This window comes from Aeribacillus sp. FSL k6-2211 (assembly GCF_037966125.1).
In the GTDB taxonomy this organism is placed as follows: domain Bacteria; phylum Bacillota; class Bacilli; order Bacillales; family Aeribacillaceae; genus Aeribacillus; species Aeribacillus composti.
Window position 1 is genome coordinate 3,764,043 of record NZ_CP150190.1, and the last position, 115,343, is coordinate 3,879,385.

The 115,343-nt window shown below is 38.6% G+C and carries 95 protein-coding genes, 15 pseudogenes and 1 other annotated feature (1 of these 111 only partly in view); of the genes and pseudogenes, 37 read left to right on the plus strand and 73 right to left on the minus strand.

The features are described 5' to 3' along the window. The first annotated feature begins 241 nt into the window (after positions 1 to 241). A pseudogene (locus NSU19_RS18045) lies at positions 242 to 1,369 on the plus strand (IS110 family transposase). Between the two features lie 594 nt (positions 1,370 to 1,963). Here NSU19_RS18045 and NSU19_RS18050 read toward each other — a convergent pair. From NSU19_RS18050 to NSU19_RS18085, 8 genes are all read right to left on the minus strand, one after another. Continuing rightward, positions 1,964 to 2,287 carry a hypothetical protein gene (locus NSU19_RS18050; RefSeq protein ID WP_339197820.1) on the minus strand — a complete coding sequence of 108 codons (324 nt, stop codon included), beginning with the start codon at positions 2,285 to 2,287 and terminating at the stop codon, positions 1,964 to 1,966. Between the two features lie 106 nt (positions 2,288 to 2,393). Next, a complete protein-coding gene (locus NSU19_RS18055; RefSeq protein WP_339197823.1) occupies positions 2,394 to 2,621 on the minus strand; it encodes a hypothetical protein in 228 nt (75 codons plus the stop codon). 145 nt (positions 2,622 to 2,766) lie between these two features. Then, complete coding sequence (gene ltrA / locus NSU19_RS18060; RefSeq protein ID WP_094245397.1) at positions 2,767 to 4,026, minus strand: group II intron reverse transcriptase/maturase; 1,260 nt, start codon at positions 4,024 to 4,026, stop codon at positions 2,767 to 2,769. A gap of 1,144 nt (positions 4,027 to 5,170) precedes the next feature. Continuing rightward, positions 5,171 to 5,965 carry a DeoR/GlpR family DNA-binding transcription regulator gene (locus NSU19_RS18065; RefSeq protein WP_327864093.1) on the minus strand — a complete coding sequence of 265 codons (795 nt, stop codon included), beginning with the start codon at positions 5,963 to 5,965 and terminating at the stop codon, positions 5,171 to 5,173. Positions 5,966 to 6,131: 166 nt separating this feature from the next. Then, positions 6,132 to 6,905 carry a 3-oxoacyl-ACP reductase FabG gene (gene fabG, locus NSU19_RS18070; RefSeq protein WP_327864092.1) on the minus strand — a complete coding sequence of 258 codons (774 nt, stop codon included), beginning with the start codon at positions 6,903 to 6,905 and terminating at the stop codon, positions 6,132 to 6,134. A gap of 36 nt (positions 6,906 to 6,941) precedes the next feature. After that, a complete protein-coding gene (locus NSU19_RS18075; RefSeq protein ID WP_327856107.1) occupies positions 6,942 to 8,378 on the minus strand; it encodes an APC family permease in 1,437 nt (478 codons plus the stop codon). Positions 8,379 to 8,434: 56 nt separating this feature from the next. Then, a complete protein-coding gene (locus NSU19_RS18080; protein ID WP_327864091.1) occupies positions 8,435 to 9,451 on the minus strand; it encodes a phosphotransferase in 1,017 nt (338 codons plus the stop codon). A gap of 28 nt (positions 9,452 to 9,479) precedes the next feature. After that, positions 9,480 to 10,742 (minus strand): aminotransferase class III-fold pyridoxal phosphate-dependent enzyme, encoded by a 1,263-nt coding sequence (locus NSU19_RS18085; RefSeq protein ID WP_327856109.1) that lies wholly within the window; start codon positions 10,740 to 10,742, stop codon positions 9,480 to 9,482. 623 nt (positions 10,743 to 11,365) lie between these two features. Between NSU19_RS18085 and nagA the strand changes: the two genes are divergently transcribed. From nagA to NSU19_RS18100, 3 genes are all read left to right on the plus strand, one after another. Then, the gene (gene nagA, locus NSU19_RS18090) at positions 11,366 to 12,550 is read left to right on the plus strand and encodes an N-acetylglucosamine-6-phosphate deacetylase (protein ID WP_339197829.1); all 1,185 of its coding nucleotides are present in this window, start codon (positions 11,366 to 11,368) and stop codon (positions 12,548 to 12,550) included. Positions 12,551 to 12,625: 75 nt separating this feature from the next. Further along, positions 12,626 to 12,811 carry a hypothetical protein gene (locus NSU19_RS18095; protein ID WP_339197832.1) on the plus strand — a complete coding sequence of 62 codons (186 nt, stop codon included), beginning with the start codon at positions 12,626 to 12,628 and terminating at the stop codon, positions 12,809 to 12,811. A 2,313-nt stretch (positions 12,812 to 15,124) separates the two neighbouring features. Continuing rightward, on the plus strand, positions 15,125 to 15,289 hold the full coding sequence (locus NSU19_RS18100; protein WP_311066610.1) for a hypothetical protein: 165 nt from the start codon (positions 15,125 to 15,127) through the stop codon (positions 15,287 to 15,289). 31 nt (positions 15,290 to 15,320) lie between these two features. Here the strand turns inward: NSU19_RS18100 and NSU19_RS18105 are convergent, their stop codons facing one another. From NSU19_RS18105 to NSU19_RS18115, 3 genes are all read right to left on the minus strand, one after another. Further along, complete coding sequence (locus tag NSU19_RS18105; RefSeq protein ID WP_327847792.1) at positions 15,321 to 16,718, minus strand: NAD-dependent succinate-semialdehyde dehydrogenase; 1,398 nt, start codon at positions 16,716 to 16,718, stop codon at positions 15,321 to 15,323. A gap of 105 nt (positions 16,719 to 16,823) precedes the next feature. Next, on the minus strand, positions 16,824 to 18,125 hold the full coding sequence (gabT, locus tag NSU19_RS18110; protein ID WP_339197835.1) for a 4-aminobutyrate--2-oxoglutarate transaminase: 1,302 nt from the start codon (positions 18,123 to 18,125) through the stop codon (positions 16,824 to 16,826). 226 nt (positions 18,126 to 18,351) lie between these two features. Next, entirely contained in the window at positions 18,352 to 19,734 is a 1,383-nt protein-coding gene (locus tag NSU19_RS18115; RefSeq protein WP_339197838.1) for an amino acid permease, read from the minus strand. Positions 19,735 to 20,079: 345 nt separating this feature from the next. On the opposite strand from NSU19_RS18115, the gene NSU19_RS18120 reads away from it, so the two are divergent. After that, complete coding sequence (locus NSU19_RS18120; protein WP_339197841.1) at positions 20,080 to 21,492, plus strand: PLP-dependent aminotransferase family protein; 1,413 nt, start codon at positions 20,080 to 20,082, stop codon at positions 21,490 to 21,492. A 259-nt stretch (positions 21,493 to 21,751) separates the two neighbouring features. Continuing rightward, positions 21,752 to 22,210: pseudogene (locus NSU19_RS18125) on the plus strand (4-hydroxythreonine-4-phosphate dehydrogenase PdxA); the annotation flags it as partial. 463 nt (positions 22,211 to 22,673) lie between these two features. Here the strand turns inward: NSU19_RS18125 and NSU19_RS18130 are convergent. The 3 genes and pseudogenes from NSU19_RS18130 to NSU19_RS18140 all read right to left on the minus strand — a co-directional run. Beyond that, positions 22,674 to 23,510, minus strand: a pseudogene (locus NSU19_RS18130) (MFS transporter); the annotation flags it as partial. Between the two features lie 46 nt (positions 23,511 to 23,556). After that, a pseudogene (locus tag NSU19_RS18135) lies at positions 23,557 to 24,066 on the minus strand (transcriptional regulator); the annotation flags it as partial. Between the two features lie 55 nt (positions 24,067 to 24,121). Next, a complete protein-coding gene (locus NSU19_RS18140; RefSeq protein ID WP_339197844.1) occupies positions 24,122 to 24,319 on the minus strand; it encodes a LacI family DNA-binding transcriptional regulator in 198 nt (65 codons plus the stop codon). 169 nt (positions 24,320 to 24,488) lie between these two features. On the opposite strand from NSU19_RS18140, the gene NSU19_RS18145 reads away from it, so the two are divergent. Beyond that, positions 24,489 to 25,739: an IS4 family transposase gene (locus NSU19_RS18145; protein WP_339192832.1), complete on the plus strand. Its 1,251-nt coding sequence runs from the start codon at positions 24,489 to 24,491 to the stop codon at positions 25,737 to 25,739. A 688-nt stretch (positions 25,740 to 26,427) separates the two neighbouring features. Continuing rightward, positions 26,428 to 27,126, plus strand: coding sequence for a lantibiotic protection ABC transporter ATP-binding protein (locus NSU19_RS18150; RefSeq protein ID WP_339197848.1), 699 nt, complete (start codon positions 26,428 to 26,430; stop codon positions 27,124 to 27,126). A 247-nt stretch (positions 27,127 to 27,373) separates the two neighbouring features. On the opposite strand, the gene NSU19_RS18155 is transcribed toward NSU19_RS18150, so the two are convergent. Then, positions 27,374 to 28,576 carry a transposase gene (locus NSU19_RS18155; RefSeq protein WP_339192838.1) on the minus strand — a complete coding sequence of 401 codons (1,203 nt, stop codon included), beginning with the start codon at positions 28,574 to 28,576 and terminating at the stop codon, positions 27,374 to 27,376. Positions 28,577 to 28,724: 148 nt separating this feature from the next. On the opposite strand from NSU19_RS18155, the gene NSU19_RS18160 reads away from it, so the two are divergent. From NSU19_RS18160 to NSU19_RS18170, 3 genes are read left to right on the plus strand one after another with little or no spacing between them, the layout of a single operon-like run. Next, positions 28,725 to 29,366, plus strand: coding sequence for a lantibiotic immunity ABC transporter MutE/EpiE family permease subunit (locus NSU19_RS18160; protein WP_339200049.1), 642 nt, complete (start codon positions 28,725 to 28,727; stop codon positions 29,364 to 29,366). Position 29,367: 1 nt separating this feature from the next. Then, positions 29,368 to 30,156 (plus strand): lantibiotic immunity ABC transporter MutG family permease subunit, encoded by a 789-nt coding sequence (locus NSU19_RS18165; RefSeq protein WP_339197851.1) that lies wholly within the window; start codon positions 29,368 to 29,370, stop codon positions 30,154 to 30,156. Between the two features lie 53 nt (positions 30,157 to 30,209). After that, complete coding sequence (locus NSU19_RS18170; protein ID WP_339197854.1) at positions 30,210 to 30,653, plus strand: NisI/SpaI family lantibiotic immunity lipoprotein; 444 nt, start codon at positions 30,210 to 30,212, stop codon at positions 30,651 to 30,653. A 162-nt stretch (positions 30,654 to 30,815) separates the two neighbouring features. Here the strand turns inward: NSU19_RS18170 and NSU19_RS18175 are convergent, their stop codons facing one another. From NSU19_RS18175 to NSU19_RS18230, 12 genes are all read right to left on the minus strand, one after another. Continuing rightward, a complete protein-coding gene (locus tag NSU19_RS18175) occupies positions 30,816 to 32,249 on the minus strand; it encodes a HAMP domain-containing sensor histidine kinase (RefSeq protein ID WP_339197857.1) in 1,434 nt (477 codons plus the stop codon). Beyond that, a complete protein-coding gene (locus NSU19_RS18180; RefSeq protein WP_339197860.1) occupies positions 32,236 to 32,937 on the minus strand; it encodes a response regulator transcription factor in 702 nt (233 codons plus the stop codon). The genes NSU19_RS18175 and NSU19_RS18180 overlap by 14 nt, the downstream gene beginning before the upstream one ends. Before the next feature lie 753 nt (positions 32,938 to 33,690). Beyond that, the gene (locus NSU19_RS18185; protein ID WP_339197863.1) at positions 33,691 to 34,638 is read right to left on the minus strand and encodes an Rpn family recombination-promoting nuclease/putative transposase; all 948 of its coding nucleotides are present in this window, start codon (positions 34,636 to 34,638) and stop codon (positions 33,691 to 33,693) included. 108 nt (positions 34,639 to 34,746) lie between these two features. After that, positions 34,747 to 34,914 (minus strand): hypothetical protein, encoded by a 168-nt coding sequence (locus tag NSU19_RS18190; protein ID WP_339197866.1) that lies wholly within the window; start codon positions 34,912 to 34,914, stop codon positions 34,747 to 34,749. Positions 34,915 to 35,884: 970 nt separating this feature from the next. Then, the gene (locus tag NSU19_RS18195; RefSeq protein WP_339197869.1) at positions 35,885 to 36,799 is read right to left on the minus strand and encodes an aminopeptidase; all 915 of its coding nucleotides are present in this window, start codon (positions 36,797 to 36,799) and stop codon (positions 35,885 to 35,887) included. Positions 36,800 to 36,805: 6 nt separating this feature from the next. After that, complete coding sequence (locus NSU19_RS18200) at positions 36,806 to 37,663, minus strand: DMT family transporter (RefSeq protein ID WP_339197872.1); 858 nt, start codon at positions 37,661 to 37,663, stop codon at positions 36,806 to 36,808. A gap of 286 nt (positions 37,664 to 37,949) precedes the next feature. Beyond that, positions 37,950 to 38,615, minus strand: a complete 666-nt coding sequence (locus NSU19_RS18205) for an AroM family protein (RefSeq protein ID WP_339197875.1) — start codon at positions 38,613 to 38,615, stop codon at positions 37,950 to 37,952. 2 nt (positions 38,616 to 38,617) lie between these two features. After that, positions 38,618 to 39,553: a DUF1177 domain-containing protein gene (locus tag NSU19_RS18210; RefSeq protein ID WP_339194183.1), complete on the minus strand. Its 936-nt coding sequence runs from the start codon at positions 39,551 to 39,553 to the stop codon at positions 38,618 to 38,620. Positions 39,554 to 39,565: 12 nt separating this feature from the next. After that, the gene (locus NSU19_RS18215; RefSeq protein WP_339197878.1) at positions 39,566 to 40,615 is read right to left on the minus strand and encodes a DUF917 family protein; all 1,050 of its coding nucleotides are present in this window, start codon (positions 40,613 to 40,615) and stop codon (positions 39,566 to 39,568) included. Between the two features lie 12 nt (positions 40,616 to 40,627). Then, on the minus strand, positions 40,628 to 42,193 hold the full coding sequence (locus tag NSU19_RS18220; protein WP_339194185.1) for an OPT/YSL family transporter: 1,566 nt from the start codon (positions 42,191 to 42,193) through the stop codon (positions 40,628 to 40,630). Between the two features lie 2 nt (positions 42,194 to 42,195). After that, positions 42,196 to 42,837, minus strand: coding sequence for an aspartate/glutamate racemase family protein (locus NSU19_RS18225; protein ID WP_339194187.1), 642 nt, complete (start codon positions 42,835 to 42,837; stop codon positions 42,196 to 42,198). Between the two features lie 334 nt (positions 42,838 to 43,171). Continuing rightward, positions 43,172 to 44,365, minus strand: a complete 1,194-nt coding sequence (locus tag NSU19_RS18230) for an ISL3 family transposase (protein ID WP_339197880.1) — start codon at positions 44,363 to 44,365, stop codon at positions 43,172 to 43,174. A 370-nt stretch (positions 44,366 to 44,735) separates the two neighbouring features. Here NSU19_RS18230 and NSU19_RS18235 point away from each other — a divergent pair. From NSU19_RS18235 to NSU19_RS18255, 5 genes and pseudogenes are all read left to right on the plus strand, one after another. Further along, a pseudogene (locus NSU19_RS18235) lies at positions 44,736 to 45,706 on the plus strand (WYL domain-containing protein). A gap of 201 nt (positions 45,707 to 45,907) precedes the next feature. Then, a complete protein-coding gene (locus NSU19_RS18240; RefSeq protein WP_339197883.1) occupies positions 45,908 to 46,846 on the plus strand; it encodes a hypothetical protein in 939 nt (312 codons plus the stop codon). Next, positions 46,836 to 48,209, plus strand: coding sequence for a hypothetical protein (locus NSU19_RS18245; RefSeq protein WP_094245847.1), 1,374 nt, complete (start codon positions 46,836 to 46,838; stop codon positions 48,207 to 48,209). The genes NSU19_RS18240 and NSU19_RS18245 overlap by 11 nt, the downstream gene beginning before the upstream one ends. 209 nt (positions 48,210 to 48,418) lie before the next feature. Continuing rightward, positions 48,419 to 48,736 (plus strand): transposase, encoded by a 318-nt coding sequence (locus NSU19_RS18250; protein ID WP_232515537.1) that lies wholly within the window; start codon positions 48,419 to 48,421, stop codon positions 48,734 to 48,736. Positions 48,737 to 49,613: 877 nt separating this feature from the next. Beyond that, positions 49,614 to 49,904 carry a hypothetical protein gene (locus tag NSU19_RS18255; protein ID WP_339200065.1) on the plus strand — a complete coding sequence of 97 codons (291 nt, stop codon included), beginning with the start codon at positions 49,614 to 49,616 and terminating at the stop codon, positions 49,902 to 49,904. Here the strand turns inward: NSU19_RS18255 and NSU19_RS18260 are convergent. After that, a pseudogene (locus tag NSU19_RS18260) lies at positions 49,898 to 50,041 on the minus strand (amino acid permease); the annotation flags it as partial. The gene NSU19_RS18255 and the pseudogene NSU19_RS18260 overlap by 7 nt on opposite strands. Positions 50,042 to 50,162: 121 nt before the next feature. Between NSU19_RS18260 and NSU19_RS18265 the strand changes: the two are divergent. The 3 genes from NSU19_RS18265 to NSU19_RS18275 are packed head-to-tail and all read left to right on the plus strand — an operon-like array spanning position 50,163 to position 52,050. Then, the gene (locus NSU19_RS18265) at positions 50,163 to 50,543 is read left to right on the plus strand and encodes a GntR family transcriptional regulator (protein WP_066251550.1); all 381 of its coding nucleotides are present in this window, start codon (positions 50,163 to 50,165) and stop codon (positions 50,541 to 50,543) included. Then, on the plus strand, positions 50,543 to 51,397 hold the full coding sequence (locus NSU19_RS18270; protein ID WP_066251558.1) for an ABC transporter ATP-binding protein: 855 nt from the start codon (positions 50,543 to 50,545) through the stop codon (positions 51,395 to 51,397). The genes NSU19_RS18265 and NSU19_RS18270 overlap by 1 nt, the downstream gene beginning before the upstream one ends. A 2-nt stretch (positions 51,398 to 51,399) precedes the next feature. Then, positions 51,400 to 52,050: an ABC-2 transporter permease gene (locus tag NSU19_RS18275; RefSeq protein WP_339192839.1), complete on the plus strand. Its 651-nt coding sequence runs from the start codon at positions 51,400 to 51,402 to the stop codon at positions 52,048 to 52,050. Positions 52,051 to 52,285: 235 nt separating this feature from the next. Here the strand turns inward: NSU19_RS18275 and NSU19_RS18280 are convergent, their stop codons facing one another. Further along, positions 52,286 to 53,479, minus strand: coding sequence for an ISL3 family transposase (locus NSU19_RS18280; protein ID WP_339197888.1), 1,194 nt, complete (start codon positions 53,477 to 53,479; stop codon positions 52,286 to 52,288). Between the two features lie 137 nt (positions 53,480 to 53,616). Beyond that, entirely contained in the window at positions 53,617 to 55,221 is a 1,605-nt protein-coding gene (locus NSU19_RS18285) for a PucR family transcriptional regulator (protein WP_339194189.1), read from the minus strand. A gap of 634 nt (positions 55,222 to 55,855) precedes the next feature. Between NSU19_RS18285 and NSU19_RS18290 the strand changes: the two genes are divergently transcribed. Then, positions 55,856 to 56,053 (plus strand): hypothetical protein, encoded by a 198-nt coding sequence (locus NSU19_RS18290; RefSeq protein WP_339197890.1) that lies wholly within the window; start codon positions 55,856 to 55,858, stop codon positions 56,051 to 56,053. Between the two features lie 169 nt (positions 56,054 to 56,222). Here NSU19_RS18290 and NSU19_RS18295 read toward each other — a convergent pair whose 3' ends face one another. Further along, the gene (locus tag NSU19_RS18295) at positions 56,223 to 56,423 is read right to left on the minus strand and encodes a hypothetical protein (RefSeq protein WP_339197893.1); all 201 of its coding nucleotides are present in this window, start codon (positions 56,421 to 56,423) and stop codon (positions 56,223 to 56,225) included. A 155-nt stretch (positions 56,424 to 56,578) separates the two neighbouring features. Here NSU19_RS18295 and NSU19_RS18300 point away from each other — a divergent pair, with 155 nt between their 5' ends. The 5 genes from NSU19_RS18300 to pdxA all read left to right on the plus strand — a co-directional run bounded on the left by NSU19_RS18300 (position 56,579) and on the right by pdxA (position 61,801). After that, positions 56,579 to 57,718 (plus strand): PrpR N-terminal domain-containing protein, encoded by a 1,140-nt coding sequence (locus tag NSU19_RS18300; protein ID WP_339197896.1) that lies wholly within the window; start codon positions 56,579 to 56,581, stop codon positions 57,716 to 57,718. An 86-nt stretch (positions 57,719 to 57,804) separates the two neighbouring features. After that, on the plus strand, positions 57,805 to 58,368 hold the full coding sequence (locus NSU19_RS18305; RefSeq protein WP_339197899.1) for a helix-turn-helix domain-containing protein: 564 nt from the start codon (positions 57,805 to 57,807) through the stop codon (positions 58,366 to 58,368). Between the two features lie 158 nt (positions 58,369 to 58,526). Continuing rightward, the gene (locus NSU19_RS18310) at positions 58,527 to 59,489 is read left to right on the plus strand and encodes a 2-keto-3-deoxygluconate permease (RefSeq protein ID WP_339197902.1); all 963 of its coding nucleotides are present in this window, start codon (positions 58,527 to 58,529) and stop codon (positions 59,487 to 59,489) included. An 18-nt stretch (positions 59,490 to 59,507) separates the two neighbouring features. Next, positions 59,508 to 60,809, plus strand: a complete 1,302-nt coding sequence (locus NSU19_RS18315; RefSeq protein ID WP_339197905.1) for a four-carbon acid sugar kinase family protein — start codon at positions 59,508 to 59,510, stop codon at positions 60,807 to 60,809. Next, the gene (gene pdxA, locus NSU19_RS18320; RefSeq protein WP_339197908.1) at positions 60,806 to 61,801 is read left to right on the plus strand and encodes a 4-hydroxythreonine-4-phosphate dehydrogenase PdxA; all 996 of its coding nucleotides are present in this window, start codon (positions 60,806 to 60,808) and stop codon (positions 61,799 to 61,801) included. The genes NSU19_RS18315 and pdxA overlap by 4 nt, the downstream gene beginning before the upstream one ends. A gap of 467 nt (positions 61,802 to 62,268) precedes the next feature. Here pdxA and NSU19_RS18325 read toward each other — a convergent pair whose 3' ends face one another. From NSU19_RS18325 to NSU19_RS18335, 3 genes are all read right to left on the minus strand, one after another. Next, positions 62,269 to 63,606 (minus strand): MFS transporter, encoded by a 1,338-nt coding sequence (locus NSU19_RS18325; protein WP_117017421.1) that lies wholly within the window; start codon positions 63,604 to 63,606, stop codon positions 62,269 to 62,271. 1,034 nt (positions 63,607 to 64,640) lie between these two features. Continuing rightward, the gene (locus NSU19_RS18330; protein ID WP_339193526.1) at positions 64,641 to 64,880 is read right to left on the minus strand and encodes a hypothetical protein; all 240 of its coding nucleotides are present in this window, start codon (positions 64,878 to 64,880) and stop codon (positions 64,641 to 64,643) included. Positions 64,881 to 65,312: 432 nt separating this feature from the next. Continuing rightward, complete coding sequence (locus tag NSU19_RS18335; RefSeq protein WP_339197912.1) at positions 65,313 to 66,230, minus strand: Rpn family recombination-promoting nuclease/putative transposase; 918 nt, start codon at positions 66,228 to 66,230, stop codon at positions 65,313 to 65,315. A 703-nt stretch (positions 66,231 to 66,933) separates the two neighbouring features. Continuing rightward, positions 66,934 to 67,229, plus strand: a binding site (T-box leader). A gap of 56 nt (positions 67,230 to 67,285) precedes the next feature. Between NSU19_RS18335 and NSU19_RS18340 the strand changes: the two genes are divergently transcribed. From NSU19_RS18340 to NSU19_RS18355, 4 genes are read left to right on the plus strand one after another with little or no spacing between them, the layout of a single operon-like run. Further along, positions 67,286 to 68,155: an S-adenosyl-l-methionine hydroxide adenosyltransferase family protein gene (locus NSU19_RS18340; RefSeq protein WP_094244298.1), complete on the plus strand. Its 870-nt coding sequence runs from the start codon at positions 67,286 to 67,288 to the stop codon at positions 68,153 to 68,155. A 30-nt stretch (positions 68,156 to 68,185) separates the two neighbouring features. After that, complete coding sequence (locus tag NSU19_RS18345; protein ID WP_094244297.1) at positions 68,186 to 68,740, plus strand: ECF-type riboflavin transporter substrate-binding protein; 555 nt, start codon at positions 68,186 to 68,188, stop codon at positions 68,738 to 68,740. A 50-nt stretch (positions 68,741 to 68,790) separates the two neighbouring features. Further along, positions 68,791 to 70,521: an ABC transporter ATP-binding protein gene (locus NSU19_RS18350; protein WP_339197918.1), complete on the plus strand. Its 1,731-nt coding sequence runs from the start codon at positions 68,791 to 68,793 to the stop codon at positions 70,519 to 70,521. Beyond that, positions 70,493 to 71,320 (plus strand): energy-coupling factor transporter transmembrane component T, encoded by an 828-nt coding sequence (locus NSU19_RS18355; RefSeq protein ID WP_063388967.1) that lies wholly within the window; start codon positions 70,493 to 70,495, stop codon positions 71,318 to 71,320. The genes NSU19_RS18350 and NSU19_RS18355 overlap by 29 nt, the downstream gene beginning before the upstream one ends. 535 nt (positions 71,321 to 71,855) lie before the next feature. Here the strand turns inward: NSU19_RS18355 and NSU19_RS18360 are convergent. From NSU19_RS18360 to galE (NSU19_RS18395), 8 genes and pseudogenes are all read right to left on the minus strand, one after another. After that, positions 71,856 to 72,401, minus strand: coding sequence for a transposase (locus tag NSU19_RS18360; protein ID WP_094244295.1), 546 nt, complete (start codon positions 72,399 to 72,401; stop codon positions 71,856 to 71,858). Positions 72,402 to 72,406: 5 nt separating this feature from the next. Next, positions 72,407 to 73,933 (minus strand): YifB family Mg chelatase-like AAA ATPase, encoded by a 1,527-nt coding sequence (locus tag NSU19_RS18365; RefSeq protein WP_339197921.1) that lies wholly within the window; start codon positions 73,931 to 73,933, stop codon positions 72,407 to 72,409. Between the two features lie 118 nt (positions 73,934 to 74,051). After that, positions 74,052 to 74,806, minus strand: a pseudogene (locus tag NSU19_RS18370) (IS3 family transposase); the annotation flags it as partial. Between the two features lie 514 nt (positions 74,807 to 75,320). Further along, positions 75,321 to 75,587 (minus strand): annotated as a pseudogene (locus tag NSU19_RS18375) (UDP-glucose 4-epimerase GalE); the annotation flags it as partial. A 35-nt stretch (positions 75,588 to 75,622) separates the two neighbouring features. Beyond that, positions 75,623 to 76,066, minus strand: a complete 444-nt coding sequence (locus NSU19_RS18380; RefSeq protein ID WP_339197924.1) for a DUF488 domain-containing protein — start codon at positions 76,064 to 76,066, stop codon at positions 75,623 to 75,625. 12 nt (positions 76,067 to 76,078) lie between these two features. Continuing rightward, positions 76,079 to 76,507: a DUF488 family protein gene (locus NSU19_RS18385; RefSeq protein WP_339197927.1), complete on the minus strand. Its 429-nt coding sequence runs from the start codon at positions 76,505 to 76,507 to the stop codon at positions 76,079 to 76,081. Between the two features lie 60 nt (positions 76,508 to 76,567). After that, positions 76,568 to 77,230 carry a hypothetical protein gene (locus NSU19_RS18390; RefSeq protein ID WP_339197930.1) on the minus strand — a complete coding sequence of 221 codons (663 nt, stop codon included), beginning with the start codon at positions 77,228 to 77,230 and terminating at the stop codon, positions 76,568 to 76,570. Positions 77,231 to 77,524: 294 nt separating this feature from the next. Then, a pseudogene (galE, locus tag NSU19_RS18395) lies at positions 77,525 to 78,524 on the minus strand (UDP-glucose 4-epimerase GalE). Between the two features lie 367 nt (positions 78,525 to 78,891). Here galE (NSU19_RS18395) and NSU19_RS18400 point away from each other — a divergent pair. Beyond that, positions 78,892 to 80,430, plus strand: a complete 1,539-nt coding sequence (locus tag NSU19_RS18400) for an amidase (protein WP_339197933.1) — start codon at positions 78,892 to 78,894, stop codon at positions 80,428 to 80,430. 283 nt (positions 80,431 to 80,713) lie between these two features. Here the strand turns inward: NSU19_RS18400 and NSU19_RS18405 are convergent, their stop codons facing one another. Continuing rightward, on the minus strand, positions 80,714 to 80,902 hold the full coding sequence (locus NSU19_RS18405) for an IS3 family transposase (protein WP_327848440.1): 189 nt from the start codon (positions 80,900 to 80,902) through the stop codon (positions 80,714 to 80,716). Continuing rightward, positions 80,895 to 82,156 (minus strand): annotated as a pseudogene (locus tag NSU19_RS18410) (YifB family Mg chelatase-like AAA ATPase); the annotation flags it as partial. The pseudogene NSU19_RS18410 and the gene NSU19_RS18405, both read right to left, overlap by 8 nt. 167 nt (positions 82,157 to 82,323) lie before the next feature. On the opposite strand from NSU19_RS18410, the gene NSU19_RS18415 reads away from it, so the two are divergent. Continuing rightward, entirely contained in the window at positions 82,324 to 82,737 is a 414-nt protein-coding gene (locus tag NSU19_RS18415; RefSeq protein ID WP_023817791.1) for a hypothetical protein, read from the plus strand. Positions 82,738 to 83,024: 287 nt separating this feature from the next. Here the strand turns inward: NSU19_RS18415 and NSU19_RS18420 are convergent, their stop codons facing one another. The 7 genes and pseudogenes from NSU19_RS18420 to NSU19_RS18450 form a co-directional block, all read right to left on the minus strand. Continuing rightward, positions 83,025 to 84,644 carry a DUF262 domain-containing protein gene (locus NSU19_RS18420; protein WP_015376008.1) on the minus strand — a complete coding sequence of 540 codons (1,620 nt, stop codon included), beginning with the start codon at positions 84,642 to 84,644 and terminating at the stop codon, positions 83,025 to 83,027. A gap of 233 nt (positions 84,645 to 84,877) precedes the next feature. After that, positions 84,878 to 85,237 (minus strand): hypothetical protein, encoded by a 360-nt coding sequence (locus NSU19_RS18425; protein ID WP_339197943.1) that lies wholly within the window; start codon positions 85,235 to 85,237, stop codon positions 84,878 to 84,880. A gap of 16 nt (positions 85,238 to 85,253) precedes the next feature. After that, positions 85,254 to 85,418, minus strand: a complete 165-nt coding sequence (locus NSU19_RS18430; RefSeq protein ID WP_339197945.1) for a hypothetical protein — start codon at positions 85,416 to 85,418, stop codon at positions 85,254 to 85,256. A 68-nt stretch (positions 85,419 to 85,486) separates the two neighbouring features. Continuing rightward, positions 85,487 to 86,458, minus strand: a complete 972-nt coding sequence (gene galE / locus NSU19_RS18435; protein ID WP_339197948.1) for a UDP-glucose 4-epimerase GalE — start codon at positions 86,456 to 86,458, stop codon at positions 85,487 to 85,489. A gap of 14 nt (positions 86,459 to 86,472) precedes the next feature. Further along, positions 86,473 to 87,390, minus strand: a pseudogene (locus NSU19_RS18440) (phospho-sugar mutase); the annotation flags it as partial. A 294-nt stretch (positions 87,391 to 87,684) separates the two neighbouring features. Next, entirely contained in the window at positions 87,685 to 88,083 is a 399-nt protein-coding gene (gene tagD / locus NSU19_RS18445; protein ID WP_339197950.1) for a glycerol-3-phosphate cytidylyltransferase, read from the minus strand. An 85-nt stretch (positions 88,084 to 88,168) separates the two neighbouring features. Then, complete coding sequence (locus NSU19_RS18450) at positions 88,169 to 89,608, minus strand: flippase (protein ID WP_339197953.1); 1,440 nt, start codon at positions 89,606 to 89,608, stop codon at positions 88,169 to 88,171. 135 nt (positions 89,609 to 89,743) lie between these two features. Here NSU19_RS18450 and NSU19_RS18455 point away from each other — a divergent pair. After that, positions 89,744 to 90,231, plus strand: a pseudogene (locus tag NSU19_RS18455) (hypothetical protein); the annotation flags it as partial. A 260-nt stretch (positions 90,232 to 90,491) separates the two neighbouring features. On the opposite strand, the gene NSU19_RS18460 reads toward NSU19_RS18455, so the two are convergent. Both NSU19_RS18460 and NSU19_RS18465 read right to left on the minus strand, forming a co-directional pair. Further along, positions 90,492 to 91,394 (minus strand): glycosyltransferase family 2 protein, encoded by a 903-nt coding sequence (locus NSU19_RS18460; RefSeq protein WP_339197955.1) that lies wholly within the window; start codon positions 91,392 to 91,394, stop codon positions 90,492 to 90,494. 300 nt (positions 91,395 to 91,694) lie between these two features. Next, a pseudogene (locus NSU19_RS18465) lies at positions 91,695 to 91,977 on the minus strand (helix-turn-helix domain-containing protein); the annotation flags it as partial. A gap of 161 nt (positions 91,978 to 92,138) precedes the next feature. Here NSU19_RS18465 and NSU19_RS18470 point away from each other — a divergent pair. Continuing rightward, a complete protein-coding gene (locus NSU19_RS18470) occupies positions 92,139 to 92,417 on the plus strand; it encodes a hypothetical protein (protein WP_339197957.1) in 279 nt (92 codons plus the stop codon). 82 nt (positions 92,418 to 92,499) lie between these two features. Here NSU19_RS18470 and NSU19_RS18475 read toward each other — a convergent pair whose 3' ends face one another. The 14 genes and pseudogenes from NSU19_RS18475 to NSU19_RS18540 form a co-directional block, all read right to left on the minus strand. Next, positions 92,500 to 93,693 carry a CDP-glycerol glycerophosphotransferase family protein gene (locus tag NSU19_RS18475; protein WP_339197959.1) on the minus strand — a complete coding sequence of 398 codons (1,194 nt, stop codon included), beginning with the start codon at positions 93,691 to 93,693 and terminating at the stop codon, positions 92,500 to 92,502. Between the two features lie 752 nt (positions 93,694 to 94,445). Beyond that, a pseudogene (locus NSU19_RS18480) lies at positions 94,446 to 94,854 on the minus strand (transposase); the annotation flags it as partial. Positions 94,855 to 95,171: 317 nt separating this feature from the next. Continuing rightward, positions 95,172 to 96,551, minus strand: a complete 1,380-nt coding sequence (locus NSU19_RS18485) for a hypothetical protein (protein ID WP_339197962.1) — start codon at positions 96,549 to 96,551, stop codon at positions 95,172 to 95,174. 122 nt (positions 96,552 to 96,673) lie between these two features. Then, on the minus strand, positions 96,674 to 96,874 hold the full coding sequence (locus tag NSU19_RS18490) for a hypothetical protein (protein ID WP_339200051.1): 201 nt from the start codon (positions 96,872 to 96,874) through the stop codon (positions 96,674 to 96,676). Between the two features lie 426 nt (positions 96,875 to 97,300). Beyond that, positions 97,301 to 98,083: a DUF4422 domain-containing protein gene (locus NSU19_RS18495; RefSeq protein ID WP_339197964.1), complete on the minus strand. Its 783-nt coding sequence runs from the start codon at positions 98,081 to 98,083 to the stop codon at positions 97,301 to 97,303. After that, a complete protein-coding gene (gene glf / locus NSU19_RS18500; protein ID WP_339197967.1) occupies positions 98,076 to 99,188 on the minus strand; it encodes a UDP-galactopyranose mutase in 1,113 nt (370 codons plus the stop codon). Before glf ends, NSU19_RS18495 begins: the two co-directional genes overlap by 8 nt. A gap of 32 nt (positions 99,189 to 99,220) precedes the next feature. Continuing rightward, a pseudogene (locus NSU19_RS18505) lies at positions 99,221 to 99,526 on the minus strand (sugar transferase); the annotation flags it as partial. Positions 99,527 to 99,577: 51 nt separating this feature from the next. Next, positions 99,578 to 100,180: a sugar transferase gene (locus tag NSU19_RS18510; protein WP_339200052.1), complete on the minus strand. Its 603-nt coding sequence runs from the start codon at positions 100,178 to 100,180 to the stop codon at positions 99,578 to 99,580. A 113-nt stretch (positions 100,181 to 100,293) separates the two neighbouring features. Beyond that, complete coding sequence (gene galU, locus NSU19_RS18515) at positions 100,294 to 101,178, minus strand: UTP--glucose-1-phosphate uridylyltransferase GalU (RefSeq protein WP_339200053.1); 885 nt, start codon at positions 101,176 to 101,178, stop codon at positions 100,294 to 100,296. Positions 101,179 to 101,828: 650 nt separating this feature from the next. Next, on the minus strand, positions 101,829 to 102,593 hold the full coding sequence (locus NSU19_RS18520; RefSeq protein ID WP_339200055.1) for a CpsB/CapC family capsule biosynthesis tyrosine phosphatase: 765 nt from the start codon (positions 102,591 to 102,593) through the stop codon (positions 101,829 to 101,831). A gap of 95 nt (positions 102,594 to 102,688) precedes the next feature. Further along, positions 102,689 to 103,387, minus strand: a complete 699-nt coding sequence (locus NSU19_RS18525) for a CpsD/CapB family tyrosine-protein kinase (protein ID WP_339197970.1) — start codon at positions 103,385 to 103,387, stop codon at positions 102,689 to 102,691. Then, positions 103,377 to 104,123, minus strand: coding sequence for a YveK family protein (locus NSU19_RS18530; RefSeq protein WP_339197973.1), 747 nt, complete (start codon positions 104,121 to 104,123; stop codon positions 103,377 to 103,379). Before NSU19_RS18530 ends, NSU19_RS18525 begins: the two co-directional genes overlap by 11 nt. 163 nt (positions 104,124 to 104,286) lie before the next feature. Beyond that, positions 104,287 to 104,421 (minus strand): hypothetical protein, encoded by a 135-nt coding sequence (locus NSU19_RS18535; protein WP_339197976.1) that lies wholly within the window; start codon positions 104,419 to 104,421, stop codon positions 104,287 to 104,289. Between the two features lie 375 nt (positions 104,422 to 104,796). Further along, entirely contained in the window at positions 104,797 to 104,940 is a 144-nt protein-coding gene (locus NSU19_RS18540) for a hypothetical protein (RefSeq protein WP_186439282.1), read from the minus strand. Between the two features lie 177 nt (positions 104,941 to 105,117). Between NSU19_RS18540 and NSU19_RS18545 the strand changes: the two genes are divergently transcribed. Both NSU19_RS18545 and NSU19_RS18550 read left to right on the plus strand, forming a co-directional pair. Beyond that, the gene (locus NSU19_RS18545; protein ID WP_339197978.1) at positions 105,118 to 106,731 is read left to right on the plus strand and encodes an SWIM zinc finger family protein; all 1,614 of its coding nucleotides are present in this window, start codon (positions 105,118 to 105,120) and stop codon (positions 106,729 to 106,731) included. Between the two features lie 48 nt (positions 106,732 to 106,779). Then, a complete protein-coding gene (locus NSU19_RS18550; RefSeq protein WP_339197981.1) occupies positions 106,780 to 109,527 on the plus strand; it encodes a DEAD/DEAH box helicase in 2,748 nt (915 codons plus the stop codon). An 827-nt stretch (positions 109,528 to 110,354) separates the two neighbouring features. On the opposite strand, the gene ssb is transcribed toward NSU19_RS18550, so the two are convergent. Both ssb and NSU19_RS18560 read right to left on the minus strand, forming a co-directional pair. After that, on the minus strand, positions 110,355 to 110,738 hold the full coding sequence (ssb, locus tag NSU19_RS18555; protein ID WP_339197983.1) for a single-stranded DNA-binding protein: 384 nt from the start codon (positions 110,736 to 110,738) through the stop codon (positions 110,355 to 110,357). 147 nt (positions 110,739 to 110,885) lie between these two features. Then, entirely contained in the window at positions 110,886 to 111,281 is a 396-nt protein-coding gene (locus NSU19_RS18560; protein WP_339197985.1) for a hypothetical protein, read from the minus strand. Positions 111,282 to 111,542: 261 nt separating this feature from the next. Here NSU19_RS18560 and NSU19_RS18565 point away from each other — a divergent pair, with 261 nt between their 5' ends. Then, on the plus strand, positions 111,543 to 111,944 hold the full coding sequence (locus NSU19_RS18565; RefSeq protein ID WP_066248034.1) for a helix-turn-helix transcriptional regulator: 402 nt from the start codon (positions 111,543 to 111,545) through the stop codon (positions 111,942 to 111,944). Between the two features lie 73 nt (positions 111,945 to 112,017). Then, positions 112,018 to 112,476, plus strand: coding sequence for a YwpF-like family protein (locus NSU19_RS18570; RefSeq protein ID WP_063388992.1), 459 nt, complete (start codon positions 112,018 to 112,020; stop codon positions 112,474 to 112,476). A gap of 185 nt (positions 112,477 to 112,661) precedes the next feature. Here NSU19_RS18570 and NSU19_RS18575 read toward each other — a convergent pair whose 3' ends face one another. The 4 genes from NSU19_RS18575 to fabZ form a co-directional block, all read right to left on the minus strand. Beyond that, positions 112,662 to 113,942, minus strand: a complete 1,281-nt coding sequence (locus NSU19_RS18575; protein ID WP_094246128.1) for an RNA-guided endonuclease TnpB family protein — start codon at positions 113,940 to 113,942, stop codon at positions 112,662 to 112,664. Beyond that, on the minus strand, positions 113,943 to 114,359 hold the full coding sequence (gene tnpA / locus NSU19_RS18580) for an IS200/IS605 family transposase (RefSeq protein ID WP_094246129.1): 417 nt from the start codon (positions 114,357 to 114,359) through the stop codon (positions 113,943 to 113,945). It lies immediately after the preceding gene. A gap of 171 nt (positions 114,360 to 114,530) precedes the next feature. Continuing rightward, complete coding sequence (locus tag NSU19_RS18585; RefSeq protein ID WP_339197989.1) at positions 114,531 to 114,791, minus strand: hypothetical protein; 261 nt, start codon at positions 114,789 to 114,791, stop codon at positions 114,531 to 114,533. 489 nt (positions 114,792 to 115,280) lie between these two features. After that, positions 115,281 to 115,343 carry the end of a 3-hydroxyacyl-ACP dehydratase FabZ gene (gene fabZ, locus NSU19_RS18590; protein ID WP_144597821.1) on the minus strand. Its footprint extends 360 nt past the window's final position, so 63 of the gene's 423 nt are visible here — the last part of the coding sequence; its start codon lies beyond the right edge, outside the window; its stop codon occupies positions 115,281 to 115,283.

A 115,343-nucleotide genomic window follows, 5' to 3' on the forward strand; every position in this document is an offset into this window, starting at 1 on the left:
TACTCCCCACCCATGCATGAAAATCCATCATTCCTTCCCATAATGGATATGAACGCAAACAGTTTTGAAAGACGTTCTCTTTAATGGTGGTTCGACCCTGTAATAAAAACTGTTTGAGTCCATTTGGTGTTCCACCCATTGTCAGCCCTTTTCGTGTGAAAAGGTGACTACGAACAGAAAAATGCCTAACGTGCAAATGGACTCCCTGTTTGCGAATTTATCGATGGAAGGAGTAAGAATCATGGATGTTCTTTATCATCGTTGTGCAGGATTAGATGTCCATGCCGAAACAATTGTCGTTTGTGCTCTTCTTGGAGAGGAAGAACACGTTCAAAAGGAAGTTGAAACATTTCCTACTTTCACGAAAGACTTGTTTCGTCTTCTGAAATGGTTAGAAGATCGTGGTGTCACTCATATTGCGATGGAGAGTACGGGCGTTTACTGGAAACCTGTGTTCAATATTTTGGAAGATTACTTTGACATTACACTTGCCAACGCTCAGCGAATCAAAAATGTACCGGGGAGAAAAACCGATGTTTCCGATGCAGAATGGATCGCCAAATTGTTGCGTTACGGATTGATCGAGAAGAGTTTCGTACCTCCTGAGAACATTCGAGAATGACGGGATTTAACTCGCTTGCGCAAAAAATGGATCGGGCAGTTAACCGCGGAGAAAAACCGCATTCAAAAAGTGTTGGAATGTTCCAATATCAAGTTAAGTTCCGTGATTTCGGATGTATTTGGTGTATCTGGGCGAAAGCTACTGGAACGTTTAATGAAACAGGGATACATCGAAGAAACCGAAGTCGATGCTTGCATTCACAGGAGTATGAAGAGGAAAAAACAACAAATTCAGGATTCTCTCTTTGGTACATTGACCAACCATCAACTGTTCATGATTCGCCAATCGTGGAAGCACATCGAATCGTTGGAAAGTTTACTTCGAGACATCGAAGAACGAATCGACCAACTCTTACAAGTATACAAACAAGAGATGGAGCTTCTTGTGACCATACCGGGGGTCAAGAAGGAAACCGCTGCCGTGATTATCGCTGAAATCGGAGTCGATATGGGACAATTTCCAACGTCTCAACACCTCGCTTCATGGGCGGGAGTCGCGCCGGGAAATCATGAAAGTGCTGGAAAACGAAAAAGTACCCGAACGACGAAGGGGAATCCGCATATCAAATCGGCGTTATGTGAGGCGGCTTGGGCTTTGTCTCGATGTAGGAATCAACGTTTGGCAGCGAAATATTGGTCATTGGCGGCACGCAGGGGAAAGAAAAAAGCACTCGTTGCGATCGCGCACCGAATGCTTACCATCATTTACTGCATCATTTCTCGAAAAGAACCGTTTCGAGAGCAGTAAATAAATTAGTATAACCAAAAAGGTTCAGAAATTTACGAGATACCTAAAAATAAGGTAGCTCTGCTTTCCTATTTCCTTTTTTTGGTCGTTAATAGGGTATCCAATTTGATTGTGGGGTATACCGCTTCAGCCATGGTTAATTGATTTTCACAGAAAAAAGACCTTGCCAGCCTCCTGAAATGTCCACCTTAAACCATATAGCGTAGGTAGAAAAAAATGCTGGCAAAGTCCAAGATTCATCGTCTTAAAGTTTTCGAATCCCATAAACTGAATAGCCGATACTAAAATTGTTCTAATGAGATTGATTGTCTTAAAGTTTCGAGCCCCTCTCGATCAATCAAATTTCAAAATGGCAGGGATTTATAGAAATCAGTCAAAAAATAGGCAGATAAAAATCAGAAGGTATAGCGGCATGATGTTTCTGATTGCTTGCCGAAGCTCTAAAAAATGAATGTAAATCGTATCAGACTGTCTGTTATTTTATCGAGTCTGGAGGAAGGAAAATCAGAAGAAGGAAGCAACCCCGCGAATTCCTGCTTCATCGATCTCCAGCCCGCTATCAGCAAGATCGTGCTTTGTCCGCTATCGCTTGGCTTATATAAGATCAACAAGCTTTTCCTGCTTCATTCTGTAAATGATGAATATCGTACTGATCGCGATCAATACAAGAAAGGTGCCGATTGTAAGCATAAGCGGATGAAGAATCGCAAACAGTTCGCCAACAAGGTATTTTAAAGAACAATAGCTTAGCAGCACAACGATCGGGACAAGCGAGCCGATCAATGTGATGTAGTTTTGTGCGATCCGTGAGAAAAATACTGAAAAGAGCGCCGCAACAATGGCAACAATATAAATAGCAATCACCGTTGTGATGATATAGCCTTCAAATGTAAAGTCAAACCAAAATTCGAATGCCACTTATATGGGACATTGATTGCCATTTTAGTCACGCAGACTCTTCTGTTCCAAGCCCGAAGGTATTGGCATCAACGGGAGGGAATCGAGATCAGTGAATGGAAAGCGCTTAATATCCTCCAATCGTATTGGCATCGGTTTCTTTTGCATCCCCAAGCGATGGAAACCGCCCTTCCATCTCTCCTGTCTCTGTTAAGGAAACACACGAGGAAAGACCGAAGGAAAGGAGAGGAAACGGTATCGGATCTTTTAAAGAAATTGGGGATATGGTAGTGTGGGTTATGGATATAAATGCCAAATAACCCTCTTCTTGAGGGTTATTTGGCATGCCCAGCATTTGGTTTTCTCTTCATCCTTTGATTGATTTTTCGAACATGCGTATCATCCTAAAAAATTTTATACCGCTAACTTGACGGGTATGGGGTGACTAACCCCCGACCTCTCACACCACCGTACGTACCGTTCGGTATACGGCGGTTCAATTAAGTATGACGTAGTGCTTGATATCTTTCGAATAGACTTCTTAACCCTCGACGCTTCCAATAGGAGTTGTCGAGGGTTTTGTGTAGAATGGGACTGCAGGCAATCCGCCAATATTTCTTGCGTGTATTGCCCCATTCGAATGCTTTATGGCTTGGAACTTCTAATCCTCTGAGTTTCCGAATTCTTGTTTTCGGGGTTTTCCATTCTTTCCACAAACACATCCGAAGCCTTCGTCTAATCCATTCATCAAATTCTTTGAACTTACTTGGTGTTTCTGCCAAGGCAAAATATCCGCACCATCCCATTAAATACTTATTCAGTTTCTCAATCCTTTTCTCCATTGGATACGGTTTCGACCTTGATGTAATTTCACGGATCTTGTTCTTCAAACGTTTCACACTTTCGTTCGCAATCCGTACCTTTGGAGTCTTATTGAGTGTGAAGCTGAAACCGAGAAACTTCCGTTTCCAAGGACGGTCTACCGCCGATTTCTCTTTATTTACCTTGAGCTTTAACTCCTTCTCTATAAAGTTCGTAATGGAGTTCATGACACGAATTCCTGCTTTCTTTGTTTTCACATAGATGTTACAGTCATCCGCATACCGAACAAACTTATGTCCACGTTTCTCAAGCTCTTTATCCAATTCATGAAGCATGATGTTTGATAAAAGTGGACTAAGCGGGCCGCCTTGAGGCGTTCCCATGTCCGTTTCCATTACCACTCCATTGATCATCACGCCTGATTGAAGATACCGGCGAATTACCTTCAGTAGAATTCGATCTTTGATCGTTTTCGCCAAGATCCCCATCAGTTTGTCGTGATTCACCTTGTCAAAGAATTTCTCTAGGTCTATATCGACTACCCAACGATATCCTTCTTTGATATAACCCTTTGCTTCCCTAACCGCATCATGTCCCCTTCTACCTGGTCGGAAACCATAGCTATGGTTCGAGAAGGTCGGATCAAAGATTTTCGTCAACACTTGGGCAATCGCTTGTTGGATGAAACGATCCGTCACGGTAGGGATCCCTAGAAGTCTTACTCCACCGTTCGGTTTCGGGATTTCGACTCGACGGACGGGTAAGGGCTTGTAGGTTCCTTCTCTCAACGACTGTCGAATGGAGTCCCAATTTTCGTAGAGGTGTCTTCGTAGGTCTTTTACGGACATGCCATCTACTCCGTGACCTCCTTTATTCTGTTCGACTCGTTTCAGTGCCGCCAGGAGATTTTCCCGTGACAAAATCATTTCCATCAACATTGATATCCTCTCCACGTGAACGAATTCTTCTATTTGTGCCATCTTCTGCTCCACCCTCTTGAAGTCCCCCGTGGGATTCACCACTTCCTCCTTCAAGTAAGTCCTATCGGATTGTCTGCTTCCACACAGAAGATGAACGCCTAGCGATTCGTTCTCCTTAATTGTTCAGTCCTTCCTCTTTCGTCTCGAGCTCGAAAAGAGTACTATGACTTCTGCTGACTTCTGACTGTTCAGTTATCTATCACTAGATAGGTTACCAAGGTTACTTGGCGTGCCAGCCAGACCTCCCCGGGTAAGAGTGTAATCTTTCCTTCCATCCATCTGCTTCATTTACTCTGTATCACCTTCGGCAGAAAGGGCTTTGTTTTGTCTTGCAAACTCACCCAGTGATACCTAGCCTCATATGAAGTTCGTGTTCCGAGAGACCTTAAAGTTTGCCGCTCGCTTCCTTCAGATTCCGCGTCGCCACGGACACCCTTGCGTTAAGCTAACTGCTACTTCTGCCTTCGCAGCTCGGGACTTTCACCCTATAGATTACACCCATGCCGGGCGCACACACAAAAGAAAGCTTGTCGTCTTTTTTCACGCAAGCTTTATTTTACAATAGTAAAGTATTCTCTGATAAAACTGTTGTAACCGCCTGATAACTTTGAACATTTTTTGCTAATTAGTAGTGGACACTTTACTGGAAGTTAGTGCTGGCATTTTGTCACTTTACTTGGAGCCTCTGCGGACAAGATTATTAGCCAGGAAGCCAGATATATCAATGAATCTGGCTCAGCCGACAAAGGCTATCATGCCCGCCTCTCCAAATAAAGTGCACGTCACTACTGGAAAAAAGTGTTCAATCTTATTCAGCATTTTTAGGTAAGAAAGTGTTCATTTCTATTTGGCGGTTACAACTGTCGGATCTCAATATTAATTGTATAAATTAATCTTTGTTTTCTGCTATTTCTTTATAATATTTTTTGAAACTATACCCTTTAAAATTAAAATTCCGTATTTTATCTGTATGTTACTTTTAATACCATTACGATTACATAATGTCTTCTTTTTTCTTTACCCACCTTGTGAATCTTCATTTTATAGTGCATACCAATATTTTATAAAAGCGGCTATCAACTTTGACGAAAACCTGAATTATCTAAAAAGAATTCTCAAAATCTTCTTTATCCGGAAGCAGTAGTTTAATGTTTTTTTCTTCCAGTTGTTTTTTCCAATTTTTAGGGCAGTCCCAATCTGATATTATGATAGACACTTTGTCAAGTGGGCATATATGTGCGAAAGTGGATTCGCCTAATTTCGTATGATCTGCTAATACGATGAGTTCTTCTGATCGTTCTATCATAATGTTTGAAATATGTGCTTGGTTCAAGTCATAGTCTGTGATGCCTTCTTTGAGAGAAACTCCGCCTGCCGAAATAAACGCTTTATTTGCTTTTAGTTTATATAATGCTGTTTCAGCAAGCGGCCCCGTTGTTGACTTCTGGTTTATATCAACTTCTCCGCCTATAAAAATAATTTTGCCTTTAAAAACTTCAGTCGCCAACAACATTGCCGGCCCTGAATGTGTAATAAGAGTAACGTTTTTTTTGTTTCCTAAATACCGTATCATTTCCAACGGAGTTGTTCCATTCCCGACCATTATGATATCTCCATCATTAACAAGAGAAGCAGCCATTTTGCCGATCACTCTTTTTTGCTTCGAGTTAATGGCAGACTTTTTATCAAATGGAGGCTCCCACGGAAAAGAAGCAGCTAGAACAGCTCCGCCGTATACTTTTTTCAACCTCCCCTCCTTTTCTAATCGGTCCAAGTCCCGTCTAATCGTTTCAGTTGATACATCGAGTGTTTCTGCTAACTCAGAAACATGTAATTTTTCTTCATCTGCCAATTTTTTTAGTATAAATTTTTTTCTTCGTTCAAACGCCAGTGACACAAAAAATCCCTCCAAATTTTCAGCATTCAGGAGCTGTCCCGTGAGTGATTATTCCGCTTATGAATACCTCTTTTTATTTCAAAAACGTGAAATAAAACATTTCTTAATTTTTAATGTCCTATTGGGACTTCCTCCTATCTACCATTCATAAAATTAGATGCTTCCATTAAGCCATAGCATCTAAGCTTTCAGGAATCGTTTGCCCTCCATCTACTATAATCGATTGTCCAGTAATGTAGCCTGCCTCTTTTGAAGCGAGAAAACATGCAGTATAAGCAATATCGTCAACATGTCCAAGTCTTTTTAATGGAATAGAAGCAGCCATTTCATTAAGATAATTTTCACCTAAATTCTCTAAACCTTCAGTAACGATATTCCCTGGCAGTACAGCGTTAATGGTAATATTGTATTTAGCTAGTTCTAGCGCAGCTGATTTCATAAATCCTAGTTGTGCTGCTTTGCTCGCTCCATAGTGAGACCATCCTTTGTAACCTGTTAAAGGGCCTGTAATGGAAGATGTCAGAATAATTCTTCCATATTCTGCATTTTTAAGATAAGGGAGGGAGGCCTGTATCGCGTACAAACTCCCTTTGGCGTTTGTATTCATTACAGTATCCCATTCTTCACCCGTCATCTCCTCAATTGCTGCACTTGGGAAAATTCCTGCATTTGAACATAGTATATCTATTCCACCAAACATATCTGCTACAGACTGTGCAACTTTTTTCATCGAATCCAGATCTGCAACATCTCCTTGAAAGCTATTTGCACTTCCACCGTCTTTTCTAATCTGTTCAGCACATCTCTCTGCCGCTTCGGCATTTCTAGCTACGACCGCTACATTTGCACCTTGTTTTGCGAAAACGACTGAGATTCCTTTTCCAATACCTTTGCTTCCTCCAGTTACCATAACGGTCTTTCCTGCCAATGACGTAAACATGGTTCAATCCCCCTCTATTTTCAATAATCATACTTTTCAGACATCTAAATGCGGAGGCAATTTCTTAAATCCTTTTGTCTTAATTGTTAAGTAAATGACTCCTATTGCCAGCCAAATTGTTCCAATAAGTTGGGCAACTGGATCCATACTGATCCAAACATAAACTATTACGAAAAAACCTAATAATGGAAGAACCAAATAGCGAAGATGCCTCCACCCTGTCGGTTTCCAATTTGGCACACTTCCTAAACTTAAAGGTGCTTCTCCTTTTTTCTTCACATAATATAGCCAAATGACTGATAAATTCAGTGCTGCAAATCCAAACAATGCTCCGTAGTTCACCAAATTAGATAGTGTCGCTATATTGGAAGAAAGACCTAAAATAAACTCAACTGCAACTATAATCACAATGCTCCAGTGAGGCGTTTTCCACCTTTTGTTGACTTTAGCGAAGATGGACTTCGGCAAAAGTGTATCTCTTCCCATTCCATATAATAGTCTTGCACCCGCAGCAGTAGCTACCAAGTTAAAAACTGCCAATTCAGTTAAATATCCTGCTGTAAAAAAGATAGCAAATCCTTCTCCTCCGGTCATTTTTGAAACTTGAAACAAAACAGTGTTCATCCATGTTTCATCGCTAATATGCTCTTTCCAATCGGGAATAGCTAACATCCCGACATACCCACACATAAACATTGTTAATGTTCCAATTCCAATACACCAATAGATGGCTCTTGGAATATCCCTTTTCGGTCTCCGTGTTTCTTCTGACAGCGTTGTGATCGCATCAAAACCAAGAAAGCTGAATACTGCAAGAGATGTAGCTGCTATTAAACTTGACAAGCTTTCAAATTGAAAAGGCTGTGTGCTGAACAATGTCCCTGTTCCAAATCCGTCAAGGTGAACAGCTTTTGCCCATACTAAAATAGAAGCCCATACGACAAATTCTCCAAGAACTAACAGCCAAAGACCCATTTTAGAAAGAAGTTCCACACCAAATAAGTTTAATAATCCTGTTCCAATGGAGAAAATCGCAAGCAGAACCCAATAAGGAACGTCAGGAAAATACTGCTGGGCGAAAAAAGCTGAGCTAGATGCCGTCACGGTTGGAATTAAAATATAGTCTAATGTTAAAACCCATCCAGCTATAAACCCAAAATACGCATTCCATCCCCTGCCGACATAGCTGTAAACCGATCCGGCAAGCGGGAAATTCCGAACCATAACAGAATAACTAAAAGCTGTTAAAAGCATTGCAATACCTGCAAGCAGATATGGAAGAGCTACCGTCCCGCCCGAAGTTTGCAATAGTATTCCAAAAATAATGGCAGGAGCAATGGGAACCATATAATTCAACCCAAATGCTGTAAGTTGCCAAACATTCATAGTTCGTTCGAGTTCTTGTTTATAGCCGAATTTAGATAAATCGGCTGTATAATCCAACAATCCTTTTTCTTTTTCTTGGGCAAGCATATCGTTGCACCTCCAAATACTTCGTAAAATAAATTAGTAAAGTAGTTAACCGTTTTTTATCCATAGCGGTATAAATATTTTTCTGCCAATGGTACTGTTTGGAAAGTAAATTCTGCACCCATTTTTTGGGCAGTTTCATTATCTGAATGACTGCTGATCCAGCCGATTAGCATTAACCTGCGAAGCATTATAAATGTTGGAATCTCTTCTTCCTCTTCCTTTGAAAGAGTTCGAACTTTTTTATATCCTTTCAACCAGGACTGTATTAAATCAGGTACATAATCCTTATGTTCTATAAAACTTAAAGCAGCAGCCAAATCATATAAATACCAGCCAAAACCACAATCATCAAAATCAATGACTTTTAATTGATCGCTCTCTACAAGAAGATTGGCAAGCCGCAAATCTGCATGGATCAATCCGAAACGGTCCGGCGTTTTTCCAAAACGGTTCAATCTGTGATATATCGTATTAGATACTTTTTCAAACAGCTGCACAAGTTGGGGAGTGATTCCTAACCCGTCCTGCCATCTCCCCCATTTTGCTTTTTTTCCTAACATTGTTTCATATTCCCATGTAGGACGGCAGATTATTTTGGATTCTTTCCAATTTTCAACATGGTTGTGCAAATGAGCCGTTATTTCACCAAGGTTTTCAAAATTAAAGAGTAATTCATTCTCATTCATTTCATCAGGAGTTTCGCCCTTTAAATAACTGAACATGACACAATGGTATGGTTGTCCACTATTATTGACGTCAGCAATCTCCTGAATGAACTGTCCATTAGCGCCTGCAATCGGTTCAGGGACAATGATGGATGTATGATTTTTAATTGCCATCATCCAAATGAGCTCAGCTTCAAGCTCTTTTTTCGTATGATAACCTGGACGGTTCAGTCGCAAAATAGCTGATCCCTTTCCATCTTTACGTTCAGCTAAATATGTTATGTTTTCTGAATAATTTAACAGGCGGATGGAAGAAACCTCCGGATAAAATAATTGAACCGCTTTTTTGGCAATTTCACTATAAAATTCGATCACATTACTGTACGAAGGACTTCTCATTGCACACATTTTTCCCCCTCCATTCCACGAAATATTTTTATTGCTGAACTAACTTTGATGCTTGTTTAATACTTCTTTCAACCTTTTCGAGCAATTCATCACAGTAATCTTTGCTGCAAAGAAGCCCAGGCTTAAATTGCAGCACTCGTGGATCAAGCATTGAGTAAATAGCCCATACACCGTTTTCGTATAATGAACGCATAACATACTTTGCTCCTTCTGGATGGTTAAATTCCAGCCCCATCACAACCCCCAATTGACGTATACCTACAAAAAAGTCAGAGGTTCCACGTTTTATGACTTCCAATCCTTTTCGCAAATAGTCTGATATAAACTTAACATTGCTCCTTACTTCCTCTCTCTGGGTAATCTCCAATACTTTCATCGCAACAATGCATCCAAGTTCAGCACCCCCAAACGTAGATATATGGGCAAAACCATCTTCCATCATCCATTGGCCTGCTTTTTCGCTCACTACTGTCGCCGCAATTGGATAAATCCCACCGCTCAACCCTTTGGAAGTGACTAGAATATCAGGTTTTACACCATAATGTTCTATCCCCCACATTTCACCTGTTCGCATTAGCCCTGTTTGCACTTCATCCGCAATATATAAGGCATCATACTTCTCACATAAAGCTTTTACGGCTGCAAGATATCCTTCTTCTGGAAGAGGAAACCCGTAAGTTGCAGGAATTGTTTCTACAATGACACCAGCAACATCATGCTTCGAAAGCTCCTTTTCCATCTCTTCCAAATCATTAAATGGGACATGTACAAATTCGTCCTTATCACCCTCGCTCAAAAAAAGACGCGAGTATCGTTCGTTTCCTAGCGCCAAAGCTAACCCTGTATGGCCATGATAACCATTTTGAATGGAAACTATTTTCTTTCTTTTAGTTGCATATCTTGCACATTTAATTGCTACATCGATTGCTTCTCCTCCGCCACTTGACAAAATCGAATACTTAAGATTATCGGGAGTACAATAATTTAGTTGTTCAGATAGTAAAGCACGAGCAACAGAAGGAAAATGGTGATTCCCTATATCGAATTCTTTTAATCCTTCCTGCAGCGCATCTATGATTTCAGGATTCCGGTGACCAAGGTTGTATGTTCCTCCATTTAAATGAACATCCATCAATTTTTTTCCATTTATATCATAAAAATAATAGCCTTCTCTTTTACCGATCACTAAATCAATACCATCTTTTTTCCATTTCAAAGTTTTTCCAGGATTCCACCACTTAATCGATTTTTCTAAAATATCTGCTTTACTAACACTGATTGTTGCGATCATGCTAATCCCGCCTTCCGATAATATTGTTATAAATTATTACATTTAATGTTATATATTATTAATAAAACCACAACTTGCAAATTGATTTTTTGTGTTTTCTTGTGGTTTTTAGTTAAATAATAATCCTACTTTTCATCTTTGTCTTAAAATATGTCATTTTTTATTACATATATTTTGGAATTTATTTAAATGGTACTTTTTTTAACATATATTGAAGAGCGGTATCAATGATAAATGCCACAGAATTCATCATGAATTTCTGTTGCATTTTTACAGTTTTGTGATTTATTTTTTAACCAGTTCTCTACCACCTATGGAACAACAAACTGCAAACTAGTATATTATAAAATTTGTTTATTACACATTGAGATTTTTTCATAAAGTTTATCATTATATCGTAAAATGAAGGTAACCAGCACTTTTAACACGAATGATTCGTTGAAGGAAAAGCTACGGGATATAAATGACCAAGCTGCAAAAAAGAATAAGAATTGAATAGTTATTCTTTCGGTTCCTCAAATTACTATACTGAAAGACTTAAAATTCCCATAAAAGTCATTTAACATTTTGTTCCACATACATACAATTTAAATAGAGATTGTTACTAGAAAAAGGAGATCTTTATGAACAAGATTTTGTTATCGAATATGACGGTATATGCTGAAGAACGAGTTTTCAAAAATGGATATGTATTAATAGAAAATGGGAAAATTCTTGACGTTGGTCCTCAAGAAAAGCTGACTGTTACAGACGAACAGGTTGAAAAAATTGAAAGCAAAAACAATTATGCAGTCATTCCTGGTTTTATCGATTTGCATATTCATGGAGCAGCAGGCGCTGATACGATGGATGCAACCGTTGAGGCAATTCGCAAAATGGCAGCGGCACTCCCCCGGGAAGGAACGACGAGTTTTTTAGCAACAACGATGACAAGCTCTGAACAGCGGATTGAAGAAGCTCTGATCAATGTAAGAAAGTACATGGAAACAGCAAATGAACCCGGATATGCAGAAGTGTTAGGAGTCCACTTGGAAGGTCCGTTTATTTCACCTAAAAGAGCAGGAGCGCAGCACTCAGAAAATATTCTCGAACCGAACTTGCAGTTATTTAAAAAATGGCAGCATATGTCCGGCGGAGCGATAAAACTTGTGACATTGGCGCCTGAAAGAAAAGGTGGAATAGAATTAACCGATTATTTAAAACAAACAGAAGTTGTCGCCTCCATCGGGCATTCAGATGCTTCTTATGCTGAAGCTGCTAAAAGCATACAAGCTGGCATTACCCATGCAACCCATTTATTTAATGGAATGAGCGGATTGCACCATCGCAAGCCGGGAACTGCTCTAGCAGTGCTCATGCATGATGAGGTGTTGTGCGAAATTATCGCAGATGGCATTCATGTGTGTCCGGAAATGGTGAAATTTGCTTATCAAAACAAAGGAAATGACGGGCTTATTTTAATCACGGATGCAATGAGAGCGAAATGTCTCGGTAAAGGAATCTATGAACTTGGAGGCCAAAAAGTCCGAGTGAATGAAGATCGGGCAGTTTTGCGGGATGGGACGCTGGCAGGAAGTATTTTGAAGCTGAACGATGCAGCCAAAAACATGATGGCTTACACCGGATGTACGCTTCAAGACATTATTCAAATGGCAGCCGTTAACCCTGCTAAACAAATAAACGTTTATGATCGCAAAGGAAGCATTGCAAAAGGAAAAGATGCTGACTTAGTTGTTTTAAATGACCGCCTTGAAGTAGTAATGACATTTTGCCGCGGAAAACTTACCTATTCACAACAAGAAATGTGACGAAGATATTGCTGCCAGCGAAAGATTACGGTGATATGAGCATGAAAGCAGCACAAATGATTAGGTAAACAAGAATTGAATTTTGCATTAAGACGGATCAGTTATTGCTGCTTTTACACAACAGCTCACATCAATAAACAAGTTCGCTCTGTGAATCTAGATGAAGATGTGGACTGCATCCATTTAATAAAAAATAGTTACGATCATTTTGTGAAAAAACACCATGCTGATCTTGCAGCGAATTCAACGCCAAATGGATGAACCGGCCAAGTTTAAAAATGCAAACTGTATGTGCAATTAATTGCTCAACTGGGGGGATCGATCTTCAAGTTTTAAGGTCGGATTGAGCATCTTCGGAGACGCCCTTTAGCAGCACTTATCAGAATCGGTATGACTAGCAATCGTTCCATCCTCCCCTCTTTTCTTCTTCGATACTTTCAAAACGCAATTTGCATGATTCATTGTTTAGCTTCACGGTTTCCTTCTCTAAACTTACCGACGATTTCCTTTAGCAGCTACTGACCGCCCCGTTTTGAGCTGTTAGGGGGCATTTCAAGATGATAGAAAGAAATTAAACTATTGCTAAATATTAATTGAAAGCGTCTAGGCAAGTATATCTATGATTTTATATATTGATTCAAATTGTTTAATTTAGCATTTGGGATGAACACACCATGTCGGAACGACTATGAGCATGTGGGTAAATAGATCATCACCCCTAAAACGATTTGATCGTTTAAGGCTAATATGGATGAATCTTCCTCTTTTTTATGTATTTTTCTATTGCTTTTTCTCTCTTATTTTTGTATAATTTAATCGATATTTTAATTTCTCTCTTTTATTTTTGATTTTTTTTAAGGGTCACCGTATTTCGATGGTCGAGATCGAGTACGGTGTTTTATTTTTGTCTTAGTAATGAAGCAAAATATCTGTTATAGCTTTTTGAAGAAACAGCATGCTGATCAAATAGCAATGTATAACACAACGTTTGTTCCAATGGCTATAGAACCCATTTTTAAGAATTTATCGTAAACTTCTTTGCCCGAAAATAAGAAAATCAAAGGAAAAGACAAGACCATTAAAATCATTAAATAGATTCTATATTGTACATGTTTCTTTCTCAGATACAATTATCCCGTTCAACAATTTCAAAGTTAATATACTTGTTTACTCTCTAAAAAAGTTCCTTCGGTGTTCTCACCACTTCGTATTTAATCCTTAAATTTGATAAAAGATGTTAATGGATGGAAATTTTTATTTCCTAAAATGATCCGTTTTTAAAACAGCTTCCTTTTCCATCGTTTCAATAGTTTGATTTAAAGCATCTTGATCTAAACATATCATAAGCTCTGAACCCCTTGTTTCAGCAATAATCAGTCAGTCTGGATTATTCCGTAATGACGCTTTTATCTATTTTTCATAGGATTATCTTGTTTTCCCTTGATTTTCGGTTAGAGTTCTCCAAACTGATTATATTTTACCGGATACAATTCTTTTATATGGCTATCATAGTGTTTTCGACTTTTTTAGCCATAAAAAATCCCCTCCTAGGTTCATATCAAATGGCCTCTTTTTTTACTGTCTACCTGTAGGGGATAATACCAGTCAGCTTCAATAATTTTGGAAAACCAAAAAAGGTTATCATGGCCCTCTCTCCATGTATAGCCCCTTTGCATATCACTGCATAAGGATTTTTCGATTCTCTGCCCTTTTATTTTGGAAAAAAACAGAAACCCTAATGAACTGGAAGCTGACTATGAAGTGCCCAGTTATCAACGATACTAAACTTAGGTTGTGGAAATCCAAATATTGATACCTGAACCATTTGAAATTTAGAGAAATTAAGAACAAAAATAAAAAAATTTTAACTTCTAATCAAGTTTTTTATTTGAACATTTTACATTTTTTTGTTCTAAGAGCCATAAGACTCTCAAAAGAAAAAAGGACTTCACCCCTCATTTGCAGAATTTTTGATGTGGCCTAAACACAATAATTCGCTAGGGGGAAGTCACTTTGTACATTCTACAAGAAAGTCTATTTTCCTTTTTGAAGAACTGTAAATTTTAGATTCTAAAGAAAATTTGCCAAATCTTTTTTAGTGCTCTTGATTTACGTCCCTTTGCTAAGCAATTCTTCACCCCAAGGGGGGCTGAAGGTCATTCTAAGGAAAGGAATTTTAAGAGCTCTTATTGCTGCTCCATTAAAAGGTTTTGATACGTTTACAGCCCTTCGTAACCGATTGGATTAAGACATTCATTCCGTTATCAATGCGGTTTAAATCGGTCGACCTGCACCATCTATCTCTACTTTTAGTACAGTATTTTCCATGAACACACTCAAAAAAATCTAGCAGAAAAAATCTTTTATGATCTTGTCCAGATAGGCCAAGCTGAAGGCGTGATCAATGGAGGGCATCAGGCTATCGATAGTGCCGCCATTAACGCCTATGAAAAGAACAAGCCTAAAAACAAACAGGCAATGCAAATTGGGGAGCAAAGTTTGATTCTTTTAGCAATAAAATCACTTGGTTTGGCCATAAAGTGCATCTTTCTGTAGATACGTGAATTACCGATTGTGATCGAAGTAACTCCAACTCATGTAAACGATGGAGAAGTCGACCCAACATTGATCGGAAATGTGACAGATTGTACAAATTTCCAAATCGAATTTCTGATCATGGATGGTGGATATAACCAACTTTATGAAAAACCGATTAGTTTCTATCAAATTGAAAATTAACAGCTGTTAAAAGCTCCCTGCAAAAAGTCCTTTATTTATAAATATCCCCGATTGACAAATATTTCGTTTCCAAATACGGTTCAATGCCTTCCACTCCACCTTCACGGCCGATTCCGCTTTCTTTCATTCCTCCAAAAGGAGCGTGGGCAGCAGATGGAGAACCGTCATTCCAGCCGATAATTCCGAAATCTAAATGCTCATGCAGATAGATGCCTGTTCTATAGTCATTTGTAAAAAAGTAAGCGGCCAGACCATAAGGCGTGCTGTTTGCAATATTAACAGCTTCTTCTAATTCCTGAAACGTTGTGATTGGCAAAATGGGTCCAAATGTTTCCTCTTGCATAATCTTCATGTTCTCATTGACATTTTTGAGAACCGTCGGATAAACAAAGAAATAGCCTTTTTCCTTATTTGCATTGTATTTATTGCCGCAAAGAACTTCAGCACCTTTACTGATTGCATCGTTGACCTGCGAGACAATCTTATTAAAGCCTTTTTCATTAATAACTGGCCCAATTTGAGTTCCTTTTTCCAAACCATTTCCAACTTTTAATTTTTTAACTTCATTTGTTAATTTTTCAGCAAATTCCTCTACAATGCTTTCATGCACTAGAACTCTGTTTGCACAAATACATGTTTGACCGGCATTTCTGAACTTGGAAGCTATCGTTTGTTCTACCGCCAAGTCAATATCAGCATCATGTGCAACAATGACCGGTGCGTGGCCGCCTAATTCCATTGAAACATGTTTAACCGTACTGGCACTGTCTCTGATCAATAATTTTCCTACAGGGGTCGAGCCGGTAAACGTAATTTTTCTGACATATTTGCTTTCCGTAAATATTTTTCCTACCTCACTGCCATAGCCATTCACACATTGAATTACATCCGCTGGTATTCCGGCTTTATGAGCGAGCTCAATCAATTTCATCGTTGTTAACGGGGTATCTTCTGCTGGTTTCACAACGAATGTACATCCAGCTGCCAATGCCGGTGCAGCTTTTCTTGTCATCATTGCGGCTGGAAAATTCCAAGGAGTAATGGCTGCAACCAATCCTACCGGTTGGCGGCTGACAATGATACGTTTGGATTCCGTATTTGCAGGAATTGTTCGTCCATAAAGCCGTTTCGCCTCTTCTGCATACCAATCAATGTAACTAGTTGCATAGTCAACTTCACCCAATGATTCGTGCAAAGGTTTACCGCTTTCCATTGTCATGATCTTTGCAAGATCATCTTTATGTTCTTGGATTTTTTTAGACCAAAGCTTTAATAGTCTCGATCGTTCATGTGCATTTATTTTTGACCACTTTCGGAAACTTTCATGCCCTCTCCGCAATGCAAGATTAATCTCTTCTTCTGTATCTGCCTTTACTTCCTGGATCAACTCACCTGTTGCAGGATTCGTGACTTTAATCGTCGCTGCCATCAAGGTTTACCTCCCTCTGGGTTTTTCTTTGCCGGGATATAATAATATATAACGCCACTGGTTAATGGATTCCCGGCAATTTTATCCTCAGTTTCTTCACCCAGTTCATTGAGCAAAAGCTTTTTCCAATATGGATAACCCTTTATTTAATTCCTCGTCAGTAATAACCAACGGAGCTAAAAAGCGTATAATATTTCCATCAATACCAGCTGAAAGCAATAAAAGACCATGTTCATTCGCATATTTCAGAATTTGATTCGTTTTCTCTTTATTCGGTCGTTTGTTCTGACGGTTATCTACGATCTCCACCGCTACCATAGCACCTAAGCGGCGAATTTCCCCCACAAACTCATGTTTCGCTTGTAATTCCAGCAGTTTTTTCTCAATCTTTTGTCCCAGTATTTCTGATTTTGTGAGCAAATCCTCTTCTTCGATGATATCAATGACTGCCAGTGCGGCGGCACAAGCTACAGGATTCCCAGCATACGTTCCACCCAGTTCACCCGGATCGGCAGCATTTAAAATTTCCGCCTTGCCTACTACACCGCTTAAAGGCAACCCGGCAGCCAATGACTTGGAAACAGTAATCAAATCCGGGACAACATCAAAATGTTCAATTGCAAATAATTTGCCTGTACGGCCAAAACCAGTTTGAATTTCATCTGCCACAAAAACAATACCATGATCATCACAGAAGTCCCTGACAAATTTGACAAATTTCTTCGGCGGGATAATAAAACCGCCTTCCCCTTGAACAGGTTCCATTACGATACAAGCAACCGTTTCAGGTGCCACAGTAGCAGCGAAAAACTTCTTGAATTCTTCAATCGTCCAATCAATATATTGTTCATCTGTCATATGATCCGGTTTTCGATACAAGTATGGATAAGGAGCTTGATACACTTCTGAAGCAAAAGGGCCAAATCCGAATTTATATGGTTTGACTTTGCTCGTCATGCTCAACGTCATATTCGTTCTTCCATGAAACCCTCTGACAAATGAAACGACCGCTTGTCTGCCTGTAAATTTACGGGACACTTTAACTGCATTTTCGACTGCTTCCGCACCCGAATTAAAAAGAATAGCTTGTTTATCAAAGTTGCCTGGCGTAATCTTGCATAATTTTTCTGCCAGCTTAATGTATCCTTCGTACATGATCACATTAAAACCAGGATGCAAAAATTTATCGACCTGCTCTTTTACAGCAGCCGTTACTTTAGGATGACTATGCCCTACATTTAAAGTTCCGATTGCCCCTGCAAAATCTATCCATTCATTCTGATCAATGTCTACGATGGTAGCCCCTTTTGCATGATGCGCAATACTTAAATTTCCATTGCTCACCCCTTTAGGAACATACTTTTTCCGTTTAGCCTGCAAGTCTTCCATCGTTGTCGATGATGCCATTTTTTCATTGCCTCCTCAAAATCAATATATATACGAATTATGCCAATTTTCTGTTATAGTGAAAAGCACCAGTTTTCTGATTTTTCAGGTACCAGTTAAAACGTTAAACACTCTTTATAAAGCTAGGGGGTATGGTAAAAACTTAAAATGCACACTGTTCTCATTTACCTTCCAATTCACTTTCTATATAAATTAGAAATCCTTCAAAGGGGATTCTCGTCAAAGGCTAAGTCGACGAGACATCTTTAAATTTTTTCACAGAGTCTTTTCTAGAACCAAACAGATACAAGATTGTTCCGATTCCATACCACCCAAACACAATTAACCATTCCATAGGCCAAACAAGCGCAGATGGCATTCCAGGTAAATAAAAAGTAATAAATATAATACTTAAAATTATGGCGATAACTCCAGTTAATTTCCAATTTCGTATCTTATATGGACGTTCTAAATCAGGTTCTGTTTTTCTAAGTTTCATAAATGAGATGGAAACAAGCATATAACCGATGACAATTCCAATGCCACCAGCATTTACAAACCAGTTTAAAGCTGAATGCCCTAAAAATGGTGCAAAAAAACCAAGTAATCCTAAAAAGATAATGCCATGTGTCGGTGTCTTATATTTTGGATGAATGTAAGCAAACCATTTTGGAATCATCCCTCTCTCCGCCATGGCAAATAAAATTCGACTTCCACCAATAATGAATGCATTCCAACTTGTCACGATTCCGGCAACCCCACCAATCACAAGAATTGTTCCAAACACTGGACTTCTAAATAGATTCGTCATTGCATCAGCAGTAGCAAGTCGGGTAACCTCGAGTTGAGACGGTGTTAATCCAACTGATACCCCATATGCAATTAAAATGTAGAAAACAATGGCCAGTATAATAGAAAAAATAAGTATCCTACCTATTACTTTTGGTGGTGCTTTTACTTCTGAAGCGATTTGCGGGATAACATCGAACCCTACAAATAGGAATGGAATCATGATAAGAACAGTCATCACTCCCCCCACTCCTTCTCCAAGAATTGAATTCGTATGCTCTGAACCTCCATTTGCAAATGCTCCAAAAACTAAAACTAAGCCTATTAAAATAACAGCAATAGTTAAAATATTTTGAAAAATAGCAGCCGGTTTAATTCCAAAATAATTCATCGATGTCAACAACAGCGAACCAAAGGATCCAATCAAAACCCAAGTTAAATAAATATCCCATCCTCCGAGATTCCATAAAAAGAGTTGGTGATCAACAGGAATTATATAATCAATGACGGTAGGTAATGCAACTGCCTCAAAGGTAATAACTGATACATATCCAAACAAGACACTCCATGCAGCAATATATCCCAACCTATCATTAAAGGCTCGCTGGACGAACACTAATCCACCGCCAGTTTCAGGTATTGCAGCTGCTAACTCTGCATAGGTCAGACCAATAAAAGTAACAAGCAGCCCACCAAACAAAAAGGCAATTGCCGTTCCTAGAAAACCTGCTTTACTTATCCAATCACCAGAAAGAACAACCCATCCCCATCCAAGCATTGCTCCAACAGAAAGAAATAGAACATCGGCTCTTGACATTGATTTTGAAAATTTATTACTCATTACTCTCACTCCCTTTTAAATTTATTAAGAAAGTATTATTATAAAACATTGTAGAAAACAAAAGCTTTGTTCCGTCACATACGAATACATAATTAGAAAATGCACATTTCTATAACCATCTCCACAGCTTTTGCATTAATAACGGAAATCGCATAGACTAAAAACAATTCTAAGGAAAAATAAAAGCCTGAATCCCCCTTACATTTTTATTTTCTTTTTATGTTACTATTTCTAACATCATTTATCCTGATAATTTACACTGATAATAAATAATATTATGATAAATATATTAAAAGAAAAGTACCAGTTTTCTGATTTTTCAGGTACCAGAGGGAGAGATAGATCATGATATTTTTTCAAATAGATAAAAAGGATAAGTCAAATCATATCTATCAACAAATTTATAAATCGTTAAAAGAAGCGATTTTAGAGAGAAAGATTCCTACCAATGAGAAATTGCCTTCCAAAAGAAAATTAGCAGAAAAATTAGGAGTGAGCATTAATTCGGTTTCAAATGCGTACGAGCAGCTCCTGGCTGAAGGATATATTTACGCAATTGAAAGAAAAGGCTACTATGTGGAAAATATTACACAGTTCAACAATCAAAAAGAGGCTAAAATGAACTTTCCAGATGATTTAAAAGAAGAATTCTCCAAGAAAGATGAGGGATGGCTTTCCTTATCACATATGACGGCTGACATCTCCATGTTCCCGTTTAAAGAATGGATGAAGTGTGAAAAAATAGCAATAAAAAATCACAAAAACGAACTTTCGGACATTTCTCATCCTCAAGGTCCTTACCTTGTGAGAAAAACCATCTCGCGTATGATTGCGCTTACACGCGGTGTTAAATGCGAACCAGAACAAGTGATTATCGGCCCCGGGACACAGCCCTTGTTACGTCAAGTGTTGGGCATGCAGAGGGAAAATATAAAAGCTGCAATTGAGAACCCTGGGTATTCTCGCATCTACCAATTATTAAAAGATATGAATTTTGAAGTTTTTCCAATCGATCTTGATAAAAAAGGAATAGACATCAAGAAAGTGGAAGCTTTGAATCCACATTTCCTTTTTATCACCCCGTCACACCAATTCCCGACCGGAATCATTATGCCTATTTCAAGAAGAATTGAACTTTTGAATTGGGCCTCGGCTTCTGAAGGAAGGTATATTGTAGAAGACGATTACGATAGCGAATTTAAATACGGAACGGACAATATTCCGTCGCTGCAAAGCCTAGATCGGAATCAACGCGTGATTTATGCAGGAACATTCTCCAAAACGATCATGCCAAGTTTCCGAATCAGTTATCTCGTTTTGCCTCCCGATTTATTAAGAGAGTACAAAAGACATTTTTCATATTGGATACAGGGAAGCAATACACTGAATTTATTTACGCTTCACTATTTTATTGAAAGCGGCGAGTACGCAAAACACGTCAAGCGCATGAACAATCACTATGAGATGAAAAGAGAAAATCTGATTAAGGAATTGAAATGGAAATTTCGAAATAGCATTAAGATTAAAAATGTGCCGGCAGGACTTCATTTCATTGCGGAATTCAAAACAGATAAAGGGTATAAAGAAATTGAAGAAAGAGCAAAAAAAGAAAAACTTGAAATATACTCCATGAAGAGGTTCAATTTACTAGGCAATATCGAAGAAGGAAAAAAAATTATTTTGGTTATCGGATTTGCCAATATAAAAAATGAAGACATACCAGTTGCCGTAGATAGATTGTACCGTGTTATTTATTAACTTTACATCGGACGAATAGCCGCTTTAGGAACAATGCCATAATGTTTTAAAATGATTCATCTTGGTTAAGAATGCTCAATTTCTATTTTCCGCTGTGACCTTTCCCCTTTCACTTATAATATCTGTCCGTAGTTAAAAGAGAACTATCAGCTTTTATACGCACAACCCATTTAAGAGCAAAAGAAATGATTTTATTTAAAATTTTTCGATCTGACATGACTAAATGGGGAAGGTTCTTAAAAGCCTTTTTTTCTTCTCCGATCGGACCTACAAAGTCATTAAACTGGCTCATGAAACGTTGACAAGAGCTGGAAAAGAAAACCCAAGCATCGCCGTGTGCGGCATCAACCCTCACGCTGGAGAAAACGGACTGTTTGGCAATGGAGAGGAAGAGGAAAAACTCATTCCCGGCATCCGAAAAGCACAAGTGGAAGGAATCAATGCAACCGGACCATATCCGGCAGATACATTATTTTACCGTGCGGTGCGCGGAGATTTTGATATTGTTGTCGCTTGCTACCATGACCAAGGGCACGCCCCTATTAAAGTGCTGGGGCTGGAAGCCGGAGTAAACATCACCGTCGGCCTCAAAGGCGGTATCATCCGCACATCTGTCGACCATGGAACAGCCTTTGATATCGCAGGAAAAAATCTGGCGGACGAACGCAGCATGCTCGAAGCCATTCGCGCCGCTGTCGAACTGGCTCCGAAAGTTTAAACACCAACCTTTTTGCTTTATTTATCTGTTTTTGGCAATTAAAAAATGTATGAATGACAAAATACGAATATTCCATTCCCTGTATAAAATTTTAGGTCTATATCGCTTGACACGGAGCTTCTGCGGACATGTTTCCTAGCGAAAGGAGCGAGCGCCAATCCTTGCTTCGCAAGGCATCAAGCCTAACATGTCCGCCACTCCATGTAAAATTTCTATTCGGATCATTTATGCTAAATAAGCAGTATGCTCAGATATGGTTGTTCATCTACTTGACCTTAATTTTTGTCCGGTTAAGTCAATTCATTTTAGAACCAATTTTTAAAATAAGTTCTTCATAAATTTTTAGCGATGAGGCAACAAGAAAGACGAACAAGAGCGCCCAGATGGCGGCTGGTAGTTATTTCTGTTTCCATGATTTCAATGACGGAATAGCTTTCGGCAATGTCCTCCTTAAAACCTCTCATCAGCTTTTCGGCGCGGCAGGCTTCTGTGGCTTTACCTTCAGCAAAAAGAAAATGCCAAGGAGCACCATCATCAAAAGCGATCCCATCGCCAACCGATTGGCAATGTTTCCATATGAATGAAAAAGGAGGGTAATGCTTCCATAAATCGCTGGACCAATGATGGCTGACACTTTTCCAGAAAAAGCGAACAGTCCGAAAAATTGCCCTTGCTTATCTGGCGGGGAAAGTTCGACTATATATGTTCTCGAAGTGACCCACATCGCTCCTAAACTGACGCCGAACAAACTCCCAGCAATCCAAAAAGATAGCTTGGAAAAAGCAAGCACCCCTATCGCCAGTGCGATGCACATCACGATGCCGACATACAAAACCGCTTTTTTGGCTCCCTTGCTTCTCGTAATATAGCCAAAAAGAAAGGAACCGATAATACTCGAAACTGTGGAGACTAAATATAAAAGGATGAACTCCCCTGCCGTAAACCCGGCAATGACTTTGGCATAAACGGACATGATGGCGATCGTCGTCGCCACCGCATCATTCAAAAAGAAATAAGCAATCATGAAAGTAAAAATGTTTTGATACTTTTTCATTTCTTTCAATGTTGCATAAATATCCCGATAACCTGCAAAAAATCCGGCCTTTCGCTTTAAGGCATCGGCTTTTTCGGCTTCTTCTTTGACAAAGAAAAACAGCGGGAAAGAAAAGAGGAGAAACAAAAGGGCGCTTGGAATAAAAGCCCGATAGTAATCCATTTCTCCAACAAACGGATACACAGCGAGCCCGACAAGCGTTCCGACATATCCGACAGCAACGCCAAAACCGGAGATAAGCGGTATTTAGAGCATGCAGTGCGCCAATTGCCATTGGATCGCTTCCGATAATAAAAGCCGTCGGCAGGCTTCCTTTCTTAATCGCCTGTTTCATGATCTTGTAACCTTCACTCGTCAGCCAGTCGGCAATGTATACATTTTCTTCCTTGAATAGTTTTCTTTCTTTCATGATTTTTTCAAACGTTTCTATTCTCGGATCGCGATTTTCAGACTTGCTCAAATTGTCGAGAGTTTTAATTTGCTGCACCCCGCCGATATAGCCGATATTTTGATGATTTAATTGAAATAAATAGTCAAGCACTTTGGCGGTGGCTTTCTTAAAATCTGAAATCACGACATCATATTTTACATGCGAGTCATTCGGGTCATAATCAATAAAGACGACATTAGAATTATGGTTATAAAATTCCTCCAAATTTTCGATATCTAAAGAGCCGATGACAATAATGCCGTCCAAGTTGCTCAGTTTTGAGGGATCACCATTGCTGTTTACCCGGTAAATCGTCGAAATTTCCATCCCAAGATCTTGGCAAGTTTTTTCGCATCCAACTCGAATGGACATAAAATAAGGATCGTTATACTCATATTCTTCGGAATATATGATGACAAACCCAATATTAAAAGATTTTTTTCCCTTCTACCGGAAGTTTTTTCGTTTTTTTCCGCAGAGGTGTATAGTCCAATTGTTTTGCCGTATCCAAAATACGTTTTCTCGTATCCTCGGCCACAGATAATGTCGGGTCATTATTCAATACTCTTGATACAGTGGCAGTTGAAACATTTGCCAGCTTCGCAATATCTTTAATTGTCGCCATCTCCACAACCTCATTCTAAACATATTTTTTACCAGTAGCATTGCATTAAGTTAATTTTAATTTGTCAAGCCCAATTTTATGTTAAATTTCATCTTTTTGGATATAAAAAAACTCCTTATAATTAGGATTGGCAGTCCTATCCAAATCCTAAGAATAAGGAGAAACCATTATGGATAAGAATACCACAGAATCCACAATAAATGAACTATTTAAAGAGATCGATCCAATAACTTTTTCAAAACTAATTAATGTGATTGACGTTGACAAATACATTAAAAAATTAACGGCGTATAAGTTTTTACAACTTTGTATCATCGCTCAGTTAAACGAATTGGAAAGCTTAACAAAATTGGCCAAACATTTGAAAGACAAGGAAGAGTTGCAGACATATCTGGAATTTGATGCAATTAGTACTTCGCAACTTTCTCGCAAATTAGGCCAATTATCCCCTCAACTGTTTGAAAAAGTATTTAAATATCTGGTCTTAAAGATCCAAGGGCAAATGAAAAATGCCCCGATCATCCGAAACATTGGTCGTCTTCTGGTCATTGATTCTACCACGATGAGCATGAGTTTGAGCCAATATCCATGGGCAACTTTTCGTAAGACAAAGGCTGGTGTTCGACTCCATTTAAAGGTTGTTGTAACGAAGGATATCACTGTTCCGGATCAAGGGATTATCTTACCCGCGAAACATGCCGATCGCACACAGATGGACGAACTCATTGAAATCGATCCAAATGCGATTTACTTGTTTGATCGAGGGTATGTCGATTACAAACAGTTCGACCGCTTATGCCGAGAAGGGGTGCGATTCATTACCCGGCTTAAAAAGAACGCAGAGATTGAAGTTTTATCGGAACGGATTCCCAATCCAGAACGTTTGATTTATAGGGATCAGATTGTCATTTTAGGAAATGACCGTAATCATACCAAAATGACTCATCCTCTCCGATTGATCGAAACGGTCGACAGCGAAGGGAATCCCGTGATCATCATAACCAATTGCTTTGATCTTTCTGCGGAAGAGATTGCAGATTTATACCGATATCGCTGGAAGATAGAGACCTTCTTTAAATGGATGAAACAGCACCTTAAGATAAAAAGATTTTATGGAAAAAGTCAAAATGCCGTTTACAATCAAATTTGGATCGCCCTAATCACCTATTGCTTACAGGCCATGCTCCAATTAAAAGTGAATCACGATGGTCCTTTATTAGAGATCAAGCGAACTTTACAGAATCTGCTTTTTAAAGGTTTTGACTGTTTTGTTCGCTCCCTTTTTAAAAAGCCAATTCGAACGTCCAACGGTCGGAAAAAATACCATTGGGAAAAAGATTTTGAAACCATCGTGTACCAATTTGAAGAAGGGGAGGTGGAACACCTAGACGATTTAGTTTATGATCCAATGTTTCTGTAATATATTACCAAATTGTGGAAATGGACTGCCGATTAAGACGTCATTGTCCTTTTAAGCTTGCTTAGAAAGATTGTATGTCTGAATATTCAGTTACATGAAATAACTGGAATTTTTATTGAGCTTGACAAACATTAAATTTTTTTATGCAACGCTACTGATTTTTTACTAAATTTTTCTGTCATTTTACCAAAATTTTAATTTACAAACAATAAAAAAGTCCGCGAAAGTGGGTAATTCTATTGCTGCACATTTTCCCTGAAAAATGCAAAAAAGAATGCCTGAACATGTTTTTTGTTTTAATGGAGCCTTGGAAAATGCTTTTCAATAGCTTAACCCACCTTGTTGATCAGAGACGATTACGCTTATGGGTTCCCTATGTTTCAGCCTTTCAAAAAACTTATGAACTATCCAATCGTTTTAAACAATCGGCCAATTTAGAATGCCAGCTTCTTAGCAGCCATTCAATAAAGGGCCTAAACGGATAGTTTAAAAAATAACAAATAATCGCCTTATAAAATCTTTATAATTGGAAGTTACACTTTCATTACGAGATTCATGAAATGTTTGAATCATAGGAAGTTGAATCGTGATTGTCTTTTGAAACTGGAGTAAACATTGAAACAGCCACCTTTTTGTTTCAGCAACACACACCTCTTTAAAGTTTCTTCAAGAGAAAGGGGAATCGAAAATGGAGAAATACATTTTGAAAACTCACCATTTGAGTAAATCTTTTGGCAAACAGTTAGCGGCAGACAATGTTTCTTTAAAGGTGAAAACAAACACGATCTATGGACTGCTCGGGCCAAATGGAGCCGGAAAATCAACGACTTTAAAACTGTTAACAGGGCTTTTACATCCCACATCTGGCGAAATTATATTTAACGGTCATCGATGGAGCAGAAAAGATCTTAAAGACATAGGTGTACTTATTGAATCACCGGGTCTTTATGGCAATTTGACCGCTTATGAGAATCTACTTGTTCATACAAAGGTACTAAATTTACCAGAGTCAAGGATACAAGAAGTGCTGAAAATAGTTGGTTTAGAAAATACCGGTAAAAAGAAAGTATCGCAATTTTCGTTTGGCATGAAGCAAAGATTAGGTATTGCTAAAGCACTTTTAAATCATCCAAAGCTTCTTATTCTCGATGAGCCAACAAACGGGCTTGATCCACTAGGTATACAAGAATTGCGCAAGCTTATAAGATCCTTCCCATTGCACGGAATGACTGTCATTTTATCAAGTCATATCTTATCAGAAGTGGAACAATTAGCAGATCATATTGGCATCATTCATCATGGAAAACTCAAATATCAAGGTGAAATCGAGAAAAATAAAGATTTAGAAAAATTGTTTATGGAAGTAGTCAGTGAAAAAACGAAATAGGGAGGAAATGAAATAATGCTCAATATGATACAGTCAGAAAATTTAAAATATAAACGTACATTTACAAAAAAAATTGTATATATTTCTCCTTTCTTTTTTATATTGAGCATTTTGCAAAATTAGATTTTTTGGATAAAAGTATAAAAAATAAAGCACTCGGCAAATAGCTACCAGCATGTTATTTTACAAAATATTACAATAATCTTGTTTTCGGGCATACCTACAGAATTTTTCACATTGAATTTTTTTAAGCGGCTTTCTTCCCTTTATTTTCCTTTGCCATCGCTAGCGCTGAAACAAGTAATACAATAGCGTTCAGGTAAATATGGGTCTTTACTTTTTCAATTCCCCATACATGTAGGGAGTTCGCCGTAAGGTAGCTTTTCATTCTTGAATTACAGCGTTCTACACTTGTCCTCTCGTTGTAAAGCTCTTTCCAACGTTTTGTATCACGGTGCGGATTGGAATATCGGCGCACATCCTTTTTGATGTCGACTTTTACCACCATTCCATAGTTGGAAGATGAACAGGCTGCCATTCCTAATGGGCAATCCACTTTGCCGGTTGCGTGAGGACATCTGAACTTGAGCTGGTCCTTATCAGCTCCCCAATAAGTCATTTCATAACCCATGGAACAACGCGGAGTTCCATTGGAAGAAATCCCTTCAGGAGGCTCTTTTTCGTTGCGCAAATTGAGCGGGATAATGGCTTGCGCTCCAATGTTTTTGGCTGATTCATAGTTTTTTAGTTGGTCATATCCGCCATCCATGATCAGAAATTCAATTTTGGATTTGGTACGCTCTGCCACTTGCTCTATTAATTCTGGTGCGACTTCTCCATCGTTCACATGGGCAGGGGTTACTTTTATGGCTATTGGCAGTTCGCTTGCGGTATCGACTGAAAGATGCATCTTATAGCCAAACCAGGTAATTTTATTGCCGAAGGAATCATATTTTGCGCCCCAATTGGCATTACCCGTTTGTTCACTACGCTTTTTGGGCTGTTTCTTTTCATAGGCATCAATGGCGGCACTGTCGATGGCCTGGTGGCTGCCGTCAATTATTCCTTCCTCCTGAGCTAACTGTACCAAGTCAAGGAAGATCTTTTCAGCCAGCTTTTTTTTGGTAAGTGCCGCAAAAACCCGGCTGAGAGTGGAGATAGACGGTGCGGGGCGATCAATCGATAAACCGCATTGATAACGGAAACGAAGGTCTTTATCCAATCGATGATGAAGGGCGGTAAAGGTGTCGATGCCTTCGAGTGGGGCAGCGATGAGAGCCCTTAGAATCCCTTCTCTGGAATGACCGTCAGCCCCTCGGGGTGAAGAACTTCTCAACTGTTTAGCATAAGGGCGTAAATCAAGCGAGCTAAAAAAGATAGGTAATTTCTCTTTTGACTCTAATTTTTGCAGTTCTTCAAAGGAAAATAGGCTTTCTTGTAGAATATACAAAGTGACTTCCTCCTTTTGAATTTTTGTGGTTTCGTCACTTCAAAAATTCTACATTTTAGGGGTGAAGTCCTTTTTTATGTCTTTGAAATCCTTATGGCTCTTGGGTCAAAAAATATGCAAAATGCTCATATTATATGCCATTCTTACAATGCCTACTATTCATTCAAAATATAATTATTTCGAATATACAGTATTCAATTGGTGGCCATTACTATTTATGCCGTTAGGGACAGCCTTGATATCTTCACTTTCTGCAATGAGGGAAAAAAAGTCAGGAAACTACAGAGTTTTACGATGTCATGATATGAGTTTAACACATATGTGGTTCAGTAAAATCATTGTGATTGCCCTATATACATTGTTATCATCTATTGAACTCATCTTCTTATTGTTCATATTAAAATTTTTTCTTCCTAACAGCATTACATCAGCAGTTGTAGTAATACAAGCAAGTCTTGCAGTTTGGGTCACATCTTTGGCATACATCCCTATAGGCTTGTTTTTGGCAGAACGATTCGGAACAGCGGTTTCTATTATTGTTAGTGTTTTAGGCATCGTCATAGGAGTAGTGATGGCCTCAGAACCTTATTGGATTTATATTCCGTGGAGCTGGGGAATGAGGCTAATGTCTCCTATTGTAGGTGTTCATCCAAATGGAACCCCGCTGGAAACAGGAAGTCCATTGTTAAATTCTTCTGTTATTCCAATGGGAATTGTCGTCTCGATTGTATTTTTTATTTTGCTGTCATTTGCGACAGCGATTTGGTTTTCTAAAAAAGAGGTGAACTGAATTGTCTTTTCTTCAAGTTCTATCTTCCGAATGGATAAAGACGAAGCGAACGGCGATTAGACTTATCGTGTTTGTCACACCAATCGTTTATCCAGTTTGTATGTTATGGTATTTTTCTAAATACAGTAATCCTTCATCATGGCAAATTAAGATATATAGCGGCTTTTTCGAGGTGTTAACAGTCTCTATACCTATCATTGTCTCTCTACTTACAGGTCTTATATCGTTTCAGGAAGAAAAATCAGGAAATTTTATCGGCCTGTTAGCAGAACCAGTTTCAAGAGCAAAACTTTATATGAGTAAACTAGTTTTGCTGATTTTATCAGCAATCATGGATATATTCTTGGCCACTTTCCTTATGCTGTTAGGGATGAGTTATATATTACATGTAGACGATGTTCATTACGGATTATTTTGGCAAGGTGCACTGTTATCAGTGATTGGCTCGCTTTTTCTTTTTTCAATGCATATATTTATTAGCTTTGCATATGGGATGGGAGCGTCTATAGCTATTGGAGGGGGCGGTTTCCTTATTTCAGCTATCATTGGAGCAACCGTTGTTGGGGATGACATGTGGCCATTTATACCTTGGGCTTGGGCTGTTAGACTTGCAAAAATCCCCATATTGTTGATGCCTGAAGCAAAGCTTGCTAATGGAATACAGCCATCAGAGCTCTTTCTTCAAGAACTGATGAAAGGCATGATACCGGCGATTATATGTTTTGTGTTCGCAACAATCGGCGGAATAATATGGTTTAATCGATGGGAAGGAAACAAATCATATGAATAATAACAAAAACAATCTTGTAAAGCACGATGAAGCAGGAAAGGAGAAAATATGCATTGAAAAGAAAAAATTCTATATTTTCCCTTTTATTGATCGTTTCAATTTTTTTGGGAGGTTGTTCGCTTATAAGCGAGTTAAAACATACCGCAACAAAAAATATGGCGATTGATAAAAAACTACCGATATATGAATTAAACAAACAAAATTTTAAGGAAATAAGCTATAAAGATAAGACTTATATTATCCAAGAATCTGTCATTAAGCCTAGTTATTTACAAGAACCTATTGGGAGAGTTTCCGAAAGTATTACAATTAATGAAGAACATGAAATATTAAGCAAAAAAGAACTTAGAAAAGTTGAAGTTCTTCCAAATAAAAAAGAAGAAAAAAGATTTCATTATAACTTTGGCTGGGTATACAGCATAAAAAATACAAACCCAGACGAAGAAATAGCAGTTGTCGTGAATAACCAATATCGTGTGGCAAAAATGCAAAAATAAAATTCGCCACAAAAAGGTGGAATCAAGAGCGACGATAGAATGAATTGATTTTCTATATGGACAAAAAAGATGGAAAAATGAGCGCAAGCGCCGCATGAATAATGGGATTTAGAGTCAAAATTCAAGAAGGAAGCCGAAAACATTAAGCGTTATTGAAACTTATTACAAATTTATGATATTTTCCTGTTCCTTTATATAAAACTCTACTGTCGCTCCACCTTTTTCGTTATTATAAGCCAAAATCTCTCCACCAAAATTGTTAACAATTTTTTTCGAGATATAAAGGCCTAAACCGATATGATTTTTGTATTGTTCATCTTGATAAAATGCCTCGAACAACATGGACGCATCCTTTTGTTTAAATCCGATTCCTGTATCCATACATTTAAAGAAAATTTTATTGCTCTCATCACCTAGTTCATCATGTACCTCAAGTTTAATTTCTCCATTCGTTGTAAATCTCAGGCTGTTATATAAAATATTATCTAAGACCCTCATTAACATTGACTCATCAAGTAAATAAAATTGTTTACTTAAATTGATATCAAACTTAATATCTAAGTTCCTTTTATTATAGGCCACTGCTGATATTTCTTGCTTTTTCTCTATAAGCATTTTATTCAAATCCAATTTCTTAATATTTAATAAAAAATTCGCCTTTTCTACTTTATATAACAGCGATAAATTATCTGTAAGCATGACCATCTTATTACAATTATTACGAATAATATCTAGATGGGGAATGATATCAAAATCATCATGGTTCTTCAAATCAGCAATCAAATCCATTTGTCCTTGGATCACCGTTAAAGGGGTTCTTATGTCATGGGCAATTGATGACATCATCATCTTGCGTTCATCATCTAACTTTGATAGATTTTCAATGGTTTCTTTCAGTGCGTTGATCATTGTATTAAAAGAATTTTGTATTTTGATAAATTCCCATCTTTTAAGCCCGTGCACCTGAAAGTCAAAATCACCATTCGAAATCTTCTCTGCAGCCTGAAGCAATACTTTGATATTATTAAATAATGACTTATATAGTTTAGATGTAAATAAAATCAAATAAATAATAAAAAATATTAACGGCGAGATCAGCAGCAAAATATAAATCAATACCACTCCGGGATTATCCTTTATATTATTAATTAAGAACCCAAAAGGAGCCTTTATGACATAGACAGCTTGGATAGAGTTATTATGCTGAACAGGTACATATCTATAAACATACTTTCCTTTTACAATCTCATGATTTATGACTTTGCTGAAATTTATTTTATTTTCTACAACCCCCTTATCCCCATACATATGATTACCGTTGATATCCAAAACTTCACCTTGGATGTTTTCATGATAGGACTTTAAATCAATTAATTGTCCTTTTAAAATTGATGATGAATTTTCTTCGATCTTTTTTTCAATTAAATCTATATACTTAACATAATAGTTAGACGGTTTGATGGTATTGTTGTTTGTTATCACAAATATCAACAGAAATAAGCATATATATGTGATAAGCGTTGATATAAAGGTTGATAGGAAGACCTTAACAACCAATAAATAAAAATCTCTTTTTATCGTTTTATCCTTTTTCATATGTCACATCCCATTTATATCCTAATCCATATAGCGTTTTAATATAAGAATGTTCCGGATCTAAAGAGCGAATTTTCTTTCTAATATTTTTGATACTCTCTGTAACTGTTTCTAATTGACTTTCTGAATCGAATCCCCATACGCTTTCAAAAATTCTTTCTTTAGAAAAAACCATATTCTTATTCAACATTAATAGTTTAATGATTTCATACTCTTTTTTTGTTAAATGTAATTTAACACCTTTACAAAAAATTTCATTAGCTAAAAGATCTATAGTAATATTTTTAGAGCTTAGAAGATGCCTTTCATTCGATCTTATTCGCTCTTCTCGTCTTAAATGGCAATCTATTCTAGCCTTTAATTCCTTTAAGCTAAAGGGTTTACTAATATAGTCATCTCCACCTACTGAAAGAGCTTGAATCTTATCTTCTTCTAACGTTTTTGCACTTACAAATATGATAGGACAATCCAAACTGTCACGGATCATGCTACACAATTCCATTCCATCAATGCCTTCCATCATAATATCCAATATAATTAAATCAAAATTATTATTGATAATCTGCAATGCCTCATTCCCGCTATGAACAGTTTCAACAAAGTAATTATAAAGCTCTAGGTATTGTTTTATTGTAAGGCAAATATCTTCATTATCATCAACCACTAAGATTCTCTTTTTTTTATTCATTATCCCCACCACCTATATGAATTCTTGGAATAATTCGGGACAATATAAAAAATAATGATGTAACCGAATAGAAACTCGAAGTTATCTGTCTTAATGGCAAATAACAACATTCCATTCCCTATATAAATTGAGAATCTAAAGTTTTTCTAATGTTTTTGGAAATTTTTTATTGCAATTGAAAAGTGCAGAAAAATGCAATGAACATGCGAATGTTTGCTGCCATATTAATTCCTTTTAATATCACACGAAGACAGCAAATGTTAGGTAAACTCACATATCAAAATATTTTAAAATTTCAAAGAGTTTTTAGAGGTTTTTTAGGAGTGAAGGAAACGATTTTAAAAAAAGTGAATCTAATGGAAGAATGGTTAAGATAATTATTGTTGCGGATGCATCGAAATAAGAAAAATTACTTGTCGACGTTTATGAAGACAGGGAAATATAAATTAGGGATGGAGGCAGCTTGTTTAAAACAAAGACCTTGATGCTATAATCAAACCTCTTGTAAAGTGCAAAATAAAAATTCAGAGTTTTGCAAAGAAATACACAGGTCTGAACTGTCGCCAAGTGCAAACAATGATCCGAAATGAGGATCGAAGGAAGCGAATTCCCTCCCTTTCGCTGATCATACCTTTAGTCCCTCAACACTCTCTCAGCAAGTTGGACAGATGACTGGCGCCATACCCAACTACTCTTTCAACAAATGACAGATTTTTCTTCCGTCAAATCCAGCATGCGCAATTTCTGTTACGCTCAGTCCTTTTTCAGCCACTTTCGCACTTCCTCTTCCGCAAGTCCAGTAAGATCGGCAATGTCTTTCGCCGCCATTCCTTTCGCCGACATATGCCGGATCATGTTCTTCCGTTCTTCTTCCCGTCCTTCCTTTAATCCTTCTTCCCGTCCTTGCTTTATCCCTTTTTCCAACCCTTCCTCCATCCCAGCGCGCCGCTCGCCCAGAAGGTTGGACAATTGATCCCGCAGCCATTTCAGCCGCATTTCATATGCGTAGCGATTTTCCGGACTGACGCTTAGCTTCTCCCACTCTTCCAACGCTTCGCGAATTTCTTGCTCGTTCATCGCCAACACCTCCAGTTCATTGAGAATTGTCTCATCAATTTCTCGTTTTCGGGCATCCACCGCCGACAGCATCATCAACCAGGGCCACTCCGAAGATCGTTTGATCTCACGTCTGTATTTCTTCCATTTTACCATAAATTGTGATACATCAATGGCGTGAAATTCAAGATGCGCGCTCCAAAGAAATTGTTCTTCATCCTCTCGGATATGAAAGATGGTGTGGAAGCGATCGGTTTCATGCGGAAAGAGCGGGTAGTTGAGGATGGCAATCATAATCGTGGGCGGAAGTTCGCTGTACCCTTGTCCTTTGAAAAGCGACTGGGAAAAGAGCCTCGCCCAGTAATACAAAATCCGCTCCGGCATATCGTGTTGGTCAATGATTTGAATTTCCACGTTGATCCGCTCGCCTCGGTCGGTCCACACGAGCACATCCAGCCGGTTCATTTTCCCCTCTTCTATCTCTTTTGCCAGCTCCGTGTTTTCAAACTGCACATCAACAATCCGGTCATGGCCTGTCCGATGCAAAACCGCATTCAAAAAAGCGATTGTTATCTGCTTTCGGCTCGGGTGGCCGAACAATTGTTTAAACATAAAGTCCAGTTTTAAATCGAGGTATTCCTTCATAACAGGGATCATCCTTTCGAGGAGAATTTGGAGAGGAATAGAGGTTCATCTAAAGAAAAGCCAAAACCATTGACAGAGTTTTCAGACAAAAAAGAGCCCATCGCCTTTCTAATACGCACTTCTTGACAAATCCCAACCGGCAGCCGTTCTAATGAAAACTTTGCCACCAGATATATCGGGAACATATGTTCTGTTAATGCTATTGTAATATACATGATCTTCTCTTTCAACCACCAACATTTCGACAAATTTCGAACCAGCCAAACACCATTCCAAAAGGGTTAACTCCCACTCCCTTGGAAATAGATCCCAATTGTCTTCTGAAAACAGGAGGATGAGTAAAATTTTCCTCATTTTCCTTAAATGTAAATGGAGGCGGAAATGAAGGCGTCGTCTTTATTGGAATCGATCGAAAGAAAAGACAAGCACTAGCCATGATCCGCGCCTCATCCGGAGAAGATTGTACGAGTTTCATCATAGTCCGCATTCCTTTACTGTATGTCCCGCATTAAAAAAAGGAAAGGGGGAGTGTATGAAAAGAGGTACGAAGACTTGCGGCAAATCAAGACCCACATTGAAGCGCAACAAATAATCCTCCGTGAGATCATTAGAAAAACCACTCGCATTTGGCGAAAAATAAATCTTATGATTCGAATAATTTCGGAAGTGCTGAAAGATGTGCGATGAAGAACCCGGTTACAAAGGAAAAGGCATATATAGATGGCGGAAATCAAATATTTGCACCTGAACAAATGAAATTGAGACGTAAAGAGCAAAGAGCCTTCCTCATAAATCGATTTTCGACTTATAGCTGTCCCCTTTATGGAATAACGTTGAAAGATCATGCAATTCAGTCAAGCCCTAATATTGTGTAAAAGCCGACTCCCAGCTCAGCAAACTTATGCCTGCGAAATAGAACCGCTTTCCGCTCGCTCCTCTTTCCATAAATTATTAGACTCATCATGGAATTCCCCTTTTTGTACAGTCCCTTCAACGGCCAAATCCAAATTATTGTGTAAAATCATACTCCCAGTCTAGCGAACTTAGGCTCCCGGCAAATCAAACCGCTTCCTTTTCACACAAAATTCAGGACTTAATCGCCTCCAACAAGTTTTTTAGCTTTACTTATACAAATTCCAGCCGCAATCAACTAAACGCAACAGGCAAAATTCAACCCACCATTTCATATCCTAAAGGATGAGAAATGGTGGTTTAATATTACTGTGTTGTATACCGCTTCCTTCCATTAAAAAACAAACTCCACTGTCGGATTTTTCGTTACACAATCAATATGGACATCTGCTTTAACCACTCCGCCAAAGGTGTGATTGGAACCGAATGCAACGTGGACGGTATTGTACGCTTTTTCATCTTCCAAAATAACGCCTGTGATTCTTGCTGCATAGTTTGTTCCGATGCCTAACTCGCCTAACAAACGTCCGTTTCCATCCCCGAGCAGCGCCAGTAATTGAGCACCTGTCTCACCTGTGGCATCTACCAACCTCCCCTTTTCAATCGTTAATACAACAGGTTCATCGACTAAACCTATACCTGCAATCGAACCTGTAATTTCAATTTTTCCTACCGCCTGTTCTTCTAATGGAGCTATATACGCCTCACCTGAAGGAAGATTTCCGGATGCCGCTTTTCCGCGGAAAACACCTGTACTTGGTATACCATCTCTGCCTTCAACAGGAATCTTTAATTCATAGCTGTCGCCGGTTTTAATAATAACCATTTTTGCCTTTGTTAATTTTTCCGCTACTTCATTTGTTTCTTTTTCAACAATGCTATAATCTGCACTCATCGCACCATTCAAAAACATATCTTCTGTAATTCCCGGCATGGTAATGACACTAACTCCATGTTGATTGGCCGTTTTCCTTGCAGCAGTATGGGTCAATGAATGTTTCGTTAAACAAAAGACAAGATCAAATTCCAGCATTTTTTCTGCCGTTTCCTGCGGAGGTTCTTCCCCTGATTTACTCCGATCTTCCATTACATGAATTTTCGTTTTCCACCCATCATTTTTTAGAGCCTTTTCAAATTTTCTCCCTAACGATTCCGTACTATTATCCGTTAAAACAAGGATAGATATATTTTTGTCTACTGAAAAATTATTTTTCATTAAATTATGAACGGTTTCTTGAAAACTGCTCATACCTTTTCACTCCTTATTTTGCGTAAAATATATACTTGCCAAAACAAAAATGAAAGCGATGATCGTACCGAAACCGAGTGGTTCATCCAATAAAAAAACACCTAACAGAATCGTGGTAATTGGCATCAAATAGGTAATAAATAAGGCAAAAATGGCGCCGCCGGATTTAATTAAATAAAAATACAACAGATTCCCGATACCCGAATTAAATACGCCTAACATGACAAAATAGAAAAAATTATTTCCACTATTTCCACTAAATAAATATTGATAGCTATCAAGATCAAATAAAAGCATAAAAATACCGGAATAAATACTGCCGACAGCCATTGAAACAAAGGACAATGTGTAGACAGAAACCGAACTCAAAAACTTGCCTGTCAAAATCGAAGACAATGTATAAAAACTGACTGCTACTAACAGAAATATGGCACTCATAACCTGAAATTGCCCAGAAAATCCAAAAACAAAAGATAATACTATACCGATAAAGCCAATGGCGACACCTAATAGTTCTTGTCGATGAACCTTCTGTTTTAATAGAAAAACACTAAATAAAACGCCAAAAATCGGACCTGTTGCATTGATAACCGCACTAATGGTTGTATCTAAACCCTTTTGGCTAAAACTCATAAATACCCATGGAACACCTGCTCTTAACAAGGTAATTCCAATTAAGGCACCCTTATTTTTAAAGTCTGTTTTTTTCTTTTTCAATAGAACGAATGGCAACAAAACCAGACCGCCAAATAAACAACGATAAAAAACAATAGAAACCGCATGAAAATCTGGTAAAAGCAATTTTGTAAAATAAAATGTCGATCCCCAAAGGAGGCTTAATACAAATAAAGCCAATACTGGCATTTCAGATTACATCCTTCCATGCTATAGGAAAACGAAAGCGCCCATTAAGCGATCTGCTTCCAGGCCTAGAGCCGCAGGACTGTGAACAACATCGGTGAAACAGCATCGCATAAAGAAAAAGCGAATGCTTTTTCGGGGAGATAAAAGGCACGATGGGGCTTGTGATCCGATGTTGTCCAAATCGTACGGAGGCGATGGAAACCTCGCTCCTGCTAAAGCACTTCAGCATTTAAGTTCAAAATGTAATTTCTTACTTTAAAAAGAGATCCGGATAGATCCGGATCAACTAAAAGACATATTCTGCAGCAATCCGTGCCACAAGTGTACGTGGAAGAATCACCGGCAAACCGCTCCCTTTTTTCGCTTCAAGTTTATGGGTTTCATTGTACCCCATACAATCCAACACAATTAACTCTGCACCCTGTTCTTTTAAGGATGCAGCCGCTCCGGCGATATCGCTTTCTTCATAAGGAGAAGCGGCTGCCGTTACCAATTCCAGTCCGACGCCCTCCCATTTTTTCGCTAATGAATGCCGCTGCTTTTCTAATGGAACCACTAACCCTAATTTACTGCCGCCCGTCATAATGGCTTGAACTGTATGCACTAAAATTTTATCCGGATAAATGATTGGTTTTGTTGTCACTAATGTTGGAAAATCACCGGTACATAACATAATCACTACTTCCACATCTTGTTCCAATTTGGTCAATTCATCCTGTAATAATGGAAGCAGCTTGCTTTTTCCAATCTCGACTGATTGACCATTGCGGAGTCGGGAAATATAAACTGTGTCCGAACCCTCAGGTTTGATGGCATCCATCGTTTCTTCCGTTAGCCGATCCAATCCGCCTCTTTCCACGATTTCTACATCCGCACCGAAAATTTTTTGAAAGGAAGGAGTGGCATCTGTGCGAGGGGATTGGCCGATTGTTAGTACACCAACCTTAGCCATGATTACTCATCCCCTAAAGTTTGCAAATGTTTCATGGAACCATAGAGTTTCACTAAGCGTTCATATTCTTCTTTATCATAAAATTCAAAGTTGCCTTGAGTATATTCTTTTGCCACTTCAATGCAAAATCTTACAGCTTGGGCAATATCGACTTCATGGCTAGCACCAGTACCGCATCCCGGTACAGCTGTTTTGGCAGTGATAGCGACGCCGACAACCGGTGCATCTGTTGCAACGGCAGGCTGAAGAATGCTATTTAAGTGGTAGACGCCATTGCCGTATGGCGTAATATCTTGCGTTGTGACAGCAAACGTGACTGGTAAATCACCCGTTGTCATTTCCATAATTCGCAGTAAATCATCATTGAATTTTAAAATATATCCTGATTTGACTGTTGGAGAAATCGCAATGCCACGGTGGTTTATCACTTTATTTCCTTTCGTTGTATCAATCGATAAAACGGCGTCCATTTCCGGGACTACTTCATATCGATTCATTGTTAATATATCAACAGGAGAATCCATAAAATCTACAGGTTCATGCGGCCGTGTAGGCGCATCCGGACAAATATGTGTCGTTACATAAACATCACCGGGCAGCCGATCCCCTTTTTCGGACATGATTGCAAGTTTTAAAGCTATTGTTACAGCCGCAGCTGCTCCATCACCGTCGGAAACAAATCCAATCCGATTTGGACGTGCGCCCAAACCGCCAAGTCTTCCGACAACACCCAATGTCGGAGCATGTCCGCCGCTCGATTTCCCATTTGTCCCTTTAATTAATATTTTGACAAAATCTGTTGACCCATTTTCGCCAGTTACTGTTGTGTAGCTTGCTTCCACATATTTTTTTCCTTCAAATAAGCGGACAACCGCTTCTCCATTAACTGAAGCATCATCTAGTAATTCCAAAACTTCCATTGTATATTTTAAAGACATCCCAATCTCTCCTTATACAATTTTTTTATTAATAACAGGTTCAATGGTTTTTAACAAATTGTGGTTATACATGGTTGAGCTTAATTTCAAATTCTCTTTTGGAACGGAAATGACGGCTACTTTCAGTCCCTCTTTCACCTCAGCACTGACAACCGGCATTCCTGTTTCGGCATTGAAAGTCATAATTAAATCAGGAAATGTCCCTTTTCTCTGGCCATTGACTTCGACTGTCATGTACTCATTCCAAAATGTTAATTCCAAGTCATCAACTTTTACAAACCCTACATCAAAACCGCCTTTTTCTTCAAGCTCGCAATAACTAACCGTTCCGGAATGAATAACACGCCCTTTTAAATGGGACGCAACGGCTTCAATTCTTTCCGGTCCCTCCGGTGCTGACAAAAAGACTTCGCCGAGTTCAATTGCTTGAGTAATGCCGCCTACTGCTGCATTTTCTTTTACATAATCAACAGTTACCGGATTTCGGCAAACGGCAACCATTCCGCCCGCTTCTACTGAAATACTTCTGACAATTTTACCGGCTGATTCCAGGGATGATTTTACGACACCTTCCACTTGTCTTTTCCCTTTTCCGCCGGCAAATGACTGGATCGAAACATAACCGTCAACTTCAGACAAATTCATGGAGCCCATCGCCCCTGTTGGATGGGCGCGTCCGTTGCTTGGCGCATCAATAACCGGCAGCCCGGTTGCCGCTGCCTGCAGCCAGCCATTTATCGTTGTTGCTGCCCCATTTTCATTTGTCATAAGCGCTTTAATAGGATGGTGAAACTCCTTTTGCATCCGGTTTACAGTCTCAACAAACTGGTCGGAACTAACAGAAGCTTCCTTAGAAGACGGAGCCCCTACTAATGAAACATTGACTACATAATCGCCGCCCTGTAATTCATCAATTGAAACTAATTCCGGCTGGCCAATGGAAAAAGTAGACTCGGCTTTTTGGAGACCGTCATGAATCCAGCCTCCGCCTCCCCCGCCGAGAATACAGCCGCCGTAAACGGCTTTTTTCGCATCTTCCATCGTTAATGTTTTTCTAACCATTCTATCACCTCATTATTTCGCTTTAAACACGGATGAGAAGAAACTATATAATGCATCGCCGGCAATAAATCCAGCTGCGGTCGTATACATCTTATTTTCAGCTTCAGATCCTATAAATTTGATAACAAGAACGCGAATTATTAAACCGACAATAACAGCCCATCCTGCTAAAGGATTCATAATAAGCAACCCAGTAGCCAGCATAATGCCCAATTGTCTTTCCGTACCGCCAATCAGCTGAATGATCACCCCGGGAATGGCCCATAAGAGCAACATAAGACCAACATTCCCGCTTAATCCAGACTTAATGGTGGATGCATATACATGATCAACCGGCGGAACTAAGCCTTGTCCAAAAAAGTTCTTGGAAAATAGGGCAACCATCACAATCGCGATAATGAACCCGATAAATGCACTTTTCAATTGTATTTTCCGTCCATATAATTCTTGTTCAACGGAAACGCCAGTCCGAATGATGTTGCCGGATTTCAAATCATATCCAAAATCTGCAAAAGCAGGTCCTGTTGCTGCTGTAAAACCGGTCAGCAATGCTAATGCAACTGGCGGGAAGCCGAGTATCATGCCGATTAACAATGAAATAAGTGTTACCGCAAATGCCGGGAACCAACCGGAGTGCATAGCCGCAATCCCGACTATAATTTCATGCACTAATGCAGCAAAAGCAGCAAATATAATGAAAAGAATCAATTGACCAAATGGCATTTCAGTAATGAGCCCGCCCATGACGGCAATTAGAATAGCGATTCCTAAGTAAAGCAGGAATCCAAAACCAAAACCTTTTTTAATATCGTCAGCACCGCGGGTATATTCGTATCCGCTTGTGTCTGTAACTTTTCCACCTTGTTTTCTCGTTTTCGTAAAAGTAATGATAAACTGAATAAGAGCTACGAGACCTGCGCCGATCATCATGCCATGTGGGATATAATAGTCTCCTAAATTCAAGCCAAACAACGGTTGCGAGTATCCGTTAAGTAATAAACCAATACCGAACATGCTCAAAGCCCAAAAATTCCCGATGAATGCAACACCAAAGGCCGACATGGAAATGCCGAAGTGGGATCCAACTAATCCGCCAAGAATCCCCAATCCAAGATATTTTGCCTTTTTACCGCCTTCATCACCGGCTTTCAAAGCTTCGGCCGTTGCAACACCTGGAGGCCATACTTCGTTTGCCCCGAAAAGTTTCGTATCGAAAACTTTATAAAGGATAAGGGCATCGGTTAAAAGCGCCAATCCGGCTCCGATTAACATTGGGATAATAAGGTCCGGCAAGCCCATTACAAATGGAAGTCCAATTGGTATTAATAAACTATTGGCAGCCCCAAAAGTGGCAGCTGAAATGGATGTCTGAACTAAATTTTGATTTTCCAACGACTTAAATTGTTCAAAAATTTTAATTGGAATTCTCGCAAATAACATGGCGATTAATGCGCCAATAATGGATGTATTTGGCGTAATACCGAGCGTTGTAATTAGTTGCATCCCGATAATGGCGCCAAAAATAGAAATAAGAACAGAAAAAATAAAAAAGGTTAAATTGAATGTCCTATTTTGCATCTTTATGACCCCTTTTTAATTAATTGATAACCAATCCCTTGCGCCTCCACTAAATCGATAACAGGTACGGAAATTTTTCCGTTTAAATAATCTTTAAGTCCAATAGTGGAAAAACCTGTACAAGCAAACAGGATACAATCGGCGCCAGAGTTGATGACATCCTTTACTACTTCTAATAATTCATCTTTTGCCGTGGAAGCGAATAAATCGGTTGTTTTTCTAAGAGAAGGATGATAGGAGTATGAATGGAATTTCCTTCCCAATTCCTCTTTCATTCGTGCTGGAGGTGCGTCGGTAATGCCAATGATGCCAATACGGTTTCCTACCATACTTGCAGCATGCGCCCCACAACCCCCCGCGCCTAAAACCGGCAAATCAATTTCATTTCTTGCTTCATCCAAGCCTGGATCTGCAGCACAACTAATGGTAATGGCATCAATGTTCGGTTTTTCCGCCAATTCTTTAGCTAACTCAACGATTTTGGGTATGGCTTTTTTCTCCGATTCATCATCGTATATTCCATTAGGTTGCGATGGAATACAGCGTGTGACCGATTCTATGGAAAAATATTCTTTCAATTTCTTCCCGTGTTCATTTAAAATTTTTTCATCATCAGTTGTTAAAACACGAATAATTCCTAACAATTCAACCACCTCTATCGGATTTTTCACCATTATAAATTTTTCAACTATTTCTATAAATGCAAAAAGAGTGAAATCATTTTCTTTCTGAATTATCCATATTGTGCATTGTTGATCTTTACGCAAATGATCTATTTGATAAAAAAAGAGTCTCATCACCATATTCTGTGATGTTCACACAATTCCGGCAATAAGTTAGCGAGATTGATACTCAATCTAGAGTAGCTCCTTCGTCAGCTTGCAGACCACTAAGTGGGTAGAATGGAAGAGGTCAAGCGCTTTCCTTGACGGATTCCATTCTACCAACTACAATGCGGAAAGCTGATGAAGGGCATGGTTAAGCAACCTGATTTTTATAAGTTTTACCTGTACATTCCAAAAATACACGTAGCCGAAATCTTTCAAGGTTTCTGAAGCCAAAAGCACGTCTTTTGATGTTCTTACTCTTATGGTTTGTACCTTCAATCCGGCCATTCGTAAAAGGGGTAAGAAAATATTGTAAAATTTGTGCCTTCCAATTTTCTATCGTCTTGGCAACTTGATGAAATGAAGGAAATGGGCTGCTCCATGCGAGTTGAATCCATTCTTCTAAGAGTGAATCAGCTGTATCATAGTCATTCACTTGGTATATTTTTCTAAATAGTTCTTTTAGAAAATAGGCATATGACAATTCTGAATGCTCTTTGAGCATCTCGTCTAATTGTTGTTTTTCATTAGCCGTTAACTTTTCAGAACCTTTCAAGAGTTTAAACCGTCCCTTTTTTAGTCCAGGAGTTTTCTTTCTAACTTGGTCAAGTGCATGTGTCACCTTTTGCACCACATGATATTTATCAATGACGATACAGGCCTCTGGGAATATAGATTTAACAGCTTTATGGAAGGGATCCCACATATCCATAACAACGGTATGAACGCATTTATCAGACAGAATCTTCTTGGCAAGTAAGATCTGAGTTGAACGATAACTCCGTTGATGTTCCATACCAAGCACACTCCCGGATTGGGTATCCATAAGAACTGTTTCATATCGGTGACCCTTTCGGACAGCGATCTCATCAAGGCTAAGGATTAATTCATTGTCTTCTAAAACACTTTCAAGAGTTTCTAAATGCTCCTTCTCTTTTTCTTTAGCAACGGAATAAAATATTCTCTCAACGGTTGTATAAGGTATTTTTTCCTTTCGACTCACTTCTTGGATAGTAGAGCCAATGCACATTTCGTACAGATATTCTCTGTACCGATTGGTCTGATGCTTATTAGGACGGATACATTCAAATGTTTGTGAAAATCCCTCATTACAGTTGTGACAACGGTATCTATACACTCTGACAAATAAGAAAAGGGGCTTACCTAATACGGACAAGTCACGAACCTTTCTTGTCCGCCAGTCATGGGCATGACTAGAAAAAAAACCGCAGTAAGAACAGCGTTCTTCTGTAGTATTTTTCTCAACATGTAACAAACTGCAATCTTCAAGAAACACTTGTTTAACAACTTCAAATTCTGGCAAATCTAGTGATACGGAAAACACTTTAGAACCTCCTGTTATGTTAAGTCACGCTAACATTATTGCCAGGAATTCGTGAGTGTTTTCCTTATTTTTTGGGTTAAATCACAAAATGTGGTGATGAATCTTTTTTTCTTAAAGTACAAATACTGTCCATGTCTTGATGATAATGTAATAGTGTTATCACTCAATATTACTAAATTGAGGATGAAAAAATGACTAATCAGAAACCATTCCGAAGTAAAAGTTTTTATTTAAAGGATTTTTATTCCATTATTTCTGTACCCTAATTTTATGCATTGTACCTTATTACATCTTTTTTGTGTTTAATTCCATATAGTAACATATATTTAGTTTCTAAAATTGAAATTTTTTGTCGGAATGGAGGATTTTCATGGACGAGCAACAATCAAAATCGCTTCGAATTTTGTCATTATATGAACGTCTTTGCCAAGGAGATACGATTTCGAAAAAGGAAGAAGCGGTTCGTTTTGGTGTGAATGAAAAAACAATTCAGCGTGATATTGATGAATTGCGTACATACATCGCCAATAATTTTGAAGCATCAATGGTATTAGAATATGATCGGAAGAAAAATGGCTACGTATTAAGACGAAATGAAAACATTTGGTTAACGAATGAAGAAATACTCGTTTTAGCAAAAGTATTACTGGAAAGCAGGGCATTTCAAAAAGCAGAAATGGATCAGTTATTGGATAAACTCATTTTGCAATCACAGCCTGAAAATCGACGATTTATCCAAGAAGTGATTCGCAACGAGCGCTTTCATTATGTCCCGGTGCAACATAATCAATCGCTGATAAACATGATTTGGGATTTAAGTTATGCGGTACGAACGAAGCGAGTGACAATTATCGATTATCAAAAGGAAGGAAATGATTCTCCTGTTAAAAGAAAGCTCAAGCCTGTTGGAATCGTTTTCTCTGAATATTATTTTTATTTAGTAGCGTTTCTCATAGACTACGATTTTAGTTTTCCGACAATTTATCGAATGGATCGAATTGTCGATTACTGTATTACTGATGAGCGTTTTAAAGTTGACTATAAAAATCGATTTGAAGAAGGAGAATTTCGAAAGCGAGTCCAGTTTATGTATGCAGGTGAACTAATGAAAATTACGTTCCGTTTTTGGGGACCTTCCTTACAAGCTATTTTAGATCGATTACCGACTGCAAAGATTATTGCAAAAGATGAACAATCCGTCACAATTGAAGCAGAAGTTTACGGCCGTGGCATTAAAATGTGGCTTTTAAGCCAAGCGCAATATTTAAAGTGTTAAAACCTGAAGAATTTCGGAATGAAATGAGAGAAACGATAGAAAAAATGTTGAAGAACTATAAATAAGAATAAATATACACATCGTTATTTAAAAGTAATTTTGTCGAAATTTATCGTTTTTTTGTAGATTTTATCCTAAAAAATTATAGTAAAATATACCTGCAAATTTTTAATTATCAAAAGCCTGTTTATAAATCTAAAAAACATCTGTATTTTCTACTCAATTCTTTAACTATGATTATAATTATTCGCTAGGAGGGCAACACAGTGACAAAAGAAAAAATAAAAACTCTAGAAGTGCTAGATGAAAAAACGAAAAAAGTATACACGCGCGTGTTAATAGCCTTCATAAAAGAACAGGGAGAATTACATCCAAAGCAACTTTCTGATTTATATTTATTTATGTCCCAAATTGGACTGAGTTCTGAATCACGGCATGACCTTCGTGCTTTTCTGAGCAATGATTCAAACGTATCTTTTGTTGATGTACTTCATTGTTTGATGAGTGAGATGCAAACGTTAAATAGTGAAGAACAAGAAGCAATGAAATTTTCAATTATTAAAGATTTAGCACGTTTAATAAAAGCAGCAAATTATAACCCTCGTTTGGATAACAATCTAATAATTACAGCTGAAAAGTTTTATCCTGAAAAGGCTGAAGAAATTCTAGCACTTGTTATTAAATCTATAGATAACGACGAAAAATTTCTTAAAGATGAGATTTCCATAAGTGAATTTGAAAAGAGGACTAAAGATTTAGCTTCAAAAGCCGCAGCAGTAGGGGTTCCCATTGCAGCTGTATATTTTTCTGGAAGCGTTGTTGGATTAAGTGCAGCTGGCATTACTTCAGGCTTAGCGGCGCTTGGATTTGGTGGATTGTTAGGTCTCAGTTCAATGATTACTGGAATTGGGACAGTTGTCATTTTAGGAGTCATGGCTTACAAAGGAGTTCGTTGGATACTTGGCAAGAACGAACGTGAGTTACGGAACAAACGTGAAAAGCTAATCCAAGACATATTAAAAACACATCAAAAAGCAATAAATATACTTATAGAAGATATTAATGAACTTGCAAATAAATTGGAACAATACATGAGTCAATCCAATCGGAATGAAGAACTGCTTGAAAAATTGAAACGTGAGCTTGAGATATTTAAAGCTGCACTTAATTCTTTAGAAGAAAGGAAAGAGCAATTTGAAATTTAACAAATATGAGCGTATTGTAGCATACCAGAGACTTGAACTTCTTGATTTGAGACGGTTATTTTCCGAAGTTGAAGTCGATTTGCAAGATTATTTATCTCGTGAACAACGAATTAATATAGAAGCAAATATAATTCAAGATGAATTATCTAGTATAAGACAACGCCTAGAAGCATTAGGTGTCGATTTCAATAAATTCGAAACGTCTACATCACCTAGTGTGAAAAGTATACATATCCCTGTAAAAACGTACCGAAAAATTGAATCTACGGATTTTAATAATGATTTCAATCGTTTATTACAACTGGCTGATCAACGGTTGAGTGATGCCGGCATCGATTTAAAACGAGATCCTTTATTACAAATTATCAGCCAAAATGAATTAAAACAGAGTCAAGATGATTACTTAAAAAATTTCGGAAATATCGAATGGACAAAATCTGACTACCTTATTGTTTTGATTGCTGGGCTTGTTGCAACCCTTCTTGATATTTTTTTAGTGAAAATTCCAACTGATACTAACTTTTTAGGTAATATGCAAGAAGGTTCTCCAATCACAAAGTGGATTAAGGAGAAATCTTCAGAAATTCACAAATCATTTTTTGAGGATTTGGAAAAGAAAGCGAAAGTGGTCTTTGATGCTTCAACTGACGTTTCTCTTGATCAAGAAGTTGCCGGTTTAAATCCACATTTTCATCGACTTATGAGTTTTGGGCACGATCCCATTCTTGGTTTTATTTTTGGAGTTATTGATGTTATGAAAGGAACCGGGACATTTGTAGATAAGTATGGAAATCTTATTGTTGCTAAAAATAATGGATACTCACCGGAAAGTAATTTTTTCATCGCAATCATTAAAGTATTTCTTCATTTACTTTCTGATATTTTTACAAAGGCAGGGATTCAACCGCCGTTTTTCACACTTGTTCAGCTTATTAAAGCTAAATCTCCATTTGTACTTGGTCCTTCTGGTGAAAAGGTTAGTTGGACCGATGTTGCTCGCTATATGTACAAGCATGGATATGATTTTCGTCATTTTTTAACTACGGGCATTGTACCAGCATCAGTTGATATTATTATCCGTTTATACTGGTACGCTTCAAAAATGTTTTCTGATGATCCAGAAACCCACTTTCCAAAAGCAAAGCTAGCATCTTTGTTAATGCTGGGTCACTCTATTGCTTTATCTGGAAATTTTATAAAAACAGGGTTGATTTACCATATGAATCCCCTTGCACTTAATTGGTCACAAATTCTTCGCATGGTTCCAATCGTTATTTCTTATATAAAAGAAAAAATTGAGAGAGATAAGAAGATACGTAAATCTATAGATAAGGAATGGATATTATTGTATAAGGGGATCTAGGCTATGGTTATTCAATGACAAGGAAATGTTTTAAAAATAAAAAACGAAAAAGCAATTGTAAGAAATATCCAAATAGCGAAATCGTGATAGAAAATGTCAATAATATCACCAAAAACATCTAAAGTTACATTCTCATTAGCCCCCTAATGAATTTGGACACTCGATAAGGTGTTTTTTATAATCGAAGTGACCAATGAAGGGGACTTTTGATGTACATGAAACGAAGAAAACATTCGAAGGAATTTAAGCTACAAGTAGTGAAAGAAGCATTAGAAGTTGGAAATAAAGCATTGGTAGCTAGAAGATACGAGCTTAGCCCGAATCTCGTGCAAAGATGGGTGAAGGCATACGAAGAAGGACAGCTAGGACAAGAAACAGTTACCCATTCCTCTTCAGCTGAAATCAAAAGGCTGGAGGAAGAAAATGAACAGCTCAAGAAGCTATTAGGGGAAAAAGATTTAGAAATCGCGATTTTGCGTGATTTGATAAAAAAGAAGAACCCTCACTTACTGAAAAATTGGAAGTAGCCGAGCAGTGGAGCGAGAAAGGATATCCGATTACAAAAGTATTGGAGATTCTAGAAATGAATCGCTCAACCTACTATTTTTACGGAAATGAAAGAGTTTTATAAAAATATTTTTAATCGAGTAGGAGGGAGCGATTAACTCCCGTCCTCTCACACCACCGTACGTACGGTTCCGTATACGGCGGTTCAATTAAGATAATTGACGCAAGTCTTTATAACTTCCGTGAATAGCTGTTCTCTTTATGCCAGTGGTCACTCCACCCTCCAAGAGATCTCCCACGGGATTCACCGCTTCCTCCCTCAAGTGAGGTACTACGTTTTCTGTGTTCATCATGACTCACTGAATGCCAAGGGCTATTCTCTCTTAATTGTTCGGTCCTTCTTAGTTGTTCTAGACCAACTAATACTATGACCTCTGCTGACTTCTGACTGTTCAGCTATCTATCACTAGATAGGTTACCAAGGTTACTTGGCGTGCCAGCCAGACCTCCCCGGGTAAGAGTGTAATCTTTCCTTCCATCCATCTGCTTCATTTACTCTGTATCACCTTCGGCAGAAAGGGCTTTGTTTTGTCTTGCAAACTCACCCAGTGATACCTAGCCTCATATGAAGTTCGTGTTCCGAGAGACCCAAAGTTTGCCGCTCGCTTCCTTCAGATTCCGCGTCACCACGGACACCCTTGCGTTAAGCTAACTGCTACTTCTGCCTTCGCAGCTCGGGACTTTCACCCTATAGATTACACCCATGCCGGGCGCACAAGTAGAACCACATAATGCATAATGAAGGAATATTTTCATCTAATTTCAAGATATATCGTTAATTTCTTTGTTTCATTACTAAATATATCCTCTCCTATCTTTTGATAGGGGAGCTTTGTTTTGCGTGCTTATGGTTTTAATTTCCAAGGACTTTTTATTGTTTTTCGTATCATTGAGGTATTTCCTTTAAAAATCAAACAACTATTTTTTAACACTGATATCTATCCCGCTCCTATTATTTTTACCAAAGGGAGCGGGATTTTTTGTTCTATCACTATTGTTATATTTTTGATAGGAAAGAAAAGGAGAGGGAGAAGTTTAAATCCATTCTTTGCAGAAAAGCCATCAAATCAAAAATCACTTCCTGCAGCAAGAACTACCCCTAACCCCAAAAAAGTAAAAAACGCGTAAGGTTCGCTCCGATAAAACTCACGAATAGAGAACAGAACGCGTACTGTTGCGTAAAGATAAACAAATATAACTGTTGTAATGCCGGCAATTGTTCCAACTGATATAACTCCTGCAACAAAATTTTGTCCGACTGCATGAAACGTAAATTTGTAAATACCTTGATATTTCAAAAATTTTTAATTAAAATTTAATTGTAAATATTGTATATTATGTATATGGTGTATATGTAATACATATACAGTTAAAAGAGGTTTTTCTATGAAAATAATACTTAAAAACAGTTCCGAACAACCTTTATACCAACAAATAAAAGATCAAATTAAGGGTGCCATTCTCCGTCAAGAATTAAAAGAAGGAGAAAAACTACCTTCCATTCGTTCACTAGCAAATGATTTGCATGTTAGTGTTCTTACAACGAAAAGAGTATATGAAGAGTTAGAGAAAGAAGGCTTTATTATAACTATTGTAGGAAAGGGGTCATTTGTAGCGTCTGAAAACATGGAAATGTTATTGGAATCTAAAAGGCATCTGGTGGAAAAAAAGCTCTCAGAAGTGTGGCAAATGGCTAGAACTCTTGGAATAAATAAAGAAGAACTTTACTCAATGATGGATATCATTTTTGAAGAGGATGATGAATGATGAAAGCCGTTTTAGAGGTAAATAACTTAAAAAAAGAGTTAGGTAGTTTCAGCTTAGAACAATTAACTTTTTCACTAAAGGAAGGCTGCATAACAGGATTCATCGGTGTAAATGGTTCTGGGAAAACAACAACAATTAAAACCATTCTTGGACTTTATCCCAAAGATGACGGTAGCATTAAATTTTTTGGTAAAGATATGGAAAAAAATGAATGCGAAATAAAAAATCGCATTGGTGTAGTTTTAGACGAAGGCTATTTTTATGAAGAGATGACATTGAAAGAAATGAAGAGTATTATTGCCCCAGCATATACGAATTGGGATGAATCTGTTTTCTTAAACTACATAAATCGTTTCAATTTAAAATTAAACCAGAAAATTGCCACTTTATCGAAAGGTATGCGTATGAAATTTGCTATTACTTTAGCTCTATCTCACCATGCGGATTTATTAATAATGGATGAACCAACAAGTGGGCTTGATCCATTAATTCGTAATGAGTTAATGGAAATACTTTTAGATTTCATGGAGGAAGAGGGGAAAAGTGTTTTCTTTTCTACTCATATTACGTCTGATTTAGAGAAAGTAGCTGATATGCTTATTTTAATCGACAATGGCAAAATCGTATTCAATGAAAGTAAAGACGAACTATTAGAAAGACACGCTTTGATAAAAGGGGATAATCGTTTAATAAATGAACACTCGACTAAATTATTTTTAAGATTACGTCAAACACCATTTGGATTCGAAGGAATTACCAATAAAGTAGATCAAGTATGTGAGCAAATGAAAGATATTATTATAGAAAGACCCTCCATTGAAGATGTAATGTTGGCTTATGTAAAGGAGAGATAAAATTGTTGCTTCATCTCGTTAAAAAAGATTTAATTTTAGCAAAAAAGTATCTATTGGTTATGCTTATTTTTGCAATTGTAGCACCTATATTTAACAATTCAAAATTAGGATTAAGTAACGGCAGCTTTATAAGTTTTCTTACTACTGTTTTATTTGTGGAATATATTTTGTTTAATATGATTTCGTTTCAAGAGGATAAATATAAAGGGGCAGCCCTTCTTTGTACAACTCCATATACTCGAAATGGTGTTATTAAAGCAAAATACGTATTTATTCTCGTCATTTTTATTGCGTGCTTTCTTTTATATAATCTTGCTGCAGCAATTGGTGCATCATATGGGTTAACACGGTTAAGTATTTATAGTGTAGGAGTAGCTCTTCTTATTATTTCTATTTTTTTCGGTTTATTAATTCCTGTTCAAACTAAATTTGGGTATGAAAAAACAAAATATATCTTTTTTATTACGGTCTTTTTAACTCCATTTATACTGCCAACTATTATTGAATGGTATCAATCTATTGATATTAATATCAATTTTAACTTACCAATACCTCAATCTATAAAGGATTGGATACCTTTTGCTATAGCTGTTTTAATGGGATTAATTTCAATGATTATATCAATCCGAATCTATTCAAGGAAAAACTTATAATCATTTTTTGAGGTGAATATGAATGAAAATAATCATATTTTTATTTCGTCTCATCACCATATTCTGTGATGTTCACACAATTCCGGAAATAAGTTAGCGAGATTGATACTCAATCTAGAGTAGCTCCTTCGTCAGCTTGCAGACCACTAAGTGGGTAGAATGGAAGAGGTCAAGCGCTTTCCTTGACGGATTCCATTCTACCCACTACAATGCGGAAAGCTGATGAAGGGCATGGTTAAGCAACCTGATTTTTATAAGTTTTACCTGTACATTCCAAAAATACACGTAGCCGAAATCTTTCAAGGTTTCTGAAGCCAAAAGCACGTCTTTTGATGTTCTTACTCTTATGGTTTGTACCTTCAATCCGGCCATTCGTAAAAGGGGTAAGAAAATATTGTAAAATTTGTGCCTTCCAATTTTCTATCGTCTTGGCAACTTGATGAAATGAAGGAAATGGGCTGCTCCATGCGAGTTGAATCCATTCTTCTAAGAGTGAATCAGCTGTATCATAGTCATTCACTTGGTATATTTTTCTAAATAGTTCTTTTAGAAAATAGGCATATGACAATTCTGAATGCTCTTTGAGCATCTCGTCTAATTGTTGTTTTTCATTAGCCGTTAACTTTTCAGAACCTTTCAAGAGTTTAAACCGTCCCTTTTTTAGTCCAGGAGTTTTCTTTCTAACTTGGTCAAGTGCATGTGTCACCTTTTGCACCACATGATATTTATCAATGACGATACAGGCCTCTGGGAATATAGATTTAACAGCTTTATGGAAGGGATCCCACATATCCATAACAACGGTATGAACGCATTTATCAGACAGAATCTTCTTGGCAAGTAAGATCTGAGTTGAACGATAACTCCGTTGATGTTCCATACCAAGCACACTCCCGGATTGGGTATCCATAAGAACTGTTTCATATCGGTGACCCTTTCGGACAGCGATCTCATCAAGGCTAAGGATTAATTCATTGTCTTCTAAAACACTTTCAAGAGTTTCTACATGCTCCTTCTCTTTTTCTTTAGCAACGGAATAAAATATTCTCTCAACGGTTGTATAAGGTATTTTTTCCTTTCGACTCACTTCTTGGATAGTAGAGCCAATGCACATTTCGTACAGATATTCTCTGTACCGATTGGTCTGATGCTTATTAGGACGGATACATTCAAATGTTTGTGAAAATCCCTCATTACAGTTGTGACAACGGTATCTATACACTCTGACAAATAAGAAAAGGGGCTTACCTAATACGGACAAGTCACGAACCTTTCTTGTCCGCCAGTCATGGGCATGACTAGAAAAAAAACCGCAGTAAGAACAGCGTTCTTCTGTAGTATTTTTCTCAACATGTAACAAACTGCAATCTTCAAGAAACACTTGTTTAACAACTTCAAATTCTGGCAAATCTAGTGATACGGAAAACACTTTAGAACCTCCTGTTATGTTAAGTCACGCTAACATTATTGCCAGGAATTCGTGAGTGTTTTCCTTATTTTTTGGGTTAAATCACAAAATGTGGTGATGAATCAAAAAAGAGAGACGAACCATTTATTTCGCCTCTCTTAAGCTATTTTCATGATTTTTAAGCAAAATATTAAAATAAAACGATTTTCCGAATTGTTTAAATCTATATTTAGTAATTGTTCAATTTTTTTCAATCGATAGGTCATCGTACGCCGATGAATAAACAGAATTTCTGCCGACTTTGAAACATTGCCATTTTCCTGTAAATAAACTTCCAATGTTTTTAATAAATCATTCTTTTTATCTTCCAGCAATGGCGCCAAAAAGTTCAGTGCGTATTGTTTCGCAAACGGGTCATCAATTAAATTTAGTAAAAACTGATAAATTCCCATTTCATTATATGTGTAAACATATTCTCCCTTTTTTACATTCGAACCGACTTCGATGATTTTTGTAACAGATTGCACGACCGTATCGAGGTTGGCTCCTTTTCCAAAATAAGGACTAATCGAGACATATAATCCCCTTAAAGGATCCAATTTATTGTACGCCTCTATTTGGTTTTTCCACCGTTGGACCATTTCACTATAATTCTCTTCAATACCTGTTAGGAGCGCATAAAATTTTCTGTTTTTCATAAAGATAAACACTTGACTTTTATGAATTTGCAATTGCTCAATGAAATCCATTAACTTATTTCGAATTAAACCTTCATAGTCAATCAAAGACGGATTGGAATACGGGATGTTTAAACTGTCCGAATAAAAGTGAATAATGACATTATTCTTTTCGTTTGCCTGATCCAAATGGTCAAAACCCTTCAGAAACCCATTCATTTGTTCATAATCGTTTAGACGTTTTCTCTGATTATACAACTGTTCTTTCAATAATACATCTTTTAGCTTGTTCCCCACTTCTTCTAAATGATTTTGAAAGACAGGATCCGTGATTAAAGAATTGATACAGTGAATGTGGACAACGGCAAATACGCGGTTTTTATAAGTAAGCGGGATAATCATTTGCTTTCGATATCCTTCTATACTAAATAAAATATTTTTCGTGTGTGAAAATTTAGTTGTCCACTCCTCCAACATTTCATCATACCGCTGATAGGTTGGCAGTGAAAAAAGTGCCGTTGACTTTCTCCATCCATCGGATGTAAAGTTTTTTGCAGCATATAGAAGTCTTCCTTCGTTATCTTCTATATAAACGGATCCATTTAACATCTTTGATAGCACATCAAGCGCTTCTTGAACCGAATCGATTTCCATTGCTCCAAATTTTGACAAAGGATTTTCCGAACGACCCTGTCCAAAATACTTCTCTTTATATAAACATTCATAAAGTGGTGTTAACACGTTTATATAGGAAATGTTTTTAGGCAAAGAGATGATGGGAAAGTCATGTTGATTGGTAATGGCAATCATTTCTTCCGGAAGCGTATCAATAAATCTTCCGACTTTTATAACTAAACCAGCCGCCCCAATCGATATCAAATCCTTTACAACTTGAATTTGTTTATCCGGATCGTCTTTTATTGAATAAAAGGTTGTTAATACTAACATACCGGGAGTTGCCCAATTCAATACTTCCGGTACTTCCATGACTTCAACGGTTTCTATTTTCCGGAAAATCCCCTTTTCACCAGCAACGATCTTTCCTGAAGCTAATTCGCCAATTTTTAATGCATCTTTTACTTTCATCCCTTCATCGCCTCGAAAAAAATTTGAAAAGGAAATATTTTTTGAACATTATATCACCAATTGAAAAAGATAGTAATACAAAATTGTTGAGAGTAATGGAAATAGTTCGTATTTTCGTAAAAATTTTTCAGTTAATGAGGTTGATTGTTCGTTTTATAGATTTGGAAATATAGGGCATATCTATAGGTCAACCCGTTATTCTCCTAAAAAAAACCAATTACTCTATTCAAGTTTCTAAAGATTGACATTAACCGAAATTGAATGGTTTACGACAAAAAACCGAAAGAACGAAACCTGAAAGAGACAAACAAATGCCCGGACGTATATGCAAAACAGCCGCAACGGTTTGGGAATATTATCAACAAAAGAACATAATAGGTGAAAACATCTAAAAAATGCGGCGATGTCGTTTCAAGATGAAGTCCAAGAATTTGTGTAAAAAGAAGCGGACACAAAGCGGTTCTATTTCCGGAGATATAAGTTTGTTGAACTAGGAGTCGGCTTTTACACAAACATTAGGATTTAACCTCATTTCAATATGCGCCTGATAGCCGACAATCCTTAATCAAACGTTTAATTAAGAAAAAGCGGGCGAAAAAACTGCTTCCTGTTTTTTGTTGGGGGCTAGCCAGTCATGAAAACATATGAAATGCCGAATACACTGCAGCGGCAAAAAGTCTATGTCGGAACGAAAGAATACTATGCGAAAACAGTGACAAATCAATCGTATGGAATTTCATATGAGCGCTCCAAAGGAAATGTTCCTCATCTTAACGCAAATGAAATACCGTATGAAAGCGGCCTGTTTAATGAGAATATAAAGGGTTGTTGAGGATCGTAACCATAGTGAGAGGATGTTCGGAATACGCTTGTTCCAAGGAGAGCAAAGGAAAACAGCCTTGCCAATAATACAATACCCGATCTTGCAAATCATGCTTGTGAACTATTTGAATTTCTACGTTCATCCGCTCTTACGTTTCTTTCACAAATTCCGTATTTTCTTATTGAACATCAACAATGCGGCCGCGTCCCGCACCTATGAAATAACAATTCATAAAAGTGATGGCAATCCGCTTTCGGCTTGGATGGCCGAACAGCTGTTTAAACATGAGATCCATTTCCAAATCGAGGTATTCTTTCATGACGGGGTTGATCGCTGCCAGCCGTACAAAAGCTACAGTCCACCACCGTCCGCTTTTCAAAAGTAATGATCCGCATTTACAAAAATAGAACCATCACTCCGGATGGGGACAAGCAGAGGAACAATTCTAAAATAACATAAGGAAACTTACCACAAAGCGAAAGTAAGTTATAATGAATGGTAGCAGAAAGAAATGAGATGGGTGGATTGATAAACATGAAAATCAAAACATTATTGATTGCTCCCTACCCTGGTTTAAAAGAATTAGCCTTAACCCTTGCCAAAGAACAACAATTGCTGGACATGACCGTTGTACAAGGAGATTTACGTGAGGCGATTCCTATTGCGAAACAATATGAAAAAGAAGGCTATGATCTCATTATCAGCCGCGGCGGCACCGCGCAGCTGCTGCGCCAGCATGCATCACTGCCAGTCATTGAAATAAAAGTCTCCGGCTATGACATATTGCGTATATTGACATTGGTCAAAGACTATAACGCACATCTTCGCATTATTGGATTCCCCAACATATGCCAAGGTTTTATTTCTGTCTCCAATCTTTTAGGCGTCCAAATTCCTTATACCATTATCCATGATCAAGAAGAGGTAGAGGAGGCCGTCCAACAAGCGAAGGCCGGCGGCGCCCAAGCGATCATCGGAGACACGATCACGTGCAAGACAGCGGAAGCGCACGGGCTTCAGAGCATACTGATTACTTCAGGCAGAGAGTCCGTGATCGAAGCGTTTGAACAAGCAAAACAAACTTATCAAATTATTGAAAACACCGCCAAACAAACAAAAATATATCAACAACTGCTGCAAAAAACAAAAGAACCTATTGTTGTTTATGACGAAAATGGCACGATACAATTCGCTAATTCCTCTTTTCAAAAGATATTGCGATTTATCAAAAAGGATTCGGATGAATCTTCTATTTATGCGTATTTTCCGTTTCTCCACAATGCGTGTGCGCAATTATGCAAAAAAATTGAACCGATCGAAATATTGTACACTTTCGCAACCGACGATGAACTGATGCAGTTTCGGCAAGGATACCTTAAAACGGATAATGCCGAAAACCAGTATTACCTGCGGTTTTCGGACGAAGAGAAGGAAGACCGGCAAGAATACGGCCTATCCGTTGCTGCCATTCAGCCAATCATGACTTCCTTTTCACAGATTCCCGGGAACAGCCAACTGATGCAAGCAGTTATTAAGCAAGGAAAAAAGGCTGCGGCGCATAATAAGCCAGTAGCATTATACGGAGAAAAAGGAACCGGAAAAAAACACTGGCCGGAATCATTCATTGTGAAAGCAAGGCGCAAGATGGTTTTCTGCTGCTCATCCGGATCTTAGAAGATCATCGCGAGATTGCAGACTATCTCAAACTCATCCTCGTCCATTTGGAAATGGGGACATGTTTTTTCCAAGGTGTGGAACGTTTGCGGTTGGAACACCAAAATCATCTAGCGCAACTCATCGATCAGACAAAAGCACGCATTATTTTTTTATTTCATGATAACCCGATTGATTTGTTGCGGCAAAAAAAATTATCGGTTCAAATTTTTAAACAATTTAAACAAAACCAAATCCGATTGCCGTCCCTAAAAGAACATGCGGAAGATTTGGACGAATATCTCCGAAAATTTATTGCGCAATATAACGTCAAATACGGAAAGCAAATTGTAGGTGTGCAGGAAGAAGCGCTAAAGTGGCTGTACAGCCGTACTTGGAAAAATAATTTACAAGAATTAAGCAGTGTGATGGAACAAGCCGTTCAGTTTGCGAATCATGAGTATATAAGGAAAGAAGATTTCAACGACATTTTGAAAAACACGGATGATCACACTCAACTGGGCTGCTCCGTGATTGATCTCAATAAACCGCTCGCCGAAATTGAAAAAGACATTATCTGGAAAGTATTACAAGAAGAAGAGATGAATCAAACAAGAGCAGCCAAAAGATTAGGGATTAATCGGAGTACGTTATGGAGGAAACTGAAATAACGTTGCATTATGCAACATTATTTCAGTTTTTTTATTATAAATCAAAAAATTGTTGATAAATTAAACATAAATAAAATATAGATGTAAGCGATTTCTGTATGCGTTTTTTTATAAAACTGTTTCATTTTTAAACATAATTGTGAGGGAGAGATGAAAAAATGAAAATCAAAGCAACGTTGGATCGCATTCCAGGGGGAATGATGATCGTTCCACTCATCGTGGGAGCCATCATCAACACATTGTTTCCGAACGCAGCGAAAACTTTCGGTTCGTTCACAGGCGCGCTGCTGACAGGAGCGTTGCCAATCCTAGTTGTTTTCTATGTGTGCATGGGGGCGACGATTGATTTTAAAGCCACTCCGTACATCCTTAAAAAAGGAGGCGTGCTGCTCCTCAGCAAAGTAGGCATCGCAGCAGTGATCGGGATCATTGCCGCCCAATTCCTCGGCGAAGGCATGATTAGCGGAGGGATGTTTGCAGGGTTGTCAGTGTTAGCCATCGTAGCAGCCATGAACGACACAAACGGCGGGTTGTACATGGCGTTGATGGGCCAGTTTGGCAAGAAAGAGGACGTCGCTGCTTATTCGATCATGAGTTTGGAATCAGGTCCGTTCCTGACGATGGTAACACTCGGAGTAGCAGGACTTTCCGCTTTCCCTTGGCAAACATTGGTAGGTGCGATCTTACCCTTGGTCATCGGGATGATCCTTGGCAATTTGGATCAAGAGCTGCGCGAATTTCTCGGGCGTGCCGTTCCAGTGTTAGTTCCATTTTTTGCGTTCGCACTGGGGGCTGGTCTGAACTTGCTGAACGTGTGGAAAGCGGGAATTGCAGGAATTTTGCTGGGGATCGCAGTTGTACTCATTACGGGTACGGTGCTTTGGGTCGTTGATCGATTGACCGGAGGCAATGGCATAGCCGGACTTGCGGCCGCTTCAACAGCCGGCAATGCAGCGGGCGTCCCTGCGGCAGTTGCGGCAGCCAACTCTTCGTATGCTCCGGTAGCTCCCGCAGCCACTGCATTGGTCGCTTCCTGTGTCATCGTCACCGCCATCTTGGTGCCAATCGTCACCGCTTGGTGGGCAAAACGGATCGGGGCAGACAACAAAGCAACGGTTTGATGGACGGAGGGAGACAAGATGAACAAACTAGCCATTATTGCCGATGACTTGACAGGCGCTTCCGATTCCGGAGTGCAATTCGCCAGGAAGGGGCTTGCCACGCAGGTCTTGTTTGATCTAACCGGGCTGTCCAGTGTGAGGGATATAGAGGCAATCGTAGTCGACACCGATAGCCGATCGCTTCCCGCGCTTGACGCATACCGGCGTGTACAGAATGCAGCGAAATTATTACAGGAGATGGGATTTCGCCACCTGTACAAAAAAATCGATTCCACCCTTAGAGGAAATATCGGAGCGGAAATCGATGCCATTTACGATACAATAAAACCGACATTTATGATAATTGCACCGGGTTACCCTCAAAACGGGAGAACCATTTATAAAGGGCATCATTTTTTACACGATACATTGCTGCATGAGACAGAATTATCACGAGATCCGAAATGCCCGATAAAAGAATCATATGTTCCCAGTTTAATAGCAAAGCAGACGAAGCGCCCTATAGGGCTGATTGACTACCAAACCCTTCGTCTCGGATTTGACAAAGTCAAAGAACAGCTTGATCGTTATCGGGCAATAGGTATTCCTTACATCATCTTTGATTCCTTAAGCGAGGAAGATTTGCAGGACATCGTCCGATACGTGTGCCGGATCAATGAAAAAGTCGTATGGGTCGGATCGGCAGGTCTAGCCAATTATCTTCCCGAAGCTTATCACCTGCAAAAAACAAACAAAGCGGACATGATCGAGCCAATCGAACGGCCCATTCTGCTCGTCGTAGGCAGTGTAAGCCAAGTTTCCCGCAAACAGCTCGATCGCGCCCTTTCTTTACAAAACGTGAAAGGAATACCGGTAGATTCGATAAAACTCGCAAGCAATGACCAGTACCGTTATGAGGAGATGGAAAAGGCCTTTCACCAAGCGGAACAATGGGCTAAACAAGGTTATCATGTCGCTCTCTATTCTTCCGCTTCGCCAAATGAAATCAAACAGGTGCAGGAAATAGGCAAATCGAAAGGATTGAGCGCAATCAAAATAAGCAATTTCATCTCCCAAAGCCTAGGAGAAGCCGCCGCTAGGTTAATTCAGAAAGGATATTTTGGCGCCATGATCTTAACGGGCGGCGATACGGCAAAACATGTTTGCGATAAAATCGGGGCTAAGGGTTTTGAATTGCTGGATGAAGTGGAAACAGGAGTGCCAATAGCGAAATTAATTCATGACTCAGGAATGTACGTAGTAACAAAGGCGGGCGCCTTTGGTTCGGAAAATACATTTATTCAAGCCATTCACCAATTAAAAGGAGTAGATGCCAAATGAAACCTGTCATCGGAATCACGATGGGAGACGCTGCCGGTGTAGGGCCGGAGATTATCGTAAAAGCTTTGCAAAACCGATCCATTTATGAACAATGCAATCCTTTAGTGATAGGAGATGCAAAAATATTAGAACGGGCAGTTCAAATTACCAATTCCAAACTGGCCATTCACCCTATTTCATCGGTAAAGGAAGCAGCTTGCCAATACGGCACAATTGATTGCATCGATTTAAATTTGCTTCCCGCCGATTTGCCTTTTGACCGGGTATCAGCAGCTGCAGGCGATGCCGCATTCCAATTTTTAAAACGCGCCATCGAATTAGCGAAAAACGGGGATATTCAAGCCATTTGCACAGCTCCTTTAAATAAAGAAGCCCTGCACAAAGGCGGACATCAATACCCGGGACATACCGAAATTTTGGCCGATTTAACGGGCACTCAAGATTATGCAATGATGTTGTCCTCTCCAAAACTTAAAGTCATTCATATCACCACCCATGTCGGGTTAATTAAAGCGATTGAAATGATTAATCCCGATCGGACCTACAAAGTTATTAAGCTGGCTCACGAAACGTTAACAAGAGCGGGAAAAGAAAACCCAAGCATCGCCGTGTGCGGCATCAACCCTCACGCTGGAGAAAACGGTCTGTTTGGCAATGGAGAGGAAGAGGAAAAACTCATTCCCGGCATCCGAAAAGCACAAGAGGAAGGAATCAATGCAACAGGGCCATATCCGGCAGATACATTATTTTACCGTGCAGTGCGCGGAGATTTTGATATTGTTGTCGCTTGCTACCATGACCAAGGGCACGCCCCTATTAAAGTGCTGGGGTTGGAAGCCGGAGTAAACATCACCGTCGGCCTCAAAGGCGGCATCATCCGCACATCTGTCGACCATGGAACAGCCTTTGATATCGCAGGGAAAAACCTGGCGGACGACCGCAGCATGCTCGAAGCCATTCGCGCCGCTGTCGAACTGGCTCCGAAAGTTTAAACACCAACCTTTTTGCTTTATTTATCTGTTTTTGGCAATTAAAAAATGTATGAATGACAAAATACGAATATTCCATTCCCTGTATAAAATTTTAGGTCTATATCGCTTGACACGGAGCTTCTGCGGACATGTTTCCTAGCGAAAGGAGCGAGCGCCAATCCTTGCTTCGCAAGGCATCAAGCCTAACATGTCCGCCACTCCATGTAAAATTTCTATTCGGATCATTTATGCTAAATAAGCAGTATGCTCAGATATGGTTGTTCATCTACTTGACCTTAATTTTTGTCCGGTTAAGTCAATTCATTTAAGAACCAATTTTAAAAATAAGTTCTTCATAAATTTTTAGCGATGAGGCAAACAAGAAAGACGAACAAGAGCGCCCAGATGGCGGCTGGTAAGCTATTTCTGTTTCCATGATTTCAATGACGGAATAGCTTTCGCCAATGTCTCCCCTATAACACCTCTCGTCAGCTTTTCGGCGCGGCAGGCGCCTGTGGCTTTACCTTCAGCAAAAAGAAAATGCCAAGGAGCACCATCAGCAAAAGCGATCCCATCGCCAACCGATTGGCAATGTTTCCGTATGAATGAAAAAGGAGGGTAATGCTTCCATAAATCGCTGGACCAATGATGGCTGACACTTTTCCAGAAAAAGCGAACAGTCCGAAAAATTGCCCTTGCTTATCTGGCGGGGAAAGTTCGACTATATATGTTCTCGAAGTGACCCACATCGCTCCTAAACTGACGCCGAACAAACTCCCAGCAATCCAAAAAGATAGCTTGGAAAAAGCAAGCACCCCTATCGCCAGTGCGATGCACATCACGATGCCGACATACAAAACCGCTTTTTTGGCTCCCTTGTTTCTCGTAATATAGCCAAAAAGAAAGGAACCGATAATACTTGAAACTGTGGAGACTAAATATAAAAGGATGAACTCCCCTGCCGTAAACCCGGCAATGACTTTAGCATAAACGGACATGATGGCGATCGTCGTCGCCACCGCATCATTCAAAAAGAAATAAGCAATCATGAATGTAAAAATGTTTTGATACTTTTTCATTTCTTTCAATGTTGCATAAATATCCCGATAGCCTGCAAAAAATCCGGCCTTTCGCTTTAAGGCATCGGCTTTTTCGGCTTCTTCTTTGACAAAGAAAAACAGCGGGAAAGAAAAGAGGAGAAACAAAAGGGCGCTTGGAATAAAAGCCCGATAGTAATCCATTTCTCCAACAAACGGATACACAGCGAGCCCGACAAGCGTTCCGACATATCCGACAGCAACGCCAAAACCGGAGATAAGCGGTATTTCCTGTTTATTCCCCAAACTGGAAATCATGGAATCGTAAAAAACAAGGCTCGAATGGTAAAAAAACTTTGCTGCGACAAATAAAAGCACGATTATGACAAAAGACGCCGGCAATCCAAACATGGCATTCCCAAGATTCGAATATCCGGCAACACCCATAAGCAAAGTTGCCGTAACCGAAAGAGTCGTAAAAATCCCAAGCCATTTCTTTCTTCTCCCGGTCCGGTCAATCCATGTGCCGTATAAAGGTGAAAATATCACTAAAAAGAAAGAGGCTAACGCATTCGCATACGAAATAAATGTACTGGCGATCTGGTTCAAGCTCTCGCTTTTTCCCACCGTTTCCGAAACATAAAGCGGGAAAAAAATCGTGTTCACATTCGAGGAAAAAATCGTATTCGCAAAATCATACAACGCCCACGATAAAATCGGCAACGAAACATACAGTTTCCAGCCCGGCTGCCTCTTTGTTTCATACGCATGCGAGGCAATCTTCTCCACTGCACCCTCCCCCATTCTGTCGGTGATAAAACGGCCGCAAACCGTTTATTCCATATATAGATTACTTTTTATATTTAATGATTTTGTTTCATGAATGTAAATTTTTCGAAAGAATACCTCTTGCTTCCGAAAAACGATAGGTTTCATTTTTTGTCAGAATATAATTAATATTTTAACAAATAAATGTGCATTTGTGTATGAGCATCGTTTTCCGGAGTCAGTCAAGACTTTGTTGGAGCTTTTTTGGTTCGCTGAAAACAGGTGTAAGTCATAGGTTAGCGAACCATTTTTTGAATTTCCTGCGTAAGTGCTTTTGGACTCTCATCCCTTGTCATGACAGACGGATATGTATACTTTTTTTACCATCCCTTGAGTTCAGACAGGGCATCGAGTGGTGACAGGCACCTGACCCAAGCAAAAAAATAAAAATGGTTCTGTTCGTCAATATCTACAAATATGTCGTACATTTCGTGTAGACAATAAAGTTCGGCAACAAACGCTTTGTAATCTAGGGAGGTTAGAACATTTATTAGAGAATGGCTCTGTCGATAACATAATCGAGGGATTAGCCAAATTTTCAGAGCGTTACTTTGACCGAATTCACGGGCAAGGCTCTTCCTCTTCTGTCTCCGTGCTTTGGACAAAAGAGTTTGGGCCGGTTTATCTGTTCCGAAAGATATGGGAAAAGTTAGGGCTTGGTCGGCTATTACGTAAAATCATGCCGTAAAAACAACTTATTAGACACCCCCGTGTTGTGGGTAAAGTCCAAAACACCAGTATTTTCGGGCTTTTCTTTAGTGTACTCTGTCAAACTTTTAGATATAGTAATAAAGCTTGTAGACTGTCTAAGCAGAGACTTTGTCAACAAGCGAAAGTACTAGCTGATGTTTTGTATTTTCAAGAACTGACTAAGATAATGATCCTAAATTCAAGGTCTTCCTCCTGTAATCCATTCAATTAAATATCCTATAAACATTAAAATACAAAATATTATAAACATGATAAGTTTATAAATCATTTAATTCCCCACTCTATTATTTTTTACAAGGTGCTATACTAAAATAAGCTGCTACTGCTAAGGCAGCTCTTTTTTCGTCAGATTTCATAAATAGAAGAGCGGCAGTTATCCCAGCTACTAAAGCTTTATCACAGCCACAATCGAAATATCCTTTTACTTTATAACAAAGATCATGTGTCATACATAAAGAATCTAATTTATTTTTTGGTACACCGCCACCATGTCCAGGTCCGTACCATTTTCCCCAAACTGGCATACTTCTTAATATTTGAGATACAGATTGTGACTCTTTTTTATTTTCAATATGATTAATTAAATATATACGTTTTACCTACGGCCGAGTAGAAACAAAATCCATTCCCGAGGGAATTCGGCGATTTGCCCAATCGCTAGAGTCCATGATACCAACATGCTGAATGACCAGCATGGTTTCTATTGAATAATACCCGTAGCTCAAAAATTAGGGGATATAAAATAGCTCTTGCATGGAAAAGTCCTTTAAAAGGAAAGTGCGATCTTCAGTTTCATGCAAGAGCACTTTCATTTTTTTCGCCTACCGAGTGCTACATTTATTTTTCGATGGCGCAGCAAAGCCTTATTAGGCGGCAGGTTTTCTAACGTTTCCACTACTTCTTCGGATGAATAAGCCTAAACCACTGCCAAACGGCTTCGACAAATGACAGGCAATCTATTTCAACCACTTTCGCACTTCCTCTTCCGCAAGTCCAGTGAGATCGGCAATATCTTTCGCTGCCATTCCTTTCGCCGACATATGCCGGATCATATTCTTCCGTTCTTCCTCCCGACCTTGCTTTAGCCCTTGTTTCAACCCTTCCTCTATCCCCGCACGCCGCTCGCCAAGAAGATTGGACAATTGATCCCGCAGCCATTTCAGCCGCATTTCATACGCGTAGCGATTTTCCGAACTGACGCTTAGCTTCTCCCACTCTTCCAATGCTTCGCGAATTTCTTGCTCGTTCATCGCCAACACCTCCAGTTCCTTGAGAATCGTCTCATCAATCTCTTGTTTCCGGGCATCCACCGCTGACAGCATCATTAACCAGGGCCACTCCGAAGATCGCTTCACATCACGTCTATATTTCTTCCATTTTACCATAAATTGTGATAAATCAATGGCGTGAAATTCAAGATGCGCGCTCCAAAGAAACTGTTCTTCATCTTCGCGGATATGAAAGATGGTGTGAAACCGATCGGTTTCATGCGGAAAGAGCGGGTAGTTGAGAATTGCAATCATAATGGTGGGAGGAAGTTCGCTGTACCCTTGGCCTTTGAAGAGCGACTGGGAAAAGAGCCTCGCCCAGTAATACAAAATCCGCTCCGGCATATCGTGCTGGTCAATGATTTGAATTTCCACGTTAATCCGCTCGCCTCGGTCGGTCCACACGAGCACGTCAAGCCGATTCATTTTCCCTTCTTCGAACTCTTTTGCCAGCTCTGTGTTATCAAACTGCACATCGATGATACGATCATGGCCTGTCCGATGCAAAACCGCATTCAAAAAAGCGATTGTAAGCTGCTTTCGGCTCGGATGGCCGAACAATTGTTTAAACATAAAGTCCAATTTTAAATCGAGGTATTCCTTCATAACGGGAATCATCCTTTCGAGGAGAATTTGGAGGGGAGCTGAGGTTTATCTAAAGAAAAGCCGAAGTTATTTGCATATTTTCCAGATAAAAGAAAACGCATCACCTTCCAAAACGCACTTCTTGACAAATCTCAACCAGCAGCCGTTTTAATGAAAAATTTGCCACCATATATATTCAGAACGTATGTTCTGATAATGTTATTGTAATACACTTTATCTTATCTTTCAATCACCAATGATTCGACAAATTTTGAACAGGGCCAAAAACTATACCAAGTTCCTCCTTCCTTAGAAATAGATCCTAGTTGTCTTCCAAAAAACAAGAACATGAGTAATCCTTCCTCATTTTTCTTAGGTTACCATTTTAATTAGCAAAGTGCCGGTGTGTTTAATCCTGCCGTGGTGACCGTCGGGAAAGGAGATAACCGTCAGTATACCGAAGCATATCTGCGTTTTCAAGCCCACTACGGGTGAAGTACAGCCGTGCAAAAGGTTGTTCACTAACCGAACCAAGTTTGTTCCACATAAGCACAAACATATTTCATTCGACCTAAATCTTTTCCACATCAGACCTTCCACATCAAGCCTAATATCCAGCACTCCGCACCAAATCCCCGCCACATTCCATACTTTTCGTATTCCAACGCTTGACATGTTCGCGGCGGTGATTATAATTAATTAAAAAATTGTTAATAATTTTCTTACAATGACTATGAAGAGGAAAAGTAAGGTTCAGTTATTTTTCACAGAGAGCTTCGGTAGCTGAGAAGAAGCAAAAATACGAACCCGAACAATGGCCTCTGAGTTGCGTGCTGAAAGTATTATTTTCGTGTTTTATCCCAACAAAGCACGAAGGTACGAGTAGGTTCCGCCGAGTTTGGTACTCGTTACAAATACCACAGTATGAAGGGATTAAGCCCGTAGTACTGGCAGAGGCTGTTTTGTGCGAGCAAACAGTGAAGTAAGGTGGTACCACGTGAGCAAAACCACGTCCTTATCTATATAGATAAAGACGTGGTTTTTTTTATAAAACAACAATGTATGGGGGAAAATTTATGAATCGTTTTTTAGTTATTCAAACTGATTTTGGATTAAGCGATGGAGCTGTCAGTGCAATGTATGGAGTCGCTTTGAATGTTAATCCCAGCCTGAGGATTTTTGATTTGACCCACGATATTCCCCAATATAATATTTGGGAAGCGTCTTATAGGCTGTACCAAACGATATCGTATTGGCCAAAGGAGACGGTATTTATTTCTGTTGTTGATCCGGGTGTCGGTTCAGAACGGAGAAGCATTGTTGTGAAGACAAAATCAAACCAATATATTGTGACACCCGACAATGGAACGATCACACATATAAAGAAGTATATTGGGATCGAAGAAGCAAGGCTGATCGATGAAAAGGTAAACCGGCTGCCAAATTCCGGGCATTCTTATACCTTCCATGGACGTGATATTTACGCTTATACCGGCGCACGGCTTGCATCCGAAGTGATTACGTTTGAACAGGTGGGGCCGGAAATTCCAATCGATTCGCTAATTGAACTGCCGGTTTTAGAAGCCTATATTCAAAATGGTGCGATTAAAGGGAATATTGATATACTTGATGTCCGATTTGGAAACTTATGGACCAATATTGATCGCAGCTTGTTTCAGAAGTTAGACGTAGATTACGGAGATTCTTTTGAAGTAACGATTGAAAATGAAACAAGACAAGTATATAAAAATATTATGACGTTTGGCAGATCATTTGCGGATAGTCATTTGGGCGAGCCTTTGCTTTACGTCAATTCGCTCGACAAAATCGGTGTGGCAATCAATCAAGGATCATTTGCGAAGGCCTACCATATTGAAGCAGGTGCCAAATGGAAAATCACTATCTGCAAAGTACCGAATTTCGTATATAATGGAAATTCAATATAATCATAAAAATGAAAAAAGGAGAGGAAGTTCATGAAAGAAAACAATCTATCGATCAAAACAATCGTAGCAATCGGAATTGGAGCAGCTGTCTTTGTTATTCTGGGAAGATTTGCGTCCATTCCAACAGGGATACCAAATTCCAATATTGAAACAACTTATGCATTTTTAGCACTTATGTCAATTATTTTTGGGCCTGTCGCAGGCGGTTTCATCGGACTTATCGGTCATGCGTTAAAAGACTTAATATTTTATGGATCTATTTGGTGGAGTTGGGTTGTTGTCAGCTTGCTTGTCGGATTTTTAATTGGTCTGGCTTCTAAAAGCATCGATATCGAATCTGGTGAATTCGGCACTAAAAAAATTATTACATTTAATATTGTTCAGGTGATTGTTCAAGCAATCGGCTGGTTCCTTGTCGCACCTTCTCTTGATATACTGATTTATGCTGAGCCAGCAAATAAAGTCTTCCTGCAAGGATTAGTTGTTGGAATTTCCAATATGGTAACAGTTGCCGTCATTGGAACACTTCTTCTTTTACTCTATGCAAAAACACGCAGTCAAAAAGGAAGTCTTGATAAAGAATAAAAGCACATTGTGAGTTTTGACAACATATTTACTTACAGGAGCTTTTACGAATGAGAAAACGAGTGATTGAATTTCATAATTTTAGCTTTAAGTATCATAGCCAAAAAAATCCAACATTAAAAAATATTCATTTAAACATTTACGAAGGGGAAAAAGTTTTAATCGTTGGTCCTTCTGGATCTGGGAAGAGCACCATTGGCCACTGCATCAATGGTCTAATCCCCTTCTCTTATAAAGGAGAAATGACCGGAAGTTTAAAAGTAATGGGTCAGGAAACAAAGGAGTTAAATATTTTTGCTTTATCAAAAATGGTTGGTACTGTTTTACAGGATCCTGATGGCCAGTTTATAGGATTAACTGTTGGTGAAGACATAGCTTTTGCACTGGAGAATGATTGCACTCCGCAAAAGGAAATGTTCGAGATCGTAAAAGATGCTTCCAAAATGGTCGAAATGGATGATTATTTGCCTGCCTCTGTCCATCATTTGTCAGGCGGGCAAAAGCAGAGGGTTTCCCTCGCTGGTGTAATGGTTGACAAAGTGGATATCCTGTTGTTTGATGAACCGCTCGCAAACCTTGACCCCGCTACTGGAAAGTATGCAATGGCTTTAATCGACAAAATCCAAAAAGAAACGAATACAACCGTTGTCATTATTGAACACCGTTTAGAAGATGTTTTATATCGCCATGTCGATCGCATTATTGTGGTCAATGACGGCTCAATAGTAGCTGATATGAGCCCTGACCAACTTTTAACAACTAACATTTTAGAAGAGACGAATATACGGGAGCCGTTATATATTAAAGCGGTCAAATATGCCGGTTGCGAACTAACTGAAGATATGCATCCTGCTGATTTCAATCAGTTTAAAGCGGATTTATGCCGAAAAAACTTGTTGGAATGGTTTGAAGATTCAAATCCAAAAACGCCAAGTAAAGAAGGAAAAACAATTTTAGAGCTGAAAAATATTTCGTTTAGCTATTCACCAGGTCACGAAACGATAAAGGATGTTTCTTTTTCAATTAACAAAGGGGAAATGGTGAGCATTGTTGGAAAAAATGGAGCAGGGAAATCTACAATTACAAAATTAATTTGTGGATTTGAAAAGCCTTCCTCAGGGAGCATATTGTTTAACGGCAAGGATATAACAAACGAAACGATTAAAGAACGCTCGTTAAAAATCGGCATGGTCATGCAAAATCCAAATCATATGATTTCAAAGCATATGATTTTTGACGAAGTAGCCTTAGGCTTAAAGGTTCGCGGCGTAGCGGAAGCTGAAATAAAAGAACGCGTCGACAATACATTAAAAATTTGCGGGCTGTACCCATTTCGGAATTGGCCGATTTCAGCATTAAGCTTCGGTCAAAAAAAGCGGGTTACGATTGCTTCCATTTTAGTGTTAGAACCAGAAATCATTATTTTGGACGAGCCAACTGCCGGACAAGATTTTCGCCATTATACTGATATTATGGAGTTTCTTGTTCAATTAAATCGGCAAGGCGTCACGATTATGATGATTACTCATGATATGCATTTAATGCTGGAGTATACAGAAAGAGCGATTGTATTTGCAGAAGGCAGGAAAATTGCCGATGACTCAGCTGTCAATGTCCTTTCTGATATTGACATCATCGAACAGGCAAATTTAAAGGAAACGTCTCTTTATAATCTGGCATTAAAAACAGGAATACCAGAACCGAGGAAGTTTGTGGAACGTTTCATAGAATATGATCGGGAGGTAAGGCAGGTTGGCAGCCGAGATGCTATCTTATATTGACCGAAAATCTCCTGTTCATCAGTTGACAGGTGTAACAAAGCTAATATGCTTTATCTTATGGTCGACTGCAGCTATGCTGACATACGACACTCGTATTCTACTATTTTTATTTTTAATTAGTATTCTCATTTTTATTATTTCAAAAATTAAACTTGAAGAGATATTGTTTGTTCTTTTATTTATTTTAGTATTTCTTTTCATAAACAATGTTGCCATTTATGTCTTTTCACCGCAAGAAGGAGTAAAAATTTACGGCTCCAGCCATGTGTTATTTGAAATATCTGGAAGGTATAACGTCACATTGGAACAACTTTTTTACCAATTGAATATTACGTTAAAATATTTCACAGTGATCCCTGCGGCTTTGCTTTTTATTGTGACGACTCATCCGAGCGAATTCGCCGCTTCCCTCAATCGCATCGGTGTGAGTTATCGAATTTCGTATGCTGTTTCTTTGGCATTAAGATATATACCGGACGTACAGCGGGATTTTCGGAATATAGCACGCGCCCAACAAGCCAGAGGCCTTGACATGTCCCGCAAAGAAAAACTTCCTAAACGGATCAAAAATGCCGCCTCCATCCTTGCACCGCTTATCTTATCAAGCCTAAACAAAATTGACACCATCAGCAACGCAATGGAACTGCGCGGCTTTGGCAAAAACAAAAAACGCACATGGTATAGTGCAAGACCTTTCCAAAAAAGTGACTACTTTGCAATCGCTCTGTTTAGTATTCTGTTCATTGTCACCTTAATCATCACATTCCATGATGGAAGCCGGTTTTATAATCCGTTTTAAAAATACTCCTACTGATCGCATCCAGTAACGCTGTTTGTTGCTGGATGCGTATTTAATGAAAACATTTAAATTAGCCTTATTTTAGGGGTGGGCAGGTTGCTTCCATGGGCCACTAAGCTGGCAACCCTTTTTTTATGCAATCAAGTTCTGCATTTTTTGTTGCAGAACTCTGTATTTTTATTTTGCAATAAACACTCATGCGCATCACCTAAACAGAACTGCCAACATTTGTTACGCCAATCACTCCTAGTTCATCTTCCCATATTCGTGATATGGACATCAATCCCTTTATTCCTACACGTTTCTTCTTAATCCTTTTTCCTCCATAAACTTTTTACGAAAATATACCTGTGACGTATGGACTGCTCCATAACCGACCGCCGGCACGCCCCTATTAACCAATTAATAGACCGAATATTCAGTTAACAGCACCCATAAAAACTAACCGCCCCATCAAGGGCGGCTCGACCATTTGGTCCCTTTCCACTGATGCCATTTCCACGCGCTTTCGATGGCTGACAAGTGACAGGCAGCCTCACCCCCTCACAAATTCAGCATATTTTTTCTTCCGCTCTGTTTTTGTGCCTGAAAGGTAATCTAATAATGCATCCATATTCATAAATTTCGGAGGCAGCGATTTTGGATGCATATACAAATAAAAACTACTCCATCGGTAAAGTTCCGGCGCATGTACCATATGAGCTTCTACCGGGTTGAGATGAATATATCGACTCACTTCCAACATTCCGCTATCATTGTCAATCAATTTACCATAATAACGCTTTTCAAATACATGTCCCGTCAAACGATAGCGAGTATTATAATAATTTGCATACCGTTTGTTCATGAGCGCCATGACTTTCGAAATCGGCTCCTGTTTTGAGCGCAGCTGCAGGTGAAAGTGATTCGTCATAAGGCAATATGCGGCTATTTCAAACGGGATTTTTTCATGTAGCTGGTGGAGGATATGAAGAAAAGCGAGAAAATCATTTGTTTCCTTGAATAGGGGATCACGCCGATTGCCGCGGCAAACGATATGATAAAACCGATGGGGCACCCAGATCCGCTTTTGCCGTCCCATTCTTTTTACCTCGCTGTTGCCTGTTGCTTCGTATATGTTTTCAGCCATCTTAGCGTCATCGCTTCCCAAAGCGATTCATCTGCTATCTCTTCGGTTCCCTTTAAATCGGAAATAGTCCTTGCCAGCCGAATGATTTTCGTTTGCACACGATTGCTCCATTGATGCTGGGATGCCCATTGCTGCAACAGGTGTTGCTGCCTTTTAGCAAGCGGGCTTTTTCCCATTAATAACTCAAAAGGAACACGCCCATTCGTTATTTCTTTTCCGTAACGTTCATATTGCTTTCTTCTTGCTTCTTCTACTCTTTTCCTTATGGTTTCCGAAGATTCCGAAACCCTCGTTTCTTTGGTGAAATCAATGACTTCCAATGGTAATAAAACATCCATCCGGTCATAAATCGGCCCGGAAACACGATTTCGATACGCTTGAATTTGTTTCGGACTACATGTGCAATAGCGCGTTCTTGAGCCTAAATATCCGCACGGACACGGATTCATCGCCCCAAGCAAAATAAAGTCCGCAGGATATGTCACCGTCGACGAAATACGGCTAATCGTCACTTTCCCCGTCTCTAACGGCTGGCGAAGCATATCCAGCGTCTTTTTTGCAAATTCCGCCATTTCATCGAGAAATAAAACACCGCGATGTGCCAGCGACACTTCGCCAGGCTTTGGGTGCGTTCCCCCGCCAATTAAAGAAACCGATGAAGCGGAATGATGCGGATGACGAAAAGGTGGATAGCCACTCTCGATTTTTTCTCCTGCCAGCTGGTACAAACTGATCACCTCTAACTGCGCATCATGAGAAAGACCCGGCAAAATCGACGGAAACGTTTCCGCTAACAAACTTTTCCCGCACCCAGGCGGTCCAACCATTAACACGTTATGTCCGCCTGCCGCTGCGATCTCCAATGCACGCTTTGCTTGATGATGGCCAATAATCGATTGAAAATCTCGATGATGCTTTCGAGGGGAGTCCATAATTTCAGGAGAGCGAAAAACTGGGGGTAACGAAAGAACACGTTGTCCATGCAGATATTGCACCGTTTCTTCCAACGTCTGAACAAAGATACAATCGAGATCTTTCAAATGATGAAGCGGAAGTGTGGGATCATACGGAAGGTATATTTTTTGAAAACCGAGCTTCTTTGCTGCCAATATCGCTGGAAGCATGCCATCCACCGGCTGAATCGTTCCATCCAACGATAACGAACCTAAAAACGCTGCATCGGAGGAAGCCGGCGCTGTCAGCTTGCCCATTGCCTTCAAAATCCCAATCGCCATCGCCAAATCAAACATCGGGCTATGCTTTTTCCGCTCCGGCGGAGACAAATGAACAACAAGCCTTTTATCAAAAAAGTCGCATCCGAAAGCATAAAGCGAAGCAAGAACACGTTCCTTTGCCTCTTTCACCGATGCATCCGGCAACCCAACAATCACCATCGCCGCAATCCCCGGCACTTCCTGCACCTCCACCTGCACTCGATACCCTTCTAACCCCCTTAACCCAATGCTTAAAATCTTCACCGTCACTCATCCATCCCTCCCAATCACAGAACATTAGTTCTTACCCATTATTGTAATACCCTCCCTTTTATCTTTCAATTACCAATATTTCGACAAATTTCGGGCGGTGACAGGCACCGAACCCAATCTTTCTGGAATGTAAATCCATTACGGAAGCCAGGTAGCACCAACCGTCTCTCAAAGTATGAATGTACGTAATATCCGTAACCCATTTCTCGTTGATGGTTGTCGTTGAGAAGTCCTGGTTCAGCAGGTTATCGTGTTCTTCCATCTTGCCCTTATTGGAATGGGGGCGGTACTTTTTTCTGATAATGGAATAAATGCCTGCAGCCTTCATCAAACGCTGAACCCGTTTCAGGCTGACTTTGAGCCCTTCTTTTTCAAGCATATGGTGGATCTTCGGTGCTCCGTATCTCTGCTTGCTTTCCGTATGGATTTTTCGTATTCTGTCTGTCAGCTCCCGGTTTTCCCGTTTTGTTTTTGACTCTGTTTTTTGTTTGGATTGATAGTAGGTACTTCTCGGCACGCCAAGGACCGTACACATGGTTTTAAGGTCATAATGGTGTTTGGCTCTTATCTCGTCAATCATGGATATAACAGTGGTTTGATCTACTTCTTTGCGAATATGGCCATAGCTTTTTTTAAGATTTCGTTTTCCTCTTTCAGCCGGTGCAATTCTTTTTGCAGGTTCAGAAATTCTTCCGGGGTAAAAGAGCCCCCGTCATCCAGCTTAACCGGTTTTTGTTTTCTGATCCATTTGTAGATTGTCGTTTCAGACAGGCCATATTCGTTCAAGATCTGTTTTACTGGTGTTCCAGTTTGATAAATTTCCTTAAATTCAGCATGATAACTTTTACGTTTTTCGCTTGTGTTACCCATATCAGGACACATCCCTTCGTTAATATTATATTTCACTAAAGGGTGTCCATGAAACTATACTAGCATCACATATGTTTTCGTTCGTCGTAACACAATCGCTCCCTAGATCAATTCATCTGTGATCTCTTTATATTGGATTCTGATAACAAAGTAAATTGAAAAGCGATTTATGAGTGGAATTTGTAGTCAGCAAAACTTAAAATCTGGACGGGCATTATATCGTGTGTGGAAAAATGCGGTCCGGGAAGGACATCACGGAAGAAGCGATGAGCTGTCGTAGCCAGTACCACCAAGTTTGGGAAAATTTATATGTCAAAGAGATCACCACTGGAGATAGCAAGACGTGTCAGCGCTATGTATTGTGTACAGTCCAAAAGAAGCGGAACGTCAAGACAAGAGCGAAAAAAACTGTTGGAGACACTGAAAGCGGAATTGGGAGGGCTTCGGCAGCTGCCGAATAAGGCCAACATAAAGCGACATGCGGTGTCAGAAAAATGTCTCCTGCCGAAACTTATTAGGCTCTGTATTTATGCCATTCCCACGCGCTTCCGCTGATTGGTTCCAACAAATATTCCAAATATTCCGCTTTCCAGCCAAGTTCTTCATAAATTTTTTGCGATGATGCGACAAGGCGCGCCGGGGCGCCCGGGCGGCGGGCGATGGATTCAATGACAGCACGGTGGCCAGTGACTTTTTCGCATGTTTCAATCACTTCTTTAACCGAATAGCCTCGGCCATTGCCAAGGTTATAAATGGCGGTTGTCTTTTTCCCCGCCAGCAACACTATGAAAGGATTTCAAATGAACGATTCGTTCTCTACATTAAATGTACAATCTCTACATCCGAATGAAATTTTTGTAAATACTCTGCCAATAAACGGCGATGGCAATGATGCGGAGTATGTTCACTACATAACAGACAAACCGTTTTCTTTCCTATCAGGTCCTTGTGATACTGTTCTACCTTTCTCCTCTTTAACAAATCCATATACTTTTTCTCATAATCTTCCCAAGTGATTTCCTTATTTTTATAAGCTTTAAGAATCTCCTCGGTTGGGGCAAGAAGCGAATCGTGAACGTAGTCAATGCCCAAAATTTCCAATATGAATGATAAATCATCTTTTTTCGCATATCCTGAAAGTTGAGACGTGTTATGCAGCCGTGTATCAATAACCGTATGAACATTCTCTTGTTTTAATAGCTCCACAAACTTTCTCAACGATTTCTTCGAAAAACCGATCGTACATATTTTTGCTTTCATTCTTCCGCTCTCCTAAAACAAGCTTAGCTGTTCTGTCTTAATAGGGTTTAATTCCACAGCTACAACTCCATACGGCTCGAAAAACTCCCCCACTAAACGACGATGGCAATAACGATGATCCTCACAGAAACAAAGCAATACAATATCCTTTCCTAGAAGCAATTTCTTATAAATATCTCGAAGTGACCTTAACTTTTCCTCTTTCCTTAGTTCAGAAAGAAAAGCATTTTCATACAAAGGCCACCATTCGTTTGGGTTCGTTCCTTTCCATTCCCTTAGATAATGCTGAAACAGTTGAGGAGAAGGTGATAAGCTACGAACAACAATAGCGCCCGGTATATCATGACCGGCTCGCGTGATTTGCCATATTTCCGCATGAGGCGGCGCAAATTTTAGCCCCCTTACATTCGAGGTATATAACTTTCCCCTCGGTTTTTTCATTCACCTTCCCTCCTTCCCTTTTTATTAAGTATACCATTAGATAAATGCAAATATCCATTTTCAATCTGGATATTGTTGTGGATAAGGAACAAATGGATTCGTGATAATACTAATAACCATTGGATATTCACGGTAAATGTCCTTATTAGGTTCTTTCCTTGCGAGCCCAACACAGAGATATAATTGATTAAATTCATCAAAACGAACAGAACGATGTTGGAAAACTGAACGCCATTTTAAATCAGTCACGGGATAGCCTTCCTTAAAGGTATTATTACGATATTCATTTCCATTAATTGTGAAACAAACTCGATTCTCTCCAACCACCTTTCGTATTTTATCTGCATTAATCAAACATAGAGAACGTCCGTTAGCATCTAACGTATCACATAGCGATTGCTCATCATCGAGATGTCGCTCAACAAACGTACATAATTGCTCATTACTTAGTTCATTACATTTATTTACAGAATTGTAATCTAATATTTTGATATCTTCCGTGTGTCCCGGCGATTGAGGATCGTTATATTTGACATAATCAGTAATTTCCCATACGTCTCCCGGCTTAATGAATGCACTATCACAATATCTATAGGTTGGCCAAAAGCGGTGATCAGGTGGTAGAGGTCTTACCCATTCCCCGTATTCAGTCATACCTGCAATGCAATAACGATCATACGTTTTTGTAACGGCAAGAATCACAATTTTCAATGTTTTATCCAAATTCACCATCCCCTATTTTTAGATGAATTTGTTATTACTGCAGATGGACAATTTCGGGTAATAAAGAGCCTGTCCCAACATCAATAAAAGCTATCGGTGTATTTGCTCATCTACAGTAATAATACTTTTATTTCGATATTGATCCCCTTAATCCTTTTTCTTCCACAAAAATTTTATGAAAATATACCTGCGACATATGGTCTACTTCATAGTTTCTCAGCACCGTGCATCACCTGGCTAATCGATTTTATACAGAATATTCCGTTAATTATATCCACAAATAAATAAACCGCCCTACCAAGAGCGGCTCGACCATTTGGACCCTTTCCACTGATGCCATTTCCACGCGCTTTCGATGATTTTTTCCAACGAATATTCCGCTTTCCATCCCAACTCTTCTTAAATTTTTTGCGAGGATGCGACAAGATGCGCCGGGTCGCCCGGACGGCGGTCAGTGTATTCAATGACTGCTTTACGTCCCGTGACTTTTTCACATGTTTCTATCACTTCTTTAACGGAATAACCTAAGCCGTTGCCGAGATTGTAAATAGCAGTTTTCTTTTTACCAGTCAACAATGCTTCCAGCGCTAAGCGCTAAAATATGCGCCTTCGCTAAATCGGTGACATGGATATAGTCACGAATGCATGTCCCATCTGGTGTATTATAGTCCGTACCAAATACAGAAATTTTGTCGCGCTGACCTAACAAATGCTGCAAGACAATCGGAATTAAATGCGTTTCTGGGTTATGGTCCTCACCAATTTCTCCCGACTCATGCGCCCCAGCCGCATTGAAATATCGAAGGACGACATAGTTCAAACCATACGCAGAAGCAAAATCCGCTAAAATTTGTTCGATCATTAACTTCGAACGGCCGTATGGGTTAATTGGATTTGTTGGGCAATCGTCCGTAATTAATTCGACATTCGGAATCCCATACGTTGCCGCAGTAGACGAAAAAATAAAGTTTTTCACATTATATTTCAACATTGTTTCTAGCAACGTTAATGTAGCAGCAACGTTGTTTTGATAATATTTCAGCGGATTCACCACTGATTCGCCGACTAAGCTGTTCGCCGCAAAATGCATGACAGCTTGAATCGGGTATTTTTCAAAAATCGGTTCAAGATCCGCTTTGTTCCCTAAATCCCCTTGCACAAACACCGTGCGATCATCCACTAAATATCGATGACCAGTCGATAAGTTATCAAGCACGATTACTTGCTCTTTTTCCACTAACTCTTTCACTAAATGACTGCCGATATAACCGACGCAGTCGACAACTAGAATCACGGTAATCCCCCTTGAGTTGATCGATTCCTTCTAGGGTTTTTTTACCCATTTTAGTAATACCCCCAATTTGCCCTAAAATGAATTTTGCCTCCCGTTGAAATGATTTGTAGGAGGTTGTTATATTGACCTATGTTTCATCTAATTAAAATTAAGGCAGGGTTTACTGATTTTAAACGTTCGGGTTATTGGATTGCCAACGTCAAACATTAGCACACATTTCTTGATTTTTCAAATTTTTATGTAAGATGATCTGCCAAGTTAATACAGTGAGTTTTATATATGTAATAAAATTAAGTCAATCCAAATAATAGGATTTTAAATTTGTATTAGGGAATATAAAAATAAAAACAAAGAGGTGTTATTACAATTGGAAAAAAGTACTTTACTAAAATCTGTTGGCGAAGGTTTCCGATTTGAAGAAGTGACTGTAGACGAACTCATAGCCGGGTACAAAAATCGTGAATACACAGTTCAAGAGGTTGTTCAATCCTATTTAAATAGAATTGAACAATTTGAAAAGATTTATAACGCATTCACCTTCATGAACCCTAATGCTTTGGAAGACGCGAAAGAAATGGATCGTCTGTATGAAGAAGGAGCTGAACTTGGACCACTGGCAGGGATTCCAATTGTTATAAAAGAAGCGGTGGATATGGCAGGATATCCATCGACATTTGGCTGGGCACCTTTTTGTAAAAAAGCAGGCGGGATCGAATTAATGCCAACAAAGGATGCCCCGGTTGTAACAAGACTTAAAGAAGCGGGAGCGATTATTCTTGGTAAGACTAATATTCCTGCTTTTAGTTGTGCCTATAATGCAAACAATAGCTGGGACGGTCCGACATATAACGCAGTAAATCGGTCGATTTCACCAGGCGGAAGCAGCAGTGGTACGGCGACTGCTGTATCAGGAAACTTAGCTGTGCTGGGCGTCGCCGAAGAAACGGCCGGATCCATTCAAGTTCCTGCAGCAGCTCAAGCCTTAGTTGGAATTAAACCTTCCTTCGGATTAATCCCAACAACTGGGGTGACACCTCTTGCCGGCAGTACTCGGGATGTCTTGGGACCGCACGCTCGTACTGTCCAAGACGCTGCAATTATGCTGAGTGTGATGGCTGGGTATTCAAAAGAAGATCCTAAAACAATTGCTGCAATCGGGAATATTCCTAAAGAAGGCTACACTGCTTTTCTTAAAAAAAATTATCTAAAAGGCAAACGATTCGGCTTGTACGGACCGGGATGGCGTACACAGGAACTCTCTGATGAAACGAAAAAGCTTTATGCTTCTGCCATTGAAATACTAAAAGCACAAGGTGCAGAGGTAGTTGAAGATCCGTTTGCCGGGACAGGGCTCGCTGAGTATGTTTCATCCAAAAATACTTTCTTAGGAATGGAAACATTTTTTTATGACCTTGAAAAGTACCTAAAAAATCTGGATCCAGAGGATAAAACCCTTTCCATTAAAACTGTATTCGACAAAGCGGGGGCGGTCCCATGGACAGAAGATGGACCACTTGCTTTAGTTTCGGATTTTGTCAATGAAGAGAAAGCTATGGCAGATCATAGTGTTTTACCAGATTTGACAGAATTCAATGAAGTGAAAGGTGAATTGCTCCGAATTATCTATCAAGTGATGGAGGACCAACAGCTTGACGGATTTGTATATCCTCAAATGCCGACTGCAATTCCAAACATCCAAGAGGAAAATATACAATCAACAACAATATCAGAAATAAATATCAGCGGTTTACCATTGATCACAGTTCCAGCTGGCTATTACGAAAACGGATCCCCGTTCGCCTTAGCCTTCTTTGGAAAAATGTGGAGCGAAGCCGCACTAATTGGAATGGCCTACGCTTACGAACAAGCCACAAAACACAGAAAGGCCCCTACTTTAATCAGGTAAAAACAGGCGAATCATCTATATAATCCAGATGATTCGCCTGCTTTCTTTATTAAATAAAACGCAGATATAATTGAATACCTCAAAGCAGTCTCTTTTTCAGCAATCAAAACCGTCCCTTCATCCTCCTATGTTAGCCTAACATCGAACAATTGTATTTATAAAATAAGACTCTCTGAAACTTTATTTGAAATAATAATATATTCGATCCTTATATCATCTAATTATTTAAATATATTTCCCTCTTTCTAGTCTCTATCTAGCTAAAGAATATCTATAATCTGCGTTAATAGGATCCAACTCCGTGATAATCGTTATCTGTTTCGACAATGCCATTTTGTAATATCTTGATTCCTACTGTAATAGAGTTTTTCATACGAATCCGTTGATCATTATAAAAACTCACAATATATTCAAATATGCTTTGTTCCGCTTGCTTACGAGTTTGATAGTCTTGAAGAAAAACAACGTTCATTTTGCTTTCTTCTTACTTCTTCCACTTTTTTCCTTATGGTTTCCGAAGATTCCGAAACTCTCGTTTCTGTGGAAAAATCAATGACTTCCAATGGTAATAAAACATCCATCCGGTCATAAATCGGCCCGGAAACATGATTTCGATACGCTTGAATTTGTTTCGCACTACATGTGCAATGCGCGTTCTTGAGCCTAAATATCCACACGGACACGGATTCATTGCCCCAAGCAAAATAAAGTCCGCGGGATATGTCACCGTCGACGAAATACGGCTAATCGTCACTTTCCCCGTCTCTAACGGCTGGCGAAGCATATCCAGCGTCTTTTTTGCAAATTCCGCCATTTCATCGAGAAACAAAACACCGCGATGTGCCAGCGACACTTCGCCAGGATTTGGGTGCGTTCCCCAGCCAATTAAAGAAACCGATGAAGCGGAATAATGCGGATGACGAAAAGGCGGATAGCCGCTCTCGATTTTTTCCCCTGCCAGCTGGTACAAACTGATCACCTCTAACTGCGCATCATGAGAAAGACCCGGCAAAATCGACGGAAACGTTTCCGCCAACAAACTTTTCCCGCACCGAGGCGGTCCAACCATTAACACGTTATGTCCGCTTGCCGCTGCGATCTCCAATGCACGCTTTGCTTGATGATGGCCAATACTCGATTGAAAATCCCGATGATGCTTTCGCGGGGAGTCCATAATTTCAGGAGTGCGAAAAGCTGGGGGTAACGAAAGAACACGTTGTCCTTGCAGGTATTGCACCGTTTCCTCCAACGTCTGAACAAAGATACAATCGAGATCTTTCAAATGATGAAGCGGAAGTGTGGGATCATACGGAAGGTATACTTTTTGAAAACCGAGCTTCTTTGCTGCCAATATCGCTGGAAGCATGCCATCCACCGGCTGAATCGTTCCATCCAACAATAACGAACCTAAAAACGCTGCATCGAAGAAAGCCGGCGCTGTCAGCTTGCCCATTGCCTTCAAAATCCCAATCGCCATCGCCAAATCAAACATCGGGCTATGCTTTTTCCGCTCCGGCGGAGACAAATGAACAACAAGCCTTTTATCAAAAAAGTCGCATCCGAAAGCATAAAGCGAAGCAAGAACACGTTCCTTTGCCTCTTTAGCCGACGCATCCGGCAACCCAACAATCACCATCGCCGCAATCCCAGGCACCTCCTGCACCTCCACCTGCACCCGATACCCTTCTAACCCCCTTAACCCAATGCTTAAAATCTTCACCGTCAATCATCCATCCCTCCCAACCACAGAACATTAGTTCTTATCCATAATTGTAATACCCCTCCGTTTATCTTTCAATTACCAATATTTCGACAAATTTCGGGTGGTGAGCGCCACTTCCGGATATTGCGAAAACGCTGCAAAAAGACGACAGAGTGGATGTCATTGCCTGGATGGAAAAAGAATCCGTGCACGTCATATCTGGAGTTCGGCCGGGAAGACTCATTTTTAAACCGAATGGGCCATTGGTGGATGAGTATGAACAATCGTGGGATCTAGCAGGAGATGCAGGCGTTTTGAATCTTACGGTAAAGAACAATAAGATTTTTTATGATGAATATCCGGATGCACTGGCCCGATTGTACAGCTCGCTGACTTCTCATGGAGGAAATTATCTTGTTGCAAGTGCTAAACCGGGATTTGAATTTATCGGTGAAGGCTCTCCAACTCATGTTGGAGGAGCAAGCCACGGGGGGCTTCATAAACAAGATTCGCTAGTGCCGATGATTATAACTGGCACCGATTCGTCCCCAAAACATTTACGCATGATTGATTTAAAAGATTGGATTTTAACACTGATTGATTGACGCAGATAAACAATCAGCCTCTCGCTGACAACACTCCTTCAGCGGGAGGCTCTCTATTTCCTTCACATTTCCACGATGCCGCTTCCATGCACTGAAAATATTATCTTCAAGCGAATATTCCGCTTCCCAGCCCGGTTCCTTATCCATCTTCTTCGAGAAAGAGACAAGCCGCGCCGGGGCGCCCGGGCGGTATATTTATGACAGCTATGCAGCTGGTTGCTTTTTTACATGTTTCAATGGCTTCGTTAGCGAAACAGCCTTCGACCAGCGGCAGGCGCCTATGCTGGTCACAGGCTCCAAATTTCCATTGCCTTTTTGACCAGTCTTTCTTGTCTGGAAAGAATTTGGTCCTTTGTCCATTCCTTTTCCTCTAATATTTCTTTCGTAAGATCAAACGATACTTTTTTGTTTCGCTTTTCATAAATTTCCTTTTTACGGTCAAATGAATAGTATTGTGCAGCAGAATTTTTCACACCGCTCAATAAAGTCAAATTTCCAAGCTTATGAACCAATTCTTGATGAACATCAGGCGTGAAACGTTGGATCCAATATTCATCTTTTAGCTTTTGCGGAAGGATGTGCTCCACCGTAATTCGTCCATGGAATTGTTTTACCACGCTCTGATCTTGGCTTTCTTGTTCCAAGCGAAGGAGTATTGCTTTTACAGCAGGAGAATGGTAAATATCCGCACGTATCAATTGTTCAAATTCTTTATTATCCGCATATTTTTTAACCGTTTCAATCAGTTCATCCGCTGAACATCCTTTATTGATCAAATTAATCACTTGATAATAAACCGTATTTCGTTTTGTTTTGCCAAGCCGGCGAACCCAGTTTTGGTACGTGATTTTTTCCATTAATTCAACAAAATCAGCAAATTCCATATCCGGCACCGGTTTATTTAGAAACGCAAGCACAGGAGGTATCCACTCATCATGAGCGACCCGATGGAGGGAAGAGATGAGTTTTTGCGTCTTAAGATGATTATCGAAATCGTTTTCCATAATTTTTTCATAATGATGAGCCGAGCGCAGGAGAAATTCAGCGAAACGAGCGGGAGCTTCTTTATATTCTTCAAGGATCTCATCAAACTCTTGATAAAGAATTTCCTGCTGCTTGTTCCCTTTGATCGAAGTCCGCAAATGGCTTAAGAAATTATCCAGCTGCCGAATGCCAACGATATTCTCCAGTTCATTCCAACATTCTTCCACTCGGCTTCTCTCAAGAGGCTTACTTTCACAATATTCAAACAGCCGGTTTTTTAATAAATCCCCGTTGGAAAGAGACATTCCTCTCGCATTTAAGACATTAAAAAGCCGGTAGGCGGAGGTAAAGTTATCGGTGACCACAAAGACAACATATACATGTTCTAAAATATAATTGACCAACCGCCGCAACTCGACTTCGCTTAATTCTGAAACTACTTGTTTGATTTCAAGCATATTGTCATAAAACTTCGCTTGAGTTTCACTCATTTCTTGTGCAGAGCTTATATCTTCCCCCATGAGGATATACTTCTGGAAAAATGCTTGATCTTGCTTTCTGACTATCAGGCGAGGCTGCTCCGGTTCATCCGTATAAGGGTTTACCGGCATAATTCGTTTTTGAATATCCTCTACACTAGAAGGATGCGTGATCAACTGCTTCATAACCGCAAAAATAATATTTAAAGTCGTTAACCGCTGCTGGCCGTCTACGACTTCATAACGGCGGTTGCGTTCTTTTTCAATCGTAATAATCGATCCGATAAAGTATTCAGGGTCATTACGCTGATAAGCTTGGCAAATATCTTCTATCAACTCGCGCGCATGGCTTTTCTCCCAAGAATACGGCCGTTGATAAGGAGGAATTTCATAAATTTTGTTTTCCGTCAGTATCTCGTTGATCTTTTTTTCACTTGCCTCCACTTCACATCATCTCCTCTAAAGAAACAGGTTTGCTTTTGCACACAAATCTATCATACAAAAATTTTAAGTTTTTACAACTCTACCGTTTCTAATACATGTGAATTCCCAACAGTTATTGATAATTTCTTCCCAAAAACCAATCCATATCATAGTTTTGTAATGATTGAGGAAGAAATTTTATGTAAAAAAGGATTCCTCGTAAGCGAAGATAACAAAAAGCAATCTTGAAGCATCTATGGGGTAGTTATGGAGAAGTTCACCAATGAAATGGATACAGCGGGTATAGCTAGAAGAGGAAGCAGAGGATCTCTATAACCATGATGCAAAACATAGAGGGAATTCGTAATTTTACATTTCAGAACATATCCGTCGTAAATAAATTCGCACAAACGAATAAAGCAATCCCCCACATGCGTCAATAACCACATTCGCCAAAAGCGCCATCCTCCCCGGTTGAAACGATTCAGTTCCTTCTTCCGTTTTTGAATATAAATCATTTTTCCATCCACTCCAACTCCTCCAGCGACTGGACATCTTGAAGAATGTAGCGGATCGTTTTTTATCGACTTTGGCAGCTGTTGAAAGGATAACATTACATACCTCCCGATACTACTTATTATTATCCCTTTTAAAAATTGGTTTTAACTGATGAGCTAGCTCCTGAACCATATCTTTTGTGGTGATATTGTCGGACAATTCCCCTCGTTGATACGCTTCAATTAATATATGCTTGAAACGATCGGTTTCTGGTCGCAAAGTCTTTTTCTTCGGCACAACAGTCACCCCCAACGTAAAAATGCAATAAGCCTCCCGCTGAACAACTTCAACAGGAGGCTTTGAATTTACTTAGTATTTCGGCTATGCCATTTCCACGCGCTTTCGATGATTTGTTCCAATGAATATTCCGCTTTCCAGCCAAGTTCTTCATAAATTTTTTGCGAGGATGCGACAAGACGCGCCGGGTCGCCCGGACGGCGGTCAGTGTATTCAATGACGGCTTTACGTCCCGTGACTTTTTCACATGTTTCTATCACTTCTTTAACGGAATAACCTAAGCCGTTTCCGAGATTGTAAATAGCTGTTTTCTTTTTACCAGTCAACAATGCTTCAAGCGCTAAAATATGCGCCTTCGCTAAATCGGTGACATGGATATAGTCACGAATGCATGTCCCATCTGGTGTATTATAGTCCGTACCGAAGACAGAAATTTTGTCGCGCTGACCTAACAAATGCTGCAAGACAATCGGAATTAAATGCGTTTCTGGGTTATGGTCCTCACCAATTTCTCCCGACTCTTGCGCCCCAGCCGCGTTAAAGTAGCGAAGGACGACATAGTTTAGCCCATACGCAGAAGCAAAATCCGCTAAAATTTGTTCGATCATTAACTTCGAACGGCCGTATGGGTTAATTGGATTTGTTGGGCAATCTTCCGTAATTAATTCGACATTCGGAATCCCATACGTTGCCGCAGTAGACGAAAAAATAAAGTTTTTCACATTATATTTCAACATTGTTTCTAGCAACGTTAATGTAGCAGCAACGTTGTTTTGATAATATTTCAGCGGATTCACCACTGATTCGCCGACTAAGCTGTTCGCCGCAAAATGCATGACAGCTTGAATCGGGTATTTTTCAAAAATTGCGTCCAAATCAGTTCGGTTCCCTAAATCCCCTTGCACAAACACCGCGCGATCATCCACTAAATACCGATGACCGGTCGATAAGTTATCAAGCACAATTACTTGCTCTTTTTCCACTAACTCTTTCACTAAATGACTGCCGATATAACCGGCTCCGCCGACAACGAGAATCATATACAATCCCCCAATTATACATTAACGATTTGATGGACTATCGTCATTACCGCGTTTTCTAATGCGGCAACGAATTCTTCGCTCTCTTGTAACGATGTTCCTCTCACCCCAAAGTAAAACTTCGCTTTCGGCTCTGTGCCTGATGGACGCAAACAGAACCATGAATCATTCGCAAGATGATATTTCAATACGTTCGAACGAGGCAAGTCAATCGGTTGCTCTTCCCCGGTTGCTACAATAGTGCGTTTGCTTATCAAATAGTCTTCAATCATGACAACTTCCACACCGGCGATTTCTTTCGGCGGTTCTTTGCGGAAGGCCGCTAAAATGTTCGCAATTTGCTCGGCGCCGTCTTTTCCTTTTAACGTTAGCGAGCGCAATGATTCTTTATAATAGCCGTATTTCGCAAAAATCTCTAACAAACCTTCATACAATGTTTTTCCCTGCGTTTTATAATAAGCCGCTACTTCTGCTGCAAAAATTGCCGATTGCACCGCATCTTTGTCGCGGACAAAGTCGCCGATTAAATAGCCATAGCTTTCTTCATAGCCGAATTGGAACGTGTATTCTTTCGTCCGTTCAAACTCGTTAATCTTCTCGCCAATAAATTTAAACCCAGTCAACGTATCGATCGTTGGCAAACCATAATGCTCGGCAATCGCGCGGCCGATTTCGGACGTCACGATCGTTTTCACAACGACGCCGTTTTTCGGCAAGATTCCTTTTGCCTGCTTTTGCGATAATAAATATTCCAGCATCAACGCGCCCATTTGGTTGCCTGTTAAAACAACATATTCGCCATCTAAATTTTTCACCGCGACACCAAGCCGATCCGCATCCGGGTCTGTCGCCATTAAAATGTCGGCATCGATTTTTTCGCCGTATTGAATCGCTAATGCAAACGCGGCATGCTCTTCCGGATTTGGGGAAGAAAAGTTGCTGCTTCAATTCGGCGTCGAGCTTTGGATAGGAAAGCCATTTCTCGATAACGGCCTAGTAGTTCGGGATGTAACAGTCACCGAGCACCATAATTTATCGTGCAACGCAACAAAATATTTCCATTGAAGCCGTCCAAAATATCTTCATGTAGCATAACAATACCCTATTTATCTCTGAATATAAGGTGATTATTTCAATAAATAGGTCTCCAATTTTTACTAAAGTGTAAAAAATTAATCACCAAAGACTGTAACATTTCGCTTGACGGTCACAACAACAAGTAATAACTATAGCTCCATTGCGGATTTTATATCTGTCTTAATTTTTGTTGTAGATATACCAACTGTCCTTGGTAAATAAATTACCTCGCAATAATCCTTTAAAAAGTCAAATTTCCCCTTCCAATCATCTCCCATAACAAAGATATCAACATCGTATTTTATAATATCTTCAATTTTTTGCTCCCAACTTTTTTCAGGAATTACTAAATCAACGTACCGAATGGCTTCCAAAATACCTTTTCTCTGTTCAAAGGAATAATATGCTTTTTTACCCTTTAACTCATTAAATTCATCAGTGGAAATCCCTACAATCAGATAATCTCCATATAATTTTGCACGTCTTAATAAGTTAATATGACCAATATGGAGAAGATCAAATGTACCATAAGTAATGACTCTCTTCATTTTATTTCCTCCCCCTCTATATGTAATAATGTAAAAGTGTGCCTTTAGAAGTTTGAAGAGAATTACAATTTAAATTATTCGAATATTACCTACTAATTATTCTCCTTATATAGCTAAATATCAAGTCAAACATCTTTCCATTTAAATTTGATTTTAATAAAAATAAAAGAGTAAAGTATACTATGATGCCAATTACAAATTGAATAATTATTGTTGTTATCCCTACATCTAAATGTCCTCCAATATAATAAATTATAATAAACATTGAACTACCAGCAACAAAATATTTCCAAGTAGAATAAATCATTTTTTTAATTTGTAAATTATGACGCACTAAATAAAGTTGTACTGCAGTTACTGAAAACTCCGAAATAACCGTTGCTATAGCTGTACCAATTGAATGATAACGGCCTATTAAAATTAAATTTAAAATAAAATTAACAATTGCACCTATCACTACCGATAAAGTAAACCCTCTTACATTTCCAGTAGACAGTAAATACTGATTTCCTAATACGTTACTCCAAGCAATAAATAGAATAATTGGACTAATCATACACATTAATATGCCTGTTTTACTAAAATCCATTCCAAAAAACCAAGGTGCAAAGTTAACCGCAATTCCAGCCAATCCAAACATAAGTGGAATAGATAAATACGAAACAAAATCAAAAGAATTATATATATATTTTTTTACTTTATTTATATCACCTTTTGCAAAAGTATTAGATACCCTTGGCAACATAACAGTACCCATTGCTGTAACAATTGACAAAACTACTTTTACTATTTTATCGGCATTATCAAAATATCCAACTTCATCAGGACTGGAAAATATCCCTAACAGCGTTTTATTTAGTACAACATAAATCTGGATAGCAATTTGAGGTATAAATAAAGATATAGAAGGCCTCAAATGTTTTTTAATATCGTACCAAGATATTTTTACTTTCTGTACAGTTTTCGGCAAATACAAACATAACGAAAAATTTCCGAGTAATTGTGATAAAGCTAATATAAAAACATATTTCCATAAATCTGTTGGAGAATTTACAAACAAAAAGGTACAAATAACCCCTACAATTTTTACTAACAAATTTCTTATAACAGTTTTTTTAAAATCCTCTAACCCCATAAATAGCCAAGAAATATCTATAGCAGCTGCAATAATATATATTGACTGTATAAAAAATATCGTTTCATAGTTGTCAACTAAAACTAAAAAGATAAGAAAAAGAAAATAAGAAATAAATGTTGTTATTAATTTTAATGTAAAAATGCCCCAAAATGTTTTGCTAAGTTTTATTTTATCATCTCTTACATATGCTATTTCACGGTTTCCATATAAATTTATCCCTATGGATCCTAACAATATAAAATATTGAATAATTGAATTCGTATAAGCATTAATTCCAACTCCAGTACTACCTAATACCCTTGATATGTAGGGAACTGTGATAACAGGAACAATTAAAGTGACAATTTGATAGACTACATTGTAAATGTAATTTTTTGCAATACTCATTTTTATACCTTTTCTACTTTTTTTACTTTATTAGGAAAGACAATCTTACATCAAACTGCTCTCTCATTATTTTTTATCCGAATTCGTTTTATCACTCTGTAGATGATCAAATCCGCTTGTCCCCAAACAAAGCCTGCCATTCAAGGGTGTGACTGTCACTATTCTCACACCGAAAAGAAGTTCGTTTTGGGTCATTTCCTTGTTTGAGTCATGGTTCACACCAAGACTCAAACATTCCCCATTGCGTTCCGTCTATAACACCATGTCGTGGTGCTATTGATATGGAAAGCCGATCAGCCGATGACTTCGGAGCATCTCCATTGCGTATTAAGCACTGATATCATGAAAAAATTTTGCGTTATTATACCCAAATACCGGTCCATCAAATGCTTTTTTCCGTCAGTCCAAAAACCAACTAAAACTGGATAAGTACCGGGTTCACATCCTCAAGTGGTCAAACGATATTAGATTTTGTTCTAGTTGCCCTATGTGTATAACCTCACCGAATCCGGTAGCGATTTTTCAATCGTGTTGGACGAGATCCCGAAGAAAGAGAACATAGCCTTGTGGAATTCATTTATCATGCGACCAAACAGGATATTCTCCTTGACGTAGTCAAATAACTGCTCCATGCGGCCTAAGTGGTACCCTGCTTGTCTCTTACATACTAGGGATTATTGTAATTGTAATGGAAAATGCTCATCTATAGTTAATTATTTACCTGAATCCGTGACAGCTTCTTCTCATAGGTACTCAACAATCCTATCATATCAAGATTTAAACTTATTTTTGCATATTCACCTATTGGGTCAAGTGTAACACGCATAATATTTGCTCATTTATTGAGCTTTCCCAGCCATTTGCGCAAGTTTTTATCACGGATTCAGGTATCTAATGAATCAGGAAACTCTATACTCGGGTTAAAAAATAATCCAGCAAAATACCCCTTAATAACAATTTGTATTTTTTTAAATTTATTTGTATTTTTTTCTTTTAGTATTCTCAATATTGTATAACTCGTATGAAGGAAAAACTGGATAAATTCTTTCACCCCCGATTTTTTAGCTGTATAAACTTTATTTCTGTATCTATAATAATATCTATTTAATCTATCTTTAGTATCATTAATTATATCAACATCAATATTTTTCGCCATTTTATGAGTAACAACACTAGTACTAACCATATAGCCCGGATACTTTTTTTTGCTTATCCGTTTAGTAAATTCAGTATCATCACCCCAAATAAAAAATTCACTTATTGGGAAACCAACTTCTTTCAAAATTTCCTTTTTTATAAATAATGATACAAAAGTAGCTGATACTACTCTTACTAAACCATCAATTATATATTCAGACCATAATTTATCTGGTTCAGGGATGTTCATTAAACAAGGAGAATCGTCAATCCATTTTACATTACTGGAGAGAAAACCCCAATTAATATCATCTCTTATTGCAAAACGTAATAAATTCTCTAACGAATCCTTTTTTGGTATAGTGTCATCATCCATAATCCAAATATAATCAATATCAGCCTTATATGCTAGTTTTAACCCATAATTAAACCCACCAGCACCTCCCATATTTTTTTCTAATCTACTATAAATAATATTGTTATATTTTTTTGTTAGTTGCTCCACATAATCTCTCGTATTATCTGTGCTCGCATTATCTACTATAAATATTTTATCCACTTTAACTGTCTGATTTAATACTGCATTTATACATTCCTTCAACAATTCTAACTTATTAAATGTTACTATTATACAGCCTACTCTTTTCATTAAATCTTCACCTTAATTTCTCTATGATTTATTAAATCATTACTATTCTATAGATAAGCAAATTTACTAACATACATAAATGCACCTTAAAAAGTTAACTTCTACATCACGCAGCACACCCCAAGCGTTGAAGCACTTCTTCCTAGCGTTGGCAAATGTAGTCCATAAACCGGGTAATGGCCCGGTCAATATCCAAAATAGATTGGCTATGACCGCGTCTTTAAGCCATTTCCACAGGCGTTCGATCGGATTCAGCTGTGACGAATAGGGGGCAGAAAGATCAAATGAAACGATTCCCCCCTCCTGTTGCTGTTCTGGCGTCAAAAATGGCTCACGGCCGGGTGGGGATTTCCGGTCGAGCAGGAGATCCAGTCCGCCTTCTTTGAATAAGGACACATAAAATGCCACGCTTTGGCGGCACAGATTGAGCATAGCCGCGATTTTCTTTGCCTAGGTATCCTTCCATGACAAGGCGAACAGCCATGACACGTTGACGCAGGGAAACGTTTTTGATTTTTCGCTCCTGCTTTCGAAGAGTACGTGGTGTCCATCCGTGATCATGAATGCTTTTCAGCCGTTTCATTTTCATTCCATTCCTTTTTTGGTCAAGTTCTTAGGAGCAGTATAATCGGGATGTAAACGACTTATACGGACGTTAATGCTTCAATGTGCACCTATAATAGATATTTACGAACAGATAAAAAAGAAGACATGAATCCAATTCCTTAAGGAGGTTCATATCTCATGAAAATCGACAAGTTTTTGTTATCCATGAAGCGAGTCGTCCGAACTTCGAACATGGAAACGATTGAGGCTACACTACTCTCATCGCCGATCTTGCATGTGGATGAGGCAAGCCTACGTATCGATGAAACCAACGCCTGTTTGCATGGTCACATCCACTTCTACGCATACGTACTTGGCCCCCATTGTTCTCAGGGAAAGACCTTTACTCTAAGGATGGGATTGGCCATTCTTCCTCATTATCAGGGTACGATGATACATGATGCATACGGGATTTAATCTAAGTACATGCAAACGACACATGCGCTTTGTTATGCCCATCACCTTTGGGAGTTAAAGGCGTTTACAAAGAACCCTCGTATTAACTATTTTTTGTATTATTAAATATATAGTCAACTACTTGTTGAGTAGCCTTACCATTACCAGATAAATATTTTTTCTTAAACTGTATAGTTTTTTTAACCTGTTCACTGTAGTCTAAATTCTTAATCATATATAGTAATTCTTTTTCCGTTCTAATTATTCCATTCGGTATTTCTTTATTAATATCTAAATATAGACCTTGATACTTAATATACTCATCATAATCATAAGCAAAACAGAACATTGGCTTTTCAAGTATAGCATAATCGAAAAAAATACTTGAATAATCACTAATCAAAAGATCAGAGACTACCATTAATTCATTTAGATTCTCATATGATGTAACATTTATCACATTATCCAAGTTAATTCCTTTAATTTCATCAATTTTATCTACAAAATAATGTGCCCTGAATAAGATAACATATTCACCTAAGATTCTTTTCCAATTATTAAAATCAATTGGGGGATTTATAAAGTTTCTAAAATCTTCATCAACATTATTGCCTCTTACAGTAGGAGCGTATAGTATAACCTTCTTATCCTTAGGGATATTTAATTTTTTCTTGATATTATCAATATCATATTTATTATGATATAATTCATCATTTCTAGGTAAACCTGTTATCATAATTTGATTATCGTCAATATCAAAAATTCGTTTAAAAATTTCAGCATCATATTTAGATTCTGCAAGAGTGATATTTGCATCTTTAAATTCAAACCATTTTCTCGCAAATACCTTCGATTTATGAACACCTACCTCATCTATTCCTATTTTTTTTATAGGAGTACCATGCCATGTATTGATAAATAATGTATTTTTTCCATGAAAATTAAGATATCTTTTAATACCTGAATTAGTAACCCAAACCCTAGACTTTATTGCAGTAATAAAATAGGAGAGCGAATCAATCTTTACTTTTTTAGCTCCGTCTATTTGATAATTATTTGGTTTAATAAATGCCCAAGTAAATTCCCAATCTTTAAATCTTGGATCATTTCTCATCCACTCAAAAATAGCCTTAGGACTATCGCTATATTGTCTTCCACCAAACGATACAAAAAGAACAGTTTTTTCTTTTGGCTTAACAAACAGACTTATAATATTAATAACAAGAGAACCAATATAATAGTATAATAGACTTATAAATTCACTATTCTGCAAATAATATTTAATTTTATTTCTCAAAAATATACACCTCCAAACTTCTTGATGATGTATAAAATTTTGTGTAAAGCATTTTACTAGATCAAAAGAAAAAGGTAGGGTATTCTCAGATTGGACTAAAAACCTTAGAAAAAGGTGAACCCCACCTATGTCTAATAGTATACCGAATGTAGCTTACATTACACAAAATTCTTGACGGTATCAACTTCTTACAAATAAATTAAACTATTTTTAATGAATAACTTATAAACTGCAGATAAGCAAATTTGATAACGTAAGTGTTAACTACTCATCTTATTGCTATAAATTTGCTTATAGCTCTATTTAACCCCTCCTGTTTTTCCAAAAATGAACATCCGAACCGATCACCTAGATGTATCAAACAGGGATTAGAACCGATGTCCAGTTCGTTCAAGGACTTTACCGACAAATCCATTCACTTCAAGCCACAGTTGCCCAACAAATGCAACTCATTGAGCACCAAAAACAAACCATTTCCCAGCTTCAAGCCCGTATTGATCAACTGGAAGCACGCACGAAAAAAACAGCACAAATAGCCATTTGCCTCCTTCCGCGTATGTGGCGCCGGTTCGTTTGCTTTCTTCACGGGAGAAGACCCGATACCGTCTCGGTGGACAGCCGGGGCATCCCGGAAAAACGCTTCAACCGATAGAGAATCCAGATCACATCATCGGCCACCGGGTCACGTCCTGCGCAGACTGTGGAGCTTCGCTTGAGCACATGCCGCCCCGTTGCCGCCACATCCACCGCAAGGAGACCGTGGATTTGGAAAACGAAGTCCCGCGCAACTCTTCTGTGATTTGGGTCATCTTTCGGGTAGACACCCCGTTTACCTCCATTTCCATGAGTGCCAGTACCAGAGCTTGTTCGCTCCGTTGATATTATCGTTGAAACAGCTCGGTGGAGAACTCCCCACCTCTTGTCCGTGAAACGCGCAAGGTCAATTGTCCTACCCGGGTTGTCAGCTGGCGTGTATACGAACCGTTTCGATCGCCTTCTCGTTCTTCCGTACGCTCATAATGGCGAGCCCCTCAGCTGTTCTTCTACTTGCGCCTCGAGGGTTGGATTCAGAACTTGTTCCAGCAGCTTAGCCAACCCCTCATCTCTGGTAAATAGCCCATGCAAAAGTTCATCGTTTACGGCAATATGGTATTGAGCCATGGTTGCATTCCTCCTTATGTATAGTGTTTTGCTCACTGTTTATTTGACCAAAGGGGAAGCAACATGGCTCTTTTTCTATTTCCCTTTTTACACAATTATACGGACTTAACTCGGAAGTTAAAGAGGTTTACAGAGTTGTGCCACGATTGAAAAACATGAAAAACCCATGCGGAACTCACTTCATCGATTATTGATGTGAGAACCACTCGATATAGTCCTCCCACTTGATTTTGGGCATCTTTTGTACATGAAATACCTTCTTTGAGCTGGGTTCATGAAACGCTAGCAATCGGGTGAATAGTTACTTTAGTCTAACTTTATTCACTTAAAACATTTTTATAATATCGTCGCACAACAACAAAGAAGAAAAACATAACTAAATATATGCTTTCTGACCAATCAAAAACAAATAATGAACAAATTATATAGAAAAAAACAAAATAATGTGCAGAATCCTTAATTAAATCTAATATTTTTATGTTTACGCTATTATTTTTATAAAACTTTGCCTTCTTACTTAAACTCCGAAAGTCCCTTAATAACTTATATATATAAATTAATATAAACAAAACACAAATAGTTCCAAATTCAGCCAACCATCCAAAAAATACGCTTAATATAGGATAGAAATTTTCAGCTTTATAGACATTTTGGAATTCATAATTGAAAGTCGTCCAAATTGGCACATTTTTAAACAAATAATAATCATGGTAATTCCAACCAATCCCTACAATAAAGTTTTTTAGCCATACTATAATAAGTGCTATTGTACCTCCAATTCTATTCATTGAAGAACCACTTTCAGCTTTGTCAAACAAATATTCGTTCAATATATTCATTACAACTGAACTGTTTATTACTATAAAATATCCGACAAACCCAGCTATTACAAGTAGAAATCCAGTTTTAATCTTTCGTTTCATTGGTAAGCTAATCCATAAGGAGAAAACAATTAAAAATATAGCTAATATACCTGTTGATGTTTTTGCAAAGAATAAAATGATTATTATACTTATCAATAATAAATAGAAGATAACTGGATTATACTTCGAATTAATTGAAAAAATATTTGTTTTATTTTTTATTGAAGATAATATAAACGGTACAAATATGACTAAGAGCTGCGCTGCCAAATAACTCGATTCTTGATTTATCCCATTAATTCTACCCATTGTTTGCACATAACTGCCATTATCATACCACGTTCTATCAAATCTTTTTTCAAAATTACCAATAATACTAACTATATCATCAAAAACTGTAGGAAATAATAAATATAAAAATTGTACATAGACAATACATAATGAAATAATTAATGCAATGCCATTACCTTTTATAAATAACTGTATATTATTTATATTATTTACAATCATTTTTACAGTAACATAATGTACCAATATACAACCTAAAAATATAAGAAATTTAACAAACTCTTTAATTGGATTTCTATTAAGGGTATCATTTCCAATATCTGCATAACTTAATAACATTGCTAACAGTTGAAAAAAAATAACTAATATTAGGCAGATAAAAACTTTTGAACAAACTAACCCTTTAATATTCGCTTTTTTTCTTAATATAATAGAAAATATAATCAAAAACACAAAAATATAAATTGGTAACTCTCTTAAATAACTAACGGGAAGATCGTTTAATTGTTTAATAAATAACGAAACTGGTAATAACAGAATTGACATTTCATTAGGCACCCTTTTTCTACGAAAATGAATTCCCTGTTTGTTTAAGAAAACTGAACTACCATATTTAATTTTACGGTTTCTCGTATAATTTTTCTATATGTACCTTGAAAAGTTAGCCTTTACATCACGCAGCACACCCTAAGCGTTGAAGCACTTCTTCCGGCCGCTGGCAAATGTAGTCCATAAACCAGCAATGGCCCGGTCAATATCCATTTGAGCCATTTCCACAGACGTTCGATCGAGTTCAACTGAGACGAATAGGTGGCGGAAAGAGCAAATGAAACGATTCCCCCCTCCTGGCGTAAAAACACTTTGACCATCTTGGCATAGTGGATGCGGGCATTGTCCAGTACGGGCACGATCTATTTGTCAGGGTAATGTTTTTTTACGATTCTCAAGAAATCTAAAAATATCGTGGCATTGGCGGTCTCCACCCGATGAAGGATCGTGTCTCCGTTAAATACATTCACGGTCCCAAAGAGCGAAACGTGGGCATGATGGCCATGCTTTTGCTGGCCCATTTCCGACCAAATGGTCCGCAGGATTTGGTACGAGCGGACATGGATTTGCAAGTTCATCATTTTTTCCGTACGTAGTCATCTCTCATCAGAGAGAGCTCACAATTTTGTACATCAAATCCACCCCAACAGTTTCCTATAAAGGGTCTCACCACCATTAAGGTGTACGTTATATACTGTTGTGATATCTATAATTATGGTTGAGAACTAATAAAATTACTCTATAAGCTATAAGAATTTTACTTTTCTATTCAAAAAAGATAAAATTTTCCTAAACCAATTGATTTTTTCAAGATTAATTACATTAACTTCGAATTTTCTTAATCTGTTATATTCTAACCAAACATTAAATAATCTTTCTGATATAAATCCAAAAACACGTTTCTGATAATTATCGTACTGACTAATATCTATCCTATTTTCTAATTCAAATAAGATCTCAAATAACCAATTGCAATATTGGTCAAAGTCCTTTTTTTTCATAATAAACATGTTATACAAATGTAATTTTTTATCTTTCATTACTTGATCAAAACTCATAAGATATTCCGGAAATTTTTCTGCTATTATTTTTCGTGTCTCTTCTAAATCACTTATATTATGTGCATTCTTGTAATGTGACCATACCGTTTCAATATAATAGTTTCTTTTTTTTGGTAAAATTACATCGTATTTTTTAATTAGTTCTATTATAGAATCTTCATCCAATATTATTTCAAATTTTCTATTTCTGTATAACATCTGCTGTAGTACATTTTTCTTAGTAAAATATCTCCTATAATGGCATAATCCAATATAATCTACATCCAAATTTTTCCAAGCCCAATAGAGTCCCGTTAGTTCACAAAAATTAGGGTTTTTTAATGATATGTTATCTCCAGTATTGTCACCTTGATAACCCAAATCTTCTTTACCTTCTCTACCTACATGTAAAGGTAAATACATATGATCGTCAGGCATTTTATATTTTTTATGTGTTGCTACCAATATTTTTATAACTTTATTACTCATCTTTAAATTCCTTTTCTACAGTTTTTAGAGCTGAACCAATTACTTGATGCATATCATAATACTTATATGTTGCAAGTCTTCCTCCGAATATCACATTTTTCTCTTGGCTTGCTAATTCCTTATATTTTTTATAAATTTCATTATTTTTATCATCATTTATAGGATAGTAAGGTTCGTCCCCCGGTTTCCATTCTTTTGGATACTCTCTTGTAATGATAGTATCTTTCTGGGTTCCAAATTCAAAATGTTTATGTTCAATAATTCTCGTATATGGTGTTTCTCTATCTGTATAATTTACCACTGCATTACCTTGGTAATTTTCTACCCCTTTAAGTACCTCGGTTTCAAAACGGAGACTCCGATATTCCAATACTCCAAATTTATAATCGTAAAATTGGTCGATCATGCCTGTATAAACTATCTTATTAGCCAAAGCTTCCAACTCACGTCTGTGTTTAAAGAAATCAGTATTTAAGTGTACTTCAACATTTTCTAACATTTTTTCAATTATCTTCGTATAGCCTCCAATAGGTATTCCTTGATATTTATCATTAAAGTAATTGTTATCATAAATAAATCGTACAGGAAGTCTTTTAATGATAAATGCCGGCAAACTTGTTGCTGGTCTTCCCCATTGTTTTTCGGTATAACCTTTTATTAACTTTTCATAAATATCTTTTCCAACTAAAGAAATGGCTTGTTCTTCAAGATTTTTTGGATTCTCAATTCCAGATTCCTTTCTTTGCTTTTCAATGATTTTTTTTGCCTCTTCCGGTGTCCTAACGCCCCAAAGTTGATAAAAAGTGTTCATATTAAAAGGCAAATTATATATTTCACCTTTATAATTAGCAATTGGAGAATTAGTAAATCTATTAAATTCAGCAAATTGATTTACATAATCCCAAATAGTTTTATCATTTGTATGAAATATATGTGCTCCATATTTATGGACATTAATTCCCTCAATATTTTCGGTAAAAACATTTCCTCCAATATGGTTCCTTTTTTCGACTACTAAACATTTTTTTCCTCTTTTTGTTGCCTCATAAGCAAAAACGGAACCAAAAAGTCCTGCACCGACAATCAAATAATCATATTTATACATTTAATATATTACACCCTCCACTTTATATTTTGTTAAACTTTATAACCTGTAAAATATGCACTATTGATTATACTTATAGTTTTTAAAATTATTTTTATGTCGCGCTCGCACTTTAACTCCCTATTTTGAATATACTCCAAATCCAATTCCACCATTTTCTCAAACCCTAAATCATTTCTCCCACTCACCTGCCAAAGAAAAGTACACCCCGGCGTCACAAGCAGCCGCTGTTTATCATACTCTGTATATTGCTCTACTTCCCTTGGCAGCGGCGGGCGTGGTCCGACTAGACTCATATCCCCTTTTAATACATTCCATAATTGCGGTAGTTCGTCAATGTCCCTATTGCGCAAAGAAAACTCCTTTTATATGAAGATAGGCAAACCACTTTAATAAGCACCCTTCCTTAAAAGAACCATAAATACGGTTTTTACGAGAATAACTATATCTAAAAGCAATGATTGATTATATACATAAAATAGTTCGACATCTACTCTTTCAGGATACCCGACCTCACTTCTTCCACTTACCTGCCAATAGCCTGTAATTCCTGGCTTGACTGATAAAAACTTTGAAACTTCCATTCCATACTCTTTTAGTTCTTCTTCAACCACTGGTCTCGGTCCAACCAAACTCATTTCCCCTTTTAACACGTTAATCAATTGGGGAATTTCATCAAGACTCGTTTTGCGTAAGAAGCGTCCTAAATTTGTAATTCTTGGATCTTCGTGTGGTTCTAACTTATAATTGTTTCTTAAATATTTTTCATACAATTCTTTATCTGCTTTCAGTTTCTCCTCTGCTTTAACAAGCATGGAGCGAAATTTATAAATATAAAATTTTTTTCCGTTTTTTCCTACACGAACTTGTTTGAAGAAAATTGGTCCTTTCGAGTCACCGAATAAATAGAAGATGCTAATAATAAAAAAAAGCGGACTTGTTAAAACAAGTCCAATGATTGCTCCGATAATGTCGATTGTCCTTTTCGTAATAGCGTATAGTTTAGATGTATCTTCTAAACTTTGAAAGGAAGTGTATTCTACACTGTGATTAGAAGCAAACACTTTTTGTACAGAATTCGACTTCGACAACTCCCCGTCCCCCTTTATTTCTCTTCTACTTTCATATCGCTTAATATTTTCTCCATGAATTGAATAAGATCTTCTCTTAACTCCTGATTCTGCAATGCAAATTCAATAGTCGTCTGTATAAAACCTACTTTTTCCCCAACATCATATCGTTTTCCTTCGAAGTTGTAGGCGAAGACACGTTGGATTTCATTTAGTTTTTGGATGGCGTCTGTTAACTGGATTTCGCCGCCAGCTCCGATTTTTTGTTCTTCTAAAAACCGGAAAATTTCAGGCGTTAGTATGTACCGACCCATAATGGCGAGATTGGATGGCGCTGTTCCTTTTGCCGGTTTTTCGACGAAATTTTTGACTTCGTATCGTCGGCCCGTTTGTTCGAGCGGCTCGATGATGCCGTAGCGGTGTGTTTCTTCTTCAGGAACAGGCTGTACGCCGATGATCGATGCTCCCGTTTTTCCATATTCGTCCATCAGCTGTTTTAAGCAAGGCTTGTCCGCCTGCACGATGTCATCTCCAAGAAGTACAGCAAACGGTTCGTCGCCGATGAATTTGCGGGCGCACCAGACAGCATGTCCAAGCCCTTTTGGTTCCTTTTGCCGTATGTAATGAATATCTACTTTGGAAGATTGGCGCACTTTTTCCAAGAGATCAAATTTTTCTTTTTCCACTAAATTTTGTTCGAGTTCAAAGTTGTTGTCAAAATGATCTTCGATCGCTCTTTTTCCTTTTCCGGTGACGATGATGATGTCCTCAATTCCGGATTCGATCGCTTCCTCTACTATGTATTGAATCGTCGGTTTATCAACGATCGGCAGCATTTCTTTCGGCATCGCTTTCGTTGCGGGCAAAAATCTTGTTCCGAGCCCCGCAGCTGGTATGATGGCTTTCCTCACTTTTTTCAATATACTCACTCACTTCCCTTTGTACTTTTTGTTTATACGGACCTACGTATAATCTATTCATCAATAGAGCATACGTAGATTCATATCGGTTTTGAAAAAAAATAACCACTTTTTGTTTCCAGTGGTTTTCCAGTTTTGTTTTTTAGTTTTAGCATTTTTTGTTTAAATACTCTTTATTTAGTTCCCTCTGTTTTAGGTAAATTATTTACTGACAATTTGCAGACTGTTTAATAAACAAAGCTTAATATGTTTGATGCAAATTTCAATTAAGATTTTTTATATAAGTCAATGTTTTCCTGTTAAATTTTATCAATACTTTCTTGTGTTTGTTCAATATTGCTTTTTTACTCAATCCAATCACTCATAAAATAGTATAATTTTCCTTTCCATGCAGAGTAAAGAATGCTTACAGCTGCCTACAATTTTGGGCGTTATCCAGTGAATTCTTTCAATATACCGTGTTATTAAACCGGGCATCGAACCCGCCCTCACACCGCACCATCGACGACTAGCGTCTAAGGTGTCCTTTTGGAAGCACCCACAGCGCGGCCGAGTGCCTCTATTGATAAAGGTAAAGAGACATCACCTTTAAAAAAATTCTAAAAAACAATATATAGAAAAGGCGCTAATAGCCAGTCATATATTGTAATTTAGAAAATTCCAAAAAACTTCTTTTTTTTGATGCGCTCGGGCGGTTCTTTGTAAATCGCTTCGTTTCGAATGACGCAGTCGGCGTTTTCTTTGAAATATTCGACCGCATCTATGCCAAATTGTTCTTCCACTTCCGCAAAAGCTTCCTGCATGTGAAAGCTCCTATACTTCAAATCGTGCGCATCTGAAGCAATAAAATGAACAAGATTGGAATTTAGCAACTCGAAAGAAAATTTTTTAATTTTGCTGCCAAACGTTCCCGTAAGGCTTGCTGCTGTCAGCTGTGCTGCCGCTCCTTGCTTTATAAGCTTGTACAAAAGGTCGGGATTTTGCGCAATTTCGCTGTTTCTCTCTGGATGGGCAATGATCGGATTCAGCCCGGCCATCATCATATCAAATATCAACCGTTCCGCATATCTTGGCACATGGTTTGAAGGAAACTCAATTAAAATATAGTTTGACTGATTTAAACCGCCGCAGTTCCCAGCCGAAAAGTCTTCAAGCAGTTCCCCGTACAGCCGGATCTCTTGGCCGGGAACTACTGTAAGCGGAATTCCTTCTTTTTTCAATGCTTCATTCAATTTTTCTGTCTTTTCTTTAACGAAGTTCCATTCATTGTCAAACTTCCCGTTTTTATGGTGCGGTGTAGCGGTAATGACCGAAATCCCTTGACAGACAGCCGCTCGCGCCATTTCGATGCTTTCCGTCAAATGCTTCGCTCCATCGTCCACTTCCGGCAATATATGACAGTGCAGATCAATCATCATACGACACCATCCTTCAAATCACGGAAAAAAATCAGATATTATCATTTTAAACAAGTAGACTGTTTTTTTCAAAGAAAAATAGGAAAAAATACCTAATTTTTCCCGCCGTAATAATAGTAATAATGGCTGTCTTTCTGCGGCTTGCCGTTTAATACAACTCCTAGCAGCTTGCTTTTTGCCGACAACAATGATTCTTTTCCTTTTAACGCTGCTTCTCTCTCCGTTTTTCCGCTTGCCACCACCATGATCGACGCATCGACTTGATTAGCCAAAATTTGCGCATCCGCTACCGCTAAAAGAGGCGGAGAATCAATAAGCACAATGTCGTACTGATCATAAGCTTCTTTGAGCAGCTCCACCATGCTTCTCGATGACAAAAGCTCGGCTGGATTCGGAGGAATCGGTCCGCTCGTTAAAACGTCCAAATGATCAACTTCACTTACCGACACAGCTTCCTGTAAAGTCGCATTTCTTAACAGCACGCTCGTTAATCCGTGAATGTTTTGCAGACGGAATGTATAATGAACTGTCGGTTTGCGCAAATCAGCGTCAATTAACAGCACCTGCTTCCCTTGCTGAGCAAACACAACAGCCAAGTTTGCCGTCGTTGTCGACTTCCCTTCTCCAGGGCCAGTTGATGTAATCATGATTGAACGAATTTCATGGTCCACAGACGAAAATTGAATGTTAGTCCTAATCGTCCGGTATTGTTCAGAGATCGGCGATTTCGGGTTGAGCGCCGTGATCAATGTGCGCTGTTTTTGCTTCATTCCTTTCGCTCTAGGCGCCATACGTCTCACCCCTGACTCTCGATTTTTTTACCGCTTGATTCATTGTCGAACTGTTCATTTCATTGTCCATTTCAGAAATTGCCCCAAGCACAGGAAGCTCCAAAAGCTTCTCAATATCCTGCTCCGTCTTTACCGTGTTGTCAAGATACTCAATCAAAAACGCAAGTCCGACGCCGGCCATCAATCCGACAACAAACGCAATCGCCATATTTAAGACAGGCTTCGGCTTGACAGGGGAAGCATTCTCTTTCACTTCCGCTTTCGACAAAATGTTGACGTTGTCAACGTTCATAATATTTTTAATTTCCTTTTGGAAAACGCTCGCGATCGTGTTGGCAATATTTGCTGCGTGCTGCGGGTCAGGATCTTGAACGGAAATGTTGACGACCTGCGAGTCCTTTTCGCTTCCGACCGTAATTTTTTCATTTAATTCGTCGACCGTCTCGTTTAAACCCAGCTCTTCAATCACCAGCTCCAAAATTCTTGGACTTTTAATAATGACATTGTATGTATTAATGAGCTGCAAATTCGTTTGAATTTCGTTGTATTGAAAAGCGGCTTGGTCATCCTTCGTTTGGTTGACTAAAATTTGGGTGGAAGCTTGATAAATCGGAGTAATAAAAAAATAGCTGACAATGCCGCTTGCCGCTGTTGCAATCGCCGTAATGAGAATAATTAAGCTTATCCGTTTTTTCAATATATCCAATATCTCTTTTAAACTAATTGTTTCTTCCATGTTTACCTCCGTTGCAAAATATGTCATTACCTATCAATTTATTATAATATTAAATTCTTCCAACATCTAGTTGATTCGACAATTTTTATAGAGAATTTTGTCCTTTTTCAGAAAAAAGCGTAAGGAGGCGAATCGTTTCAATTCACCTCCTTACACTTTCTTCCTACATCGTATTCAGCAAAATTGCGGCAGCCGCCCCAATGGCAACAGCAATAACCGGAAAAGCGATATAAAGGCACATTTTTTTGATTTTTCTTCTTGCTTCGATTTCTTCCGGCGTCAACCATTGACCTTTCAACCCTTCACCCTCCCCTTCCCCTGATGCGCTTCTCCTAGCAAATACCAAGAAAGCGTCATCAAAAACTTCACAAATCCTTACAAAAATAATATGAAGTAAGAACTACATTACCCATATCGGTCAGCCGCCTTATGATGTTTACAGGAAAAAAGGCTTATTTTTAGTTCGGAGGAGATAGAACAATCAAACGTTCCCTAGCTTTTAAAACATGCAGAATGAAAGGAGATGTCAGATAAGTCACTTAAAATAAATCAAGTAAAGAAAAACAAACCGTTTTTCTCTACTTGATTTCGTATATTTCTATTTTTGTTTGAAAGTATCTGGCGGATGCCAGCTACTTTCAGTATGTTGCGGGATAATGCCACAATCCCACAGCTATGATACATACACCTTTTTAATCTCGTGTTCAAGCTGTTTTAATAATTCTTTCGTAGTGACATGTTCGTTTGTTTCACCTTGCTTATACGCATTAAGGAGAATTTTCAGAAATTCGTCCTGGATCTTCTTTGTCTCTTTCATTCTGAAAAATTTCCTTTCTTCAAATTTTTACAAAATTAAACAGCAAGATATGACAATTATACTAACATCAAATCAAAGTTGCAATAGTTTACTAGACAAGAATAGTGTTCGATTTCGCATTTTGCGCTATAATCGTAAGGAACGTGTTGCTATAAACGACAAAGGAGCGGACTTCTCATGCCTTCCCATATTTTCGATAAACAATTAGTGCTTCATTGTTCAGAACAAGTGATAAACATGCTTTCCCCTGAAACAGAGGAACAACGTGAATGGATGAAAAAAGGGTTTCTTTTATATAGACAAGGAAACGTGTTTAATGTCAAGCAAGAAGGAATATTTATTACGGCGGCAGTTGAGGACGTAAAGCGCGCATATGTCAAGCTTGATTTGGAATATTTCCAGCTGTCAAGCTGCTCCTGTTCTAATGAGTTTCCATGCCGTCATCTCATTGCTGTTTTTTTATATATTTATGCATTAACAGACGATCTCGGTGACTTTTTTAACAAGTGGAAAGAAAAACCGAATAAAAAGCTGGCCGTGTTGAAGGAGGAAGGCTTGATTCAAAAAGGAATGAAGCCGAGTGAACAACCGGCCGACGATTGGGCGGAGCTTTTTAAAGGCGAACTGGACAATGTTGAAACACTCTTCGGTACACAAAGAATTTATGCGATTTGGTATAAAGTGTATCCTCTTCTGAAAAAGAAGGAGCCTAAAAACCGAGGGTTAAAACCTCTCTACCATATCATGCTGGCAAGTAGTCTGCTTGTTGAAATTTGCCGTTTTTGCCATCAAAACGAAACAAATACAAATTCGCCAGCTCTTTTCCAATACGCTGCTCAAGTGATAGAAGAATTGCAGCTTGAGATCATTGAACATGTAAAGCAAATAAAAACAACGCCTTTACCTTTTTCCGCTGATCCCATTTTACATGACATGAGGGATCACATCCGCGAGCTTTTGTTTTGCGGCAAAGCTTTTCTCTATGAGCGAGTCGTTATTTACCGGATCATCTGGGAGTATTTACTGAACCGAAAAAAGTGGATGGAAGAAGAGCGGACGATGCTTGAACATCGAAAAGATGATGAAATGAAAAAAGGCGGTTTGTTCATTCTTGAATGCGAACTCGCTATTTTCCATTTTGATTTTTTGGACAAAAACGATGACCGCATCATCCATTATTTGAACGAAACTGAGCTTCCACTTTTGCCGTTATTGTTTGATTGGATTATATCGATGAATAAAAGAAAAGAATTTAAACGGTTCCGAAAATGGGTTCCGGTAATTCTTGATCAAGCCAATTTGTATATTCAAGTAGAATATTTTTACGATCGACAAGAAACGATATATTATTTATTAAATGAGTTTGAACATTACCGTGCTCAAGTTGGGGATGACGAGACGTTCGAACACGCTTGCCGAAAGCTTCTTCCGTACAGCTATGCAGTTTATCATGAATATTTAATAGAAAAAGGCCTGTTTCATACATGGGCGGAGCTTCAGCTTTCGATCGGTTTCTCTCTAGATGATGTAGAGAGCCGGCTTCTTACTGTCATTGAAAAAAAAGCACCCGGTGTGCTGCTTCCCCTATTGCATCAAGAAATTGCCGGCAAAATCGCTGCAAAAAACCGATCAAGCTACAAAGACGCTGTGAAATATTTAAAAAGGCTGAAACGCGTTTATAAAAAAATGGGCGATATGGACACTTGGGAACACTATTTTCAGCATATTACGAGCGAGTATAAACGCCTTCGCGCTTTTCAAGAGGAGCTCGTAAAAGGAAAATTGATGTAATACACAGCTTAAATATCAAAAGTATTCAACAGAAAAGGAAGTGGGGACATGTTCACCACAACTAGTCTTGTGATTTGTGCTGAGAAAATCGGAGATCATCAATACAGCATTTGGTGTACAGATGAAGCTGGCACCTTTCTTTCGCTTAAGCAATGGCAGCAATACGCATTTATTTGGCATACTTCTTCCTTTTATGGCACCGATTTGCGTGTATCAGACAATTGTATTCTGCTTTCGCCGTGGCAGGCGGTCGAATTTTTTGGCAAACAACCGGTCAACTCTTTGCTCAATATTTCCTTTTCCAGCGATCTTGCCTATACATTGCAAACAGCTGAACTGATTTTTCAGCTTGTTCAGACCGGTAACTTCATGCCTGACTATTCATCTTGGCAAAAAGGAAAGATGGGCTGGAAGCCGAAGGATAAAACGGTTAAGGAAATTGATCTTCCATGGTTTTCCGCTGCCGTTTCTGACCTTTTGGAAAGAAGCGCAGGAGCGAAACGTGCTTGGGATCAGCTTGTCGAAACATATCCTTTGCTCACATCATTTGAAGGGCATTTTCTTGACGAACAGGACTGGCTTGAGAAAATAGGCTGGCGATTAAACGATCGGCCGTTTCAAATCGGCGTCCGTTTAAATGAACCTGAACAGGATGGTGGCATTTGGAAGCTGGAAATGTTTTTGCGAGACCAAACAGACAAAGATTCTTTGCTTCTATACAAAGGGAAAAGCTCGCTGCCGGCTAAATGGCGGAAATATACGGACACAATTGAGCGTGAACAACAGCGCCTTACTGCAATCGTCCCATGGCTTGCATTTGAAAATGGAGAAGCTCTATTAAGCGAACAGGAGGCGTGGCGTTTTTTATTTGAAGCAAGCGAAACATTCATCAAATCAGGCGTCGAGATTCTTTTGCCATCCTGGTGGCAGGCGGTGAAGCAATCAAGCCTGGCATTGAAAGCGCATGTGAATACCGTCCCGAAAGGAAGATCGTTTGTCGGGATGAATTCCCTCATCGACTTTAATTGGCGGATCGCAACAAACGGCGTGGAGCTGACCGAAGAGGAATTTGAACAGCTGGTTGAGCACAAACGGCGGCTCGTCAACATACGGGGAAAATGGATCATGCTTGATCCGTCAATGATCGAGCAGATGAAGAAAATGCTGAAGCGTGCAGAAAAAGAAGGCCTCCACATTTTTGATATTTTAGAGCAGGAATTTGGGCGAAATCGCGAAGAGGGGGACGAGCCAGAGCGCCCATTTGCTGGGATCGAAATCAAATTAAACAGCACATTAAAAAAAATGGTGAAGCAGCTGGGGGAGCTTTCGGAAATCCCTTCCGTAAGCTTGCCGAAACATTTCACCGGCACCCTCCGCCCTTATCAAAAACAAGGAGTGGATTGGCTGCTGTTTTTGCGCCGTTTCGGATTTGGCGCATGTTTGGCAGACGATATGGGGCTCGGGAAAACAGTGCAGATGATTGCTTATTTTCAATATGTGAAGGAACGGGAGAAGCCGGAAACGCCCGCACTGATCATCGTGCCGACGTCCGTGCTCGGCAATTGGCAAAAGGAAATAGAAAAATTCGCGCCTCAATTAAACGTTTATTTACATTACGGCCAAAACCGGAAAAAAGGCGAAGCATTTCAAAAAAAGGTTTTGTGCTCCGATATTGTTTTGACATCATACGGCTTAAGCCACGTTGATTTTGACGAACTTTCTTCTGTTCATTGGTCCAGCCTCTGCATCGATGAAGCGCAAAATATTAAAAACGCCCATACGAAACAATCGCGATCTATCCGGAAATTGAACAGCCATCAGCGCATTGCGCTGACAGGAACGCCGATAGAAAATCGCCTAACGGAGCTTTGGGCCATTTTTGATTTTATCAATAAAGGTCTTTTAGGAAGCCTTCACCAATTTCAGAAGCAATATGTGCTTCCGATCGAAAAAGGTGAAAAACCGGACAAAATTCAAAAACTGCGCAGCATCATCAGGCCGTTTCTGCTTCGAAGAACAAAACGCGATGAGCATGTCGCACTGAATTTACCGGAAAAACAAGAACAGAAGGAGTACGTGCCGCTCACCGTCGAGCAGGCATCATTATATGAACAGCTTGTCAAAGACACATTTGATGAAGTTATGAAAGCGGACGGCTTCGAGCGGAAAGCGCTCATTTTAAAAATGCTGGGCAAGCTGAAACAAATTTGCAATCATCCCGCTCTTTATTTGAAGGAAGAGGCTGTTTCTACTCTTCAAGGCCGGTCTCATAAAATCGATAAGCTGCTTGAATTAGTTGAAGCTATTTTGAATCAAGACGAAAGCTGTTTAATTTTTACCCAATACATTCAAATGGGAAAAATGCTGCAAAACTTGCTTGAAAAAACATTTAAAATAGACGTTTTATTTTTGCACGGAAGCTTATCCAAAACAGAACGGGACAAGCTTGTCGAGAAGTTCCAAAGAGGAGACAGCCGCTTATTTATTTTGTCGCTGAAAGCTGGAGGTACAGGATTAAATTTGACAGCCGCCAACCACGTTATCCATTTTGACCGCTGGTGGAACCCGGCCGTTGAAAACCAGGCAACCGACCGCGCCTACAGAATCGGCCAAAAGCGGTTTGTCCACGTACATAAACTGATTACCACCGGCACAATTGAAGAAAAAATCGACGACATGATCGAGAAAAAACAAGCATTAAACGAAGAACTGATCCAAAGCGACAATTGGATCACCGAACTTTCAACAGAAGAATTGAAGGACTTAATTGCACTCAGAAATGAAGAAAGACGATAAAGCGTGTCTGCATCGATCGAAAACGACTGAGGAATAAAAAAAGAGATAAAGCGTTAAGGTTTTTTTAATGTAAAGCTTTTTAAAAAGTGACCGTGTCTACTTTAGCGACTTCTTTTATCAAAGTTTGAAAGCAAAGGGATTATTCCATTCTTAAGCTGTTAAAAAAGGAGGGAATCTTCTTGGCAAAAAAAGATTCTAAAACGGAAGCACATGCCCCGGAATGGGAAAAACTTTATGAAGAATTAATAAAAGCTGCAAATAAATAAGAACTCTTTTAACCACTCTTTTTGGGAGTGAGCAGCGGAGTCTATACACCACAAAAAAAGATCTTGGAGTCTTATCAATTTTAATGAGGCTGAGGCAAAGACCGGAAGCTGGAAGCAGTCTCGACGAAACAGCATAAATACATTAAAAGGAAGCCAAGAATGGAGCGGTTGAAGCTTTTATAAAATGAAGCATCATTTTCATCTCTAAAAAATTTGAACAAAATGTATCAAAACGTCATTTCTAAAAAACGGCTGTTGCCTTTCATTAGCTGATAATTCCTTTCCTCTCAACAAAACAGCCAGCCTCAAAAAAACGGCTGGCCAAAGGTTGAGGGAGCTTTTAGGGGATGCCTTGTGATTTTTTCTTTTCACTGGAAGGAAAAAAGCGGACTACTTAGCTAACGGAAGTCCATTTTCGATTTGAGTCAAAAGGTGGACTTTTCTTCTAATAAGATTGATTTTCGTTTCTTCTGCGGAATCAAAAGCAAACTTACTTTACATCAAACATGCCTTATTTTGCTGAAGACGAAAAGGATTGTTTTTCCTCTAAAGTCAGACTTACTATGCCTCAGACTGTCCAGATGCGGATTCCGGATCGAAAAGCTCTCTTGCCCGCATTCTTTGCGGCGGAGTGCCCATAAATCGAACGGAATCCGCAACAACTTCTGTTACGTACACTTTTTTGCCCTCGCTGTTTTCATAGTTGCGCGTTTGAATTCTTCCGATTACGCCAACGATCGATCCTTTCCGGCAGTAATTTGCAGTATTTTCAGCTGTTCGTCTCCAAAGTGTACAATGAACAAAATCTGTGTCGATTTCCCCTGCCGCATTGCGAAAGTTGCGGCTCACGGCCAGCGTGATATTGGCAACAGGAGCCCCTTCACTTGTATAGCGGATTTCAGGATCCTTCGTTAATCGACCGACGAGCGTCACATGGTTGATCACATCATCCCTCCCTTCTCGTAATGTGCACCCTTATTGTAGCTGAAGTTAAAAAAATAGAAAAATGTCTATTTTTAGATTTTTTCGTCTATAATAACGTTGATTTTCTCATTTTCCTACAGCTATTTTTCGAAAATAAACGACGATTTATTATTTTTCGGGGTTTTTCATATTTTTTGTCGTAATGAAGGAAAAATGATTCGACCCATAGATGTGTATGTTCTGCAAAAGCTTTGAGAAGATTGGAGAAGATTTCATTTCCTCATCTATGATTTCTTCTTCATACCGATGAGTTGTGTGGTTGTATGTAAACAACTGAAGATAAAACTGCTTTTCTTGCATCCCAAACATTACCCGCAATATTGACAATTTATCCTCCATTTGAAAATATACATCAATTACCGCATCGCTCGGGATTTGAAAATAATGATAGCTAAGCTCATTTTCGGAAAAATCGCCAATCCTCAACATCATGAATTCCTTATTTCTAGTTCTATTTTCATGACCGCGGATAATATGAATTTTTTTGAGTTTATATTTCGTCATCAAATCCCCCCCTTAGGCCTTTTTAAAAAAGTATAATCCTTAATGTCAAAATTATCTATATTTACGAAATATTTGTAATATATGTATTTTAGTTCATTTTTCCTATAAAATGTCGAAAATTCTCCTTATCTCTTGTATTTTCTTCATTTTTCAATTTCGTTCTAATACTGAACGTTTATTTTATTGATCTTATTACGATCTGACGATGCCTTCTTTTTCCTTTACCATATTTTTTAATGGTATGGAAAAGTTGGTGGAATCGTGAACGCACAGCAAAAATTTCAAATGAATATGAAATTTTTCCGAAAAGAAAAAGGATGGACTCAGAAACAGCTGGCCGAAAAATTGAATATGACAAGATCAGTAATCAGCAAATTGGAAACTGGAGTGCAGCAGCCTAGTCTGGAGCAGCTTGTTTCGATTAGTGAAGCACTCGAAATCAGCATTGATCATCTAGTTGGTCAAGGCGGTACCCCGAGCATGTTGGCAGAAGTGCTTGAACCGTATCGGTCAGAAAAACATTTGGAGGAAGTAATTGACTTTTTAATAAAACATCCCAATTTATACGATGCGATTAAAAAATTAGCGAAAACAAATCATAATCAACAGCAATTATCCCAGTATGTTGCTACGATGATTCATGAACTGTTGAAAATAGAGTAAAGGCTGACTTTTGTCAAGCCTTTTTTATTTTATGTTATAATAAAGCATAAACTCTAGTTGGGGGCCTTGAACCATGAAAACCTTTAAGCTTGTCGAATTGAAAGTTGAGAGGAAAGATCAGGAAAACCGCATCGAAAATTTACCTCTTGCTGATGGGCTGATCATTAATAAAGAGGACGGCGAAAATTCGTGGTTAATTGAGGCGCTTCTTTCTAAACAGTTTCGTCCTTATTTTGAACACCATTTGCAAAATAATGATGAACTCAAGCTTTTAGCCACGATTACTAAAAAAAATAACAGACCCGCTCATATCATTGCAAAAATTCGTTCGATCACTATGTTAAAGGATCATATTTCTGTCCTTTTTGACGGCAGAATCTATAATAACCGAACTTCCAAGCAGGAAGCAGAAATGGTCCTCAGAGAATTAATTTCAAAAGGTCTATCCGGACAAGAGCTGCTGGAGGCATTTAGTAAAACAATCCATAAAATCCATGATCCAAAAACTAAATGCCGATTTAAAAAAAATTGAATAGTCCTCCATGAAAAAGGATAGTCATGCGTATTTAATGAGAAAGCCAGCAAAAATCCTTGGACCAGATTTGCCTAGATGAAACCGCAGATGCTCCACATCTAATCAATTTTAACTTAAATCAGTTATGAGACACCTCATTTAACTCGTGAACTACTCGTCATTGAAATGACGAGCTTCCTGTTCTACGCAACGAACTGTTGTCCGTTAAACGTATACACAGTCGGCGTGTCCAACACCACTACTGATTGAGATAAAGCCTTAATCTCTTTCAGATACTTTTTGCTGATATTGATAGCACCATTCACATCCGCATTGATGGTTGTATGACAGTCGTTACATACATATAACCCTCGATGAATCCGATTACTCGGCTTTGCGTTTTCTTCACAAGGGAACATTTGGCATACTGAACATGCTTGAGAGGTGTATTCTTCGGTTAATAAACGAACATCTATTCCTTGCTCCTGCGCTTTATACCGTATCATTTGAATGATTTTCGCATACGGAAAACCATGCAATTTTTGATTCGTTTTCTTGTTGAATTTCGCTTGTTCTCGTATACCTGTAATGTCACCAATCACAATCGTTTCGACTCCTTGTTGCAGAGCAATATCAATCACTTTTCTTGTCATACAATGCAACATGTGATGCACTTGTTTTCTTTTCTTTTGATAAAGTTGTAACACACGTCTGGAAGGTTTCGGGTATTGTATTCCTTTAGCACATTGTTGAGCGAAACCAATCGCTTGAAAATGGGCGATTTGTTTATGAAAGTAGCGTTCAACGGATAGCCATTGCCTTCCTGAAATGATGTGTGCTTTTCCTTGATAATCATAACAAGTCATCGCATTGGCAATCCCTAAGTCAATCGATAAAAATTTCGTGCTATTCTTTTGTTTCAATGGTACATCTTTGTATTCTTGAATCAGATAAATCGTATATTCTTTTCGACTGATGGGTTTCACTTCAATCAGTTTTATCTTTTCGATTTCGATATGTTTCGGAATCGGGATATAAAGATAACTTTCTTCCAATCCATACGTTTCTTTTAAAAAGGCTTTTTGAGCCTTTGGAATGGGTAAACGAATTTTGGTATTGTTCTCCACCAATTTGAAACTGTTATTTAGAAAACGGACATTAAAGTTTTGATGTTTGAATCGTGGTGGTTGTGGATTATCTATTCCATTGCTTTCCTTTAGTTTGAAAAAAGACACCCACGCTTCTTGCAAGACTTTTAAGACCTCTTGTGCTGATTGAGCAGGTAATTGTTTATACCAAAAATGTGTTTTTAATCGTTTTTTCTGTTCATACCAATTCGGGAACGGTACACCTTGTTCTTTCGACCAATTCCGTTTTTCATAGTTCCCCACATTCCATAACTTACGACTGGCATAACACAAGTGATATAAGATGATTTGATTGGTTCGATTCGCTTTATAGGTGAAATACGATACCTTTTTCATTTAGTCACCACCTTTCTTTTGGTTAGCAATATAGCGTTTTATGACATCCTCACTAATAGAGCCAACGGTTTCAATATAATAACTAGAGTTCCATAATACTCCTTTCCATAATTTTTGTTTGATTTCAGGAAATTGCAGAAAAATTTTTCTCCCTGAAATCCCTTTTAACATTTTGACAATATAAGAAGGTGCTATTTTTGGATGAGCTGATACAAATACATGAATATGATCTTGTTCACCCACCTCTACCATCTGCAACAGAAAACCTTTTTCTTCTGCAATCTCTTTAAAAATTTTCTTGAGATATAACTCAACCTCTTGTGTCAAAACCTTCTTTCGATATTTCACAGACCATACAATATGATAATTGACATTATAAACACAAGTTCTTGCGTGAATTAAATTTGTTTTCTTCATACATATAGTATATCAAAAATATACAAAAAAACCAATTATTTCAATCTTTAATAAACCACATATAGTCTTTATAAAATATAAAAAAAGCGATTCATCTCCCCTTTAAAAAGGGGAGGATTCTCGCTTGTCTATCCTAAAAATAAAATAGAAGGCACAGACGGCCTTCTTTAATTATTGATTTTCTTGTTCTTCGTTGTTTTCGTCGTTATTATCGTTAGCAGTATCATCTTGATTGTTATCGGCGCCTTCTTCATCATCTGGTGGCAATTCTTCATCTAATGTATTCCCGTTATTGTCTTCATCTGTTGGACCTAGATTTTCTTCTGTATCGTCATTATTGTCCGGAGGGACCTCATCATTCGTATTGCACCCTGTCACCACCATCAACGCCATTAGCATGCTAATCAACATGAACATCCATTTCTTTTTCATATGATTGCTCCTTTCTTATTGTTCATACGTTCTTAACATGCCCAAGTATTTTTAACACATTCAACAAATTTTTCTAAAACACTGATTGAATTTTTCAACCTTCAGTATATGATGACATAGATTGAAGAAAGGATAAGAAGGAATATTCGTAAAAGGAACGATTTCGAAAATAAACTTTTGCAATCCAACATTTTCATATCCAAATGTAAAAAAGAAGAGAAAACACTTTAGAAGGGCTCATAATCGGGGAAAAAACAAACGAAAGCCATATTTTCAACATCAGAAGAAATAAAAAATGAAGATATAGAGATGAATACGCCGTACTGGAGCACATCGAAAATTTTGGGAGAGAATACAGAAAGAAGATCTTTTAAGATGCAAGTACATTCAAAACGAGGTCAATACAACAGCCTCCTTGAAAATTTTTGAAAAAAGCGGCTGTCTAATTTGCTTTTTAATAAAAAACAGATGCCATTATAAGGCACCCGTTTATTTCACAGCAAACGTTAATTCAGCTTCACAAGCGATTTCGTCATCAACCTTTGCAATTCC

What these genes read in the sequence shown, in the direction of transcription:
- NSU19_RS18270 (WP_066251558.1), top strand. Translation starts at nt 50,543, where the DNA reads ATGAAAGCCGTTTTAGAGGTAAATAACTTAAAAAAAGAGTTAGGTAGT.
- NSU19_RS18085 (WP_327856109.1), bottom strand. Translation starts at nt 10,742, where the DNA reads ATGATCGCAACAATCAGTGTTAGTAAAGCAGATATTTTAGAAAAATCG.
- NSU19_RS18200 (WP_339197872.1), bottom strand. Translation starts at nt 37,663, where the DNA reads ATGCCAGTATTGGCTTTATTTGTATTAAGCCTCCTTTGGGGATCGACA.
- NSU19_RS18285 (WP_339194189.1), bottom strand. Translation starts at nt 55,221, where the DNA reads ATGAAAGTAAAAGATGCATTAAAAATTGGCGAATTAGCTTCAGGAAAG.
- fabG (WP_327864092.1), bottom strand. Translation starts at nt 6,905, where the DNA reads ATGTTTACGTCATTGGCAGGAAAGACCGTTATGGTAACTGGAGGAAGC.
- nagA (WP_339197829.1), top strand. Translation starts at nt 11,366, where the DNA reads ATGAACAAGATTTTGTTATCGAATATGACGGTATATGCTGAAGAACGA.
- tnpA (WP_094246129.1), bottom strand. Translation starts at nt 114,359, where the DNA reads ATGAAGAAAACAAATTTAATTCACGCAAGAACTTGTGTTTATAATGTC.
- NSU19_RS18345 (WP_094244297.1), top strand. Translation starts at nt 68,186, where the DNA reads ATGAAAGAAAACAATCTATCGATCAAAACAATCGTAGCAATCGGAATT.
- NSU19_RS18145 (WP_339192832.1), top strand. Translation starts at nt 24,489, where the DNA reads ATGGATAAGAATACCACAGAATCCACAATAAATGAACTATTTAAAGAG.
- NSU19_RS18575 (WP_094246128.1), bottom strand. Translation starts at nt 113,942, where the DNA reads ATGAAAAAGGTATCGTATTTCACCTATAAAGCGAATCGAACCAATCAA.
- NSU19_RS18315 (WP_339197905.1), top strand. Translation starts at nt 59,508, where the DNA reads ATGAACAAACTAGCCATTATTGCCGATGACTTGACAGGCGCTTCCGAT.
- NSU19_RS18330 (WP_339193526.1), bottom strand. Translation starts at nt 64,880, where the DNA reads ATGCCAGTTTGGGGAAAATGGTACGGACCTGGACATGGTGGCGGTGTA.
- NSU19_RS18485 (WP_339197962.1), bottom strand. Translation starts at nt 96,551, where the DNA reads ATGTCAATTCTGTTATTACCAGTTTCGTTATTTATTAAACAATTAAAC.
- NSU19_RS18405 (WP_327848440.1), bottom strand. Translation starts at nt 80,902, where the DNA reads ATGAACGTTGTTTTTCTTCAAGACTATCAAACTCGTAAGCAAGCGGAA.
- NSU19_RS18300 (WP_339197896.1), top strand. Translation starts at nt 56,579, where the DNA reads ATGAAAATCAAAACATTATTGATTGCTCCCTACCCTGGTTTAAAAGAA.
- pdxA (WP_339197908.1), top strand. Translation starts at nt 60,806, where the DNA reads ATGAAACCTGTCATCGGAATCACGATGGGAGACGCTGCCGGTGTAGGG.
- NSU19_RS18385 (WP_339197927.1), bottom strand. Translation starts at nt 76,507, where the DNA reads ATGAAAAAACCGAGGGGAAAGTTATATACCTCGAATGTAAGGGGGCTA.
- galE (WP_339197948.1), bottom strand. Translation starts at nt 86,458, where the DNA reads ATGATTCTCGTTGTCGGCGGAGCCGGTTATATCGGCAGTCATTTAGTG.
- NSU19_RS18460 (WP_339197955.1), bottom strand. Translation starts at nt 91,394, where the DNA reads ATGAAAAGAGTAGGCTGTATAATAGTAACATTTAATAAGTTAGAATTG.
- NSU19_RS18180 (WP_339197860.1), bottom strand. Translation starts at nt 32,937, where the DNA reads ATGAATAAAAAAAAGAGAATCTTAGTGGTTGATGATAATGAAGATATT.
- NSU19_RS18175 (WP_339197857.1), bottom strand. Translation starts at nt 32,249, where the DNA reads ATGAAAAAGGATAAAACGATAAAAAGAGATTTTTATTTATTGGTTGTT.
- NSU19_RS18150 (WP_339197848.1), top strand. Translation starts at nt 26,428, where the DNA reads ATGGAGAAATACATTTTGAAAACTCACCATTTGAGTAAATCTTTTGGC.
- NSU19_RS18340 (WP_094244298.1), top strand. Translation starts at nt 67,286, where the DNA reads ATGAATCGTTTTTTAGTTATTCAAACTGATTTTGGATTAAGCGATGGA.
- NSU19_RS18495 (WP_339197964.1), bottom strand. Translation starts at nt 98,083, where the DNA reads ATGAGTAATAAAGTTATAAAAATATTGGTAGCAACACATAAAAAATAT.
- NSU19_RS18425 (WP_339197943.1), bottom strand. Translation starts at nt 85,237, where the DNA reads ATGTTATCCTTTCAACAGCTGCCAAAGTCGATAAAAAACGATCCGCTA.
- NSU19_RS18540 (WP_186439282.1), bottom strand. Translation starts at nt 104,940, where the DNA reads ATGAAAGAGACAAAGAAGATCCAGGACGAATTTCTGAAAATTCTCCTT.
- NSU19_RS18140 (WP_339197844.1), bottom strand. Translation starts at nt 24,319, where the DNA reads ATGGCGACAATTAAAGATATTGCGAAGCTGGCAAATGTTTCAACTGCC.
- NSU19_RS18205 (WP_339197875.1), bottom strand. Translation starts at nt 38,615, where the DNA reads ATGGCTAAGGTTGGTGTACTAACAATCGGCCAATCCCCTCGCACAGAT.
- NSU19_RS18490 (WP_339200051.1), bottom strand. Translation starts at nt 96,874, where the DNA reads ATGGTCAAAGTGTTTTTACGCCAGGAGGGGGGAATCGTTTCATTTGCT.
- NSU19_RS18115 (WP_339197838.1), bottom strand. Translation starts at nt 19,734, where the DNA reads ATGAGTAATAAATTTTCAAAATCAATGTCAAGAGCCGATGTTCTATTT.
- NSU19_RS18525 (WP_339197970.1), bottom strand. Translation starts at nt 103,387, where the DNA reads ATGGCGCCTAGAGCGAAAGGAATGAAGCAAAAACAGCGCACATTGATC.
- NSU19_RS18075 (WP_327856107.1), bottom strand. Translation starts at nt 8,378, where the DNA reads ATGCTTGCCCAAGAAAAAGAAAAAGGATTGTTGGATTATACAGCCGAT.
- ltrA (WP_094245397.1), bottom strand. Translation starts at nt 4,026, where the DNA reads ATGTTGATGGAAATGATTTTGTCACGGGAAAATCTCCTGGCGGCACTG.
- NSU19_RS18250 (WP_232515537.1), top strand. Translation starts at nt 48,419, where the DNA reads ATGTACATGAAACGAAGAAAACATTCGAAGGAATTTAAGCTACAAGTA.
- NSU19_RS18545 (WP_339197978.1), top strand. Translation starts at nt 105,118, where the DNA reads ATGCCTTCCCATATTTTCGATAAACAATTAGTGCTTCATTGTTCAGAA.
- NSU19_RS18530 (WP_339197973.1), bottom strand. Translation starts at nt 104,123, where the DNA reads ATGGAAGAAACAATTAGTTTAAAAGAGATATTGGATATATTGAAAAAA.
- NSU19_RS18450 (WP_339197953.1), bottom strand. Translation starts at nt 89,608, where the DNA reads ATGAGTATTGCAAAAAATTACATTTACAATGTAGTCTATCAAATTGTC.
- NSU19_RS18585 (WP_339197989.1), bottom strand. Translation starts at nt 114,791, where the DNA reads ATGAAAAAGAAATGGATGTTCATGTTGATTAGCATGCTAATGGCGTTG.
- NSU19_RS18560 (WP_339197985.1), bottom strand. Translation starts at nt 111,281, where the DNA reads ATGACGAAATATAAACTCAAAAAAATTCATATTATCCGCGGTCATGAA.
- NSU19_RS18380 (WP_339197924.1), bottom strand. Translation starts at nt 76,066, where the DNA reads ATGAAAGCAAAAATATGTACGATCGGTTTTTCGAAGAAATCGTTGAGA.
- NSU19_RS18335 (WP_339197912.1), bottom strand. Translation starts at nt 66,230, where the DNA reads ATGAAGGAATACCTCGATTTAAAATTGGACTTTATGTTTAAACAATTG.
- NSU19_RS18080 (WP_327864091.1), bottom strand. Translation starts at nt 9,451, where the DNA reads ATGTGTGCAATGAGAAGTCCTTCGTACAGTAATGTGATCGAATTTTAT.
- NSU19_RS18160 (WP_339200049.1), top strand. Translation starts at nt 28,725, where the DNA reads ATGCCTACTATTCATTCAAAATATAATTATTTCGAATATACAGTATTC.
- tagD (WP_339197950.1), bottom strand. Translation starts at nt 88,083, where the DNA reads ATGAAGAGAGTCATTACTTATGGTACATTTGATCTTCTCCATATTGGT.
- glf (WP_339197967.1), bottom strand. Translation starts at nt 99,188, where the DNA reads ATGTATAAATATGATTATTTGATTGTCGGTGCAGGACTTTTTGGTTCC.
- NSU19_RS18415 (WP_023817791.1), top strand. Translation starts at nt 82,324, where the DNA reads ATGGAAAAAGAATCCGTGCACGTCATATCTGGAGTTCGGCCGGGAAGA.
- NSU19_RS18290 (WP_339197890.1), top strand. Translation starts at nt 55,856, where the DNA reads ATGAAAACATATGAAATGCCGAATACACTGCAGCGGCAAAAAGTCTAT.
- NSU19_RS18470 (WP_339197957.1), top strand. Translation starts at nt 92,139, where the DNA reads ATGAAAATCGACAAGTTTTTGTTATCCATGAAGCGAGTCGTCCGAACT.
- NSU19_RS18120 (WP_339197841.1), top strand. Translation starts at nt 20,080, where the DNA reads ATGATATTTTTTCAAATAGATAAAAAGGATAAGTCAAATCATATCTAT.
- NSU19_RS18350 (WP_339197918.1), top strand. Translation starts at nt 68,791, where the DNA reads ATGAGAAAACGAGTGATTGAATTTCATAATTTTAGCTTTAAGTATCAT.
- NSU19_RS18195 (WP_339197869.1), bottom strand. Translation starts at nt 36,799, where the DNA reads ATGAGCAGTTTTCAAGAAACCGTTCATAATTTAATGAAAAATAATTTT.
- NSU19_RS18185 (WP_339197863.1), bottom strand. Translation starts at nt 34,638, where the DNA reads ATGAAGGAATACCTCGATTTAAAACTGGACTTTATGTTTAAACAATTG.
- NSU19_RS18105 (WP_327847792.1), bottom strand. Translation starts at nt 16,718, where the DNA reads ATGGCAGCGACGATTAAAGTCACGAATCCTGCAACAGGTGAGTTGATC.
- NSU19_RS18310 (WP_339197902.1), top strand. Translation starts at nt 58,527, where the DNA reads ATGAAAATCAAAGCAACGTTGGATCGCATTCCAGGGGGAATGATGATC.
- NSU19_RS18220 (WP_339194185.1), bottom strand. Translation starts at nt 42,193, where the DNA reads ATGCAAAATAGGACATTCAATTTAACCTTTTTTATTTTTTCTGTTCTT.
- NSU19_RS18570 (WP_063388992.1), top strand. Translation starts at nt 112,018, where the DNA reads ATGAAAACCTTTAAGCTTGTCGAATTGAAAGTTGAGAGGAAAGATCAG.
- NSU19_RS18055 (WP_339197823.1), bottom strand. Translation starts at nt 2,621, where the DNA reads ATGCTGGGCATGCCAAATAACCCTCAAGAAGAGGGTTATTTGGCATTT.
- NSU19_RS18210 (WP_339194183.1), bottom strand. Translation starts at nt 39,553, where the DNA reads ATGTCTTTAAAATATACAATGGAAGTTTTGGAATTACTAGATGATGCT.
- NSU19_RS18265 (WP_066251550.1), top strand. Translation starts at nt 50,163, where the DNA reads ATGAAAATAATACTTAAAAACAGTTCCGAACAACCTTTATACCAACAA.
- NSU19_RS18360 (WP_094244295.1), bottom strand. Translation starts at nt 72,401, where the DNA reads ATGGGACGGCAAAAGCGGATCTGGGTGCCCCATCGGTTTTATCATATC.
- NSU19_RS18520 (WP_339200055.1), bottom strand. Translation starts at nt 102,593, where the DNA reads ATGATTGATCTGCACTGTCATATATTGCCGGAAGTGGACGATGGAGCG.
- gabT (WP_339197835.1), bottom strand. Translation starts at nt 18,125, where the DNA reads ATGGCATCATCGACAACGATGGAAGACTTGCAGGCTAAACGGAAAAAG.
- NSU19_RS18550 (WP_339197981.1), top strand. Translation starts at nt 106,780, where the DNA reads ATGTTCACCACAACTAGTCTTGTGATTTGTGCTGAGAAAATCGGAGAT.
- NSU19_RS18215 (WP_339197878.1), bottom strand. Translation starts at nt 40,615, where the DNA reads ATGGTTAGAAAAACATTAACGATGGAAGATGCGAAAAAAGCCGTTTAC.